General features: G+C 72.3%; 76 protein-coding genes (1 of these 76 only partly in view). 36 read left to right on the top strand and 40 right to left on the bottom strand.

Features of this window, described 5'->3' with window-relative positions; genetic code table 11:
• Window positions 1-151 precede the first annotated feature (151 nt).
• A complete protein-coding gene (locus tag E2B92_RS23535) occupies window positions 152-1279 on the bottom strand; it encodes an alpha/beta fold hydrolase (protein ID WP_185923723.1) in 1128 nt (375 codons plus the stop codon).
• 227 nt (window positions 1280-1506) lie between these two features.
• Here E2B92_RS23535 and E2B92_RS23530 point away from each other — a divergent pair, with 227 nt between their 5' ends.
• Together E2B92_RS23530 and E2B92_RS23525 are read left to right on the top strand one after the other, a co-directional pair.
• Window positions 1507-2721, top strand: a complete 1215-nt coding sequence (locus E2B92_RS23530; protein WP_126888300.1) for a thiolase family protein — start codon at window positions 1507-1509, stop codon at window positions 2719-2721.
• Window positions 2718-4847, top strand: a complete 2130-nt coding sequence (locus E2B92_RS23525) for a 3-hydroxyacyl-CoA dehydrogenase NAD-binding domain-containing protein (RefSeq protein WP_126888301.1) — start codon at window positions 2718-2720, stop codon at window positions 4845-4847. Before E2B92_RS23530 ends, E2B92_RS23525 begins: the two co-directional genes overlap by 4 nt.
• An 82-nt stretch (window positions 4848-4929) precedes the next feature.
• On the opposite strand, the gene recQ is transcribed toward E2B92_RS23525, so the two are convergent.
• The 10 genes from recQ to ngcE form a co-directional block, all read right to left on the bottom strand.
• A complete protein-coding gene (gene recQ, locus E2B92_RS23520; protein ID WP_126888302.1) occupies window positions 4930-6801 on the bottom strand; it encodes a DNA helicase RecQ in 1872 nt (623 codons plus the stop codon).
• Between the two features lie 76 nt (window positions 6802-6877).
• Window positions 6878-8389 carry an amino acid permease gene (locus E2B92_RS23515; RefSeq protein ID WP_126888303.1) on the bottom strand — a complete coding sequence of 504 codons (1512 nt, stop codon included), beginning with the start codon at window positions 8387-8389 and terminating at the stop codon, window positions 6878-6880.
• A 209-nt stretch (window positions 8390-8598) separates the two neighbouring features.
• Window positions 8599-10512, bottom strand: a complete 1914-nt coding sequence (dxs, locus tag E2B92_RS23510; protein ID WP_126888304.1) for a 1-deoxy-D-xylulose-5-phosphate synthase — start codon at window positions 10510-10512, stop codon at window positions 8599-8601.
• A 175-nt stretch (window positions 10513-10687) separates the two neighbouring features.
• Entirely contained in the window at window positions 10688-11968 is a 1281-nt protein-coding gene (locus E2B92_RS23505) for a sugar ABC transporter permease (RefSeq protein WP_126888305.1), read from the bottom strand.
• Window positions 11965-12759, bottom strand: a complete 795-nt coding sequence (locus tag E2B92_RS23500) for an ATP-binding cassette domain-containing protein (protein ID WP_126888306.1) — start codon at window positions 12757-12759, stop codon at window positions 11965-11967. The genes E2B92_RS23505 and E2B92_RS23500 overlap by 4 nt, the downstream gene beginning before the upstream one ends.
• A gap of 335 nt (window positions 12760-13094) precedes the next feature.
• Window positions 13095-14195: a substrate-binding domain-containing protein gene (locus tag E2B92_RS23495; protein WP_382667351.1), complete on the bottom strand. Its 1101-nt coding sequence runs from the start codon at window positions 14193-14195 to the stop codon at window positions 13095-13097.
• Window positions 14196-14317: 122 nt separating this feature from the next.
• Window positions 14318-15517, bottom strand: coding sequence for an ROK family transcriptional regulator (locus tag E2B92_RS23490; RefSeq protein WP_126885720.1), 1200 nt, complete (start codon window positions 15515-15517; stop codon window positions 14318-14320).
• A 219-nt stretch (window positions 15518-15736) separates the two neighbouring features.
• Window positions 15737-16666, bottom strand: coding sequence for a carbohydrate ABC transporter permease (locus tag E2B92_RS23485; protein ID WP_235023944.1), 930 nt, complete (start codon window positions 16664-16666; stop codon window positions 15737-15739).
• Window positions 16667-16676: 10 nt separating this feature from the next.
• Window positions 16677-17600 carry a carbohydrate ABC transporter permease gene (locus tag E2B92_RS23480; RefSeq protein WP_126885717.1) on the bottom strand — a complete coding sequence of 308 codons (924 nt, stop codon included), beginning with the start codon at window positions 17598-17600 and terminating at the stop codon, window positions 16677-16679.
• A gap of 58 nt (window positions 17601-17658) precedes the next feature.
• Window positions 17659-19110 carry an N-acetylglucosamine/diacetylchitobiose ABC transporter substrate-binding protein gene (gene ngcE, locus E2B92_RS23475; protein ID WP_126885716.1) on the bottom strand — a complete coding sequence of 484 codons (1452 nt, stop codon included), beginning with the start codon at window positions 19108-19110 and terminating at the stop codon, window positions 17659-17661.
• Window positions 19111-19508: 398 nt separating this feature from the next.
• On the opposite strand from ngcE, the gene E2B92_RS23470 reads away from it, so the two are divergent.
• From E2B92_RS23470 to E2B92_RS23460, 3 genes are all read left to right on the top strand, one after another.
• Window positions 19509-23363 (top strand): GH92 family glycosyl hydrolase, encoded by a 3855-nt coding sequence (locus tag E2B92_RS23470; protein ID WP_126885714.1) that lies wholly within the window; start codon window positions 19509-19511, stop codon window positions 23361-23363.
• Between the two features lie 94 nt (window positions 23364-23457).
• On the top strand, window positions 23458-24309 hold the full coding sequence (locus E2B92_RS23465; protein WP_126885712.1) for a helix-turn-helix domain-containing protein: 852 nt from the start codon (window positions 23458-23460) through the stop codon (window positions 24307-24309).
• The gene (locus tag E2B92_RS23460) at window positions 24284-24490 is read left to right on the top strand and encodes a DUF397 domain-containing protein (RefSeq protein WP_126885710.1); all 207 of its coding nucleotides are present in this window, start codon (window positions 24284-24286) and stop codon (window positions 24488-24490) included. Before E2B92_RS23465 ends, E2B92_RS23460 begins: the two co-directional genes overlap by 26 nt.
• A 76-nt stretch (window positions 24491-24566) precedes the next feature.
• Here the strand turns inward: E2B92_RS23460 and acnA are convergent, their stop codons facing one another.
• A complete protein-coding gene (gene acnA / locus E2B92_RS23455) occupies window positions 24567-27281 on the bottom strand; it encodes an aconitate hydratase AcnA (protein ID WP_126885708.1) in 2715 nt (904 codons plus the stop codon).
• Between the two features lie 211 nt (window positions 27282-27492).
• Here acnA and E2B92_RS23450 point away from each other — a divergent pair, with 211 nt between their 5' ends.
• The 3 genes from E2B92_RS23450 (at window position 27493) to E2B92_RS23440 (ending at window position 30913) form a co-directional block, all read left to right on the top strand.
• Complete coding sequence (locus E2B92_RS23450; RefSeq protein WP_126885706.1) at window positions 27493-27930, top strand: helix-turn-helix transcriptional regulator; 438 nt, start codon at window positions 27493-27495, stop codon at window positions 27928-27930.
• A gap of 10 nt (window positions 27931-27940) precedes the next feature.
• A complete protein-coding gene (locus E2B92_RS23445) occupies window positions 27941-28357 on the top strand; it encodes a VOC family protein (RefSeq protein WP_126885705.1) in 417 nt (138 codons plus the stop codon).
• 159 nt (window positions 28358-28516) lie between these two features.
• Complete coding sequence (locus tag E2B92_RS23440; protein WP_126885703.1) at window positions 28517-30913, top strand: ATP-binding cassette domain-containing protein; 2397 nt, start codon at window positions 28517-28519, stop codon at window positions 30911-30913.
• A 19-nt stretch (window positions 30914-30932) separates the two neighbouring features.
• Here E2B92_RS23440 and E2B92_RS23435 read toward each other — a convergent pair whose 3' ends face one another.
• Entirely contained in the window at window positions 30933-31364 is a 432-nt protein-coding gene (locus E2B92_RS23435) for a protein-tyrosine phosphatase family protein (RefSeq protein ID WP_126885701.1), read from the bottom strand.
• A 129-nt stretch (window positions 31365-31493) separates the two neighbouring features.
• Between E2B92_RS23435 and E2B92_RS23430 the strand changes: the two genes are divergently transcribed.
• Both E2B92_RS23430 and E2B92_RS23425 read left to right on the top strand, forming a co-directional pair.
• Entirely contained in the window at window positions 31494-31850 is a 357-nt protein-coding gene (locus tag E2B92_RS23430) for a VOC family protein (protein ID WP_126885699.1), read from the top strand.
• A 50-nt stretch (window positions 31851-31900) separates the two neighbouring features.
• Window positions 31901-33430: a helix-turn-helix domain-containing protein gene (locus E2B92_RS23425; RefSeq protein WP_126885697.1), complete on the top strand. Its 1530-nt coding sequence runs from the start codon at window positions 31901-31903 to the stop codon at window positions 33428-33430.
• A 137-nt stretch (window positions 33431-33567) separates the two neighbouring features.
• Here the strand turns inward: E2B92_RS23425 and E2B92_RS23420 are convergent, their stop codons facing one another.
• On the bottom strand, window positions 33568-34206 hold the full coding sequence (locus E2B92_RS23420) for a hypothetical protein (RefSeq protein WP_126885696.1): 639 nt from the start codon (window positions 34204-34206) through the stop codon (window positions 33568-33570).
• 374 nt (window positions 34207-34580) lie between these two features.
• Between E2B92_RS23420 and E2B92_RS23415 the strand changes: the two genes are divergently transcribed.
• The 6 genes from E2B92_RS23415 to E2B92_RS23390 all read left to right on the top strand — a co-directional run bounded on the left by E2B92_RS23415 (window position 34581) and on the right by E2B92_RS23390 (window position 41747).
• Window positions 34581-34898 carry an alpha-amylase gene (locus tag E2B92_RS23415; RefSeq protein WP_235023943.1) on the top strand — a complete coding sequence of 106 codons (318 nt, stop codon included), beginning with the start codon at window positions 34581-34583 and terminating at the stop codon, window positions 34896-34898.
• Between the two features lie 670 nt (window positions 34899-35568).
• Window positions 35569-37416 carry a DUF2334 domain-containing protein gene (locus tag E2B92_RS23410; RefSeq protein ID WP_200836969.1) on the top strand — a complete coding sequence of 616 codons (1848 nt, stop codon included), beginning with the start codon at window positions 35569-35571 and terminating at the stop codon, window positions 37414-37416.
• Between the two features lie 6 nt (window positions 37417-37422).
• Complete coding sequence (locus E2B92_RS23405) at window positions 37423-38481, top strand: glycoside hydrolase family 113 (RefSeq protein WP_126885695.1); 1059 nt, start codon at window positions 37423-37425, stop codon at window positions 38479-38481.
• Window positions 38478-39887 carry a glycosyltransferase gene (locus E2B92_RS23400; RefSeq protein WP_126885694.1) on the top strand — a complete coding sequence of 470 codons (1410 nt, stop codon included), beginning with the start codon at window positions 38478-38480 and terminating at the stop codon, window positions 39885-39887. Before E2B92_RS23405 ends, E2B92_RS23400 begins: the two co-directional genes overlap by 4 nt.
• Before the next feature lie 88 nt (window positions 39888-39975).
• Window positions 39976-41103 carry a non-hydrolyzing UDP-N-acetylglucosamine 2-epimerase gene (gene wecB, locus E2B92_RS23395; protein WP_235023942.1) on the top strand — a complete coding sequence of 376 codons (1128 nt, stop codon included), beginning with the start codon at window positions 39976-39978 and terminating at the stop codon, window positions 41101-41103.
• Entirely contained in the window at window positions 41100-41747 is a 648-nt protein-coding gene (locus tag E2B92_RS23390; RefSeq protein WP_126885692.1) for a family 16 glycoside hydrolase, read from the top strand. Before wecB ends, E2B92_RS23390 begins: the two co-directional genes overlap by 4 nt.
• On the opposite strand, the gene E2B92_RS23385 is transcribed toward E2B92_RS23390, so the two are convergent.
• The 9 genes from E2B92_RS23385 to E2B92_RS23345 form a co-directional block, all read right to left on the bottom strand.
• A complete protein-coding gene (locus E2B92_RS23385; protein WP_126885691.1) occupies window positions 41725-42480 on the bottom strand; it encodes a GntR family transcriptional regulator in 756 nt (251 codons plus the stop codon). The two genes, E2B92_RS23390 and E2B92_RS23385, sit on opposite strands and share 23 nt — an antisense overlap.
• 38 nt (window positions 42481-42518) lie before the next feature.
• Window positions 42519-43520 carry a proline racemase family protein gene (locus E2B92_RS23380; RefSeq protein WP_126885690.1) on the bottom strand — a complete coding sequence of 334 codons (1002 nt, stop codon included), beginning with the start codon at window positions 43518-43520 and terminating at the stop codon, window positions 42519-42521.
• A 2-nt stretch (window positions 43521-43522) separates the two neighbouring features.
• Complete coding sequence (locus E2B92_RS23375) at window positions 43523-44419, bottom strand: dihydrodipicolinate synthase family protein (RefSeq protein WP_126885689.1); 897 nt, start codon at window positions 44417-44419, stop codon at window positions 43523-43525.
• Entirely contained in the window at window positions 44419-45753 is a 1335-nt protein-coding gene (locus E2B92_RS23370; protein WP_133087677.1) for an FAD/NAD(P)-dependent oxidoreductase, read from the bottom strand. Before E2B92_RS23370 ends, E2B92_RS23375 begins: the two co-directional genes overlap by 1 nt.
• Window positions 45743-46030 carry a (2Fe-2S)-binding protein gene (locus E2B92_RS23365; protein ID WP_126889634.1) on the bottom strand — a complete coding sequence of 96 codons (288 nt, stop codon included), beginning with the start codon at window positions 46028-46030 and terminating at the stop codon, window positions 45743-45745. The genes E2B92_RS23370 and E2B92_RS23365 overlap by 11 nt, the downstream gene beginning before the upstream one ends.
• On the bottom strand, window positions 46027-47235 hold the full coding sequence (locus E2B92_RS23360) for an NAD(P)/FAD-dependent oxidoreductase (RefSeq protein WP_133087676.1): 1209 nt from the start codon (window positions 47233-47235) through the stop codon (window positions 46027-46029). Before E2B92_RS23360 ends, E2B92_RS23365 begins: the two co-directional genes overlap by 4 nt.
• 76 nt (window positions 47236-47311) lie before the next feature.
• Window positions 47312-49693 (bottom strand): collagenase, encoded by a 2382-nt coding sequence (locus E2B92_RS23355; protein ID WP_235023941.1) that lies wholly within the window; start codon window positions 49691-49693, stop codon window positions 47312-47314.
• 172 nt (window positions 49694-49865) lie between these two features.
• Window positions 49866-50264: a RidA family protein gene (locus E2B92_RS23350; RefSeq protein WP_126889027.1), complete on the bottom strand. Its 399-nt coding sequence runs from the start codon at window positions 50262-50264 to the stop codon at window positions 49866-49868.
• Window positions 50261-51373: an acyl-CoA dehydrogenase family protein gene (locus E2B92_RS23345; protein WP_126889028.1), complete on the bottom strand. Its 1113-nt coding sequence runs from the start codon at window positions 51371-51373 to the stop codon at window positions 50261-50263. Before E2B92_RS23345 ends, E2B92_RS23350 begins: the two co-directional genes overlap by 4 nt.
• Before the next feature lie 97 nt (window positions 51374-51470).
• Here E2B92_RS23345 and E2B92_RS23340 point away from each other — a divergent pair, with 97 nt between their 5' ends.
• Both E2B92_RS23340 and E2B92_RS23335 read left to right on the top strand, forming a co-directional pair.
• Window positions 51471-53099 carry an AMP-binding protein gene (locus E2B92_RS23340; protein ID WP_126889029.1) on the top strand — a complete coding sequence of 543 codons (1629 nt, stop codon included), beginning with the start codon at window positions 51471-51473 and terminating at the stop codon, window positions 53097-53099.
• Window positions 53100-53108: 9 nt separating this feature from the next.
• On the top strand, window positions 53109-53942 hold the full coding sequence (locus E2B92_RS23335) for a PaaX family transcriptional regulator (protein WP_126889030.1): 834 nt from the start codon (window positions 53109-53111) through the stop codon (window positions 53940-53942).
• On the opposite strand, the gene E2B92_RS23330 is transcribed toward E2B92_RS23335, so the two are convergent.
• Together E2B92_RS23330 and E2B92_RS23325 are read right to left on the bottom strand one after the other, a co-directional pair.
• Window positions 53920-56196, bottom strand: coding sequence for a bifunctional salicylyl-CoA 5-hydroxylase/oxidoreductase (locus E2B92_RS23330; RefSeq protein WP_126889031.1), 2277 nt, complete (start codon window positions 56194-56196; stop codon window positions 53920-53922). The two genes, E2B92_RS23335 and E2B92_RS23330, sit on opposite strands and share 23 nt — an antisense overlap.
• 6 nt (window positions 56197-56202) lie before the next feature.
• Window positions 56203-57030, bottom strand: a complete 828-nt coding sequence (locus E2B92_RS23325; protein WP_126889032.1) for an enoyl-CoA hydratase family protein — start codon at window positions 57028-57030, stop codon at window positions 56203-56205.
• Between the two features lie 316 nt (window positions 57031-57346).
• Here E2B92_RS23325 and E2B92_RS23320 point away from each other — a divergent pair, with 316 nt between their 5' ends.
• Window positions 57347-57769, top strand: coding sequence for an ATP-binding protein (locus E2B92_RS23320; protein WP_235023940.1), 423 nt, complete (start codon window positions 57347-57349; stop codon window positions 57767-57769).
• On the opposite strand, the gene E2B92_RS23315 is transcribed toward E2B92_RS23320, so the two are convergent.
• From E2B92_RS23315 to E2B92_RS23290, 6 genes are all read right to left on the bottom strand, one after another.
• Complete coding sequence (locus tag E2B92_RS23315; RefSeq protein ID WP_126889586.1) at window positions 57741-59180, bottom strand: amino acid permease; 1440 nt, start codon at window positions 59178-59180, stop codon at window positions 57741-57743. The genes E2B92_RS23320 and E2B92_RS23315 overlap by 29 nt on opposite strands.
• Before the next feature lie 198 nt (window positions 59181-59378).
• Window positions 59379-60395: an ornithine carbamoyltransferase gene (gene argF, locus E2B92_RS23310; protein WP_133087674.1), complete on the bottom strand. Its 1017-nt coding sequence runs from the start codon at window positions 60393-60395 to the stop codon at window positions 59379-59381.
• 97 nt (window positions 60396-60492) lie between these two features.
• The gene (locus E2B92_RS23305) at window positions 60493-61731 is read right to left on the bottom strand and encodes an arginine deiminase (RefSeq protein WP_126889023.1); all 1239 of its coding nucleotides are present in this window, start codon (window positions 61729-61731) and stop codon (window positions 60493-60495) included.
• Window positions 61732-61890: 159 nt separating this feature from the next.
• Complete coding sequence (locus tag E2B92_RS23300; RefSeq protein ID WP_126889024.1) at window positions 61891-64440, bottom strand: polynucleotide kinase-phosphatase; 2550 nt, start codon at window positions 64438-64440, stop codon at window positions 61891-61893.
• The gene (locus tag E2B92_RS23295) at window positions 64437-65903 is read right to left on the bottom strand and encodes a 3' terminal RNA ribose 2'-O-methyltransferase Hen1 (RefSeq protein WP_126889025.1); all 1467 of its coding nucleotides are present in this window, start codon (window positions 65901-65903) and stop codon (window positions 64437-64439) included. Before E2B92_RS23295 ends, E2B92_RS23300 begins: the two co-directional genes overlap by 4 nt.
• Window positions 65904-65963: 60 nt before the next feature.
• Entirely contained in the window at window positions 65964-66887 is a 924-nt protein-coding gene (locus E2B92_RS23290; protein ID WP_126889026.1) for an LLM class F420-dependent oxidoreductase, read from the bottom strand.
• A 238-nt stretch (window positions 66888-67125) separates the two neighbouring features.
• Here E2B92_RS23290 and E2B92_RS23285 point away from each other — a divergent pair, with 238 nt between their 5' ends.
• A complete protein-coding gene (locus tag E2B92_RS23285) occupies window positions 67126-67353 on the top strand; it encodes a hypothetical protein (RefSeq protein WP_133087673.1) in 228 nt (75 codons plus the stop codon).
• Window positions 67354-67492: 139 nt separating this feature from the next.
• On the opposite strand, the gene E2B92_RS23280 is transcribed toward E2B92_RS23285, so the two are convergent.
• The 4 genes from E2B92_RS23280 to E2B92_RS23265 form a co-directional block, all read right to left on the bottom strand.
• Window positions 67493-67963: a DUF6099 family protein gene (locus tag E2B92_RS23280; RefSeq protein ID WP_185923819.1), complete on the bottom strand. Its 471-nt coding sequence runs from the start codon at window positions 67961-67963 to the stop codon at window positions 67493-67495.
• A gap of 125 nt (window positions 67964-68088) precedes the next feature.
• The gene (locus tag E2B92_RS23275) at window positions 68089-68469 is read right to left on the bottom strand and encodes a nucleotide pyrophosphohydrolase (RefSeq protein WP_126889555.1); all 381 of its coding nucleotides are present in this window, start codon (window positions 68467-68469) and stop codon (window positions 68089-68091) included.
• Window positions 68466-69644 (bottom strand): AAA family ATPase, encoded by a 1179-nt coding sequence (locus E2B92_RS23270; RefSeq protein WP_133087672.1) that lies wholly within the window; start codon window positions 69642-69644, stop codon window positions 68466-68468. The genes E2B92_RS23275 and E2B92_RS23270 overlap by 4 nt, the downstream gene beginning before the upstream one ends.
• A 74-nt stretch (window positions 69645-69718) precedes the next feature.
• Window positions 69719-70117: a cell division protein SepF gene (locus E2B92_RS23265; RefSeq protein WP_126889008.1), complete on the bottom strand. Its 399-nt coding sequence runs from the start codon at window positions 70115-70117 to the stop codon at window positions 69719-69721.
• Between the two features lie 318 nt (window positions 70118-70435).
• On the opposite strand from E2B92_RS23265, the gene E2B92_RS23260 reads away from it, so the two are divergent.
• Genes E2B92_RS23260 through E2B92_RS23235 form a run of 6 tightly spaced genes read left to right on the top strand, consistent with a single transcriptional unit; the run spans window position 70436 to window position 76163 of the window.
• Window positions 70436-71701: an ABC transporter substrate-binding protein gene (locus E2B92_RS23260; RefSeq protein WP_126889007.1), complete on the top strand. Its 1266-nt coding sequence runs from the start codon at window positions 70436-70438 to the stop codon at window positions 71699-71701.
• Window positions 71698-72774, top strand: a complete 1077-nt coding sequence (locus E2B92_RS23255; protein ID WP_399432240.1) for a carbohydrate ABC transporter permease — start codon at window positions 71698-71700, stop codon at window positions 72772-72774. The genes E2B92_RS23260 and E2B92_RS23255 overlap by 4 nt, the downstream gene beginning before the upstream one ends.
• Window positions 72774-73577 carry a carbohydrate ABC transporter permease gene (locus tag E2B92_RS23250; protein WP_126889006.1) on the top strand — a complete coding sequence of 268 codons (804 nt, stop codon included), beginning with the start codon at window positions 72774-72776 and terminating at the stop codon, window positions 73575-73577. The genes E2B92_RS23255 and E2B92_RS23250 overlap by 1 nt, the downstream gene beginning before the upstream one ends.
• Entirely contained in the window at window positions 73574-74281 is a 708-nt protein-coding gene (locus E2B92_RS23245) for a hypothetical protein (RefSeq protein WP_126889005.1), read from the top strand. Before E2B92_RS23250 ends, E2B92_RS23245 begins: the two co-directional genes overlap by 4 nt.
• 8 nt (window positions 74282-74289) lie before the next feature.
• Window positions 74290-75042 carry an amidohydrolase family protein gene (locus tag E2B92_RS23240; RefSeq protein WP_126889004.1) on the top strand — a complete coding sequence of 251 codons (753 nt, stop codon included), beginning with the start codon at window positions 74290-74292 and terminating at the stop codon, window positions 75040-75042.
• A complete protein-coding gene (locus tag E2B92_RS23235) occupies window positions 75039-76163 on the top strand; it encodes a DegT/DnrJ/EryC1/StrS family aminotransferase (protein WP_126889003.1) in 1125 nt (374 codons plus the stop codon). The genes E2B92_RS23240 and E2B92_RS23235 overlap by 4 nt, the downstream gene beginning before the upstream one ends.
• Here the strand turns inward: E2B92_RS23235 and E2B92_RS23230 are convergent.
• Window positions 76153-77121 carry an LLM class flavin-dependent oxidoreductase gene (locus tag E2B92_RS23230; RefSeq protein ID WP_126889002.1) on the bottom strand — a complete coding sequence of 323 codons (969 nt, stop codon included), beginning with the start codon at window positions 77119-77121 and terminating at the stop codon, window positions 76153-76155. The two genes, E2B92_RS23235 and E2B92_RS23230, sit on opposite strands and share 11 nt — an antisense overlap.
• Window positions 77122-77218: 97 nt before the next feature.
• Here E2B92_RS23230 and E2B92_RS23225 point away from each other — a divergent pair, with 97 nt between their 5' ends.
• Window positions 77219-78178, top strand: coding sequence for a dihydrodipicolinate synthase family protein (locus E2B92_RS23225; protein WP_133087671.1), 960 nt, complete (start codon window positions 77219-77221; stop codon window positions 78176-78178).
• A 45-nt stretch (window positions 78179-78223) separates the two neighbouring features.
• On the opposite strand, the gene E2B92_RS23220 is transcribed toward E2B92_RS23225, so the two are convergent.
• From E2B92_RS23220 to E2B92_RS23205, 4 genes are read right to left on the bottom strand one after another with little or no spacing between them, the layout of a single operon-like run.
• A complete protein-coding gene (locus E2B92_RS23220; protein ID WP_133087670.1) occupies window positions 78224-80305 on the bottom strand; it encodes a PQQ-binding-like beta-propeller repeat protein in 2082 nt (693 codons plus the stop codon).
• A gap of 37 nt (window positions 80306-80342) precedes the next feature.
• On the bottom strand, window positions 80343-81101 hold the full coding sequence (locus E2B92_RS23215; RefSeq protein WP_126886361.1) for an amidohydrolase family protein: 759 nt from the start codon (window positions 81099-81101) through the stop codon (window positions 80343-80345).
• Complete coding sequence (locus E2B92_RS23210) at window positions 81101-81859, bottom strand: hypothetical protein (protein WP_126886363.1); 759 nt, start codon at window positions 81857-81859, stop codon at window positions 81101-81103. Before E2B92_RS23210 ends, E2B92_RS23215 begins: the two co-directional genes overlap by 1 nt.
• Window positions 81856-82980, bottom strand: a complete 1125-nt coding sequence (locus E2B92_RS23205; RefSeq protein ID WP_235023939.1) for a DegT/DnrJ/EryC1/StrS family aminotransferase — start codon at window positions 82978-82980, stop codon at window positions 81856-81858. The genes E2B92_RS23210 and E2B92_RS23205 overlap by 4 nt, the downstream gene beginning before the upstream one ends.
• Window positions 82981-83109: 129 nt before the next feature.
• On the opposite strand from E2B92_RS23205, the gene E2B92_RS23200 reads away from it, so the two are divergent.
• The 9 genes from E2B92_RS23200 to E2B92_RS23160 form a co-directional block, all read left to right on the top strand.
• Window positions 83110-84354 carry a hypothetical protein gene (locus E2B92_RS23200; protein ID WP_126886365.1) on the top strand — a complete coding sequence of 415 codons (1245 nt, stop codon included), beginning with the start codon at window positions 83110-83112 and terminating at the stop codon, window positions 84352-84354.
• A 92-nt stretch (window positions 84355-84446) separates the two neighbouring features.
• Complete coding sequence (locus tag E2B92_RS23195) at window positions 84447-85532, top strand: mandelate racemase/muconate lactonizing enzyme family protein (RefSeq protein ID WP_126886367.1); 1086 nt, start codon at window positions 84447-84449, stop codon at window positions 85530-85532.
• A gap of 97 nt (window positions 85533-85629) precedes the next feature.
• Window positions 85630-86877: a heparan-alpha-glucosaminide N-acetyltransferase domain-containing protein gene (locus tag E2B92_RS23190; RefSeq protein WP_126886370.1), complete on the top strand. Its 1248-nt coding sequence runs from the start codon at window positions 85630-85632 to the stop codon at window positions 86875-86877.
• Window positions 86878-87020: 143 nt separating this feature from the next.
• Window positions 87021-87458: a holo-ACP synthase gene (gene acpS, locus E2B92_RS23185; protein ID WP_126886372.1), complete on the top strand. Its 438-nt coding sequence runs from the start codon at window positions 87021-87023 to the stop codon at window positions 87456-87458.
• Window positions 87455-87922, top strand: a complete 468-nt coding sequence (locus E2B92_RS23180; RefSeq protein WP_235023938.1) for a hotdog domain-containing protein — start codon at window positions 87455-87457, stop codon at window positions 87920-87922. Before acpS ends, E2B92_RS23180 begins: the two co-directional genes overlap by 4 nt.
• Window positions 87919-89256: a beta-ketoacyl-[acyl-carrier-protein] synthase family protein gene (locus E2B92_RS23175; RefSeq protein ID WP_126886373.1), complete on the top strand. Its 1338-nt coding sequence runs from the start codon at window positions 87919-87921 to the stop codon at window positions 89254-89256. Before E2B92_RS23180 ends, E2B92_RS23175 begins: the two co-directional genes overlap by 4 nt.
• Window positions 89253-89645, top strand: coding sequence for a 3-hydroxyacyl-ACP dehydratase FabZ family protein (locus tag E2B92_RS23170; RefSeq protein ID WP_126886375.1), 393 nt, complete (start codon window positions 89253-89255; stop codon window positions 89643-89645). Before E2B92_RS23175 ends, E2B92_RS23170 begins: the two co-directional genes overlap by 4 nt.
• On the top strand, window positions 89642-90931 hold the full coding sequence (locus E2B92_RS23165; protein ID WP_126886377.1) for a beta-ketoacyl-[acyl-carrier-protein] synthase family protein: 1290 nt from the start codon (window positions 89642-89644) through the stop codon (window positions 90929-90931). The genes E2B92_RS23170 and E2B92_RS23165 overlap by 4 nt, the downstream gene beginning before the upstream one ends.
• A 14-nt stretch (window positions 90932-90945) precedes the next feature.
• Window positions 90946-91623, top strand: the 5' portion of a protein-coding gene (locus E2B92_RS23160; protein WP_126886379.1) for a beta-ketoacyl-[acyl-carrier-protein] synthase family protein. Its footprint extends 1722 nt past the window's final position; the window shows 678 of its 2400 coding nt (coding positions 1-678); its start codon is at window positions 90946-90948; its stop codon lies beyond the right edge, outside the window.

The following is a 91623-nucleotide window of genomic DNA, read 5'->3' as shown; positions in this document are numbered from 1 at the left end:
ATCTCCGCCAACTCCACCCCATGCAACGACACGAACCCACCCCTGAAGCACGACGACGGCCTGCACAACCCCAACGGGTCATACAGGCCGTCGTCACGCAGGCCCCGGATTAACCAACAGCGTCCGATCGCGGCCGGGGGCTTCGGCGTTTCTAGGGGGCCGGGCTGAGGTCGCCGTCGGTGTTCATGTCGAAGACGCCCTGCGTCTTGCCGTCGACCTTCAGGTGCTTGAGCCAGTGCTTGGAGAGGTTGTGCACGTTCCTGTGCTGCATCTCCCAGACCACCGAGTGCCCGGCGCAGGCGAGCTTGACCATGAGCTTGTGGGGCCCCGCGACGGCCTCGTAGAGGGCCGGGACGGAGAAGTTGAGCTCGGGGTCGGGGTTCGGGGGCGAGGTGTTCACCTGCCGGTCGTACTCGCCGTACACGATGAGGACCGGCACGCTGCCGCCGAGGACGCCGCCCTGGGCCGCCGTGGTCTCGTTCCAGCCCCACCGGACGAAGTTCCTGATCCGGTTGAGGCCCTCCGGCGGCCCCCAGGTGCTGCCGACCGGGTCGCTCTGCATGATCGCTTCCCAGACGACGTCCTTCATCTCGTCCTCGCGCTGGCCCTCGCAGTGAACCTCGCTGCCCCAGCCGTTCCAGGTGCCGTTCTTCGTGCCGAGGAAGGTCGGGAAGCCGGGTCGCGGGAGCCGGCTCGGAGGGTTCGACGTTCCCTTGGGCGGGAAGATCGGCGCCAGCAGGAACAGGCTCTCCACCCGGTCCGGGTTCTTCACCGCGTACGGCCCCATCGTGAACGCGGCGGCGGACCAGCCGATGAAGGCGACCTTCTCGACGTCGCACTCCTTGCGGATGAAGTCCACGACGGTGTGCAGCTCGTCCCGGTCGCTGTACGAGTTGGTGAGCTGGAACGGGTACCTCGGTGTGCACGGGGTGAATCCGGGCGGTCGCGGTGTCAGGAGGTTCTGTTGCGCGGGATTGACGTTGCACGGATCGTTCATCGTGGGACGCGGCGACAGTCCGGAGCCCTGGAGGTCCATCATGAACACGTCGTAGCCGGACCTGGCCAGGTGCTCGGCCCAACTGTACGAGGCGTGCCGGAGGTCGAACCCGGCGAGCACCGGGACGCTCCGGCCGTGCAGCATGAGGACGGGCTTGCGCGGCCCGCCACCGCCCGCCGCCGGGTCCCTCACCTCCCGCACGAAGAGCTCGACCATCTCGTCCTTGTTGGCGGGGACGGTGGACGTGTGGGGAACACCGTGGTCGGTGGTCACGATCGCCATGGGCAGTCCGTTCTGTCGGCCCGGTCCGGGACGCCACGCCCCGGCCAGGCCAGGCTCCGCGCACCGGCTCGCCGCCGCCACAGCACCGCGTCCGGCGGTGTGACCTTCACCGCTCCGGGCGGGGGGACTGTGCAGCCTGGTTACCCGCAAGTAGCATGGGCCGTGCAAGCGCGCGCTTAGGCGTGTGCCCGCAGCAGTGCCACCCCGCACCCTGGAGGAGAGCCATCGTGCCTCGTACCGTCAGGGACGTCGTCTTCGTCGACGGCGTCCGCACCCCGTTCGGCAAGGCGGGCCCGAAGGGCATCTACCACGAGACCCGCGCCGACGATCTCGTCGTGAAGGCCATCCGGGAGCTGCTGCGCCGCAACCCCGGCCTGGACCCGGCGAAGATCGACGAGGTCGCCATCGCCGCGACCACGCAGATCGGCGACCAGGGCCTGACCATCGGCCGCACCGCCGGCATCCTCGCGGGCCTGCCGCAGTCGGTGCCCGGCTACTCCATCGACCGCATGTGCGCGGGCGCCCTCACGGCCGTCACGAGCGTCGCCGGTTCGATCGCCTTCGGCGCGTACGACGCCGTCATCGCCGGCGGTGTCGAGCACATGGGCCGCCACCCCATGGGTGAGGGCGTCGACCCGAACCCGCGCTTCGTCAGCGAGAAGCTGGTCGACGAGTCCGCCCTCTTCATGGGCATGACCGCCGAGAACCTGCACGACCGCTACCCGCACATCACCAAGCAGCGCGCCGACGAGTACGCCGTGCGCTCCCAGGAGAAGGCCGCCAAGGCGTACGCCAACGGCAAGATCCAGGCCGACCTGGTGCCGATCTCGGTGCGCCGCACCAACGCCGAGGCGGGCGAGACGGGCTGGGGCCTGGTCACCGCCGACGAGCCGATGCGCCCGGGCACCACCCTGGAGTCGCTGGCGAACCTGAAGACGCCGTTCCGCGTCCACGGCAACGTCACCGCCGGCAACGCCGCGGGCCTCAACGACGGCGCCACCGCGTCGATCATCGCCTCCGAGGACTTCGCCCGCGAGAACGGCCTCCCGGTGAAGATGCGCCTCGTCTCGTACGCCTTCGCGGGCGTCGAGCCGGAGGTCATGGGCTACGGCCCGATCCCCGCGACCGAGAAGGCCCTGGCCAAGGCCGGCCTGTCGATCGAGGACATCAACCTCTTCGAGATCAACGAGGCCTTCGCCGTCCAGGTGCTGGCCTTCCTCGACCACTACGGCATCGCCGACGACGACGCGCGCGTCAACCAGTACGGCGGCGCCATCGCCTTCGGCCACCCGCTGGCCTCCTCCGGCGTCCGTCTGATGACGCAGCTCGCCCGCCAGTTCGAGGAGCAGCCGGAGGTCCGTTACGGCCTCACCACCATGTGCGTCGGCTTCGGCATGGGCGCCACGGTCATCTGGGAAAACCCCCACTGGGAGGGCAAGTGAGCACCACCGCTGAGCTTCTGAAGGGTGCGGCCGAGCTGTTCCCGGACGAGGTCGTCACCAGCGCCCACGTACGGCACTTCGACCTCCCCTTCGGGGCGGGCCGGTTCGCGCTGATCACGCTGGACAACGGCTTCGACCACACCAAGCCGACCACCTTCGGGCCGCAGTCCCTGGCGAACCTCAACACCGCCATCGACCAGGTCGAGAAGGAGGCGGCCGAGGGCACGATCGTCGGCGTCGGCATCACCGGCAAGCCGTTCATCTTCGCCGTCGGCGCCGACCTCAAGGGCGTCGAGCTGCTGAAGCGCCACGAGGACGCGCTCGCCATCGGCAAGGGCGGCCACGACGTCTTCAAGCGGCTGTCGTCGCTGGGCGTGCCGACCTTCGCGTACTACAACGGCGCGGCGATGGGCGGCGGCGTCGAGGTCGGCCTGCACTGCACCTACCGCACCGTGTCGGCGGCCCTGCCGGCCTTCTCGCTGCCCGAGGTCTTCCTCGGTCTGGTCCCCGGCTGGGGCGGCTGCACCATCCTGCCGAACCTGATCGGCGCCGACCGCGCGGTCTCGGTCATCATCGAGAACTCGCTCAACCAGAACAAGCAGCTCAAGGGCGCTCAGGTCTACGAGCTCGGGATCGCGGACGCGATCTTCGAGGGCGCGGACTTCCTGGAGCAGTCGCTGCTGTGGACGGCCTCCGTCCTCAAGGGCGAGATCGTGGTCGAGCGCGCCGACGTCGACCGCGGCGAGGGCTGGGACGCGGCCGTGGCCCGTGGCCGGTTCATCGCCGACTCCAAGGTGCACGGTGCGGCCCCGGCCGCGTACCGCGCCCTGGACATCATCGAGGCGGCCAAGGACGGCGACCTCCAGAAGGGCTTCGACGCCGAGGACACGGCGCTCGCCGACCTCATCATGGGCGGCGAGCTGCGCTCCGGCATCTACGCCTTCAACCTGGTCCAGAAGCGCGCCAAGCGCCCGGCCGGCGCGCCGGACAAGAGCCTGGCCCGCCCGGTCACCAAGGTCGGTGTCGTCGGCGCCGGTCTGATGGCCTCGCAGCTCGCGCTGCTGTTCCTGCGCCGCCTCGAGGTCCCGGTCGTCCTGACGGACATCGACCAGGAGCGCGTCGACAAGGGCGTGGGCTACGTCCAGGGCGAGATCGACAAGCTGCTCGGCAAGGGCCGCATCAACCAGGACAAGGCCAACCGCCTCAAGGGCCTGGTCTCCGGTGTCCTGGACAAGGCCGAGGGCTTCGCGGACGCGGACTTCATCATCGAGGCCGTGTTCGAGGAGATGTCGGTCAAGCAGAAGGTGTTCGCGGAGGTCGAGGCGGTCGCCCCGGCGCACGCGATCCTCGCCACCAACACCTCCTCGCTGTCGGTGTCGGAGATGGCCTCCAAGCTCCAGCACCCGGAGCGCGTGGTCGGCTTCCACTTCTTCAACCCGGTCGCGATCCTGCCGCTGCTGGAGATCGTCCGCGGTGAGAAGACCGACGACGCGTCGCTGGCGACCGCGTTCGGTGTCGCGAAGAAGCTGAAGAAGACGGCCGTGCTCACGAAGGACGCCCCGGCGTTCGTCGTGAACCGCATCCTCACCCGCTTCATGGGCGAGATCCAGAACGTCATCGACGAGGGCACCCCGGTCGAGACGGCCGAGAAGGCCATCGAGCCGCTGGGTCTGCCGATGTCGCCCCTGGTGCTGCTGGAGCTGGTCGGCCCGGCCATCGGCCTGCACGTCTCGGAGACCCTCAACCGGGCCTTCCCGGAGCGCTTCACGGTCTCCCCGAACCTCAAGGCGGTCGTCGAGGCGGGCAAGCGCGGCTTCTACGTCTACGACTCGGGCAAGCCCGAGCTGGACCCCGAGGTCGCGGCGCTGCTGAAGCAGGGCGACACCGTCCTGACCGAGCAGCAGGTGCGGGACCGCGTCCTGGACGCGGTGGCGCAGGAGATCGGCCTGATGCTGGACGAGGGCGTCGTCGCCGAGGCCCAGGACATCGACCTGTGCCTCATCACGGGCGCCGGCTGGCCCTTCCACCTGGGCGGCATCACGCCGTACCTGGACCGCGAGGGCGTCTCGGAGCGCGTGAACGGCAAGCGTTTCCTGGAGCAGGGCGTGGCGAGCGTCCCGGCGTAACGCGCCGGACGAGCGTCGGACGGGCCGTGGGGGCTTCCCCCGCGGCCCGTCCGCCGTTTCACGGGCCCGTACGGGACTCGGCTCAGGCGTCGTCTCCGGCGAGCGCGGCGAGGATCTGCTCGCCGTACTTGGCCAGCTTGTTCTCGCCCACGCCGCTGACACCGCCCAGTTCCGCGAGGGTGGTGGGCGGGGCGCCGGCGATCTGGCGCAGGGTGGCGTCGTGGAAGATGACGTACGCGGGGACGCCCTGCTCCTTCGCGGTCGCCGCGCGCCAGGCACGGAGCCGTTCGAAGACGGGGAGCGCCTCCTCGGGGAGGTCGGCGACCGGGGCGCGCTTGGCCGCCTTGGCCGCGCGCGCGGGGCGTTCCGGTTCGCTGCGGAGCAGCACCTCGCGGCGGCCGCCGAGGACGTCGGCGGAGGTGTCGGTCAGCACGAGCGTGCCGTAGTCGCCCTCGACTGCGAGGAGGCCCTGCGCGAGGAGCTGGCGCACGACGCCGCGCCACTGCGACTCGTTCAGCTCGGTGCCGATGCCGAAGACGCTGAGGGCGTCGTGGTCGAACTGGATGACCTTGGCCGTCCTGCGGCCGAGCAGGATGTCGATGATCTGTCCGGCGCCGAACTTCTGATTGCGCTCCCGCTTGAGCCTTACGACGGTCGACAGCAGCTTCTGGGCGGCGATGGTGCCGTCCCACGACTTCGGCGGCGACAGGCAGGTGTCGCAGTTCCCGCACGCCTCCGACTCCTGGCCGAAGTACGCCAGCAGCCGCACCCGGCGGCACTCGACCGTCTCGCACAGCGCGAGCATGGCGTCGAGGTGCGCGGCGAGCCGGCGGCGGTGCTCGGCGTCGCCCTCGGAGCCGTCGATCATCTTGCGCTGCTGGACGACGTCCTGGAGCCCGTACGCCAGCCAGGCCGTGGAGGGCAGGCCGTCGCGCCCGGCGCGGCCGGTCTCCTGGTAGTAGCCCTCCACCGACTTCGGCAGGTCGAGGTGGGCGACGAAGCGGACGTCGGGCTTGTCGATGCCCATGCCGAAGGCGATCGTCGCGACCACGACCAGCCCGTCCTCGCGCAGGAACCGGGCCTGGTTCTCGGCGCGGGTGCGGGCGTCGAGGCCCGCGTGGTACGGGACGGCGTCGATGCCGTTCTCCACCAGGAAGGCCGCCGTCTTCTCGACCGAGGCCCGCGACAGGCAGTACACGATGCCGGCGTCGCCGGCGTGCTCGCCGCGGATCAGCTCCAGGAGCTGCCGCTTGGGCTCGTTCTTGGGCGCGATGCGGTACTGGATGTTGGGGCGGTCGAAGCTCGCCACGAAGTGCCGGGCGTCGGTGAGCTTCAGCCGGGTGGCGATCTCCGCGTGGGTGGCCCGGGTGGCGGTCGCGGTGAGGGCGATCCGGGGCACGTCCGGCCACTGCTCGTGGAGGGCGGAGAGCTGGAGGTAGTCGGGGCGGAAGTCGTGGCCCCACTGGGCGACGCAGTGCGCCTCGTCGATGGCGAACAGCGCGATGGTGCCGCGCCGCAGGAGCTGGAGCGTCGACTCGACGCGCAGCCGTTCCGGGGCCAGGTACAGCAGGTCCAGCTCGCCGGCGGCGAACTCGGCCTCCACCAGCCGCCGCTCGTCCATGTCCTGGGTGGAGTTGAGGAACCCGGCACGTACGCCGAGGGCCCGCAGGGCGTCGACCTGGTCCTGCATGAGGGCGATGAGCGGGGAGATGACGACCCCGACGCCCGGGCGGACCAGCGCGGGGATCTGGTAGCAGAGCGACTTGCCGCCACCGGTGGGCATCAGGACCAGGGCGTCACCGCCGCCCACCACATGGTCGATGATCTCCCGCTGGCTGCCCCGGAAGGAGTCGTAGCCGAAGACCCTGCCCAGCACCCGCAGGGCGTCGTCGGTCGCGTGGTCCGCGCGGTCGTGGTCCTGGTGGTCCGGGTGGTCGTCGCCGGGGGAAGTCATCCGGCGATTCTACGAGCGGCCGCCCCGAACGGCCCAAACGGCGAACGGGGCGGCCTGCGCTCTGGTAGCGCGAGGGTTACGGGGCCCTCCGGCCCATCGGGTACTGGTGTCCGCCCAGGCGGCTGTGGGAGCGCCCGTACAGGAAGTACACGACGATGCCGATGGCCATCCACACGGCGAAGCGGAACCAGGTCTCGTTCGGCAGGTTGAGCATCAGCCACAGCGAGGCGGCCACCGACAGGATCGGGACGACCGGCACCCAGGGGGTGCGGAACGCGCGGTGCAGGTCGGGGCGGGTGCGCCGCAGGATGATCACGCCGATGGCGACGACCACGAAGGCGAAGAGGGTGCCGATGTTCACCAGGGTCGCCAGTTCGTCGATGCTGGTGAAGCCGGAGACGAAGGCGATGATCACGCCGAGCAGGATGGTCGGGCGGTACGGGGTGCGGAACTTCGGGTGCGTGACGGAGAAGAAGCGCGGCAGCAGCCCGTCGCGGCTCATCGCGAAGAACACCCGGGTCTGGCCGAGGAGCAGGATGAGGCACACGGTCGTCAGGCCCACCGAGGCACCGAAGCTGATCACACCGGCGTAGAAGGGGTGCCCGACGGATTTGAACGCGTCGGCGAGCGGGGCGCTGGTCGACAGTTCGGAGTAGTGCTGCATGCCGGTCACGACCAGCGCGACCGCCACGTACAGGATGGTGCAGATGAGGAGCGAGCCGAGGATGCCGCGCGGCATGTCCCGCTGCGGCAGCTTGGTCTCCTCGGCGGCGGTGGCCACCACGTCGAAGCCGATGAAGGCGAAGAAGACGACGGACGCGGCGGTGAAGATGCCCATGACGCCGAAGTTCGTCGGCTCGTAGCCGAAGATCGTCGAGACCAGCGCGGCGTCCCAGCCGGAGGAGGCCTCGGGGGTGACCTTCTCGGGGATGAACGGGGAGTAGTTGTCGCCGACGATGAAGAACAGGCCCGCGATGATCACGATCATCACGACGGTGACCTTGATGGCGACCACGAGCGCGGTGATCCGGGCGGAGAGCTTCATGCCGATCACGAGCACCGCGGTGAGCACGAGGACGAGCAGGAAGGCCAGCAGGTCGAAGGTGCCGCCCTCCACGTCCGGCCCTTGCAGCCAGGCGGGTAGGTGCCAGTCGATGTTGTCCATCAGCGAGCGGACGTACCCCGACCAGCCGACGGCGACGACCGCGGTGCCGAGCGCGAACTCCAGCACGAGGTCCCAGCCGATGATCCACGCCGGGAGCTCACCGAGGGAGGCGTACGCGAAGGTGTACGCCGATCCGGCGACCGGGACGGTGGAGGCGAACTCGGCGTAGCAGAGTGCGGCCAGGGCGCAGACGATGCCGGCGGCGACGAACGCGAGCGCGGTCGCGGGCCCGGCGTTCTCCTTGGCCACCTTTCCGGTCAGGACGAAGATGCCCGTGCCGATGATGACACCGACACCGAAGACCGTCAGGTCCCATGCGGACAGGGACTTCTTCAGTGCGTGCTCGGGCTCCTCGGTGTCCTGGATCGACTGCTCGACCGTTTTCGTCCGGAACATCCCGGTGTCGCGTGACTGCTGGCCCATACTCACCGGCGTACCTCCGTAGCCATCGGCCTCTACCGCCCATGATCGAGAGGGGTGCGGGACCGCGCCCGTCCTGAGAGGCCCTTTCACACGAAAGGACCGGCCGGAAACCCCTGGGGTACTCCGACCGGCCCTATGCGGCCACCGATGGCACGGGCCACGGGCGACGCCGGTCGCCCGGTTCCGGGCGCGGCGTCACTCCTGGCGCGTCAGTCGCGTGCGGCCTGAATCTCCGCGTCCTCGTACTTGCCGTCGAGCCTGGAGACCAGCCCGGTGACCTGGCGGGCGATGTCGGGCGCGGTGAGCCCGATCTCGGCCATGACCTCCTTGCGGGAGGCGTGGTCCAGGAAGCGCGGCGGGATGCCGAAGTCGCGCAGCGGTACGTCGACCCCGGCGTCGCGCAGCGCCTGGGCGACCGCGCAGCCGACACCGCCGACGCGGCCGTTGTCCTCGACGGTCACGACGACCCGGTGGCGCTCGGCGAGCGGCGCCAGGGCCTCGTCGACCGGCTTGACCCAGCGCGGGTCGACGACGGTGGTGGAGATGCCCTGCCGGTCGAGCAGGCCGGCGATCTCCAGGCACATGGGCGCGAGCGCGCCGACGGAGACCAGCAGTACGTCGGGCCGGTCGGTGCCGGCCTCCCGCAGCACGTCCATGCCGCCGACGCGGCCGACCGCCTCGACGGCGGGGCCGACGGCGCCCTTGGAGTAGCGCACGACGGTCGGCGCGTCGTCGATCTCGACGGCCTCACGGAGCTGCGCGCGCACCTGGTCGGCGTCGCGCGGGGCGGCGATCCGCAGGCCGGGGACGACCTGGAGGATCGACATGTCCCACATGCCGTTGTGCGAGGCGCCGTCGGTGCCGGTGATGCCCGCCCGGTCGAGGACGAAGGTCACCCCGCACTTGTGCAGCGCGACGTCCATGAGGACCTGGTCGAAGGCGCGGTTGAGGAAGGTGGCGTAGACGGCGAAGACCGGGTGGAGCCCGCCGGTGGCGAGGCCCGCCGCGGAGACGGCGCCGTGCTGCTCGGCGATGCCGACGTCGTACACGCGGTCCGGGAAGGCCTTGGCGAACTTGTCGAGGCCGACCGGCTGGAGCATGGCCGCGGTGATCGCGACGATGTCCTCGCGCTCATGCCCGAGCTTGACCATCTCGTCGGCGAAGACGCCGGTCCAGTCGGCGCCGGAGGAGGAGATCGGCAGGCCGGTGTCCGGGTGGATCTTGCCGACGGCGTGGAAGCGGTCGGCCTCGTCCGCGAGGGCGGGCTGGTAGCCGCGGCCCTTCTCGGTGAGGCAGTGCACGATGACCGGGCCGCCGAACCGCTTGGCGCGGGTCAGCGCGGACTCGAGCGCCTCGATGTCGTGGCCGTCGATGGGGCCGACGTACTTCAGGCCCAGGTCCTCGAACATGCCCTGCGGGGCGATGAAGTCCTTCAGGCCCTTCTTGGCGCCGTGCAGGGTCTCGTACAGCGGCTTGCCGACGACCGGGGTGCGGTCGAGGATCTCCTTCGTACGGGCGAGGAAGCGCTCGTAGCCGTCGGTGGTGCGCAGCGTGGCGAGGTGGTTGGCCAGGCCGCCGATGGTCGGGGCGTAGGAGCGCTCGTTGTCGTTGACCACGATGACGAGCGGGCGGTCCTTGGCCTCGGCGATGTTGTTCAGCGCCTCCCAGGCCATGCCGCCGGTGAGGGCGCCGTCACCGATGACGGCGACGACGTGGTCGCTGCGCTCCAGGACCTCGTTGGCCTTGGCCAGGCCGTCGGCCCAGCCGAGGACCGTGGAGGCGTGGCTGTTCTCGATGACGTCGTGCTCGGACTCGGCCCGCGCGGGGTAGCCGGACAGGCCGCCCTTCATCTTCAGCTTGGAGAAGTCCTGGCGGCCGGTGAGCAGCTTGTGGACGTAGGACTGGTGTCCGGTGTCCCAGAGGATCTTGTCCTTGGGGGACTCGAAGACGCGGTGCAGGGCGATGGTCAGCTCGACCACGCCGAGGTTGGGGCCGAGGTGACCGCCGGTCTTGGAGACGGCGTCCACCAGGAAGGACCGGATCTCCGCAGCAAGCTGGTCCAGCTCCTCCGGGGAGAGCCGGTCGAGATCGCGCGGGCCCGTGATACGGGTCAGCAGAGCCACCCGTGCCTCCTTGCGTGTTGAGCTGGTCGAGCTGCCGATTTTGTCGAGTCTAATGTTCCGCCTCCGACGGTGGTCATCGGGCGGTGCGTAACGCGTCAGCCATTGGCTCAGACGCAGCAATGCCCGGCGCCGGTTGTCGGCGCCGGGCATGGGGGTGGTCACACCCTCCGCGGCGTTACGCGCGACCTGCGGTCTTCTGCGTACGGCGGGAGACCGAGTCGATCACGACGGCGGCCAGGAGCACCGCGCCCGTGATCATGTACTGGATCTCGGACGCCATGCCGAGCATGTTCAGGCCCTGCTGGATCGACTGGATCACGATCATGCCCAGAAGCGCGGACCAGACCTTGCCGCGGCCGCCGAAGAGGCTGGTGCCGCCGATGACGGCCGCCGCGATGACGAGCATCAGCGTGTTGCCGCCGCCCAGGCTCTTGGTGGCACCGCCGGAGAGGCTGGCCACGAAGAGGCCGCCGAAGGCGGCGAGCAGGCCGGAGAGACCGAAGACCAGGATGCGGACCCGGTCGACGTTGATGCCGGCGCGGCGGGCCGCCTCGGCGTTGCCGCCGACCGCGAAGACCTGGCGGCCGAAGGTGGTGCGGCGGGCGGCGAAGTCGGCCACGACCAGGACGGCGAGGAAGAGCACCAGGGCCAGCGGCAGGCCGCGGGCGCCGGCGGGCTCGTTCAGGACGTACGCCACGGCGAAGCACAGGACGGCGACGAAGCCGGCGCGCAGCACGATCTCGCTGGTGGGGCGGGCCGGCAGGGCGGCGGCCTTGCGGCGCTTGCTGTCCAGCAGCAGGGACGCGGCGTAGGCGAGGACGGCCACCAGGGCGAGGCCGTAGGCGGCGGCCTTGTCCTCGAAGTAGTAGCCGGTCAGGTGCTCCACGACGCTGCCGGTGGGGGCGTTGATGGAGCCTTCCTTGCCCATGAGCCAGATCTGGAGGCCGCTCCAGCCGAGGAAGCCGGCGAGGGTGACGACGAACGCCGGGACGCCGATCTTGGCGAAGAAGAAGCCGTGCAGCAGGCCGAGCGCGAGGCCGGAGAGGACGGCGATCGCGACGGCGAGCCAGTCGTTCATGCCGTTGCTCACATTGAGCACGGCCCACACGGCGGCGCCGACGCCCGCGACGGAGCCGACCGAGAGGTCGATCTCGCCGAGGATCAGGACGAAGACGATGCCGACCGCCATGATGCCGAGGCCGGAGGTGTAGACGGCGATGTTGGCGACGGAGCTGGCGGAGAGGAAGTTGCTGTTCTGCGACTGGAAGACGATCGCGATGACGATCAGCCCGATGAACACCGGCAGGGAGCCGAGCTCACCGCCGCGCACCTTGCGCTTGAACTCGGTCCAGTAGCCCTTGAGGCCCTCCTCGCGTACGAGGAGCCGCGGGTCGACAGCGGGGACGGGGGCCGCCGATTCCTCGGGGGCTGCGGGGGTCTTGGTGAGGTCGCTCACTTCGCGTCCTCCTTCGTGGCCGTACGCGCCTGCCGGCGGGTCACGGCGTTGTCCGTGGCACCGGTGATCGCGGCGATGATCGTTTCGTGCGTGGTGTCCTTGACGTCGAAGACACCGTTGTTGCGGCCCAGGCGCAGGACGGCGACCTTGTCCGCGACGGCGCGGACGTCGGCCATGTTGTGGCTGATGAGGATGACTCCGTGGCCGCGCTCGCGCAGCCGCTCGACCAGGTCGAGGACCTGGGCGGTCTGCTCGACGCCGAGGGCGGCGGTCGGCTCGTCGAGGATGACGATCTTGGGGTCGCCGATCAGGGCGCGGGCGATGGCCACGACCTGGCGCTGGCCTCCGGACAGGGAGGCGACGGGGATGCGGACGCTGGGGATGCGGATGGACAGCGTGTCCAGCAGCTCCTTGGCGCGCTTCTCCATGGCGATCTCGTCCAGGACGGAGAGGCTCTTCAGCTCGCTGCCGAGGAAGAGGTTGGCGACGACGTCGAGGTTGTCGCACAGGGCGAGGTCCTGGTACACGGTGGCGACCCCGAGCTCCTGGGCGTCGTTCGGCCGGCTGATCCTGACCGCGTTGCCCTCCCACTCGATGGTGCCGTCGTCGATCGGGTGGACACCCGAGATGGTCTTGACGAGCGTCGACTTGCCGGCGCCGTTGTCGCCGACCAGGGCGACGACCTCACCGGCATGGATCTCCAGGTCTACGTCGGTGAGCGCCTGGACGGCGCCGAACCGCTTGGAGACTCCGCGCAACGCCAGCACTGGCGTAGCGAACACGTGAATCATCTCCTTCGCCGCCTGTCCGGCGGGGATGGTGGTACGTGAAGCACAGGGGTGGTGTGCGGTACCCGCCGGCGGGTGGCGGCGGGCGGATGTCGGCCCGCCGGCGGGGGCCGGGGGCGGGTGGCCGGGGCGGGCGGCCGGTGGCGCCGGCTGGTTGGCCGGTGGCCGTGGCCGGGTGGCACGTGGCCGGTCACGGCGGTGGGGCCGGTGGGGCCGCCGCCGGTGGCCCGGTGGCCGGTCGTGGCCGGGGCTGCCGTCCCGGGGAGGTGAGTCCGGCGCCCGCCCGCGCTTGCGGGGCGTGGAGGGGCGGGCGCCGGACCGGTCCGGGAGGGGCCGGGCTACTTGATGCCGGCCGCCGCGCAGGCCGCCTGGTACTCGGCGGTGCAGATGTCCGCGGCCTTGTAGACCTTGTCCGCGATGATCGTGGAGGCGATGTTCTCCTTGGTCACGATCTGCGCGTCGTACAGCTTGGCCGGGATGTCCTTGAACTCACCGGTGAGGCTGGTGACCTTCGTCGTGGCGAGGTCGTCGATCTTCTCGCCCTTCAGCAGGCGGACCGCGATCTCGGCCGTGGTCTCGGCCTCCGGCTTGATCTGCTTGTAGATCGTGAACGCCTGGTCACCCGTCAGGATGCGCTGGAGGCCCGCCAGCTCGGCGTCCTGGCCGCCCACCGGGACCTTGATGCCCTGCTTCTTCAGCGCGGTGATGATGCCGCCGGCCATGCCGTCGTTGGCGGAGTACACGCCCTGGAAGCCGTTCTTGCCCAGGGAGTCGATGGCGGCGCCCATCTTCTTGTTGGCCTCGTCCGGGGACCAGTCCGGGATGTCCTGCTCGTAGACGACCTTCTTGACGCCGGTGTCCAGGACGCTGTGCGCGCCCTTCTTGAACAGCGGGGCGTTCGGGTCGGTCGGCGAGCCGTTGATCATGACGACGTTGCTGTCCTTGGCCTTGGCGCCCAGCGCCTTGACCAGGCCCTCGCCCTGGAGGCGGCCGATCTTCTCGTTGTCGTAGCTGACGTACGCGGAGATCGGACCCTCGGCCAGGCGGTCGTACGCCACGACCTTCACGCCCTGCTTCTCGGCCCGCTGCACCCAGGACTTGGTGGCCTTGTAGTCGACCGAGTCGAGGATGATCACCTTGACGCCCTGCGTGACCAGCGCGTCGAACTGCTTCTTCTGGGTCTCGGTGTCCTGCGCGGCGTTGTTGTACTTGACGTCGCAGTCACCGCACAGCGCCTTGATCTTCGCCTCGATGATCGGGCGGTCGAACGTCTCGTATCGGGTCGTCTTGTTCTCCGGCAGCAGCAGACCGATGGTCTTGCTGTCGCCTCCACTGCCGCCGGCGGTGTCGCCGTCGCCCGCCTTGCCACAAGCGGCGAGGGAAGCGGCCATGGATACCGCTGCCGTGCCTATGACGATGCGTCGCGTCATTGCGTTCATGTGGGGTTGCCTCCCTGACGAGGCCGCGACGTTGCGGCCGAGGTGGCTGGAAGTCAACTCGGCCGCAACGTCGTCGTCAAGGAGTAAATTGACAACGAGATGACAACGGTGCCATCCGTTATCTAAGTGAACGCAGGCGTAGCCGACGGCAGGGCGCTCTCCAACAGGGTCGAATCGCCCATTTCACTCAGCACGAGCGCGAGCGCGCCCAGCACCTCCGCACGTCCGCCGAGCGCCCCCGGGGCGACCGAGAGCTGCCGGGCCGCACTGGGAATGGCGTACCGCGACACCGACTCGCGGATGGGCCCCAGCACCAGTTCCCCGGCCTCCGCCAGGTCGCCGCCCAGCACGACACGGCTGGGGTTGAGGAGGTTGCAGAGGTTGGCCACACCGCTGCCGATGTGCCGCCCGACGTCACCGATCACCCGGCGGCAGCCGGGGTCGCCCTCGCGGGCGAGCTGGACGACCCGCTCCATGGTCAGGTCCGCCCCGTGGCTGGGCTGGAGCAGCGGCAGCACGTACCGGGCGGCGGTGAAGGTCTCCAGGCAGCCGCGGTTGCCGCAGCGGCACACCGGCCCCGACTCGTCCAGCGTGATGTGGCCGATCTCGCCGGCGGTGCCGCCGGGACCGCGGTAGATCTGCCCGTCGATCACCAGCCCCGCGCCGACACCGCTGGCCACCTTGATGTACGCCAGGTCCTTGACCCCGCGCCCGCCGCCCCAGACCAGCTCGCCGAGCGCGCCCAGGTTGGCGTCGTTGTCCACGTACACCGGGACGCCCAGGCGCCGGGAGAGCTCCTCGCTGGGGTTGATGCCGGTCCAGCCCGGCAGGATCGAGGTGGAGCCGAGGGTGCCGGACGAGACGTCGATGGGGCCCGGCACGCCGAGCCCCACGCCGATCACCTTGTCCGGACCGATCCCGGTGGCCGTGATCAGCCGTTTGACCAGGGCCTGCGCCCGGTCGAAGCCCTCCTCGGAGGACGCGTCCACGTCCAGCGGCTCCGACTCCTCGGCGAGCACCTGGTGGGCCAGGTTGCCGACGGCGACGCGCAGGTGGGTGTGGCCGAAGTCGACGCCGATGACGATGCCGGCGTCCCCGCTGAGCGAGACGCTGCGGGCCCGGCGCCCGCCCGCGGAGGTGGGGGTCACCTCGACGGTGCCGCCGTCCTTGAGCTCGCGGACGATGTTGGAGACCGTGGCGGCGGACAGGCCGGTGGTCCTGGCGATCTCCGCCTGGGTGAGCGAACCGGCCATGCGCACCGCGCGCACGACCCGCTCGAGATTGGCCCGATGCAGAGATGTCTGCGACCCCGGAGTCTCCATCGACTCACTCACTCCTGCCGTTTTCTCCAACATGTGAACTCTAAGCTGAGCCTTTTGGGTTGGTCCCCGTCAAGACCTTGAGCGTTGTGGGCCTCCGATGAGCGAACGAGATGCGGATGAATCGGATATTTGCCACCACGACAGACGGAAACGGCCCGCCGGGAGCGGAAGCTCCACCGACGAGCCGTTTCCTTTCGTAAGCCGTACGGGTGACGACCTTTACTTCAGCGCCCCGGCCGTGAGTCCCGACTGCACCTGCCGCTGGAAGATCGCGTACACGATGAGCACCGGCAGCATGGCGATCATCATGCCCGCCATCAGCGCGCCCCAGTCGTTCTCGTAACCCTGCTGCAGCGCGATCATCGCCAGGCCCTGGGTGAGGACGTACTTGTCCTCCTGCTGGTTGAGCACCATCGGCAGCAGGTACTGGTTCCACTGCCCCAGGAAATTGAAGATGCCGATGCTGATCAGGCCCGGCTTGGCCATCGGCAGCATGACCTGGAAGAACGTCCGGGAGTGCGAGGCGCCGTCGATCATCGCGGCTTCGGCCACCGAGGTCGGGAGCGTACGGAAGAACGCCGTCATGAAGAAGACGGTGAACGGCAGCGAGTACGCGATGTAGACCAGGATCAGCCCGTGGTACGTGGCCAGCAGCGAGCTGCCGGGGAAGTCCCGCATCACGAAGAACAGCGGAATGACCAGCATGAAGACCGGGAAGGACATCCCGGCGACGAACAGGTAGTAGATGAGCCGGTTGCCGGGGAAGGTGAAGCGGGCCAGGACGTAGGCGGCCATCGACCCGAGCACCATCGTGCCGACGACGGAGCCGCCCACCACGATCGCCGTGTTCAGGAAGTACTGGCCCATGTTCGCGTCGTTCCACGCGTTGGACCAGTTCTCCCAGTGCAGGACCGTCGGCAGGCCCCACGGGTCGGTCAGGATGCCGTTGCTGTCCTTGAAGGCGCTCCACAGCACCCACAGCAGGGGCACGCCCACCATCAGCGCCCACAGGACCAGGATGCCGTGGGAGAAGACGTTGAGTACCCCGCCCTCGGAGGTGCGGCCGGTCGTCGGGCCGAGCCGCCGGGTGACCTTCACAGGTGCCGGGGACCCCTGCTTGGTCACCGCTTCGATCTCGTCGGTCGTCATCCCCGTACCCCTAGTACTCGATCCGCTCACGCCGCGCGAAGCGCATCGTGAGCACGGCGAACGTCATGGTGACGATGAGCATCGCGACGCCCATGGCGGCGGCGTAGCCGAACTGGCTGTCCCGGAACGCCGTCAGGTACAGCCGCAGCGGCATGACGTCGGTGGCGCCGTCCGGGCCGCCCATGTTCACGGACATGATCTGCACCAGCGCGAAGGCGTCCAGGGCGATGATCCCCATGTACACCCAGCCGGTCTGGACCGTGTCCCACAGCAGCGGGAGGGTGATCCGGAAGAAGGTGTGGAAGCGGCTGGCGCCGTCGAGCAGTGCCGCCTCGTAGATGTCCCGGGGAATGGAGGCCATGGCGGCGGAGAAGAGCACCACGTAGAAACCGACGTGGCCCCAGACCATGACCGCGCTGATGCACCACAGGGCGAGGCTCTTCTCCCCCAGCCAGGAGTTCTGGAGGCCGTCCAGGCCCACCGCGCCCAGCAGGGAGTTGAGCATGCCGTCGTCGGGGTCGGGATTGTAGATGTTGAACCAGATGACGGCGATGATCGTGATGGAGATGACCTGCGGGAAGAAGAAGACGAACTTGTAGAACCGGGAGCCGGCGACGCCGGTGACGACTTCGTTCCTCCGGCGGCGGCCGCCCACATTGAGCATGAAGGCGAAGAAGAGGCCGAGCGCGAGCGTGACCACGGGGACGAGCGCCAGCATGTAGACGTTGTGGCGCAGCGCGTTCCAGAAGTCGTCGCTTTCCCACAGCTTGCTGAAATTGTCCAGGCCCACGAATTTCGCCGTGCCGACCAGTCCGGACCAGTCGGTCATCGAGATCTGGAAGGCCTGGACGAACGGCGAGATGACGAAGACGCCGTAGATGAGCAGAGGCAGGGCCAGGAAGCCCACGATGAATCGGTATTTGCCGTGTTGCATGGTGCTCCCCGGCCCTTCCCCTCGTTTGTCGAACTGTCAGGTCAGGCGATTCAGGTGGTCATGCCGTGCGCGTGAACTTGGTGACGGAGTCGTCCTTGGCGACCTTGTCGCACTCCGCCTGGGTCTTCTTGATCCAGTCGGCCGCCTTCAGTTCGCCGGCGAGGAGCTGGCCGGTCAGGCCGCCGATCTTCTCGTCGGTGAGCGCCGGGTACCACTCCTGGAGCTGAAGGCTGATCAGGTTGTCCCCCGCCTCCTTGAAGACCTTGCTGGCGGAGGCGAGACCGGGCGAGAGGGTCATGCCCTCGGTGGCGTTCATGACACAGGTCAGGGACTTCACCTTCTTGGCGAAGTTCTGGGCGTGCTTCCTGGAGAGCATGATGCGCAGCAGTTCCATGCCGCCGGCCGGGTTCTTGCCCTTGCTCGCGACGATGTACGGCTCGCTCGGCTCGGCACGCAGGGTGCCGTGCGGCATCCTGTCACCGGTGCCGTCGAAGAGGGCGCCGACGGCCATGCCGAAGTCGGCGGGCGTGGTGGGGGCGGCCTCGTTCTCGACCCAGGAGCCGTTGGGGATGAAGACGGCCTTGCCCTTGTTCCAGGCGGTCTGGGACTGGATGTGGGTCAGGCCCTGGCTGCCTTCGAGGAAGTACTTCTTGGCCGCGAGCTCCTCGTAGTGCTCGATGACCTCCTTGACCGCGTCGTTGGAGGTCCAGGCGTTCGGCTCCAGGTTGTCGATCGCGATCCACTTCTCCATGCCGCCGATCTTCGCGATCTGGGCGAACAGGTTGAAGTGGACGTAGTAGGGGAATTTGCCCGCGTAGGTCCAGGGCGCGATGCCTGCCTTCTTGATCTCCCCGCAGAGGGTGACCATCTCGGAGAGGGTCTTGGGGTACGCCCAGCCCTTGTCGGCCAGCAGTTTCTGCGAGTACCAGGTGCCGTAGATGGTGAAGGCGTAATAGAGGACGTCGAAGGTGTCGCCGTGCTTGCCCTTCTCGATGGTGCTCGGGTGGATCGTGTCGCGGACCTTCTTCGCCGGGTCGTCCAGGGAGGGCGCGTCGAGCAGGGCGGCGAGGTCCTGGAGCTGGCCCTGGGTGGAGAGCTTGTTCATGTCGAGGTGGTCGGCGCCGGAGTTGTCGATGACGTCCGGCGGGTTGCCGCCCGCGAAGCGCGGGGTGAGCTTGGGCCCGACCTGCTGGGTGCCGGTGTGCTTGACGTCGGCGCCGTAGGTGGCCTTGTAGTCGGCCTCGGCGTCCTTGGCGTACTGGTCGCCGAGGCCGCCCTTGAAGATGAACGCCTCCAGTGCGGCGCCCTTGGCCACGCCGAGCGGGTTCTTCTCGGACTTGGCGCCGCCGGGGGCCTTCGTCTGCGTGTCGTTGCCGCCGCCACCGCCGGTGGCGCAGGCGGACAGCCCGCCCATGACCGGGACGGTGATCAGGCCGAGTGCGGCGGACCGCTTGATGAGGTCGCGACGGCCGAGGCCGTCACCGTCGTTGCGGGCGGACGTGGATCCCATGCTCAAGTCCTCGCCTTCTCCAGGACTCAGGCGGTGTACCGGTCGCCCGTCCTGCTCGCCTGAGGCGAAGGGCCCCGCCACCGCGGTCATTTGCTGGGTCGTGCAGGTGCTGGGTGCTCTCGTGCAGTGCTGGCCGACAGGTATAGTCCACTTCTCGTCATCTGAGCAAGATCGAAAGCAACTTTCGACAGCAGTCTTTCCCGAGTTGAGACCTGGGGGAAATACCGCGGCGCCGGGTCCGCATTACCCGGCCACGCGATTCCGCGAAACGGCTGAATCGGATCTTGCCGCACCGTCAACACCCTTGACACCGCACGCCACTTACCTCCCTACTGGTTCTTGCCCAGCTCGCCTGACAACGTTGTCCAACGCGCTTTCGGCAGGAGGCAGGACGCGGGATGCAGCCCAGACAGCCCAGCACGTCCGCACCGGGGAACCGGCACCGACACACCCGTGGACACACCCGTACGGCCGCCCTCGTGGCGGCCGCTTCGCTGATCGTGGCGGCCGCCCCGCCCACCGCGGCACTCGCCGCACCGGCCCGCCCGGCCCAACCGGCCGCGGCACAGACCGAGTTCCGCTCGTCCTTCGAGGCCGACGAGCGCCCACCCGACTGGCGCAACACCGTCGACGTGGGCCCCGACGGCCACAAGCGGGCGTCCGGCGTCGACGGCGCCTACGCGGCGGGCATACCCGGCAACGTCACCGACAAGGTCACCGCGCTGCGCGCCAGCGGCGAGAACGGCGGCGCGGGCGAGACCAAGGAGAACCTGGTCGATCTCCAGCCGGGCACCAAGTGGCTCACCTTCACACCCACCGCCTGGGTCGAGTTCGACCTGGAGGAACCGGTCAAGGTGGCCACGTACGCGCTGACGTCCGCGAACGACCACGCCCCGCGCGACCCGAGGAACTGGACGCTGAAGGGCTCGGCGGACGGTACGGACTGGAAGGTGCTGGACACCCGCGAGGGCCAGAGCTTCGACAAGCGCTTCGAGACGAGGACGTACGACGTCGCACAGGCGGCGGAGTACGCGCACTACCGGCTGGAGATCACCGCGAACAACGGCGCGACGGGCATCACCCAGCTCGCCGACGTCCAGTTCTCGAACGGTGACACCTCCGCCCCCGTCCCGCCCGACATGCGCACCCACGTCGACCGCGGCCCCGGCGGCTCCCCCACCGCCAAGGCCAACGCGGGGTTCACCGGGGTGCGGGCGCTGCGCTACGCGGGCACCCACCGGCCGGACGGCCGGGCGTACTCGTACAACAAGGTCTTCGACGTCCACACGGCCGTGCGGCGCGACACCGAGCTGTCGTACCGGATCTTCCCCTCCCTGCCGGAGACGGACCTGAACTACCCGGCCACCCACGTCGCCGTGGACCTGGTGTTCACCGACGGCACCCGGCTGAGCGACCTGGGGGCGACCGACAGCCACGGCGGGGCGCTCACCCCCCAGGGCCAGGGCGCGGCCAAGCGGCTCTACGTCAACCAGTGGAACCAGGTGACGGCCGGGATCGGGGCGGTGGCGGCCGGCCGGACCGTGGACCGCGTCCTGGTGGCGTACGACGCGCCCAAGGGCCCGGCGCGGTTCCAGGGCTGGATCGACGACGTGACCATTCAGCGCGCCGCGCCCGAGGAGCGGCACGCCCGCCCCTCGGACTACGCGTCGACCGTCCGCGGCACCCACTCCAGCGGCTCGTTCTCGCGCGGCAACACCTTCCCCGCGACGGCCGTGCCCCATGGCTTCAACTTCTGGACGCCGGTGACGAATGCCGCGTCCAAGAGCTGGCTGTACGAGTACGCCCGCGGCAACAACGCGGACAACCTGCCCACGGTGCAGGCGTTCAGCGCCAGCCATGAGCCCAGCCCCTGGATGGGGGACCGGCAGACCTTCCAGTTGCTGCCCTCGGCCGCGGCCGGGACGCCGGAGACCGACCGCGTACGCCGTGCCCTGCCCTTCCGCCACGAGAACGAGACGGCCAGGCCCCACTACTACGGCGTGACGTTCGAGAACGGCATCAGGGCCGAGATCACCCCCACCGACCACGCGGCGATGATGCGGTTCCGCTATCCCGGGGCGGACGCGTCGGTCGTCTTCGACAACGTCACCGACGAGGGCGGGCTGACGCTCGACCCGGCGACCCGGTCGTTCACCGGCTTCTCGGACGTCAAGAGCGGCCTGTCGACCGGGGCGACCCGGATGTTCGTGTACGGCGTCTTCGACGCGCCGGTCACCGGCTCCGGCTCGGCGGGCGTCAAGGGCCACCTGCGCTTCGACGCGGGCGCGGACCGGACGGTGACGCTGCGCATGGCGACGTCGCTGATCGGGGTGGAGCAGGCGAAGGCGAACCTGGCTGCCGAGATCCCGGCGGGCACGGGCTTCGAGCGGGTACGGGCACGGGCGCAGGCCGCGTGGGACCGGATCCTCGGCCGGGTGACCGTCGAGGGCGCGACCCGCGACCAGTTGGTGACCCTGTACTCCAACCTGTACCGGCTCTACCTGTACCCCAACTCCGGTTTCGAGAAGGTCGACGGCGAGGACCGGTACGCGAGCCCCTTCTCGCCGCAGACCGGCCCGGACACCCCGACCCGCACCGGCGCGAAGATCGTCGACGGGAAGGTGTACGTCAACAACGGCTTCTGGGACACCTACCGGACCACCTGGCCGGCGTACTCCTTCCTCACCCCGCGCAAGGCGGGCGAGCTGGTGGACGGCTTCGTCCAGCAGTACAAGGACGGCGGCTGGATCTCCCGCTGGTCCTCGCCGGGGTACGCGGACCTGATGACCGGCACGTCGTCCGACGTGGCGTTCGCCGACGCGTACATCAAAGGCGTGGACTTCGACGCGGAGGCGGCGTACGAGGCGGCGCTGAAGAACGCGACGGTGGTCCCGCCCTCGTCGGGTGTGGGGCGCAAGGGCATGGGGACCTCCCCGTTCACGGGGTACGCCTCCACCGCGACCCACGAGGGCCTGTCCTGGTCGCTGGAGGGCTACCTCAACGACTACGGCCTGGCGAGGATGGCGGAGGCGCTCCACCGGAAGACGGGCAAGGACCGCTACCGCGAGGAGGCGGCGTACTTCCTCAACCGGGCGCGCCAGTACGTCACGCTCTTCGACAAGGAGGCGGGCTTCTTCCAGGGCCGCGACCCGAAGGGCGCGTGGCGGGTGCCGTCGGCGTCGTACGACCCGCGGGTGTGGGGGTACGACTACACCGAGACCAACGGCTGGGGGTACGCCTTCACCGCCCCGCAGGACAGCCGGGGCCTGGCCAATCTGTACGGCGGCCGTGCGGGGCTGGCGAAGAAGCTCGACACGTACTTCTCGACGCCCGAGACCGCGTCGCCGGAGTTCGTCGGCTCGTACGGCAGCGTCATCCACGAGATGACGGAGGCGCGGGACGTGCGGATGGGCATGTACGGGCACTCCAACCAGGTCGCCCACCACGTCACGTACATGTACAACGCGGCCTCGCAGCCCTGGAAGACGCAGGAGAAGGTGCGCGAGGTGCTGTCGCGGCTGTACACGGGCAGCGAGATCGGGCAGGGCTACCACGGTGACGAGGACAACGGCGAGCAGTCCGCCTGGTGGCTCTTCTCGGCGCTCGGCTTCTACCCGCTGGTGATGGGCAGCGGGGAGTACGCGATCGGCTCGCCGCTGTTCACCAAGGCGACCGTGCGGATGGACAACGGCCGCACGCTGGTGGTCAAGGCTCCGGAGAACAGCGCGCGCAACATCTATGTGCAGGGGGTGAAGGTCAACGGCAAGCGCTGGACGTCGACGGCCCTGCCGCACGAGCTGCTCGCGCGCGGCGGGACGCTGGAGTTCGACATGGGCCCGAAGCCGTCGGCGTGGGGCACGGGCGGGAACGCGGCGCCCGTCTCCATCACGCGGGACGACTCGGTGCCCTCGCCCCGGCGGGACGTGCTGGCGGGCGCGGGTGAGCTGTTCGACGACACGTCGGCGACGGCGGCCCGGGTGGAGGCGGTGGAGCTGCCGGTACCGGCCGGCGGCACGCGGGCGGTGCAGTACACGCTGACCTCCGCGGCCCGGGGTGACGCCCCGTCGGGGTGGGTGCTCCAGGGCTCGAGGGACGGTACGGCGTGGACGGACCTGGACCGGCGGTCGGGCGAGTCCTTCGCCTGGGACCGGCAGACGCGGGTGTTCACGGTGGCGCGGCCGGGCGCGTACGAGCGGTACCGGCTGGTGCCGGCCGCCCCGGCGACGCTGGCGGAGGTGGAGCTGCTGCGGTAGCCGTTTCTCCCGGGTGGAGCGGGCTCCGGAGGTCCGGGGGCCCGTTCCACCGTTTCCGCCCACGGCACGTGACGGCGCCACTACGCTGGGCGACGTGCCTCAGCCCAAGAATCTGGACCCCTACACCGACCCGCGGGCGTTCTACGGAGCGGAGCTCCGCCGGCTGCGCGAGCGGGCGGGCCTGTCGCAGGAGCAGCTCGGCGAGAAGGTCTTCTGCTCCGGCTCGTACATCGGGCAGTTCGAGTCCGCGTCGCGGCGGCCGCAGCTCGACATGTCCCGGATACTCGACGACGTGCTGGGCAGCGGCGAGCACCTCCAGCGGCTGTGCCGGCTGGCCCGGACGTCGAAGGTCGCCGACTACTTCGCGGACGCGGCGGAGCTGGAGCGCCTCGCGCAGACCATCAGCGAGTACGCCCCGGTGCTGGTTCCGGGTCTGTTGCAGACGGAGGAGTACGCGCGCGCCATCACGCGCACCGCGAACCCGTTCGCGCCGCAGGAGGACGTGGAGGAGCTGGTCCGGGCGCGGATGGACCGTCAGCGGATCCTGGAGGACCCGGCGGTGCCGGTGCTGTGGGCGATCCTGCACGAGGCGGTACTGCTGGCGCCGATCGGCGGACCGCAGGCGATGGGTCGTCAACTGCTGCACATCGCCGAGCTGATGGAGCGGCCCAGGATGGTGGTCCAGGTGCTGCCGTTCTCCGCCATGAGTGAGGCGTTCATGGGCAGCATGGTCTCCGTCATGACGTTCACCGACTCCCCGACCGTGGTGTACACGGAGGGCGCGGGCAGCGGACGGCTGATCGAGAATCCGGCTCTGGTCGAGCACAACGCACGGGCTTACGATCTGGCAAGGGCTGCCGCCTTGTCACCGTCGGCGTCCCGCGACCTGCTCGCATCGGTGGCGGAGGACTACGCGAACCATGAGCACCACACACGATCTGAGTAACGCCCACTGGCGCAAGTCGTCCTACAGCGACGGCACCGGCGGGAGCTGTGTCGAGGTCGCCGATGGCTTCACCGGAGTGCTGCCCGTCCGCGACAGCAAGTCCCCGGAAGGCCCCACGCTGGTGTTCTCGTCGGCGGGCTGGGGCTCCTTCGTGGCCGCCGTCCGGCACGGCGCCCTCTGACCCGTACCGCTCGCGCACAAGGAAGGGCCGCACCCCCGTCGCCGGGAGTGCGGCCCTTGTGCCGTGCGGCCTGCCGTTAGTTGCGGATCAGGTTGCGCAGCACGTACTGCATGATGCCGCCGTTGCGGTAGTAGTCGGCCTCACCGGGGGTGTCGATGCGGACGACCGCGTCGAACTCGACGCCGGTGTCGGTGGTGACCTTCACCGTGCGGGGCGTGGTGCCCTCGTTGAGCTCGGTGACGCCGGAGATGGAGAAGGTCTCCTCGCCGGTCAGGCCGAGCGCCTGGGCGGACGCGCCCTCGGGGAACTGCAGCGGCAGGACGCCCATGCCGATGAGGTTGGAGCGGTGGATGCGCTCGTAGCTCTCGGCGATGACGGCCTTGACGCCGAGGAGCGCGGTGCCCTTGGCGGCCCAGTCGCGGGACGAGCCGGAGCCGTACTCCTTGCCCGCGAGCACGACGAGCGGGATGCCCTGCTCGATGTAGTTGCGGGAGGCGTCGTAGATGAAGGAGACGGGGCCGCCGTCCTGGGTGAAGTCGCGGGTGTAGCCGCCCTCGGTGCCCGGCGCGATCTGGTTGCGCAGGCGGATGTTGGCGAACGTACCGCGGATCATGACCTCGTGGTTGCCGCGGCGCGAGCCGTAGCTGTTGAAGTCGCGGCGCTCGACGCCGTGCTCCGTGAGGTACTGGCCGGCGGGGGTGTCGGCCTTGATGGCACCGGCCGGGGAGATGTGGTCGGTGGTGACCGAGTCGCCCAGCTTGGCCAGCACGCGGGCGCCGGTGATGTCGGAGACCGGGGTGGTCTCCATCGTCATGCCCTCGAAGTAGGGGGGCTTGCGCACGTAGGTGGACTCGGCGTCCCACTCGAAGGTGTTGCCGGTCGGGATGGGGAGCGCCTGCCACTGGGCGTCGCCCGCGAAGACGTCCTGGTAGGACTTGTTGAACATGTCCTCGCCGATGGCGTTGGCGACGACGTCGTTCACCTCGGCCTCGGAGGGCCAGATGTCCTTCAGGTACACCGGGTTGCCGTCCTGGTCGATGCCCAGGGCGTCCTTGGTGATGTCGACCTTCATGGAGCCGGCGAGGGCGTACGCGACGACCAGCGGCGGGGACGCCAGGTAGTTCATCTTGACGTCGGGGTTGATCCGGCCCTCGAAGTTCCGGTTGCCGGAGAGGACCGAGGTGACCGCGAGGTCGTGGTCGTTGACGGCCTTGGAGACCTCCTCCGGCAGCGGGCCGGAGTTGCCGATGCAGGTGGTGCAGCCGTAGCCGACGAGGTTGAAGCCGACCTTGTCGAGGTACGGGGTCAGGCCCGCCTTGTCGAAGTAGTCGGTGACGACCTTGGAGCCCGGGGCGAGGGTGGTCTTGACCCACGGCTTGCGGGTCAGGCCCTTCTCGACCGCCTTCTTGGCCACCAGCGCGGCGGCGACCATGACGTACGGGTTCGAGGTGTTGGTGCAGGAGGTGATCGCGGCGACGGTGACGGCGCCGTGGTCCAGCTCGTAGGTGGTGCCGTCGGGGGCGGTGACGGTGACCGGGTTGGACGGCACGCCGTTGGTGACGGCGGGGGCGTCGGAGGCCGGGAAGGACTCCTGGCCCGCCTCGTCGACCATGTCGACGTAGTTGCGCACGTCCTGCTTGAACTGCTCGGCGGCGTTGGCCAGCACGATGCGGTCCTGCGGGCGCTTGGGGCCGGCGATGGAGGGGACGACCGTGGAGAGGTCGAGCTCCAGCTTCTCGGAGAAGTCCGGCTCGGCGGCCGGGTCCAGCCAGAGGCCCTGCTCCTTGGCGTATGCCTCGACGAGCGCGACCTGCTGCTCGGAGCGGCCGGTGAGCTTGAGGTAGTTCAGGGTCTCGCCGTCGATCGGGAAGATCGCGGCGGTGGAGCCGAACTCGGGCGACATGTTGCCGATGGTGGCGCGGTTCGCGAGGGAGGTGGCGGCGACGCCCTCACCGTAGAACTCGACGAACTTGCCGACGACGCCGTGCTTGCGCAGCATCTCGGTGATGGTGAGCACCAGGTCGGTGGCGGTGGTGCCGGTGGGCAGCTCGCCGGTGAGCTTGAAGCCGACGACGCGCGGGATCAGCATGGAGACCGGCTGGCCCAGCATGGCGGCCTCGGCCTCGATGCCGCCGACGCCCCAGCCGAGCACACCGAGGCCGTTGACCATGGTGGTGTGGGAGTCGGTGCCGACGAGGGTGTCGGGGTACGCCTGGCCGCCCCGGACCATGACGGTGCGGGCCAGGTGCTCGATGTTCACCTGGTGGACGATGCCGGTGCCCGGGGGGACGACCTTGAACTCGTCGAACGCGGTCTGGCCCCAGCGCAGGAACTGGTACCGCTCCTTGTTGCGGCCGTACTCCAGCTCGACGTTCTGGCCGAAGGCGTCCGGCGTGCCGAACTTGTCGGCGATGACGGAGTGGTCGATGACCAGCTCGGCCGGGGCCAGCGGGTTGATCTTCGCCGGGTCGCCGCCGAGCTCCTTGACGGCCTCGCGCATGGTGGCGAGGTCGACGACACACGGCACACCGGTGAAGTCCTGCATGATCACGCGGGCCGGCGTGAACTGGATCTCCTGGCTGGGCTGGGCCTGCGAGTCCCAGTTGCCGAGGGCCCGGATGTGGTCGGCGGTGATGTTCGCGCCGTCCTCGGTGCGGAGCAGGTTTTCCAGGAGGACCTTGAGGCTGTAGGGGAGGCGCGCGGAGCCCTCGACCTTGTCCAGCCTGAAGATCTCGTACGACTCGTCGCCCACGCGCAGCGTGCTGCGGGCGTCGAAGCTGTTCGCCGACACGACAGTCTCCTTCATCAATGTGCGCGTTCTTACCGCATCCTGCCGCGTAGGCTCCTCGCCGATCCGCTAAGGTAAGACTTAGTTAGGTAACCCTTACCGGCTGGCGCGGCTGCGGTGCGTCTTTCGGCAGATATCTCGATGTCGAGATAACTCTAGTACATGACCGGCCGTGCGACGAGGCGTGCCCGCCGCGCCGTGCCATGCTGGGCCCATGACCCTGGAGGATCTGAGGCGGCTGCGCCGTGCCCGGGACCTGATGGACCGCGACTACGCGCAGCCTCTGGACGTTCCGGCGCTGGCGAAGGTGGCCCTCATGTCGCCCGGCCACTTCTCCCGCAGCTTCCGCGCGGCCTATGGGGAGACGCCCTACGGCTATCTGATGACCCGCCGCGTGGAGCGGGCCAAGGCGCTGCTGCGGCGCGGCGACATGAGCGTGACCGAGGTCTGCTTCGCCGTGGGCTGTACCTCGCTGGGGTCGTTCAGCTCGCGCTTCACCGAGCTCGTCGGGGAGAGCCCCAGCGCCTACCGGGCCCGCCGCCACGACGCCGGCGCGGCGATCCCGCCCTGCGTCGCCAAGGTCTTCACGCGCCCGGTGCGCGGCGGCGAACCGATCAGGAATGGAGAAGCGGAAACGGGCGCCGCCTCGTAGCGTCGTCGCCATGGACATCAAGCTCTCGCAGTGCTTCATCGCCGTCGACGACCATGACAAGGCGATCGCCTTCTACCGCGACGCCCTCGGGCTGGAGGTGCGCAACGACGTCGCCTTCGAGGGGATGCGCTGGGTGACCGTCGGCTCCCCCGCGCAGCCGGACGTGGAGATCGTCCTCGAACCGCCGCTCGCCGACCCCCACGCCCCCGAGGCCGACCGCCGGGCGATGGCCGAACTGCTCGCCAAGGGCATGCTGCGCGGTGTGATCTTCGCAACGGACGACGTCGACGCCACCTTCGAGCGCGTCCGCGAGGCCGGCGGCGAGGTGGTCCAGGAGCCGATCGACCAGCCCTACGGCGTCCGTGACTGCGCCTTCCGCGACCCGGCGGGCAACATGCTCCGCTTCAACCAGCCCCGCAAGCAGTAGGTCTTGGCGGACATACGGGGCCGGGCGCCGCTGAGGCTCCCGGCCCCGCGGAACGTACCCCTACGGAACGATCACACGATTACGCTCGACGCCGGGCGGATCGAGCCGGGCGACGACGGGCCCCACGGCGGGCTTCGCCCCACCACACAGGGAGATGGGATGACCATGGCCAGCACGAGGACGGACGCGCGGTCGAGCGAGCCGCACGTCGCCGACAGCCACGATCTGATCCGCGTGCACGGCGCACGGGAGAACAACCTCAAGGACATCAGCATCGACATCCCGAAGCGCCGGCTGACGGTGTTCACCGGGGTGTCCGGCTCGGGCAAGAGCTCGCTGGTCTTCGACACGATCGCCGCCGAGTCGCAGCGGCTGATCAACGAGACGTACAGCGCCTTCCTCCAGGGCTTCATGCCGAACCTGGCCCGCCCCGAGGTCGACGTGCTCGACGGGCTGACCACCGCGATCACCGTGGACCAGCAGCGCATGGGCGGCGACCCCCGCTCCACCGTCGGCACCGCCACCGACGCCAACGCCATGCTGCGCATCCTCTTCAGCAGGCTCGGCGAGCCGCACATCGGCCCGCCCAGCGCGTACTCCTTCAACACCGCCTCGGTGAAGGCGAGCGGCGCCATCACCGTGCAGCGCGGGAACAAGACCAAGGCCGAGAAGGCGACGTTCGAGCGCACCGGCGGGATGTGCACCCGCTGCGAGGGCCGCGGCACGGTCTCCGACATCGACCTCACGCAGCTCTACGACGACTCCAAGGCGATCGCCGAGGGCGCGTTCACCATCCCCGGCTGGAAGTCGGACAACGTGTGGACGGTGGGGATCTACGCCGAGTCGGGCTTCCTCGACCCGAACAAGCCGATCCGCGAGTTCACCAAGCGGGAGATGCACGACTTCCTCTACCGGGAGCCGACCAAGGTCAAGGTCAACGGCGTCAACCTCACCTACGAGGGGCTGATCCCCAAGATCCAGAAGTCGTTCCTGTCCAAGGACAAGGAGGCGATGCAGCCCCACATCCGGGCCTTCGTGGAGCGGGCGGTCACCTTCACCACCTGCCCCGAGTGCGACGGCACCCGGCTCAGCGAGGGCGCCCGGTCCTCGAAGATCGGCACGATCTCCATCGCCGACGCGTGCGCGATGGAGATCCGCGACCTGGCCGAGTGGGTGCGGGGCCTGAAGGAGCCCTCGGTGGCGCCGCTGCTCACCGCGCTCCAGCACACCCTCGACTCGTTCACGGAGATCGGCCTCGGATACCTCTCGCTCGACCGCCCCGCCGGCACCCTGTCCGGCGGCGAGGCGCAGCGCGTGAAGATGATCCGCCACCTCGGCTCGTCGCTCACGGACGTCACGTACGTCTTCGACGAGCCCACCGTCGGGCTCCACCCGCACGACATCCAGCGGATGAACGACCTGCTGCTGCGGCTGCGGGACAAGGGCAACACGGTGCTCGTCGTCGAGCACAAGCCCGAGACGATCGCCATCGCCGACCACGTCGTGGACCTCGGCCCCGGCGCCGGCACGGCGGGCGGCACCGTGTGCTTCGAGGGCACCCTCGAGGGGCTGCGCGCCAGCGGCACCGTCACCGGCCGGCACCTCGACGACCGGGCCAGGCTCCGGGAGGCGGTCCGCAAGCCCACCGGGACGCTGGAGATCCGCGGTGCGACGGCGAACAACCTCCAGGGCGTGGACGTCGACATTCCGCTCGGCGTCCTCTGCGTGGTCACCGGAGTCGCCGGCTCCGGCAAGAGCTCGCTCATCCACGGCTCCATCCCGGCCGGCGAGGGCGTGATCTCGGTCGACCAGGCCCCGATCCGCGGCTCGCGCCGCAGCAATCCGGCGACGTACACCGGGCTGCTCGACCCGATCCGCAAGGCGTTCGCCAAGGTCAACGGCGTGAAGCCGGCGCTGTTCAGCGCCAACTCCGAGGGGGCCTGCCCCACCTGCAACGGCGCCGGTGTCATCTATGTCGACCTCGGTGTGATGGCCGGCGTCGACACGCCCTGCGAGGACTGCGAGGGCAAGCGGTTCCAGGCGTCGGTGCTGGAGTACCACCTCGGTGGCCGCGACATCAGCGAGGTGCTCGCGATGTCGGTGACCGAGGCCGAGGAGTTCTTCCGCGAGGGCGAGGCGCGCACCCCGGCCGCCCACAAGATCCTGGAGCGGATGGCGGACGTCGGTCTCGGCTACCTCACGCTCGGCCAGCCGCTCACCACGCTGTCGGGCGGCGAGCGGCAGCGGCTGAAGCTGGCCACGCACATGGCGGACAAGGGCGGCGTCTACGTGCTCGACGAGCCCACCACGGGCCTGCACCTCGCGGACGTCGAGCAACTGCTCGCCCTGCTCGACCGGCTGGTCGACTCCGGCAAGTCGGTCATCGTCATCGAGCACCACCAGGCGGTCATGGCGCACGCGGACTGGATCATCGACCTCGGCCCCGGCGCCGGACACGACGGCGGCCGGATCGTCTTCGAGGGCACCCCCGCCGACCTGGTCGCCGCCCGCTCCACCCTCACCGGTGAGCACCTGGCGGCCTACGTGGGCGGCTGACAGGGGGCCGGCCCGGGGGTCAGCCGGTGAAGCGGCGGACGAAACGTCTCTGCCAGGGGGTCTCGACGGCGTGGCGGTCGTAGGCCCGGCGGACGTACTCCACCGCTTCGTCGGCCGGGACGCCGTCGAGCACGGCGATGCAGGCCAGGGCCGTACCCGTCCGGCCGCGACCGCCGCCGCAGGCGACCTCGACGCGCTCGGCGGCGGCGCGCTCCCACGCCTCGCGCAGCACGGCGCGGGCCTCCGCCGGGTCGCCCGGCAACCGGAAGTCGGGCCAGCGCAGCCACCGGGACTCCCACGGCACGTCGGCCGGCCGCTTGCCGAGCAGGTGGACGGCGTAATCGGGCGCCGCGCCGGCCGGGAGGGGACGGCGAAGGGCGCGACCCCTGACCAGACGCCCGGAGGGCAGCCGCAGCACTCCGGGGTCGTCCTCGTTCCAGGTCGCGGTCATGCGGCCACGGTAATCGACCGGGGTGGGCGCCGGGGGTGGTTCGCCAGAAGGGCCCACCGGACGGACACAGGGGACAAACTGACCGGTGTTCGGGTTGCGGGGGCGGGCGGGCGCGTCGAGCATCGGAGCATGTTCAGTGGCGCGCACGTCATCCTCTACACCAAGGACGCCGACGCCGACCGGGCGTTCCTCAGGGATGTCCTGGGGTTCCAGCACGTCGACGCGGGAGGCGGGTGGCTCGTCTTCAAGCTGCCGCCGGCCGAGGTCGCCGTACACCCGACGCCCGGTGAGCCCCGGCACGAGTTCTCCCTGATGTGCGACGACATCGAGGGCACCCTGCGCAGGCTGACCGAGCGCGGGGCCGAGGTGTCCCGGCCGGTCAGCGACCAGGGGTGGGGGCTGCTGGCGGCGGTGCGGCTGCCGAGCGGCGGTGAACTGCCGCTGTACGAGCCACGGCACCCGACGGCGCACGGCCTGTCACCCTGACGGCCGACCCCAGCGCGAGCGTCATCTCATATCTGAGATAACCTGCCCCCATGGCAGACGACTACCTCGTACGCATCGGCAAGCTCATCCGTGACGCCCGGCAGCACCGTGGCTGGACGCAGACGCAGCTCGCCGAGGCGCTGGCCACAAGTCAGAGCGCCGTCAACCGCATTGAGCGCGGGAACCAGAACATCAGCCTTGAGATGATCGCCCGGATCGGCGAGGCGCTCGACAGTGAAATCGTGTCACTCGGGTACGCGGGACCCATGCATCTGCGCGTAGTGGGCGGGCGCCGGCTCTCCGGCTCCATCGACGTCAAGACGAGCAAGAACGCGTGCGTCGCGCTGCTGTGCGCGTCGCTCCTCAACAAGGGCCGTACCACGCTGAGGCGGGTCGCCCGGATCGAGGAGGTCTACCGGCTGCTCGAGGTCCTCAACTCCATCGGTGTCCGCACCCGTTGGATCAACGACGGGACGGACCTGGAGATCGTCCCGCCCGCGCACCTCGACATGGCGGCCATCGACGCGGACGCGGCGCGCCGCACGCGGTCCATCATCATGTTCCTCGGCCCGCTGCTGCACCGGCTGCGGCAGTTCAAACTCCCGTACGCGGGCGGCTGCGACCTCGGTACGCGCACGATCGAGCCGCACATGATCGCCCTGCGCCGCTTCGGCCTGGACATCACGGCCACCGAGGGGCTGTACCACGCGGAGGTCGACCGCCAGGTCACCCCGGACCGCCCGATCGTGCTGACCGAGCGCGGCGACACGGTGACCGAGAACGCGCTGCTCGCCGCCGCCCGCCACGACGGCGTCACCGTCATCCGCAACGCCTCCTCCAACTACATGGTCCAGGACCTGTGCTTCTTCCTGGAGGCCCTGGGCGTACGGGTCGAGGGCATCGGCACGACGACGCTGACCGTGCACGGCATCCCCTCCATCGACGTGGACGTCGACTACTCCCCCTCCGAGGACCCGGTCGAGGCCATGAGCCTGCTGGCGGCGGCGGTCGTCACGGAGTCGGAGCTGACGATCCGTCGCGTGCCGATCGAGTTCCTGGAGATCGAGCTCGCGGTCCTGGAGGAGATGGGCCTCGACCACGACCGGTCGGCCGAGTACGCCGCCGACAACGGCCGCACCCGGCTGGTGGACCTGACCGTGCGGCCCTCCAAGCTGGAGGCGCCGATCGACAAGATCCACCCGATGCCGTTCCCCGGCCTGAACATCGACAACGTGCCGTTCTTCGCGGCCATCGCCGCGTCCGCCCAGGGCCAGACCCTCATCCACGACTGGGTCTACGACAACCGGGCCATCTACCTCACCGACCTCAACCGCCTGGGTGGCCGCCTCCAGCTCCTCGACCCGCACCGGGTCCTGGTGGAGGGCCCCACCCGCTGGCGCGCCGCCGAGATGATGTGCCCGCCCGCCCTGCGCCCCGCGGTGGTCGTCCTGCTCGCCATGATGGCCGCCGAGGGCACCTCCGTGCTGCGCAACGTCTACGTCATCAACCGGGGGTACGAGGACCTGGCGGAGCGCCTCAACTCGGTGGGCGCGCAGATCGAGATCTTCCGGGACATCTGACCGGCGGCGTCGGCATGCCGTACCTCCCCCTCCTGGCCCGCCCGGTGGGCGGGCCAGGAGGGAGGCGGCGTGTGCCGGACTGTCCGGGAGCCGCCGCAGGCCACGCCCGGGGGGGCGGAGCGGCCTCAGGGGCCCGTCTACCGGCGTGTCGCGTACAGGAGGAGAATCGCGATGGCCGCCAGCACGAAGGCGGCGGACAGGCAGATCACCACGAGCGACAGCACGTCGCCACCGCCGTACTTGTCGATCAGCAGGAACGACGACTGCACGGCGAACACCACGGGGATGAGCGTCAGAACGGCCAGCCCCAGCACCACCCGCACCGCGTGACCGAGGATCGCGTGCGGAGCGGACTCGGGGAACTGCCTGCCCACGTTCACCATTCCGGGGCTCGGCCGCAGCGGCATCTCGAGATCCTGCCCGTACAGCTCGGGGTGCAACTCCTTGTAGAACGCCTCGAACACCTCCTCCGCCTCGAGCCACCTGACCATCTGGGTGATGGCCTGGTAGAAGAGGAACGCGGCGAGCGCCGGAAGCACTTTCTGCAATGCCGCCGAGTTGGTGAACTGAATACCGATCACGGCGAACTTCAAGTCCTCCTCGTTACCGATCAGGAGCTCGAACAGCGCGGCGGTGAGAAGGTAGAAGATCGTCGTTCGACCGAGGTCCTTGGAGAGTTCCGCCCACGACTCGCGCAGGTCCTCGAGATACTCGAGCGCGTCCTCCCTCGACAGGGCCTTCAGCGCTTCCTCGGCTCTTTCCGTCGCACTCGCCATGGTGCCCCCTGTAGGCGCGAGGTGGTGGATGCCGTGGGACGGTCGGGGGCAACGGAGCCTACCAGCGCGGGCTTCGGCGCACGCGGGAGTCGGCGCACGCGGGCTTCGGCCCGGCGCCGGAAGGCCGCTGAGACCGCTGAGGCCGCCGCGGGGCCCACGAGGGAGTGGCCCGTCCCGTGACCGGGGGCGATTTCCGAGCATTCCCCGGCCCCGGGCGGTCCGACGGGCCGCATACGACCGGCGGCTCTGGCCGGGGAGGGCGCCGCCGGCGAAACAGCGAGGACACATACGCCGGTGGCCGGATCCGTTCGGTGCTCCGCCGACCCTTCCCTACGCTCATCCCGCAGCGTTCAAGAAATGAAGGGTTGATCACCATGTTCCCGATTTTTCGTTCAACTATCCGCGTCATAGCGGTGGGTGCGACCGCCATGGCCGCCTGCCTGCTCCCGACCGGCCAGGCCGGAGCGGTCACCGTGGGGGAAGCGGCGCCGTCGTGCGTTCAGTACTCGACGAGCTGGCGCTACACGTTCGTCACCAACACCTGCGGCACGACCCAGCACGTCACCGTCGAGTACCGCGACGGCACCGCGGTTCCCTGCCGGACCGCCGGCCCCGGAGACACGGTCACCTTCCCGGGCTACGGCACCGGCGACAACGGCGTCCAGGGCGTCGCCCTGTGCTCCGCCCCCTGACGTGCCCGGAGAGCGGCGCGGGCGCACTGCCTTCTCCGTCCATACATGTACGGCCGGACTCATGACCCCGCACCGCCCTTCCCCGCGGCGGGAGTACCGCACGGACGCCGACCGGCGGGGCCTGAGCTGCGGCGACGGGGCCGTGGGGCCCGGTCGGCGGGCCTCCGGGGACGTAAAGGAACGGAAAAGTTGGTGCATATGCCCCGCATACGCCTTGACTGGTTCGTAGGTCAGTCATGAGTGTGGACAGCAGAGCGCCACGGAGCCCGAGCCCCCGAAGCCGCTCAGGCCCCGCATCGGCCGGTTGATTGGGGTTCACCATGTCCCTGCGCACCAGTCGGGCACCAGCGCCCGCGCCGCATCCGCTGCGGCGCGCCACGGACTGGCCCCTCACCGGCCTCCGGCACCGGCGCCGCACCCACGGAAGCGGAACGAGCGGACCGGGCACCCACCCCGCACGGCGTGCCTCCGACCGCGTCCGGACGGCCGTCGCCGTACAGCACCGCTCCCCGCGCCGCACCGCCGCCTCACCCCGCCGCCGCCGGACCCGCACCTCCCCCGGCGCGTCCCGGGCGGGCCGCCGCAGCAGCGGCGAAGGCGGCCCACCAGGGCGTTCCGCAGCACCGGATGACATCTCCGCGCGGCTCCCCGTTCCCCCGGGGGCGCCGCGATGACCACGATCCTGATCACGCTGGCCGCGATCGCGCTGATCGCCTACCCGCTGCTGCTGCTCATCCTCATGGCCGCGTCCGGCGGGCACCGGGCGCGCCGCTGGTTCCGCGGCCTGCGGCGCGGCGGTCAGGGCCTGGTCGCGCTCGGTCTGGCGGCCGTGCTGGCGGCCGGCGTGTGGGCGGGGCCGAAGGTCGTCACGCGCCTGGTCGCGGACGACCCGATCGACTGCCACCCCACCGGGGCCGTGCGGGCGCAGCAGGCCGCGGCGCGGTCCACCGCCGCCGACCTGTCCGCCCCGTCCCGGCCTCCCGAGCGCCCGGAGCCGGGCGTGGTGTCCGGGGCCGCCGCACCGACGGCGGAGCCGGGCACGCGTCCGGCCCTGGTCCTGTACGACGGCGGCGGTCGCGGGCGTGACGCGGACTGGACGGCCCAACTGACGGCCCAGCAGGCGGCCAACCTGGCGTCGCACTTCGCACCGTGGACCGTCAAGCCCGTGGCGGAGTACGAGGCGGGCGAGGCACGCGAGCACTCCGCGGTGCTGTACTTCGGCTCCGATCCGGACTCCCCTCCCCCGGCGTCCTTCCTCGACGACGTGCTGGCCGGCACCGTGCCCGTGCTCTGGGCCGACAAGAACCTCGGCCGACTGGCCGACCGCGCCCCCTGGCTGTGGAAGAGCCGGTACGGCTTCCGCGCGACCGGCCCCGGCATCGAGGGGGTCGACCGGGTCGACTACCGCGGCACCGCCCTGACGCGCCAGAACCCGCCGGACGACCCGGGCATCCGTACCGTGCGCGTCGACGACCCCGGCAAGGCGAAAGTGCTCGCCGAGGCGCGGCACGCCGACGGCGGCCGGTCCCCCTGGGCGGTCCGGGCGGCGAACCTCTGGTACGTCAGCGAGAGCCCGTTCGACTACACCTCGCCGACCGACCGGTACCTGGCCTTCAACGACATGCTCTTCGACCTGCTGGCCCCGGCCACCGAGGAGCGCCACCGCGCCCTGGTCCGGCTGGAGGACATCGGGCCGAACGCGGACCCCGAGCAGCTCCGGGACATCGGCACCTGCCTCCACCAGGCCAAAGTGCCCTTCAGCTTCGGCGTCCTCCCGATCTACATCGACCCCTACGGCAAGGCCAACCAGGGCGAGCCGACGAGCTTCACCCTCAAGGACCGCCCCGAGGTGGTCGAGGCGCTGCGGTACCTGATGGACCACGGCGGCACCATGATCATGCACGGGGTGACCCACCAGCTCGGCACACTGAAGAACCCGTACCACGGGGTCAGCGGCGAGGACTTCGAGTTCTTCATGGCCCACCAGGACCACCGGGAGTTCGTCATCCCGGACGGGCTGGTGCCCGGCGCGTCGCGGGAGTGGGCGCTGGAGCGCATCGACCAGGGGCTGGGCGAGTTCCGGGCCGCCGGGCTGCCCCGCCCGCAGATCTGGGAGTTCCCGCACTACGCGGCCGGGCCCTTCGACTACGAGGCGGTCGCGGAGGACTTCGGCTACCGCTACGACGCCGCGATGGTCTACGCGAGTTCGGTCCACGGCGGCTTCCCCAACGCGCACGAGCGGGCCGACCAGTTCTTCCCGTACGGCGTCAGGGACGTCTACGGGACGGCCGTGATCCCGGAGAACCTCGGCAACGTCGAGACCGACGGGCACAACGGCCAGCCTCCGCGCACCGCCGGGGACATCGTCGACGCGGCCCGGACCAACCTGGTCGTGCGGGACGGCGTGGCGAGCTTCTTCTACCACCCGCCCCTGGGCGTCGACCGGCTCGACGAGATCCTGCGGGGCGTCCGCGACCTCGGCTACGACTTCGTCCGCCCGTCGGACGTCATGAAATGAGCAGCCATGCCTTTCCCGCGCCCCTTCCGCATCGGCCGAGACTTCTTCCGGAGCCTCTCCCCGCACCGCCCGCAGCCGCCGGTGACCGGCTCGCTGCCCGGCCAGCGCGGCTTCGCGCTGCCGACGTGGGAGAGCGACGGGTACGAGGACCCGCACGCGCCCGCCTACCTGCGGCAGATCGCGTCCGTGGGCGCCAACTGGGTCCAGCTCAACCCCACGTGGTACCAGTCCGACCAGGCCACCGACATCATCCGCACGACCGTGGAGACACCGGGGGACAGCGGCGTCGCCCGGATGATCTACCTGGCCCACCGGCAGGGGCTGAAGGTGCTGCTCAAGCCGCATGTCGACCTGGAGGACGACACCGACCGCGCGACCATCCGGCCCGCCTCCCCCGACGACTGGTTCCGCGCCTACGGCGACATCGTGGCCCACTATGCGCGCCTCGCCGCGTGGTGCGGTGCCGACGCCTTCGCCGTCGGCACCGAACTCGCCGGCACGGTCGGCGACCGGCGGCGCTGGCTCGGCGTCGTCGACCGCGCCCGTACGGCCTACGCCGGTCCGCTGCTCTACGCGGCGAACTACGACGAGTACGAGGACGTCCGGTTCTGGGACGCCGTCGACGTCATCGGGATCGACGCGTACTGGCCGCTGAGCGACACGCCCACCACCGACGTCCGGCGGCTGACCCAGGCCTGGGCGCCGGTGTGCGACCAACTGGCGCGGTTCGCCGCCAGGGCCGGCAAGGACGTGCTGTTCACCGAGGCCGGGTACACCAGCGTGCGCGGCGGTGTGACCGCCCCGTACTCGTGGACCGTCTCGCGGACCCCGGACGCCGCCGAGCAGGCCGCCGGTTACGAGGCGCTGCTGCGCGCATTCACCGGCCGTCCGTGGTGGGCCGGAGTCCACTGGTGGCTCTGGGAGCAGTTGCCCGCCGAGACCGGCCGGACCCGTTCACTGGACTACTGCGCCCACGGCAAGGACGCCGAGGACGTGGTGGCCCGCTGGTGGGCGTCCCCGGGACCCCGTGAGGGGACCGCCCGCAGGGAGGCACGACAGACATGACTCTGGCCGCATCGGCAGTCCTGCTCCTCTTCCTGCTCTACGTCCTGTTCATGTTCGCCCTGGGCCGCGGCGAGGGCCGCGACGAACGGCGCAGGCACCGCAGGCGCGGCCCGGGGCAGCCGGCCGCGCCCGTACGCCCGGACGGCGGCCGGGTGCTGTTCGTGTTCGTCGTGCCCTGCCTGGACGAGGAGCTGGTGATCGGCTCCAGCCTGGAACGCCTGCTGGCGCTGCCCGAGCGCAACTGGGTCGCCCTCGTCGTGGACGACGGCTCACAGGACGCCACGGGCGAGGTCGTGGAGCGTTTCGCCGACCCGCGGATCATGCTGCTGCGGCGCACGCCGCCCCAGGCCCGCCAGGGCAAGGGCGAGGCGCTGAACGCGGCGTACCGGCACGTCCGCACCGAGCTGACTGGGACGCCGGCCTTCGCCGGGTACGGCCGGGACGACATCGTGCTGGTGGTGCTCGACGCCGACGGGCGGATCAGGTCCGACGCGCTGTCCGTGGTGGGTCCGATGTTCCGGGACCGCCGGATCGGCGCCGTGCAGATCACCGTACGGATATACAACGCCGCCGCCGGACTGCTGGCCAGGCTCCAGGACCTCGAGTTCGTCACTTACGTGGAGATCTTCCAGCGTGCCCGCAGCAGGCTCGGGAGCGCCGGGCTCGGCGGCAACGGCCAGTTCACCCGGCTCTCCGCGCTTCAGACGCTGGGCGACGCGCCCTGGACCCGCTGCCTGACCGAGGACCTCGACCTGGGCGTGCGCCTGCTCTCCCACGGCTGGCGCACCCGGTTCACCCCGCGTACGCAGGTCTGGCAGCAGGGGCTGACCCGGCTGCGGCCCTTCCTGCGCCAGCGCGTCCGCTGGTTCCAGGGCCACCTCCAGTGCCTCGCGGAGATCCCCCGCATCCTCGGGTCACCGATGCGGGCGCGGATCGTGACGGACCTGCTGATCGTCCTGACCCTGCCGCTGCTGGTCCTGCTGACGACGTTCTCGGTGGTGGCCTTCTACGCGTCGCTCATCGGCGCGGCGACGGGCGGCGACACCGAGGCGTTCGAGACGGTGACGGCCAACTACGGCGCCATCCTGATCGTCTGGGCCCTCGTCTCGTTCGGCGTGGCGCCCATCTGCGCGTACGCCTACCACCGGACCGCACGCACGGGTGTGCTGCGCAGCGTGGGGTACGGGCTGCTGTTCACCTTCTACTGCTACCACTGGCTGCCCGTGGGGTGGCTGGCCCTCGGCCGCCAGTTGCTGCGGCGCGGCGCGTGGGCGAAGACCAAGCGCCTTCCGGAGCCGCCGCGGCCCGCGAGGAAGGGCCCCGTCGCGCCCCGGCCCGTCGACACCCCGCGCGCCCGGCGGGCCGACCCCCGGCCGTCCGAACGCCGGCACGAGGCGGTCCCCTGACGCGCCGACACCCCATCCATGCACCAGATGTCCCCAATGCGGTGATCGTATGCTCCCGGTACGCTCCACATCGGACGGCAGGCTCCGTGTGGCGGTCGTTCTCGGCACCCGGCCCGAGGCCATCAAGCTGGCCCCGGTCGTCCGGGCGCTGGAGGACTCGCCCCTGTTCGCACCGGTGCTGGTCAACACCGGCCAGCACCGGGAGATGCTCGAGCAGATGCTGCGACGGCTCGGGCTCACCGTGCGCCACGACCTCGCCGTGATGCGGCAGCGCCAGCAACTGTCCGCGCTCACCGCCCGCCTGGTCGGCGGGCTGGGCGAACTGATCCGCGAGGAACGGCCCGATCTGGTCATGGTGCAAGGCGACACGAGCAGCACACTGTGCGGGGCCCTCGCGGCCTTCTACGAGCACGTCCCGGTGGCCCACGTGGAGGCCGGGCTGCGCAGCGGCGTCATCGACGACCCGTTCCCCGAGGAGCTGAACCGGCGGCTGGTCACCCGGATGGCGCGCTGGCACTTCGCCCCCACGCCCCGGGCGGCGGCCGCGCTGACCGACGAGGGCGTGCCCGCCTCGGCGGTCATGGTGACGGGCAACACGGTCATCGACAACCTGCTGTGGGCCCGCGGCCGGGCGGACGGCCGGTCCGCCTTCCGCGGCGGACGCCGGGGCCTGCTGGTGACCCTGCACCGGCGGGAGAACCAGGGGGCCCCGATGCGGGCGCTCGCGGACACCCTGCTGCGGCTCGCCGGACGTCCCGACGTCGAGGTGCTGGTGCCCCTCCACAAGAGCCCCGCCGTACGGGACGTCCTCCTGCCCGCGCTCGGCGGGCACCCGCGGATCACTCTGACCGAGCCGCTCGACTACTTCGACTTCATCGCCACCATGGCCGCCTCCTTCCTCGTCCTCACCGACTCCGGCGGCGTGCAGGAAGAGGCGCCGAGCTTCGACAGGCCGGTGCTGGTGCTGCGCGACACGACCGAACGCCCCGAGGTGGTCCGGGCGGGCGCCGCCCAACTGGTCGGCACCGACCCCGCAACGGTGTACGCGGCGGCCACCGCCCTGCTGGACGACCCCGTGCTGTACGGGCGGATGGCGGCGGCGCGCAATCCGTTCGGCGACGGCCGCGCCTCGGAGCGGATCGCCGGCGCCCTGGCCCACGCCTTCGGCCGCGTCACCGCTCCGGTGCGGGCCCTCGACATCGTCACGGCCGGATGAGGCGCCCCTTCGGCGCCCTGGCGGGCGCCGCCGTGCTGCTGCCGGCGTTCCTGGTGCCCGCCTGCGGCACCGATCCGGAGGCGGTCCGGTGGCAGGAGGGCAGCGCGCACGGGCCCTGGCGCGTCGTCTACGACGGTGACGGCACCGTCACCGGCGACGGCGGCACCGTCACGCTGTCGCCGCGGGCCGCCCGGCAGGCCGGCGAGACGCATGCCGCGATGGTGGTGTCGCGGACGTCGTACACGGACTTCACGTACCGGCTGCGGATGCGCACCGTGCGGCAGTTGCGCACGCCCGGTCGGCCCAATCCGTGGGAGGCGGCGTGGGTCGTCTGGCGCCACACCGACGACACGCACTTCTACTACGTGGTGCTCAAGCCCAACGGCTGGGAGCTGGGCAAGGCCAGCCCCGACTGCCCGGGGAACCAGTGCTTCCTCGCCACCCGGCGCGGCGCGTACCCCATCCACTCCTGGCACGCGGTCGAGGTGCGCCAGACCGGTGCCACGATGACCGTCCGCGTCGACGGCGAGCCGATCGTGACCCACACCGACCCCGGCGACCCCTATCCCCGGGGCGCCGTCGGCATGTACACCGAGGACGCGACCGTGGAGTTCGCCGACCTCAGCGTACGGGGGGACGGCTGACGTCCCCGGACGCGGAGGCGGGGACGGGCGCGGCCCCCGGGGCGGGCGCGGCCCCCGCCTCGGGCGCCGAGTCGGAGTCGGCCCACAGCGTGCGCACGTGCCCGAGGTGCCGGGCCATGCAGGCCTCGGCAGCCGGGGCGTCGCCGGAGAGCATCAGGTCGAGCAGCTCGTGGTGCTCCTGGGCGGAGGCGGCGAGCATGCCGCGCTCGGCGAGGGCCGTCAGGCCGTAGAGGCGGGCGCGCTTGCGGAGGTCGCCGACCGTCTCGACCAGGCGGTCGTTGCCGGAGAGGGAGAGCAGGGAGAGGTGGAAGCGCCGGTCGGCGTCGAGGTAGCCGATGAGGTCGTGGGCGCGGGCGCTGGTGACGATCTCCTCGGCGAGCGGGCGGAGTTCCTCCAGCCGCCGGGGGTCGGCGGTGCGGGTGATGGCGCCGATGGTCGGCACCTCGATCAGGGCGCGCAGCTCGGTGTACTGGTCGAGGTCCCGCTCGCTGACCTGGGTGATCCGGAAGCCCTTGTTCCGTACGGGTTCGACCAGGCCCTCGCGCGCCAGGTCGAGCATCGCCTCGCGCACGGGCGTGGCGGAGATGCCGAAGTCGGCGGCGAGGGCGGGCGCGGAGTAGACCGCGCCGGGTTGCAGCTCGCCGGCGATCAGGGCGGCGCGCAGGGCGTGCGCCACCTGGTCGCGCAGGCGTTCCTGGCTGGTGATCAGGTGCTTCAGGTGCTGGCCGGCCATGGCGCTGCCTCCCGGGGGTCATCGAGGATCGTAAGGGATCAGAGGAGGAAGCCCGCGGGGAAGGGGTCGGTCGGGTCCAGGAAGTACTGGGCGGTCCCGGTGATCCAGGCCCGTCCGGTGATGGCGGGGACGACGGCGGGCAGGCCGCCGACCGTGGTGGCGCCGGTCAGCCGCCCCGTGAAGCGGGTGCCGATGAACGACTCGTTCACGAAGTCGCGCCCGAGGGGCAGTTCACCGCGCGCGTGGAGCTGGGCCATGCGGGCGGAGGTGCCGGTGCCGCACGGCGAGCGGTCGAACCAGCCCGGGTGGATGGCCATGGCGTGGCGGGAGTGGGTGGCGTCGGAGCCCGGGGCGGCGAGGTAGACGTGCTTGACGCCGTTGATGGACGGGTCCTCGGGGTGGACGGGGCGGTCGGTGGCGTTGATGGCGTCCATGACCGCGAGCCCGGCGGCGAGCAGGTCGTCCTTGCGGGCCCGGTCGAAGGGCAGCCCGAGGGCGCTCAGCTCGACGAACGCGTAGAAGTTGCCGCCGTACGCCAGGTCGTAGGTGACCGTGCCGTGGCCGGGCACCGCCACCTTGCGGTCGAGGCCGGCGCAGAAGGCCGGGACATTGGTGAGCGTGACGGACGTGGCGGCGCCGTCCTCGACGCGGACGTCGACGCTCACCAGCCCGGCGGGGGTGTCGAGCCGGATGGTGGTGACCGGCTCGGTGACGGGCACCATCCCGGTCTCGACGAGGACGGTGGCGACGCCGATGGTGCCGTGCCCGCACATGGGCAGCAGTCCTGAGACCTCGATGTAGAGCACTCCGTAGTCGGCGTCGGGCCGGGTCGGCGGCTGGAGGATCGCGCCGCTCATGGCGGCGTGGCCGCGCGGCTCGTACATCAGCAGGGTACGCACGTGGTCGAGGTGGTCGATGACGTACCGGCGCCGCTCGGCCATGGTGGCGCCGGGGAGGGTGCCGATCCCGCCGGTGATGACGCGGGTCGGCATGCCCTCGGTGTGGGAGTCGACGGCGTGGTAGACGTGCCGGGTGCGCATGGCTAGGCGAGTCCTTCCGCGAGCGCCTTCTCGGTGGCGGCGCGGACGGCGGCCGCGTGCGCGCCGGCGAGCGGCGTACGGGGCGGGCGGCACGGCCCGCCGTGGTGGCCGGCGACGTCCATGGAGAGCTTGATGGCCTGGACGAACTCCGGCTTGGAGTCCCAGCGCAGCAGCGGGTGCAGCGCCCGGTACAGGGGCAGGGCGGTGCCCAGGTCGTGGGCGGCGGCGGCCCGGTAGAGGGCGACGCAGGAGGCGGGCAGCGCGTTGGGGTAGCCGGCGATCCAGCCCACGGCCCCGGCGAGCGCCAGCTCCAGGAGCACGTCGTCGGCGCCGATCAACAGGTCCAGGTCCGGGGCCAGTTCGGCGATCTCGTAGGCACGGCGGACGTCGCCGCTGAACTCCTTGACGGCGACGATGCTGCCGTCGCCGTGGAGTTGTGCGAGCAGTTCCGGCGTCAGGTCGGTCCTGGTGTCGAAGGGATTGTTGTACGCGACGACGGGCAGCCCCGCGCGGGCCACCTCGGCGTAGTGGGCGCGTACGGCGGCGGCGTCGGCGCGGTAGGCGTTGGGTGGCAGCAGCAGGACGGAGCCGCAGCCCGCCTCCGCCGCCTGCTCGGCCCACCGGCGGGCCTCGGCGCTGCCGTAGGCGGCGACGCCGGCCATGACGCGGGCCCCGTCGCCCGCCGCCTCCACGGCGACGCGGACGACACGCGCCCGTTCCTCGTCGGTGAGGGTCTGGTACTCGCCGAGCGAGCCGTTGGGGACGACGCCGTCGCAGCCCCGGTCGACCAGGTGGGCGACGTGTTCGGCGTAGGCGTCGTCATCGATGGTGAGGTCGTCGCGCAGGGGCAGGGCGGTGGCGACCATGACGCCGTGCCAGGGGTGGGGACGCTGGTTCATCATTCGGCTCCTGGTGGGTGTGCGAGCTGGCTGAGCGGTACGGGGCAGGCGAGCGGGCGCCGGTCGGGCGCGGGGTCCCGGCCGGCGAGGCGGGCGACGGCCGGTCCGCACACGCGGCCCTGGCACCAGCCCATTCCGGCGCGGGTGAGCAGCTTGACGGTGCGGGCGTCGCGGGCGCCCAGGTCGGTGACGGCTTCGCGGACGCGGTCGGCGGTGACCTCCTCGCAGCGGCACACCTCGGTGGCGCCGTCCAGCCAGTCGGTCCAGCCGTGGCCGGGCCGGTGGGCGGCGGCCATCGCGTCGGCGAAGGCCCGCATGCGGGCGCGCCGGCGGGCGAGGGCGGCGGGCGGGCGGCGGCCGGCGAGGCAGTGGGCGGCGATCTCGCCCTCGACGCGGGCGAGTTCGGCGCCGCCGACGCCGCAGGTCTCACCGGCCGCCCAGATGCCGGGCACGGAGGTGCGCTGCCCGGCGTCCACGTCCAGGGCGGGGGTGCCGTCGGGGGTGCGGCGGGTGGCGCAGCCGAGCGCGGTGGCGAGTTCGAGCTGCGGTACGAGGCCGTGGCCGACCGCGAGGGCCTCGCACGGGATGCGCCGGCCGGTACCGGGAACGGGGCGCCAGTCGGCGTCGAGCCGGGTGACGGTCACCGCCTCGACGCGGGTGGTGCCGTGGGCGGCGGTGACCGCGTGGCGGGTGAGGAGGCGGGTGCCGTGGCGCAGGAGGGCTCCGCCGTGCAGGGCGCCCTGGGCGAGTTTGGCCGGGTTGCGGGCGAGGGCGGGGGCGTGGCGGGCGTACGCGGTGTAGTCGGCCGCCTCGACGAGGGCGGGGACGCGGGCTCCGGCGGCGGCAAGCGTCGTGGCGACGGCGAGCAGCAGGGGCCCGCTGCCCGCGACGACGATCCGTCCCCGTGGCCCGGTGGGGAGGGTGAGCCCGCCCTTGAGCATGGCCTGCGCGCCTCCCGCCCCGACGACACCGGGCAGCGTCCAGCCCGGGAAGGGCAACTGGCGCTCGTACGCGCCCGTGGCGAGCAGCACGGCCCGGGCGCGCACGGCGGCCGGGGCCTCGTCGGGGCCCGCGACGGCGTGCAGCAGCCAGGTGTCGCCGTCGGGCACGACGGTCCACACGTGGTGGGCGGGCAGGTGGCGCACGCCGGTCAGCCGCCGTACGAGGGGGCGCGCCGCGCGGGGCACGGGTCCGCCCGCCGGGTGGCGGTGGATCTGGCCGCCCGGTCTGTCCGCCGCGTCCAGCAGGGTGACGTCCAGGCCGAGTCCGGCGGCGGTCGTGGCGGCGGCGAGCCCGGCGGGTCCGGCGCCGACCACGGCGAGGTCAGCGGTCATGGCCGGTGCCCTCCTGCGTGGTGACCGTGTCGCCGGGGCGGGCGGGCAGGAGGCAGGCGCGCTGGTTGGGGCGGCCGTTGACGGTGGCGAGGCAGTCGAAGCAGGTGCCGATCCCGCAGAACGCCCCGCGCGGGGCGCCGCCGGTCCGGGTGGTGCGCCAGGCGAGGACGCCCGCCGACCACAGGGCGGCGGCGACCGACTGACCGGGCCGGGCGGTGACGGGGCGCCCGTCGAAGGTGAAGGTGAACGGCGCGGGCGTGGTGGCGCGTCGTCTCACGGGGCGGCTCCTTCCGAGTCGTCGGGGCGGGCGTGGGGGTGGGCGTCCGGGCGGGTGCCGAAGCGGTCCGGGCGGAAGGGGCGCGGGTCCAGGGGCGGTGGTTCACCGCGCAGCGCGGCGGCGACGAGGAGTCCGGTCGCGGGGGCGAGGCCGATGCCCGCGCCCTCGTGGCCGCACGCGTGGTGGAGGCCCGGCACGCGCGGGTCGGGGCCGATGGCCGGGAGGTGGTCGGGGAGGTAGGGGCGGAAGCCGTGGTAGGCGCGGATGGCGCGTACCGTGCTCAGGACGGGGAAGAGGGCGACGGCCTGGGCGGCGAGCCGCCGCAGGGCCTCGGTGGACAGCGTCCGGTCGAAGCCGACGCGCTCGCGGGTGGCGCCGATGAGGACGGTCCCGGCGGGGGTGCCCTCGACGACGGCGGAGGACTGGAGGTCCGCCGACCCGCTGGCGACGTCGGCGACGTAGTCGGCCGCGTACACCTTGTGCCGTACCAGGCGGGGCGGGAGCGGCTCGGTGACGAGGACGAAGCCGCGCCGGGGCCGTACGGGCAGGTGGACGCCGGCCATGTGGGCGAGCGCTCCGCCCCAGGTGCCGGTGGCGTTGACCACGGCGGCGGCGGGGAGGTCGCCGCGGGTGGTGCGTACGCCGCTGACGGCGCCGGACCGGTCGGTGAGCACGGCCGTGACCTCTTCGCCGAGCCGGACGTCCGCCCCGGAGGCGCGGAGCAGTTGGGCGGCCGCCATGGCGGGCTGCACCTGGGCGTCCTGCGGGTAGTGGAACCCGCCGGCGAGGCCGGGGGCGAGGTGCGGTTCGAGGTCGTGCAGGCGGCCGGCGGGGATCTCGTGCGTCTGGACGCCCGCCTTCTCCTGCCGAGCCGCGAGGGCGCGCAGTGCGGTGAGGGCGGTCTCGTCCGATGCGACGACGAGACCGCCCTTGGGCTCGTACTCGGTCTCCGGTGGGAGCGTTGCGGCGAGTTCGCGCCACAGTCGGGTGGACAGCAGCGCGAGGTCGAGCTCCGGGCCCGCCTCCTTGTCGGAGACGAGCAGGTTGCCTTCCCCGGCACCGGTGGTGCCGCCCGCGACGGGACCGCGGTCGACGACGGTGACGGTGAGGCCGGCGCGGCCCGCGTAGTACGCGCAGGCCGCGCCGGTGATTCCGGCACCGATGATCACGGCGTCCGGCACATGACTCACATGTCTCGTGGGCACGGCAGTAACATTTCACATTTTACTGCCGCTGTACAGACCGCGGCCCGGCCCGAAGTCCCGTGCGAGGCACGGGTTTTCAGGTCCGCAGCGGCCCCTCGCACACGTAGTCCGAGGTCCCGGCCTGCCGGTCGGCCCAGATCTCCACCTCGCCGAAGGAGCAGTTCATGTCGGCGAGGTTGGTGGAGACGGTGGCCGTCCGGTCGAGCAGGAAGCGGTCGACCGTGTCGGACATGTCGCGGAAGACCCGGTCGGCACTGCCCGCGTCACCGAGGCGGGCGGTGATCCGGCCGGTGCACAGGAACCGCCGCATGCCCGCGTCGCCGTTGTCGGAGCACCGCGGGGTGGCCCCGGTCGCCGCCGCGAACGACGAGCGGACGGCCTCGGCGGTGGCGTCCCGCAGTTGGTCGTTGGGCGTGTACCGGGTGTCGGGGACGAACAGCTCGTCGACCTTGGCGATCTGCGCGTCCAGGAACGCGTCGTAGCCTCGCTGGACCGCCGCGTCCCGGCCCAGTCGCGCGCGCCAGGCGTCGAAGGCGGCCGGGTCGTCGGCGCGCAGGTGCCGGTACATCTCCCGCAACTGGGCGGGGCGTTCGGTCCACAGGTAGGTGAAGAAGGTGCCCGCGTAGGAGTAGAAGCGGAAGCCGTCGCCCTCGTAGGTGGCGTGCAGCAGCCGGTCCACGGTCATGCGCGGGCGGCCGCCCGCGGTGTCGGCGATGACGGACCTGACCAGGGACTTGCGCACGGCGACGCCGTCGTCGCGGGTGGCGCCGTCGAAGAACTCGGCCGTCCCCTCGTCCATGGCCGTGGTGCGGTCGTCCTGGTACCAGGGGCCTTCACCGAAGTACCCGGGCACGGCGAACCGGCCGTTGAGGTAGTGCATGTACTCGTGGCGGAACAGCTCCTCCAGGGTGAGCGAGGAGTCCTGCGGGACGCGGCGCTGGTAGGTGTAGAAGGTCGCGCCGCGCTCGATGTAGATGCCGCCGTTGTCGGTGTCCATCCCGGTCAGCAGCGGGTGGTAGTTCTCGTAGTCCGCGCGGGAGGCGTACAGGACGATGTTCAGGGCGGTGTTGGTGTCCCCGGCGAGCGGCTGCTCGGTGCCCAGCACCCGGTGGAACTGCGCCTTGACCTGCTTGCCCGCGTAGTAGAGCTGGTCCACGGTCGCGCGGTCGAGCCCGGTGCGGACCCTGATGGCCGCGTTGTCGTAGCGGTACGCGTGCGGGAAGATCTCCCGCTCGATGTCCTCCTTGCAGACCCGGTACGGTGCGCACGCCTCGTAGAAGTTCAGCCAGGAGGCGAGCCTCGCCCAGGGCGCGCTGCCGCGCCCGAAGTCGCGGACCACGGGGGCGAGCAGCGCCCCGAGGTCGGGCACGATCGTGGACGTCAGCGCCGCGATCTGCCCGAAGCGGCCGTACTCGGCGAGGGCGTCGCGCACGACCCACTCGTTCGGCGTGCCCTTGAGGTGGGTGTACGTGGAGAACTTCCGGAAGGCGTCGCGGTAGGCGGCGTTGCGCGCGACGAGCGTGTGGAAGGCGGTGTCCTTGTTGCCCGGGTAGACACCCAGGTAGTTGACGGACAGCGCGGCCAGGGCGGCGCCGCCCCACGCCGGGTCCTTGTAGGTGGTGGTGTGGTACCGGTCCATGGTGGCCAGCACCTTGCGGATCAGGTCCAGTTGGGAGTGGCGCAGCCCCGGCGCGCTGCCCGCGTAGAGCGCCTCGCGCAGGGACTCGGCGTTGGTGCGGGTGACGTCGAAGGAACGGCGCGCGGTGCCGAAGGCGTGGATGGCGCGGCGCATGGCCTCGGTGGTGGGCGGGTCGGTGACGTCGATCTCGCCGCGCGAGAAGTCGTGGTACGCCACGGAGTGCAGGTAGGTGAGCATCTCCAGCAGGTGGCTGCCGTTCCTGCCGTCGTGGGCGGGGGCGAGGGCGGATATGCGGCGGGAGACGGCCTGGACGTGCGCGTCGGACATCACCGGGGCCAGGCGGGCGTCCCAGGTCCAGATGAGGTCGCGCAGACAGCCGTCGGCGGTGACGGCGGGGTCGGCGAGGAAGTCGGCGAACGGCTCGGGCGCGAGGCGGGTGACGTCGCCGAGGGCGCACGGCACGGCCGTGGCCGCCGCGTGGGCCGGTGTCTGCGGGCCCGGGGTGCGGGTGGCGGTCCGCCCGCCGGGGGCGGGTGCGGGCCGGGGGGTGGGCCGGGGCGCGGTGGCGAGGCGTTCGACCTCGTCGTGGGGGCGGTCGCCGGTGGCGGGGTCCGCGTGCCGGCCGTCCGCCGCCGGGGCGGTGGGGGCGCCCGCTCCACGGTCGCCGTGGACGGCGTGGGCGGCGGTCGGCGCCGCTTGGGCGGTGGGGGTGGGCAGGACGCCGGCGCCGAGCAGTGTCGCGGTGGCGACGACCGCGGCGGCGAGGGCTCTGCGTACGGGGCTGCTGCGTACGGGACTACGGGTGGATCGCTGGGACACCTGCGGCTCCTGTGTCGGGAGGTGGGGAGTGGTCCGTTCAGCGGTGCGCACGGTCGGCGTGGCTTATTGATGAGTCCATGCCACTACCGTGTGACGTGCAACATAGTAATGTGACATTGCACTGCACAACCCTTGTGCGCCCCCGGATGTCCGGGGGCGCCGGGGGCGTGACTCAGCCCAGGACGGCAATCCCGTCCAGTTCGACCAGCGCCTGCTCGTCCCAGAGCCGGACGGCGCCGATGACCGCCATCGCCGGGTACTGACGGCCGGCCAGGCGGCGCCAGATCCGGCCCAGTTCGGGGGCGTGGGCCCGGTAGTCGGCGACGTCCGTGGCGTACACCGTGACGCGGGCGAGGTCGCCGGCGGTGCCGCCCGCCGCCTTCAGGGCGGCGAGCAGGTTGCCCAGCGCGGTCTCGAACTGCTCGGGCAGGGTCCGGCCCACCACGTTCCCGGCCCCGTCCAGGGCGGTCTGTCCGGCCAGGAGGACCAGGCGGGAGCCGGTGGCGGTGACGGCGTGGGAGAAGCCGGTGGGCGGTGACAGTTCGGCGGGGTTGAGGCGTTCGAGGCTCATGTGGCGTACAGCTCCTTGGCGATGATGGTGCGCTGCACCTCGGTCGCGCCCTCGTAGATGCGCGGCGCCCGGACCTCCCGGTACAGGTGCTCCAGCAGGTGGCCGCGCCGCAGGGCGCGGGCGCCGTGCAACTGGACGGCGGCGTCCACGACGTACTGGGCGGTCTCGGTGGCCAGCAGCTTCGCCATGGCGGCCCGCTTGGGCACGTCGGCGGCGCCCTCGTCGTACGCGGCCGCCGCCGCGTACACCAGCAGGCGGGCGGCCTCGGTGCGGGTGGCCATCTCGGCGACCTGGTGGGAGACGGCCTGAAGGTCTTTCAGGGCACCCCCGAAGGCGGCGCGTTCGGCCGTGTGGGCGAGCGCCGCGTCCAGCGCCGCCTGGGCCATGCCCACCGCGAAGGCGCCCACGCTGGGCCGGAAGAGGTTGAGGGTCGTCATGGCGACGCGGAAGCCCCGGTCCACCTCACCCAGGACGTCGTCGGGCCCCACCGGCACGCCGTCGAACAGCAGGCTGCCGATGGGGTGCGGACTGAGCATGTCGAGCGGGCCGCCGCTGAGGCCGGGCCGGTCGGCGGGGACGAGGAAGGCGGTGACGCCTTGCGCCCCGGCCCCCGGTGTCGTCCGGGCGAAGACGGAGTAGAAGTCGGCCTCGGGGGCGTTGGAGATCCAGCACTTCTCGCCCGTCAGCCGCCAGCCCGGGCCGTCGGGCACCGCCTCCATCGCGAGCGCCGCCGCGTCGGAGCCCGCGCCGGGCTCCGAGAGCGCGAACGCCGCGATTGCCCGGCCCGCGCCCACCTCCGGCAGCCAGCGCGCCCGCTGCCCGGGCGTGCCGGACGCGGCGACGGGGTGGGCGCCGAGCCCCTGGAGGGCGAGGGCGGTCTCCGCCTCCGTGCAGACCTGCGCGAGGGACTCCCGCATCAGGCACAGCTCCAGCGCCCCCGCCCCGAAGAGGCGCCCGAGCAGGCCCAGTTCCCCGAGCGCGGCGACGAGGGGGCGGTTGACGTGCCCCGGCTCGCCCTTCTCGGCGAGCGGGCGCAGGCGTTCGGCGGCCAGGGCGCGCAGCTCCGCGCACCAGGCGGTCTGGGCCGGATCGAGTGAGAATACGGGCATTCATGCCCCCTCGGAAGACATCTATCGCGGGCCGTTGACTGTCGTCACATGAACGATACGCTCGATGAGCGTTCCCACCACGCCAAGGGGGCGAACCATGGAGCTCACGCCTTCGGCCCACCTCGACACCTTCGCCCGGGACCACCTGCCACCGCGCGAGCAGTGGCCCGGCCTCGTCTTCGACCTCCCCGAGCTGCGCTACCCCGACCGGCTCAACTGCGGGGCGGAGCTGCTGGACCGCACGGTGGAACGGTTCGGCGCGGACCGGCCGGTCTTCCGGGACGGCGCGGGCCGGGTCTGGACGTACGGCGAACTGCGCGGCCGCGTCGACCGCATCGCCCACGCGCTCACCCGTGACCTGGGCGTGGTGCCCGGCAACCGGGTGCTGCTGCGGGGGCCCACCACGCCGTGGCTCGCGGCCTGCTGGCTGGCGGTGATGAAGGCGGGCGCGGTCGCCGTCACCGTCCTGGCACAGGCGCGCGCCCGCGAGCTGGCCGTCATGTGCGAGATGGCCCGGGTCGGCCACGCCGTGTGCGACGTCCGGACGGTGGACGACCTGGTCAAGGCGGAGGTACCCGGGCTGCGGATCACGGCGTACGGCGGTGACGGTCCCGACGACCTGCTGCACCTCGCGGCCCGGCACCCCGGCACGTACGAGGCGGTCGGCACGGCCGCCGACGACGTGGCACTGATCGCCTTCACGTCGGGGACGACCGGACGGCCCAAGGGGTGCATGCACTTCCACCGGGACGTGCTGGCCGTCGCCGACACCTTCTCCGCCCACGTGCTGCGGCCGGAGCCGGACGACCTCTTCGCGGGGAGCCCCCCGCTGGGGTTCACCTTCGGACTGGGCGGACTGGTGATCTTCCCGATGCGGGCGGGCGCCTCGGCGCTGCTGCTGGAGCAGGCCGGACCCAAACAGCTCCTGCCCGCCGTCGCCGAGCACCGCGTGACGGTGCTGTTCACCGCGCCGACCGCCTACCGGGTGATGCTGGACGAGGTGGACGCCCATGACACCGGCTCGCTGCGGCGCTGCGTGTCGGCGGGCGAGAACCTGCCGGCGGCCACCTGGCGGGCCTGGTACGAGCGGACCGGGCTGCGGCTGATCAACGGCATCGGCGCCACCGAACTGCTGCACATCTTCGTCTCCGCCGCCGACGACGCCATCCGCCCCGGCACCACGGGGGTCCCCGTTCCCGGGTGGCACGCGCGCGTGGTGGACGCCTCCGGTGAGCCGGTCCCCGACGGGCAGGAGGGGCTCCTGGCCGTGCGCGGCCCGGTGGGCTGCCGTTACCTCGCCGATCCGCGCCAGACGGAGTACGTACGGCACGGCTGGAACATCACGGGCGACACCTACGTCCGCGAACCGGACGGCTACCTGCGCTATGTGGCCCGCGCGGACGACATGATCATCTCGGCCGGGTACAACATCGCCGGCCCCCAGGTCGAGGAGGCGCTGCTGGCGCACCCCGACGTGGTGGAGGCGGCCGTGGTGGGCGCCCCCGACGAGGTGCGCGGCCACATCGTGGTGGCGTACGCGGTGCTGCGCGACGGCCTGCCCCGCGACGACTCCACCGCCGAGGCGCTGCGCACCTTCGTGAAGGACCGTCTCGCCCCCTACAAGTGCCCGCGCAGGATCGTTTTCCTGGACGCGCTCCCCCGGACGGCCACCGGGAAGCTGCAACGGTTCCGGCTGCGCCAGGACGAGCCCGGGACACGCCCGTAAAGTGATCACGTGGCCGAGCAGCACACCCCTCGTTCCCTGATCGTCTCCCTGTACGGCGCGTACGGGCGGACGCCCGACAACGCCCCGCTGCCGGTGGCCGAGCTGATCCGGCTGCTGGCGGTGCTGGGCGTGGACGCGCCGTCGGTGCGCTCCTCCGTCTCGCGGCTCAAGCGCCGCGGGCTGCTGGAGCCCTGCCGTACGCCGGACGGGGCGGCCGGATACGCCCTTTCGGACGACGCCCGCCAGCTCCTGGACGACGGTGACCGGCGCATCTACGCGGCCGGCGAGCCGCACGAGGACGACGGCTGGGTCCTCGCCGTCTTCTCGGTGCCCGAGGCGGAGCGGCACAAGCGGCACCTGCTCCGCTCGCGGCTGGGCCGGCTCGGCTTCGGCACGGCGGCACCCGGTGTGTGGATCGCGCCCGCCGCGCTGTACGAGGAGACCCGGCACACGCTCCGGCGCCTCCAGCTCGACCCGTACGTGGACCTCTTCCGCGGGGAGCACCTGGGCTTCGCGCCCACGGCGGAGGCGGTGGGCCGCTGGTGGGACCTGGCGGCGATCGCCAAGCTGTACGAGGAGTTCCTGGACCTCCACGAGCCGGTGCTGCGCGCCTGGTCGACCCGGGAGCCGTCGCCGGAGGAGGCGTACCGGGACTACCTGCTCGCCCTGGACTCCTGGCGCCGCCTGCCGTACGCCGACCCGGGCCTGCCGGCCGCCCTGCTCCCGGCGGGCTGGCCGGGCGGCCGGGCGGCCGCGGTCTTCGGCGGGCTGCACGGGCTGCTGCGGGACGCGGGCGAGGGGTTCGTCAGGGGCGGATCGGTCAGGGGCGGGGAGCCAGCGTGAGGCGGGGCTTGGGCGCGTCGGTGCGGCCCGTGGGGGGTTTGCGGCTGCCGGCGCGGTAGGGCGCGGGCCAGGGGGCGCCGGGGCCCTCGTAGCCCTGGTCGGCGGCGGCGTGCAGGGTCCAGTGCGGGTCGTAGAGGTGGGGGCGGGCCAGGGCGCACAGATCGGCGCGGCCGGCCAGCAGCAGCGAGTTGACGTCGTCCCACGACGAGATCGCGCCCACCGCGATGACGGGCACCTTGAGGGCGTTGCGGATCCTGTCGGCGTACGGCGTCTGGTACGAGCGGCCGTACTCGGGTCGCTCGTCGGGGACGACCTGTCCGGTGGAGACGTCGATGGCGTCGGCGCCGTGCTCGGCGAAGGCGCGGGCGATCTCGACGGCCTCCTCGGCGGTGGTGCCGCCGGGCGCCCAGTCGGTGGCCGAGATGCGCACGGTCATGGGCCGTTCGCCGGGCCAGGCGGCCCGTACCGCGTCGAAGACCTCCAGGGGGAAGCGGAGCCGGCCCGTCAGGGAGCCGCCGTAGGCGTCGGTGCGGCGGTTGGTGAGCGGGGAGAGGAACCCGGACAGCAGGTAGCCGTGGGCGCAGTGCAGTTCGAGCAGGTCGAAGCCCGCGCGCGCGGCGCGCCGGGCGGCGGCGGCGAACTGCTCCCTTATGTCGGTGAGCGCCGCCCGGTGCAGTTCGTGCGGGACCTGGCTGACCCCGGGGCGGTACGGGAGGGGGGAGGCGGCGACCAGGGGCCAGTTGCCGGAGTCCAGGGGCTGGTCGATGCCCTCCCACATGCGCTTGGTGGAGCCCTTGCGCCCGGAGTGTCCGAGCTGGACGCCGATGGCGGTGCCGGGCGACTGCTGGTGGACGAAGTCGGTGACGCGGCGCCAGGCGGCGGACTGGCCTGGGGTCCACAGCCCGGCGCAGCCGGGGGTGATCCGGCCCTCGGGGCTGACGCAGACCATCTCGGTCATGACGAGCCCGGCGCCGCCGAGGGCGCGGGCGCCGAGGTGGACGAGGTGGAGGTCGCCGGGGACGCCGTCCACGGCCGAGTACATGTCCATGGGTGAGACGACGACCCGGTTGCGCAGGGTCAGTCCGCGCAGCCGGAACGGGGTGAACATCGGCGGGGTGCCGGGCGGGCAGCCGAAGTCCCGCTCCACGGCGTCGGTGAAACGGGGGTCGCGCAGCCGCAGGTTGTCGTGGGTGACGCGGCGGCTGCGGGTGAGGAGGTTGAAGGCGAACTGGCGGGGCGGCTGGTCGAGGTGACCGGCGAGGTCCTCGAACCAGCGGAGGCTCGCGGCGGCCGCGCGCTGGGTGGACTCGACGACGGGGCGGCGCTCCGCCTCGTACGCCGTGAGCGCCGCGCACAGGTCGGGCTGCTCCTCGATGCAGGCGGCGAGTGCGAGGGCGTCCTCGACGGCGAGTTTGGTGCCGGAGCCGATGGAGAAGTGCGCGGTGTGGGCGGCGTCGCCGAGGAGGACGGTGTTGCCGTACGACCAGCGGCCGCAGACGACGGTGCGGAAGGCGGTCCAGGACGAGTTGTTCGAGGCGAGCGGCCGCCCCTGGAGCGCGTCGGAGAAGATCTTGGCGCAGCGTGCGACGGACTCCTGTTCGTCGAGTTCGTCGAACCCGGCCGCGCGCCAGACCTCCTCCCGCATCTCGACGATGACGGTCGAGGCGTCCGCCGCGTAGGGGTAGCCGTGGAGCTGCATCACCCCGTGCTCGGTCTCGGCGATCTCGAACCGGAAGGCGTCGAAGGCGAAGTCGGCGGCCAGCCAGATGTAGCGGCAGCGGTGGGGGGTGAGGTGGGGCGCGAACCCGTCGGCGTGCGCCTCGCGGGTGCGGCTGTGGACGCCGTCGGCGGCGATCACCAGGTCGTGGGTGGCGGCCAGCTCGGCGGCGGGGGGCGCCCCGGAGCGGAAGCGGAGCCGTACGCCCAGGCCGGCGCAGCGCTCGTGGAGGATCTCCAGCAGCCGGCGGCGGCCGAGCGCGGCGAACCCGTGACCGCCGGAGGTGAGCGTCCGGCCGCGGTGGACGATGTCGATGTCGTCCCAGCGGACGAACTCCGCCTGGAGGGCGGCGTACACGTCCGGGTCGGCGTGCTCGATGCCGCCGAGGGTCTCGTCGGACAGGACGACCCCGAAGCCGAAGGTGTCGTCGGGGGCGTTCCGCTCCCAGACGGTGATGTCACGTGCGGGGTCGAGGCGCTTGAGCAGGGCGGCGGCGTACAGGCCCCCGGGGCCGCCGCCGATGACGGCTACGCGCACGGCCGGTCACCGCCCCTGCCACTTGGGAGGCCGCTTCTCGGTGAACGCGGCGTGGAACTCGGCGTAGTCCTCGCCGTTCATCAGGAGGGCCTGGGTGGCGGCGTCCAGTTCGACGGAGGCGGCGAGCGGCATGTCCAGCTCGGCCGTGAGCAGTGCCTTGGTCTGGGCGTGGGCGAGGGCGGGGCCGTCGGCGAGCCGGCGGGCGAGCGCGGCGGCGCGGGTGTCGGCGGCGCCCTCCTCGGTCAGCTCGCTGATCAGGCCGATGCGTTCGGCCTCGGGGGCGCGGACGGGTTCGCCGAGCATCAGCAGCCGGGTGGCGTGCCCGAGGCCGACGACGCGCGGGAGGAGGTACGCGGCGCCCATGTCGCCGCCGGAGAGGCCGACCTTGGTGAACAGGAAGGCGAACCGGGCGGAGGGGTCGGCGATCCGGAAGTCGGCGGCGAGCGCGAGGACGGCACCGGCGCCGGCGGCGACCCCGTGGACGGCGGCGATCACCGGGAAGGGTGCCTCACGCAGGGCGCGGACGACCTGGCCGGTCATCCGGTTGAAGTCGAGCAGCTCGGCGGTGTCCATGGCGAGGGTGGCGCCGATGATGTCGTCGACGTCGCCGCCGGAGCAGAAGCCCCGGCCCTCGCCCGCGAGGACCAGGGCGCGTACGGCGCGCTCCCGGGACAGCTCGGCGAGCAGGTCGCGCAGATCGGCGTAGGCACCGAAGGTGAGCGCGTTCAGTCGGGCGGGGCGGGCGAGCGTGACGGTGGCGACGCCGTCGTCGACGGTCAGCCGCACGTGCCGCCATTCCTCGGTGCGGGGCGCGGAGCTGGAGAAGGGGCTCATGGGGTGCGGCCTCCCTGCGGTCTGCCTGCGCAGATGCGTGCCCTTCGAAGCTATCACTTGTACGTGACTTCCGTCACGTAGGCGCGATACGCTGAGTCGTGACCTTGTAACCGCTGTCCGTGACCGACCAGGGTCCTGTATCAGCCGGGGCACAGGACTCCCGATGGGTGGGCGGGGGCCTCGGGTTCGGCTGGGAGTCCTTCGTATGGTTGTCGGCAGACCTCACAGGTCTCGTGTGGCCCCTGCGTCCCCTGGTTCACACTCCCGGCTCTCCCCCGCACCCGAACGGAACCGCTCCCCCGAACGGACCCCCGCCTTGCCCGAAGCCTCCGGCCCCTCCTCCTGGCGCATCGCGCTGCCGCACACGTCGGCCGCGGTGCCGATCGCGCGCGCCCTGATACGGACGGCGCTCGCGGACCTGGACGCGTCGGCGTACCGGGACACGGCCGAGCTGCTGACGGCCGAGCTGGTGGCGAACGCGGTGGAGCACACCTCGGGCAAGGGACCGATCGAGCTGGTGGTGCGGCTGCTGCCGAGCGGCTGCCGGGTCGAGGTGCACGACCGGGACCCGGAGCCGCCGGGCGACCTGGCCCCGGAGCACGACACCCCGCCCGACCCCTGGCAGGAGCACGGGCGGGGCCTGCTGCTGATACGGACGCTCAGCGCGGCGTGCGGTCACCGGCTCACGGACGACGGCAAGGCCGTCTGGTTCACGCTCCCGGCGCTGCGGAGCCCGTGAGCGCGCCGGTGGGCGCGAGGCGCGAGCGGCGGCGCCCGTAGAGCGCGTACACCAGCGCGCCCACGGCCAGGAAGACGGCGAACCGCAGCCAGGTCGCCCAGCCGGTCCCCCAGATCAGGTACAGGCACATGGCGACGCCCAGCACCGGGCTGAGCGGGTAGAGCGGCACCCTGAAGCCGCGGTCGGTGTCCGGGTGGCGGCGGCGCAGCGCGACGACGGCGATGTTGACCACGGCCATGACGGCGAGGGTGCCGATGGTGGTCAGGTCCAGCACCACGTCGAGCGGTACGACGGCGGCCGGGACGGCGAAGACGGCGGCGACGATCCAGGTGTTGGCGACGGGGGTGGCGGTGCGGGGGGAGATCTTCTCGAAGACGCGCGGGATCAGCCCGTCGCGGGACATCGACATCAGGACGCGGGTCTGGCCGTACATCACCGCGAGGACCACCGAGGCGATGGCGACGACCGCGCCGAAGGCGATGACCCCGCCGCCGACGCCGGAGGCGGTCACCCGGTCCACGATCAGCGAGAGCGCGGCCGGCCGGCCGGCGACCTCGCCGGCGGAGAGCGCGCCGATGGCGGCGACGGCGACGAGGCAGTAGAGCAGCGTGACGAGCCCGAGGCAGATCATGATCGCGAGGGGGACGTTCCGGCGCGGGTTCTTGACCTCCTCACCGGCGGTGGTGATCGCGTCGAAGCCGATGTACGAGAAGAACGCCACCGAGGCGCCCGAGGTGACCCCGGCCAGCCCGTGGGTGGCGAAGGGGGCCAGGTTGTCGCCCTGGTAGGCGCGGAAGGCGATCGCGCAGAAGAGGATCAGTACGGCGATCTTCACCACGGCCATCACGGCGGTGGCACGCGCGCTCTCGCGGATGCCCCGGACCAGCAGGACGGCCGCGAGGGCGATCACCACGACGGCCGGGACGTTGACGAGGCCGCCCTCGCCGGGGGGACTGGAGAGCGCGGCGGGCAGTTGCCACCCGACGAGGCTGTCGAGGAGCTCGTTGAGGTACTGGCCCCAGCCGACGGCGACGGCGGAGACGGACACGCCGTACTCCAGCAGCAGACACCAGCCGACGAGGAAGGCGACGCGCTCGCCGAGGGTGGCGTACGCGAAGGAGTAGGAGCTGCCGGAGACGGGGATGGCGCTGCCCAGCTCGGCGAAGGAGAAGGCGGTGAAGACGCAGGTGATGGCGGCGAGGACGAAGGACACGACGACCGCCGGGCCGGCCTCGGCGACGCTGTCGGAGAGCCCGACGAAGATCCCGGTGCCGACGATGGCGCCCACGCCGAAGCAGACGAGCTGGAAGAGGCCCATGGTGCGCCTGAGGCCGTGCCCCTCCAGATCCGCACCGGATTCGGCGATGAGCTGGGCGGGGCTTTTGATGCGGCGCGGTCCGGTGGGACGCATGGGGCGGTTCTCTTCCTGGGCTGCTCGGGGGGCTTCTCCGGGCCGTGACGTCGGGCACACGGAAGTGGGGTCCGAGCACGCGAGCCCGGACCCCACCATGTGCCTCGATAGTAAGCGTCACACCGCATATCCACCCAATCGGGCGTATCACCATCCCGCACCCCGGCTCCGTACCGCCGGGCGCCGCCGTCCCGTGTCCTACCGCGCGCCGCCGGGGCCGCTCAGCGTGGCGACCATGACGGCCTTGATCGTGTGCATCCGGTTCTCGGCCTCGTCGAAGACGACCGAGTGTTCCGACTCGAAGACCTCGTCGGTGACCTCCAGCTCGGCCAGGCCGTGCCGCTCGTGGATCTCCCGGCCGACGGCGGTGCCCAGGTCGTGGAAGGCGGGCAGGCAGTGCAGGAACTTGACCCGCGGGTTGCCGGTGGCCCGCAGCACGTCCATGGTCACCGCGTAGGGGGCGAGGGCGGCGATGCGCTCGTCCCAGACCTCCTGGGGCTCACCCATGGAGACCCAGACGTCGGTGGCGACGAAGTCGGCGCCCAGGACGCCCTCGGCGACGTCCTCGGTGAGCGTGAGACGGGCGCCGCTGTCCTTGGCCAGCTCCCGGGCGCGGGTGACGACGGCGTCGTCCGGCCAGTACGCCTTGGGCGCCACGATCCGGACGTCCATGCCCAGCAGGGCGCCGGTGACCAGGTAGGAGTTGCCCATGTTGTAGCGTCCGTCGCCGAGGTAGGCGAAGGCGATGCTCTCCAGCGGCTTGCCGGCGTGCTCGGTCATCGTGAGCATGTCGGCGAGCATCTGGGTGGGGTGCCAGTCGTCGGTGAGGCCGTTGTACACGGGCACGCCCGCGTGGGCGGCGAGCTCCTCCACGGTGGCCTGGGAGTCGCCGCGGAACTCGATCGCGTCGTACATCCGGCCCAGCACCCGGGCCGTGTCCTTGGCGGTCTCCTTCTTGCCGATGTGGGAGCCCGACGGGTCGATGTAGGTGGTGGAGGCGCCCTGGTCGGCCGCGGCGACCTCGAACGCGCAGCGCGTACGGGTCGACGCCTTCTCGAAGATCAGGGCGATGTTCCTGCCGCGCAGCCGCTGCACCTCGGTGCCCGCCTTCTTGGCCGCCTTGAGCTCGGCGGCCAGGTCGAGCAGGCCGCGGAACTCCTCGGCGGTGAAGTCCAGCTCCTTGAGGAAGTGGCGGCCGGTGAGATCGGTGGCCATGGGCGCTCCTGGGGTTCCGACGGGTTTCGAAGACGGGACCATGGAAGTCTATACGAGGGTCCACATTTCTATACAGTCGGGTGGGCCTTCCGGGGGCTCAGCCGGGGTCGGCGTCCCGTTCGACCGGGCAGCTCATGCAGCGCGGTCCGCCCCTGCCCCGGCCCAGCTCGCTCCCGGGGATCTCGATCACCTCGATGCCCTCCTTGCGCAGGTGCGTGTTGGTGGTGACGTTGCGCTCGTACGCCACGACGACACCCGGCTCCACCGCCAGGACGTTGCACCCGTCGTCCCACTGCTCGCGCTCCGCCGCGTGCACGTCCTGCGTGGCGGTCAGCACCCGGATCGCGGGCAGGTCCAGCGCCGCGGCGATCGCGCTGTGCATGTGCTGGGGCGGGTGGTCGGTGACCTTCAGCGCCCGGTGCCCGTCACCCGGCTCGATGGTGTACGAGCGGAGCATGCCGAGCCCCGCGTACTGGGTGAACGTGTCGTGCGCGACCATCGTCATGACCGTGTCCAGGTGCATGAACGCCCTGCTCTTCGGCATGTCCAGCGCCACGATCGTCCGGGCGGAGCCGGCCGCGAACATCCCGCGCGCCAGCATCTCCACCGCCTGCGGAGTGGTGCGCTCGCTCATCCCGATCAGCACCGCGCCGTTGCCGATGACCAGGACGTCGCCGCCCTCGATGGTGGAGGGGTAGTCGTCCTGCCCCTCCGACCAGTGGTGGAAGGGGGCCGCGCCGGGGCCGGTGAACAGCGGGTGGTGCTTGTAGATCGCCTCGAAGTGCACGGTCTCGCGCCGCCGGGCCGGCCAGCGCATCGCGTTGATGGAGACGCCGTCGTAGATCCAGGCCGAGGTGTCGCGGGTGAAGAGGTGGTTCGGCAGCGGCGGCAGCAGGAAGTCGTCCAGGTCCATCACATGGAAGCGGACGGACGTCGGCTCGGCGTGCCCGGCCAGGAAGTCACGTTTCGTCATCCCCCCGATCAGCGCCTCGACGAGCGCGCCGGTCTCCATGCCGTCGAAGACCGCTCTTATGTGGTCCGTGGCGAGCGGACCGTACTCCTTCTCGTCGAAGACCCGGTCCAGGACGAGGTCCCTCGCCGCCGGGACCTCCAGCGCCTCGCGCAGCAGGTCCCCGACGAGGTGCACCTCCACGCCCCGGTCGCGCAGCACGTCGGCGAACCCGTCGTGCTCCTGCCGCGCCCGCCGCACCCACAGCACGTCGTCGAAGAGCAGCGCGTCCTTGTTGCTGGGTGTCAGCCGCTTCAGTTCCAGGTCCGGCCGGTGCAGGATGACGCGGCGGAGCCGCCCGGTCTCGGAATCGACATGGAATCCCATGCCTCCATCCTCACCGCGCGAACCCCACTTCACCCAAGTTCCGCCGGGAAAGCGCCCACGACCCGCCCGCCCGGGGCCGGAACAACGGGCCGGGAGCGGACGGGCGGGCGAGGCGGCGCGGACGGGCCTCCCGGACGGCCGGGGCGTCAGGGGCGGGCGTCAGAGGCGGGGGTCGACCGGTTCCGACTCCAGGGCCAGGACGGCGAAGACCGCCTCGTGGACGCGCCAGAGCGGTTCGCCGCCGGCCAGGCGGGCCAGCCCCTCCAGGCCGAGGGCGTACTCGCGCAGGGCGAGCGACCGCTTGTGGCCGAGGTGCCGCTCCCGCAGCCGGACCAGGTTCTCCGGGCGGGTGTACTCGGGACCGTAGATGATCCGCAGGTACTCCCGGCCCCGCACCTTGACACCCGGCTGCACCAGCCGGCCCGCGCGGTCGCGCACCAGCGCCTCGAGCGGCTTGACGACCATGCCCTCGCCGCCCGCGCCGGTCATCTCCAGCCACCAGTCGGTGCCCGCGCGCACCGACGCCTCGTCCCCGGTGTCGACGACCAGCCGGCGCGTGACCTGGAGCAGACCGGTCGGGTCGTGCTCCACCAGTCGGTCCAGCCACGCGAGCTGCTCGTCGTGCGGGACGCCCGCGAGGAAACGCCCCTGCCCGGCGAGGATCTGGAACGGCGCGAACCGCACCCCGTCCAGCCCCTCGGTGTCCCAGCAGTAGCGCCGGTACGCCGCGATGAACGCCGCCGCGTCCGCCGCCCGCTCCCGCTGCTTGCCCAGCAGGCCGGCGACGTCCACGCCCCGCCCGGCCGCCGCCTCCAGCGCGGCCACCGCGCCGGGGAGGACCGCGCCCGAGGCGGCGCCGACCGCCGCGTACTGCGAGCGCAGCAGCGAGGACGCCTTGAGCGACCACGGCATCAGCTCACCGTCCAGCAGCAGCCAGTCCGTGCCGAGCTCCTCCCACAGCCCGGCGGCGCCGACGGCCGTGCGCAGCCGGTCCAGGACCTGCTCCGTCATGGCCTCGTCGGCGAAGAACGGCCGCCCGGTCCGGGTGTGCAGCGCGCCCGTCGGGCCCCGGACCCCGAACCGCTCCCGTGCCGCGTCCGCGTCCCGGCACACCAGCGCCACCGCCCGCGAACCCATGTGCTTCTCCTCGCACACCACCCGCCCGACGCCGTCGGACCGGTACTGCGCGAACGCCTCGGCCGGGTGCTCCAGGTAGCCCTCGGCCCTCGACGTGGGCGTCGGGGCCATCGTCGGCGGCAGGTACGCCAGCAGCCGCGGGTCCACCGCGAACCGGCTCATGACCTCCAGCGCGGCGGCCGCGTTCTCCTCGCGTACGCCGACGTTGCCGGCGTACCGGGTCTCCACGACCCGCCGCCCGTGCACGTCCGCCAGGTCCAGCGGCCGGCCCTGGTGCCCGCCGGGCGCCTCGGTCGCCAGCGGCCTGACCGGCTCGTACCAGACCTTCTCGGCCGGTACGTCGACCAGTTCGCGCTCCGGCCAGCGCAGCGCGGTCATCCTCCCGCCGAACACCACCCCGGTGTCGAGGCAGATGGTGTTGTTGATCCATGAGGTGGTGGGCACGGGCGTGTGGCCGTACACCACCGCGGCGCGGCCCCGGTACTCCTCCGCCCACGGGTAGCGCACCGGCAGGCCGAACTCGTCGGTCTCGCCGGTCGTGTCCCCGTACAGGGCGTGCGAGCGCACCCGCCCCGAGGTGCGGCCGTGGTACTTCTCCGGCAGCCCGGCGTGGCAGACCACGAGCCGGCCCCCGTCGAGGACGTAGTGGCTGACGAGCCCGTCGATGAACCGCCGCACCTGGTCGCGGAACTCCTGGCTCTCCCCCTCGAGCTGCGCGATCGTCTCGGCGAGCCCGTGCGTCCGCTGGACGTTGCGGCCCTTGAGCCACCGCCCCAGCTTGTTCTCGTGGTTGCCGGGCACGCACAGCGCGTTGCCGGACGCGACCATGCCCATGACGCGGCGCAGGACGCCGGGGCTGTCCGGGCCCCGGTCGACCAGGTCGCCGACGAAGACCGCCGTACGCCCCTCGGGGTGCGCACCGTCCTCGTAGCCGAGCCTGGTCAGCAGGGTCTCCAGCTCGGAGCTGCACCCGTGGACGTCACCGATGATGTCGAAGGGGCCGGTGAGGTCCCGGAGGTCGTTGTACCGCTTCTCCAGGACGACTTCGGCGGCCTCCGCCTCCTCGACGCTCTTCAGGACGTGCACCTTGCGGAAGCCCTCGCGCTCCAGGCCGCGCAGCGAGCGGCGCAGCTCGCGGCGGTGGCGCTGGATGACGTGGCGGGGCAGGCCCGCGCGGTCGGGGCGCGCCGCGTTGCGCTCGGCGCACACCTCCTCGGGCATGTCCAGGACGATCGCGATGGGCAGGACGTCGTGCTCGCGGGCGAGCGCCACGAGCTGCCGGCGGCTCTCCCGCTGGACGCTGGTCGCGTCGACGACCGTGAGACGGCCGGCGGCCAGGCGCTTGCCGGCGATGTAGTGCAGGACGTCGAAGGCGTCGCCGCTCGCGCTCTGGTCGTTCTCGTCGTCGGCGACCAGCCCGCGGCAGAAGTCCGAGGAGATGACCTCGGTGGGCTTGAAGTGCTTGCGCGCGAAGGTCGACTTGCCGGAGCCGGTGGCGCCGATGAGCACGACGAGGGACAGGTCGGTGACCGGCAGCAGTCGGCGGGCCGGTACGGCGGTGGTCTCGGTCATGCGGCCTTCTCCTGCCTCGCGGTCGCCACTCTGGCGAACACGGCCATCTGCGTGGGCGGCCCCACCTCCGGGTCGTCCGGCCCCACGGGCACGAACTCGACGCCGTACCCGTGCCGCTCCCCCACGCCGCGCGCCCAGTCGCGGAACTCCTCACGCGTCCACTCGAACCGGTGGTCTCCGTGGCGCACGTGTCCGGCGGGCAGCGTCTCCCAGCGGACGTTGTACTCGACGTTCGGCGTCGTCACGATCACCGTCGCGGGCCGCGCCGAGCCGAACACCGCGTACTCCAGGGCGGGCAGCCGCGGCAGGTCGAGGTGCTCGACGACCTCGCTGAGCACGGCCGCGTCATAGCCCTGGAGCCGCTTGTCGGTGTACGCGAGCGAGCCCTGGATCAGCTTCACGCGCGCCGCCTGCCGCTCGCCCATGCGCTCCAGGCGCAGCCGTCGCGCGGCGACGGTCAGCGCCCGTACGGACACGTCGACGCCCACGACGCGGGTGAACCGGACGTCCTGGAGCAGCGCCTGCACGAGCTGGCCCTGCCCACAGCCCAGGTCGAGCACCGTGCCCGCCCCCGCCGCGTGCAGCGCCCGCAGGATCGCCTCGCGCCGCTGCTCGGCGAGCGGCACGGGCCGGTCTTCCGTGTCGGTCGTGTCGTCGACGGCGTTGTCGACGTCCTCGACGTCCAGGTCGTCGGCCTCGGCGAGCCGGACCAGTTCGAGGCGCTCCATCGCCTGCCGGGTGAGCCCCCAGCGGCGCGAGAGGTAGCGGCTCGTGATGAGCTTGTGCTCCGGGTGGTCGGCCAGCCAGCCCTCGCCGGCCCGCAGCAGCTTGTCGACCTCGTCGGTCGTCACCCAGTAGTGCTTGGCGTCGTCGAGGACCGGCAGCAGGACGTACAGGTGGCGCAGGGCGTCGGCCAGCCGCAGCTCGCCCTCCAGCACCAGCCGTACGTACCGCGAGTCGCCCCACCCGGGGAACCGCTCGTCCAGCGCCACCGGCTCGGCGTCGACCGACGTCCAGCCCAGCGGGCCGAACAGCGCGCGCACCAGGTCGGCACCGCCGCGCGCCGGAAGGGCCGGGATCTCGATCCGCAGCGGCAGCGGCCGGTCCGCCAGGCCGGGCCGCGCGGCGCACACGCCGCGCAGCGCGCTGCGGAACACCGTGCCCATCGCGACCGCCAGCAGCGACGAGGCCGCGTACGGCCGGTCGTTGACGTACTGGGCGAGTGCCGAGTCCGGCGCGCCGCCCCGGCCCTTGCCCCGGCTGCGCCGCACCAGCGCGACGGGGTCCACCTCGAGCAGCAGCGCGGCGGTGCAGCGCTCGGGGGACGCCTCTGGGTAGAAGACGTGCGCCGTGCCGTGCGAGGTGGAGAACGCCTGCGCCTTGTCCGGATGCTTGTGCAGCAGGAAGCCGAGGTCGGTGGCGGGGCGCTCGGGGGTACCGGTCGTACTGATCGTCAGGAACACACGTCCGAGTATCGCCGGGTGCGCGCCGCGCCGACCACGGGTTTTCCGTGGCCGCGCGGCTCAGGCCAACTGGGACATGACCTGGGAGGAGATCAGCTCCAGGTGGTCGAGGTCGTGCAGGTCGAGGATCTGGAGGTAGATCCTGGAGGAGCCGAGCGCCTCGTAGGCGCCGATCTTGTCGACGACCTCGGCGGGCGAACCGGCGAGGCCGTTCGCCCTCAGCTCCGCCACGTCCCGCCCGATGGCCTCGGCCCGCCGGGCCACCTCGCTGTCGTCCTTGCCCACGCAGACCACCAGCGCGTTGGAGTACACGAGGTCGTCGGCGCCGCGCCCGGCCTCCTCGGCGGCGGCCCGCACCCGGCCGAACTGCCGCTCGGTGTCCTCCAGGGAGGCGAACGGGATGTTGAACTCGTCGGCGTACCGCGCGGCCAGTCGGGGCGTGCGCTTCGCCCCGTGCCCGCCGATCAGGACGGGCACCTTGTCCTGGGCGGGCTTGGGCAGCGCGGGCGAGTCGGTGAGCTGGTAGTACGTCCCGTCGTACGAGAACGTCCCGCCGGTCTCGGTGCCCCACAGGCCCGTGACGATGGCGAGCTGCTCCTCCAGCCGGGCGAACCGCTCCTTGGGGAACGGGATGCCGTACGCCTTGTGCTCCTCCTCGAACCAGCCCGCGCCGAGCCCCAGCTCGACCCGGCCGCCGGACATCCGGTCGACCTGTGCCACCTGGATGGCCAGCACGCCCGGCAGCCGGAACGTCCCCGCGGTCATCAGCGTGCCGAGGCGGATGCGCTCGGTCTCCCGGGCGAGCCCGGCGAGGGTGATCCAGGCGTCCGTCGGGCCGGGCAGCCCGTCGACCGATCCCATGTGCAGGTAGTGGTCGGAGCGGAAGAAGGCGTCGAACCCGAGGTCCTCGGTGGCCTTCGCGACGGTGAGCAGCGTGTCGTAACCGGCCCCCTGCTGGGGCTCCGTGAAGATTCGAAGATCCATGCCTCCATCCTGCTCCATCGCGCACCGTCGAACGACCGTCAACCTCCCTCTCCCTGCCGGGTGAACATCATCATCCCGGCGCGCCCCGCCCGCCCCGGCCAGTGACCCCCGGCCGGTACCCATCGTTGGCTCGGGCGGAGCCGGACCGCCCGGCCCGCGCGCCGGCGGCGGATGTCGGTGCGTCGTTCTCTCTTGCCGCCCTCCCCCGTCGGGGAGGGCCTGGGCCGAGGAGGCCGCCATGTCCCAGGAAGCCGTGCCCGAACAGGCCGCGCCGGAGCAGCCGAAGGGTCTGCTGGAGCAGATGGAGGAGTTGATGGCGGCGCTGACCGCCGACCTGTCCCAGCTCGACGCCGACCTCCAGTCCTCGGCCGACCGCCTCCCGTCCCCCGACTCCGCCCCCCGCACCCCTCCCGCCACGGACGCCGGTGCCGGCACCGGCGCCGGCACGGACCCGATCACCGCGTGAGCCCACCGGAGTCCGGTCCACCCGCCGCCGGGCCGGACTCCGCCGGGTCACCGGCTCCCGCCGGGCCGGGCGTGTGATGGTTCAGCGCTTCCGTGTCGATGTGTCTCCGTGTCGTCGTATCGCCGTGGCTCCGACCGGATCAGGGGGAGGTCGCCGACGAGTCGGCCGGGTCGGGGGGTCTGGCGCGCTCGCGGACCGCGAGGCGGCGGAGCATCACGCGGACCCGGTCGCCGGCCTCGTCGGCGGCGTCGATCGCTTCGATGCACTGCCAGTACAAGCCCTCCTCGTCGGTGGCGCAGGCGACACCGACGAGTGCGATCCCCACCTCGCCCAGCAGCGCGCCCAGGCCCAGTAACGCCACCCGCACGTCGGCTACCGCCGTGAGGCGCAGCGCCCGCGCCGGATGGTCCGGCAGTGCCCCGCCCCTGCTGCCCGTCTCGCTCAGGCTGCGCGCCTCGCCCCTCAGCTCCGGCGGACCGGTCTGTGCCAGGTGGCTGCCGATCGCCTGGGCGAGCATCTGCGCCTGCCAGGCTTCCGCCACGATGTCCCAGGCCACCCGGCTGTCCGCCAGGGCGCGCCGGCCGGTCGCGATGAGCCGCTCCGCTTCCATGTACGCCGCCCCCGTTCGTACGACTGTCCGCCCATATACTCACTACCCAGAGTGAAGGCGAACGGACCCAAAAGCCAGGGGAATTCGGAAATCTGTGGACAGGAAGCTCAGCGTGCTTAAGTTGATCACTCCGTAGAGTGACGATCCGGTTGCCGTGCCGCCCTCGCGGACCGTCCCGGCGGCCGTCCGACGGGGAACCGCAGCTCGTTGCGGTCGATCTTGGCGGCGAGCGCGACCAGCGGATCGACGCCCAGGACCGTGCAGAACTGGAGCAGGTAGGCGAGCACGTCGGCCACCTCGTCCGCCACCCGGTGCGCCGTCCCGGGGTCCTCCATCACCCGGTCGGCCTCCTCGGGCGTCAACCACTGGAAGATCTCCAGCAGTTCGGCCGCCTCGACGCTCAGCGCCGCCGCCAGGTTCTTCGGCGTGTGGTACGGCTGCCACTCCCGCGAGGCCGCGAACTCGGCGAGCCTGCGCTGCAATCCCTGCACATCCAGTTCCGTCACGGGTTCAGGTCTACCACCGTCACCCCGGCGCGCCCGCGGGCGGCCCTCGCCCCCGCCTCGCCGACCGTCCCGACCAGCCTGATGTGTCCCTCGGCGCAGATCTGCGCGGCCAGCCCCGCCAGTTCGCGGGTCTGGCGCCGGTCCAGGGCGCGGTCGAAGCCGTCGGCGAGCACGGTGAGGGTCTGCATGGCGTGGGGCACCTCCGCCGCCGGGTCCATGGCCAGCACGCCCGGCCCGGTGAGCAGCACCAGTGCGAGCGCCAGGTAGCGCAGTTCGCCCTCGCCGAGCCGTCCGACGGGCGTTCCCGCCGGCGCGCCGCCCTCCGTGCCACGGCCCAGCACCGCCCGTACCGTTCCGTCGGCCAGTTCCTCGACGCCCAGGTCGCGCACCGGTCCGGCGCAGCCCGCCCGGGCGACCGCGGCCAGCCGGGCGTGCCTGCGCGGGCAGCCGGTGCGCGTGCGGTGGAGCACCTCCGCGAGGTTGTCGCAGCCGCGCCGCAGCCGTCCGTCGCCCGCCGGCACGGGGCCGCGCATCCGCTGCGGCTGCGGGTCGCAGGGGAAGACCGACCGGAGCGCCACGACGACCTGCTCGGCGGCGGCGAGCACCCGGCGCTGCCCCTCCGTCTTGCCCGCCACCCGCAGCGGCAGCAGCGCCGTACCGAGCCGGTCGCCCGGGAGCGGTGCCCGGGTGACCGGTACCGACCCGGCGGTGTGCCATTCGGCCTGCACGGTGCGGCGGCCCGGGTCGCGCAGTGCCGTGGTGAGCAGCGTCCGCCCGTCGCCGCCCGTCAGCCGCTCGCCCACGACCCGCAGCTCCGGCTCGGCCTGGACAGCGAGGTCCAGGCGGACGGGTCCGGCCGGGCCGTCCACGGTGCAGCCGATCCGGAAGCCCCGCCGCCCCTCCGCGTCGGCCTCCGCACGCTCGGGCACGCATCCGACCGGGTCGGGGAAGGCACCGGCGAGCGGGGCGCCCGCCCCGAGCATCGCGAGCGCTTCGTACGCCTCTAACGCACTGGATTTGCCGGTGCCGCTCGCCCCGGCGAAGAGCGTCACCGGCGCGAGCCGGAAGGCGGCGCCACGGTGCGACTTGTAGGCGGACAGCCGGAGTTCCGTGACGGTGGGGCGGGGCGGCGCGGCGGAGGGCGGCGAGGAGGGCGCGGGGCGGGTTGCAGGCATGCTCGGACCGTATGAGGGGCCCCAGATGCTGAACCGTTCCGGCCGAACAGCCTTCCTACGAACGAGGGAACCGCCTAGGAATGCGGAACCGCCGCTGCGGCGGCGCCCTCGACCTCCGTGCCGGCCGGGGCCAGCAGGAAGACGTTCCGGTCGACGCGGTGCATCCCGCTGCCGAGGCCGAAGACGACGCCGCTGGCGAAGTCGAGGATGCGCTTGGCGACGTCCGTGTCGGCGGCGGTGAGGTCCAGCAGCACCGGGACCTGCGCGATGAGGTATTCGGCGACCTCACGCGCGTCGGCGAAGACCTGGACCCGCAGGACGACCATGCGGCGCTGTTCGGCGGCCTCGTAGTCCTGCGGGATCGTGCTGTGGTCGACCCTGGACGGCCACTCGTTGCGCCCCCGCAGCGGGACGACCTGCGCCAGGCCCTCCCACTGTTCGTCGGTGACGTCGTACCTCTCGTACCTACTCATACGCCTATCCTCGCCCGCCTCACCCGTTCGGCCCAACTGCGACACGGGGTGGTGCCGAACCGGACACCGGCGCCCGGTCGCGTCCACGCTCCGGCGGTGGTCGCCGGCCCGCTCTGACGGTCCGTCCGTCCGCTTGTCCCACCGGTCGGCTGACGTGTCGTCCGAACGAGTGGGGGGCCGGCTCCAGGGCCATCGCGGTGGCCTGCCGGGTGGCTGCGGACGGCACGGCCGCGCAGCATTGACAGTGCAAAACAGCACAAGTACTTTCGGCCCAGGCCGAAACTGTCCAGGTTTTGACAGGCCTTCCGGAGGCCCAGCATGAAGACAGGGTTCAAGCGCGCCACCGTTCCTCTCGCACTCCTCACCCTCACCGCGCTCACCGCGGCCGGGTGCAACAGCGGTGACAGCGGCTCGGGGTCGAACAAGGTCACCGTCTGGATGTACCCGGTGATCATGGATCCGAAGGCCAATACCGCCTACTGGGACGGCATCGAGAAGGGCTTCGAGGCCGCCCACAAGGACCTCGACCTCACCATCGAGCAACTGCCCTGGGAGAACCGCGACCAGAAGCTGGCCACCGCCTTCGGCAGCGGCAAGGGTCCCGACGTGGTGCTGCTGGGCCCCGACCAGATCCCCCAGTACCAGGCGAACGGCGCGGTCCAGCCCGTCGACCGGGCCATCGAGAAGTCCCGGGCCGCGTTCCGGCCGGCCGCCCTCGACGCCATGACGCAGGACGGCAAGGTCTACGCGGCGCCGATCTACCACACCGTCACCAGCACGCTCTACAACAAGAAGCTGCTGGACAAGGCGGGGATAAAGGAACCGCCCGCCACCTGGGACGCGCTGCGGGCCGCCGCGCCCAGACTCAAGCAGGCCGGGGTCGCCACCCTCGACTACTCGGCGAGCAACGAGGCCTCGCTGAACATGAGCTTCTACCCGCTGCTGTGGCAGGCGGGCGGCCGGGTGTTCGACGAGAGCGGCAAGAAGACCGCGTTCAACAGCCCCGAGGGGGTCGAGGCGCTCACCTTCCTCGTCGACCTCTACAAGGGCGGCGCCGTGCCCCGGTCCGCGCTCACCAACGCCAACCTCTTCACCGACCAGGCGCTCGGCAAGGAGCAGGTGGCGATGGGGTACACCAACACGCCCTCCGACGCCGCCCTCGCCGAGCAGACCTGGGGGAAGGGCAACGCGATCGTCGGCCCCGCCCTCGCCGGGCCCAGGAAACAGGTCTGCTTCGGCATGCCGGGCGGCCTCGGCATCAACGCCAGGACGAAGAACCTGGACGGCGCGGAGAAGTTCGTCGGCTTCATGACCGAGCCCGCGCAGATCGCGTCCATGGGCAAGGCGGGCGGGTTCTTCTCCCCGCGCACGGACGTGACCGTCCCCCACGAGGGTCCCTTCGCCAAGCAGTACGAGGCGGCCCTGGCCCATACCTTCCCCGGTGAGCCGCACCCGGCCGCCCGCCAGCTCATGGCGCTCATCACGCCGGAGATCCAGGCGGCGCTCACCGGCAAGAAGACACCCGAGCAGGCGCTGGAGGCAGCGGCCAAGGAGGGCGACGACCTGCTGGCGCGGCAGCGTTGAGCAAAGTAGAGCCCCGCGAGGCGTCCCCCGACGAGCCGGAGCCCTCCGAGCCCGCCGCGCCCGGACCGCCGCACGCCACCGGACACGGCACGTCCCCGGGCGCCCCGGCACCGGGCGGCGTGCCGTCCGCCGGCGTGCCGCCCGGGCCGGTCACCACCGGCACGCGGACGGGCGGGCCGCCGGCGGGGCCGGGGCGGCGGCCCGGCCCCGCGCGGCGGCGGGAGGCGTGGGTCGGGCTGGCGTTCGTGGCACCGATGCTGGCGCTGTTCCTCGTCTTCCGGTTCGGGCCGACCCTCGGGGCCGCGTTCCTGTCCCTCACCGACTACCGGCTCAGCGGCGAGTGGGACTTCATCGGCGCCGCCAACTACACCCGGCTCCTCCAGGACGACCTGTTCTGGGAGAGCCTCGGCGTCACCGCGGTCTACACCGCGCTGTACGTGCCGATGACCGTCCTGCTCGCGCTCGGCACGGCCGTGCTGCTGCACCGCACGCTCTGGCTGCGCGGGTTCTTCCGGGGCCTGTTCTTCCTCCCCTACGTGACCAGCATCGTGCTGGCCGCCGTCATCTGGAAATGGATCTACGAGGTGGAGGACGGGCTGCTCAACGCGGCCCTCGGTGCCCTCGGCACCGGCCCCGTCGACTTCCTCGGCGACGAGTCCCTGGTCCTGCCCTCCATCGCCGCCGCCTCCGCCTGGAAGGGCTTCGGCTACTCGATGCTCATCCTCCTGGCCGGGCTCCAGTCCATCCCGCGCGAGGTCGCCGAGGCGGCCACCATCGACGGCGCGGGCGCCTGGCAGCGCTTCCGCTGGGTGACGCTCCCCCTGCTCCGGCCGGTGCTGTTCTTCGTGCTCGTCATCGAGGCCATCCAGGCGTTCCAGGTCTTCGACGCGATGTACGTGATGACCGCCGGCGGCCCCGTACGGGCCAGCTACTCCCTCGTGTACTTCCTGTACGACGCGGGCTTCAAGTTCTTCGACTTCGGTTACGCGAGCGCGGTGGGCCTGGTCCTCTTCCTGGTCGTCCTCGTCTTCTCGCTGATTCAGCGCCGGCTCATCGGAAGGGAGGAGGACTGATGGCGCGGCTGAGGCTGCCGGTCCTGCTGGTCCTGGTCGCGTTCGTGACCGTCACCCCCTTCGTCGTCATGGTGCTGGTGGCGTTCGCGCCGCCCGGCGGCCGCACCCTGCCGGGCGCGTTCGACGTCACCCGTGCCACGCTGCACAACTTCACCGAGGTACTCCAGAGCGCCGACATCACCCGCTGGGCGCTGAACTCGCTGATCTACTCACTGGTGTCGGTGCTGCTCATCCTGCTGTTCGCGTCGATGGCCGGGTACGCGTTCGCCAAGAAGCGCTTCCCGGGGCGCGAGGTGCTGTTCTGGTCGTTCCTGGCGACCCTCATGGTGCCGTTCCAGGCGACCCTCATCCCGTACTACATCCTCGTCTCCGAGATGGGGGGCGTGGACACGTACTGGGGACTGATCGTGCCCACCCTCGCCAATTCGCAGGCAGTGTTCCTGATGCGCCAGTTCATCGTGCAGCTCCCCGACGAGCTGTTCGAGGCGGCGAAGATCGACGGGGCGTCGGAGTGGCGGGTCTTCACCACCGTCGTGCTGCCCCTGATCCGGCCGGTGCTCGCGACGCTCGGCGTCTTCGTCTTCCTCTGGCACTGGAACGACTTCCTGTGGCCGCTCGTCATCGGCCAGTCGGAGGCCATGCGGACGCTCACGGTCGGGCTCGCCACCCTCGAGGGCGAGAACGTGACGATCAACCAGATCATGGCCGGGGCCACCATCACCGTGATCCCGTGCCTGCTGGTCTTCGGCCTCCTCCAGCGGTACCTCACCGACTCCATCGCCACCAGCGGCCTCAAGTCATGACCACGGTCATCGACATCAATCGCGCCCTCGGCCCCCTCCCCCACGACGACGTCCCCAGCCGCGACGAGACCGGCCTCCTCGGCGAGCTGGACCGGCTGCGCATCGACACGGCCTGCGTGAGCCACACGTACGCCGTCCACGGCGACCCGCGCGACGGGAACGAACGGCTGGACCTCATCGCCGACCGCCGGCTGCGTCCCGTGCCCGTCCTCGTGCCCGGCCCGCTCGGCACCGGCCCGTGGGACGGCGCCGCCCCGCTGGTGCGCCTGTGCCCCCGGCTGCACGGCTGGTCCCCGACCGGGCCGCACGCCCGCGCACTGCTCACCGCGCTGGCGGCGGCCGGGACGGCCGTGCTGCTGGCGTGGGACGAGGTGACCGCCGCCGAGGTGCACGGACTGGCCGCCACCGGGCCCGCCCCGCGCACGGTCCTCACCGGCACCGGTTACCGCGCCCTGCGCGACCTCGCCGAGCTGCTGGAGACCCACCCCTGGCTGTACGTCGACACCTCCACGCTCTGCGGCCACCGCCAGGTGGAGTGGATCGCCGGGCGGTACGGCGCCCACCGGGTGCTGTTCGGGACGGGCGCACCGGACACGGACGACGCCGGGCCCCGGTACCTGCTGGACATCCTGGACCTGCCGGCGCGGGACGCGGCGCTCGTCGCGGGCGGCAACGCGCTGCGGCTGCTGGGCGGTGAGCCGTGAGCCGGGCCATGGACGTCATCGACGCGCACGGCCACATCGGGCGGTGGCCGGCGTTCGCCATCCCGGACGGTTCGGCACAGAGCCTGGTGGACATGATGGACCGCTGCGGTGTCGCCACCGCGTGCGTGTCGCACCTGCTGGCGGTGGGGCCCGACGCCCGCGCCGGCAACGCCCTGCTGCTCGAGGCCCTTGGCGCCCACCCCGGCCGGCTGCTCGGCTGGGCCGTGTACCAGCCGCACGACCCGGAGGCACCCGAGCGGCTGCGGGACCTGCTGGCCGTGCCCGGCGTCATCGGCGTCAAGCTCCACCCCGAGGTCCACGAGACGGCGCTCGACGACCGGGCGTACACGCCCGCGTTCGAGGCGGCGGCCGGACACCGGCGGCCCGTCCTCGCGCACAGCCAGCACGGCAGCCCCTGGTCCGACGCCCGCCACTTCGCGGCCGTCTCACCCCGTCACCCCGGCGTGCCGCTGCTGATGGGCCACGCGGGGCTGTTCCCGCAGGGCCTGGGCCCCGCCATGGAGGCCGCCGAGCGCTGCCCCGACCTGGTGCTGGAGACGTGCGGGTCCCGGATGACGGCACGCCACCTCCGCCGGATGGTCGCCGGGATCGGGGCGGACCGGGTGGCGTTCGGCTCGGACGCCGTCTTCCTGGACCTGCGGACCGGGCTGGGCCGGGTGCTGCTCGCCGGCCTCCCCGACACGGACCGGGAGCAGGTCCTGCACGGCACGATGGACCGGCTGCTCAAGGCCGCCGGGTGAGCCGTCCCCTGTGGCCCTCCTGGCCGCCGCCCCCGACCGAGGAGCAGCGGCGCGCCCTGCTGCGGGTCCTGGACAGCGGCCGGTGGGGGGCCACCGGCGGCACGGTGACCGAGGAGTTCGCGACGGCGTTCGCGCGGCGCTGCGGTGCCGCCCACGGGGTGTGCACCGTCAACGGCACGGTCGCGCTGTTCCTGGCGCTGCGCGCGCTCGGTGCCGGTCCGGGCGACGAGGTGGTGGTGCCGGCGTACACGTTCGTGGCGAGTGCGACGGCCGTGGTGCTGGCCGGTGCGGTCCCGGTCGCCGCCGATGTCACGGAGGACACGCTGCACCTGGACCCGGCGGCCGTGCGGGCGGTGATCGGGCCGCGGACCCGGGCGGTGATGGCGGTGCACCTGGGCGGGGCGCCCGCCGACGTGGATGCGCTGCGGTCCCTCGGGCTGCCGGTGGTGGAGGACGCGGCGCAGGCCCACGGGGCGGCGCGGCACGGCCGGCCGGCGGGCTCGCTCGGGGACGTGGCCTGCTTCAGCTTCCAGTCCGGCAAGGCGATGACCGCCGGGGAGGGCGGCATCGTGGTGACCGGTGACCGGGCGCTGTACGAGCGGGTGTGGTCGCTGCACAACGTGGGCCGCAGCCCCGGCGGCGGCTGGTACGACCACCCGGGGCTGGGCTGGAACCTGCGGATGACCGAGTTCCAGGCGGCGCTGCTGGGCCCGCAGCTCGACCGGCTCGACGACTGGATCGACCGCCGTGCGCGCGCCGCCGACGCGCTCGCCGGGGCCCTGGACGGCGTACCGGGCCTGGACCTGGTGCCCGCGCCGCCCGGGACGACGCGCCACACCTGGCACCTGGCGATGCTGCGGTACGACCCGGGGGCCTTCGGGGGCCGTCCCAAGGCGGAGTTCCTGGCCGCGATGGCCGCCGAGGGGGTGCCGCTGGAGTCCGGTTACCGCTCGCTGAGCCGTGTGCCGTACGTGGGCTCCGCGGCGCCGTGCCCGGTCGCGGAGGCGGCGGAGGAGGGCGTGGTGTGGGTGCGGCAGCCGATGCTGATGGCGGGTGAGGCGGCGATGGCGTACGTCGCCGACGCCGCCCGGGCGGTGCGGCGGCGACGCGTCACGCGGTGAGCGCGCCGAACGCCTCGATCGCCCGCAGCGCGTCCGCCTGGGGCATGCCGGGCGGCTGGACGCGCAGGACGATCCCGTCGGCGCCCATCTCCTCGTAGCGGGCGATCCGTTCGGCGCACTGGGCGGTCGAACCGATGACCGAGCGGGCGGCGATGTCCTCCCAGGGCTGGGCGTAGCGGGCGGCGTCGGCGGAGGTGCGCTTCCAGTCGCCGTAGGCGTCGTACAGCCCGCGCAGCGGGCCCTCGAGGGCGGTGCGGGCCTCGGCGCTCGTGCGGGCGGCGTACCCCTCGCGGCAGACGATGACCTCGGCGCCCAGCGAGCGCGGGCCGCGCGGGCAGGAGCGGTAGAGGGCGATCTTCTTGGGCAGTTCCTCGTCCGTCTCGTTGAACGAGGTCGTCCAGCCGTCGCACGACCAGGCGGTGCGCTCCAGGGCGGCGGGGACGCGGCCGCCGTTCCAGATCAGGGGCCGGGGCCGCTGGACGGGCCGGGGTGAGAGGAAGGCGTCCTGAACCCGGTACCGGCGGCCCTGGTGGGTGACCTTGTCCTCGGTCCACAGCCGGGTGAGCAGCTCCAGGCACTCCTCGAAGCGCGACACGCGTTCCTGGGGCCGGGTGCCGTAGAGCGCGAACTCCTCGGGGCGGTAGCCGAGGACGAATCCGGCGGTGAGCCGGCCGCCGGAGAGGACGTCGATGTGGGCGAGCGTCTCGGCCAGCGCCACGGGGTGGTGGACGGGCGCGATGAGGCCGGCGGTCGCCAGGCCGATCCGGTCGGTGTGGGCGGCGAGGTACGCCAGTGAGGTGAGCGCCTCGTGGTAGCCGGGCCGGTGCAGGTGCCGTTCGCCGAGGACGGCCCAGGAGAATCCGGCCTGTTCGGCGAGGCGCACCTGTTCGACGGCGTCGGCGAGGCGCGGCCGGTCGGCCCGGTCGGCGTAGAGGTTGACGTACAGGCCGAGTCGCATGGGAGCGCCCTTCCGTTTCGGACTGAGGACTTCCTTTACGGTCCGGACCGTAAAGGCTAGCGTGTCGGCGACGACCGCGACAGACGGGAGCACGCCCATGTCGGCTTCTGAGGCCCTGGTACGGCGGTTGCGCGGGACCGTCCTGCCGGCTGTGGCAACCCCGATGGACGCGGCCGGGGTTGTGGACTTCGGGGCGCTGCGCGGGTATGCGGAGCGGATCGCGGCGGAGCGGATCGGCGGGGTGGCGGTGTGGGCCCATACGGGGCGCGGGCTGTACCTGTCGGAGGAGGACCGGCGCCGGGTCCTGGCGGTGTGGCGGGAGGCCGTCGGCGCGCCGGTGGTGGCGGGGGTCGGGGTGCCGCGTGCGGCCGGGGCGGTGGGCCTGAACGAGGCGGTCGACGCGACGGTGGCGATGGCGGTTGCGGCCGCGGAGGGCGGCGCGGACGCGGTGATGGTGTATCCGCTGGCGCAGTTGGACGGGGACGACGGCGCGGCGGTGGCGCTGCACGAGCGGGTGGCCGCGGCGAGCGGTCTGCCGGTGGTGGGGTTCTTCCTGCACGGGGAGGCGGGCGGGTATCCGTATCCGCCGGGGCTGGTGGAGCGGCTGCTGGGGCTGCCGTCGGCGGTGGGCATCAAGCTGGCCACACTGGACCGGGCGATGGCCTGCCAGGACGCCATCCGGGTGGCGCGGCGGAGCGGCCGGCTCGTCATCACCGGTGAGGACCGGATGTTCGGGCCGTCGCTGATGTGGGGCGCGGATGCGGCGCTGGTGGGGATCGCGGCGGCCCGGGTGCCGCTGACGGTGGCGGTCCTGGAGGCGTGGCGGGCGGGCGATCACGGGCGGTTCGTACGGGCCTCGGCGCGGCTGGACCGGTTCGCGGAGGCGACGTTCCTCGCGCCCATCGAGGGTTATGTGCAGCGGATGCTGTGGGCGGCGGTGTGGGAGGGCCTGGTTCCGGAGGAGGCCGCGCACGACCCGTTCGGGCCGGAGCTGCCGGCGTCGGAGCGGCGGGCGGTCGTCGAGTGCCTGGAGGCGCTGGCCAAGGAGGACGCCTGAAGGGTGTGCCCCGGCGGGTGCTCGCCGGGGCACGCCACTTGTCCGTCAGTTGGCGAGCAGGCCCTTGAGGACGGCCTCGTACTGGGCGGTGATCTGGGAGGGGGTGCCCGAGGGGCACAGGGGGTCGAGCCGCAGGCGGGCGAGGGCGCGGGTGGCGACGCCCCAGGCGTGCCAGGTGGCGCGTTCCCAGGCCAGTTGCGGCGGGTTGTACCAGCCGTCGCCGAGGCCGCCGAGGACGAGCTCGGCCTCGTCGTCCCCGGTTCCGAGGGGCCCGAGCCGGTAGACGGAGCCGCCGAACACCGAGGCGTAGACCTGGCCGAAGTGGACGCTGATCTCGCCGTAGCTGGGGAGCTTGCCGGTCCTGAGGACGGTCCGGGTCTCGAGGTCCATGGCGAACCAGTTGCCCGACTGCCGTTTGTAGACGCCGTAGAGGATGCCCCGGTGCACTTCGATGTGCTGGAGGCTGGCGTTGCCGGGGACGGGGGTGGCCTCCCACAGGACGGTGCGGCGGCGCAGGTCGTAGGCGACGATGGTGGCGTTGGGCCGGGTCGGGGTGACGCTGCCGCCGCCCCAGGTGTCGCCGGCGAGGTACGCGGTGCGGTGGCCGATCCGGTCGTCGACGGCGACGGACATCACGCTCTGGTCGGTGATGACGTCCTTGTGGACGGTGAGCCTGCCGCGTGAGCGCTCCACGAGGGTGAGGGCGCCCTTGAGGCCGCCGGCCGGGGGCGCGCTGGCCACCAGCAGGAGGTCGGCCTCGGGCACGTACGCCATGTCGGTGGGGCGTTGCTGCTCGTTCTCGATGAAGCCCATGGAGCGGACCTTGCCGCGGCGGGGGTCGATCTCCAGGAACTCGGTGCTGGGGTACATCGCCGCGTACACCTTGCCGCCGATCGCCCGGAGCGTCTTGGGCTCTCCGGGGATCCTGATCCGCTGGGACGTTCCGTGGGCGGGCCGGTGGGTGGTCAGGGAGTAGTGGCCGCCGACGTGGACGGTGCCGCCGGACTCGTACGCGATGGACTGGACGGGGTCGGGGCCGGACAGGCCGATGTCGATCAGCTCGGTGATCTCGGCCTTCCCGGTCGGCAGGTCGAGCCACCACAGCCGGCCGCTGCCCACGGCGCCGAGCATCTTGCCGTCGGGGAGGGGGACGAGGGCGCGGTGTTCATCGCCGGTGGCGGGGGCGGCGACCTTGACGAGGGTGTCGCCGTCGCGCCGGTAGACGGTGCCACTGGGGCGGCCGACGCAGTAGAGGGTGCCGTCGGCGGTGACGGTCATGGCGTCGGCGATGCGCTCGGGGGCGGGGATGGGGATGACCTTGGCGTCACTGCCGTCGGGGGCCAGGTCGACGATGGACCTGCCGAAGGAACCGTAGACCCGGCCGCCGCGTGCGAGGAGGGCGGACGCGCCGCCGTACGGGGTGGGGGTGATGCTCCGTTTGACGCCGGTGGTCCGGTCGTACGCGACGATGAAGCCGCGCGGCAGGGTGCCGGCGTAGACGTACCGGTCGTCGGCGGCGATGGCGCGGACGTACTGTTCGCCGGCCATGGCTCCGCCGAGGTTGCGCAGCGTGCCGGTCTGGGGCTTGTACTCCCACACCTCGCCGCGCGGGCTGGTGCCCGCGTACACCGTGCCGTCGGGGGCGGTGGTGAGGCACCAGACGAAGCCGCCGGCCGGGCCGATGGTGCCGATGCGGGTGACGGTGCCGGTGGTGGGGTCGATGCGGTGGATGTCGGGGAAGGGGTAGGTCCCGATGTACACCTGGCCGCCGGAGACGGTGGCGGCCCAGCCGCCGTCGCCGCGGTCGAGCCGGAAGGTCCGGCCGAGTCTTCTCGTCGTCAGGTCGATCTCGCCGACGAGGGTGGGGTTCTGGCCGCGGGCGACGACGTAGGCGTGGTCGCCGAGGACCGTGGTGCCGACGATGGCCGCCGTCAGGGAGGCGGTGCCGAAGGTGGACACCGGGGTGCCGGAGCAGCGGTGCCCGGCCGTGGTGGTCCCGCCGTCCGCCGGTGCGGTGGTGGCCGCGGGTGTCGTGGCGGCGTGCGCCGCGCCCGGGGTGATGGTCTGTCCCGCCACTGCCGCCAGGCTGAACCCGGCTCCGGCGTTGAGCAGTCGCCTGCGTTCCATGCGTCCCTCTCCTGTTCCGGTGGTGGTTCGGCTCGCCTCACACGACCGGCGGCAGTGCGGTGCCGACCTTCAGGCCGAACAGCTCCGCCGCGTTGCGCCACAGCACTCGTTCCAGCTCTTCCTCCGTGAACCGCGCGTCCCGGATCACGCCGAGGGACACGCAGGGGTCGATGAGTGTCGCGTCGGTGCCGAACAGCATCCGTTCGACGGGCACTCCGGCCTCGCGGGCGTACGCGATGCGGCCCGCGTCCGTGGCCGTGCGGCAGTGCTCCAGGTAGAGGCGGTCGCAGGCGGCCGCGGCGTGGGCCGCCTCGCGCCAGGCGTCGCCGCCCGCGTGGCCCATGATCACGCGCAGTCCGGGCCGGGCCCCGACGAGTTCGGGCAGCAGGGTGACCTCGCGCCCCCAGGTGTGCAGGAGCAGCGGTACGCCGGCCTCGGCGACCACGTCGAAGGCCTCGGCCATCTCGCGGCAGCCGGGCAGCCGTCCCGGGTAGTGGGTGTGGATCTTGGCGCCGACGAAGCGGCCGGTGTCCAGGCAGCGGGCGAGGTCGGCGGCGCTCTCCTCGATGCGGTTGGGGTTGACGACGGCGTACCCGTGGAGCCGCGGGCGGGTCTCGAGGGCCTCGCGGAGGGCGGCGTTGCCGGCGACGGCGTCGTACACCACCGCCTCGGACGCCGACACGATCTGGAGGTCGATGCCGTAGCGGTCCATCTGGGCGAGGTTGGTGTCGGCGTCGCCGGTCGTCAGGTGGAACTGCCAGCGGCCCACGTGGGCGTGCACATCGATGATCGGCATCAGGCGAGCAGCTCCTCGACGTTCTTGGTGGCGATGGCGGCGCGGTCGTCGGGCGAGATGTCGGCGTACCGCAGCTTGAGCGTCTGCGGTGAGATGTCCATGAAGGGGGTGCGGGAGCCGAAGACGAGGTGGCGCGGGCCGACGGCGTCGATGACCCGTTCGATGGAGTCGGGGCCGGACAGCATGCGGGTGGTGGCCTTGAAGCCGGGTTCGTCGCGGGCCATGAGGAGGAAGTCGGAGAGCAGGTAGGCGTGCAGGTCGAGGAAGACGACGTCCGCGCCGCGCTCCATCAGGGGCGGTCCGAAGCGGCGTGGGTCGCCGTCGTGGAGCAGCACCATGCCGCGGTCGATGGCGAGTTTCACGACGCGCCGGTAGCCGGGGAAGCCGGGCTCGGCCGCCTGTTCGAGGGTGAACAGCCTGAGGAAGCGGACGCCTTCGGCGGCCAGTTCGTCGAGCCGGTCCTCGGCGGTCATCGCGTCGCGCACGTCGACGGTGCCGACGGGGAGGAGTTCGGGGCAGTCGGCGAGGTCGCGGAGGGTCTCGGCGTTGCCGGCCCCGTCGTCGAAGAGGGGGCCGCGCGTGGACAGGGCGAGGGCGCCCGCGACGGGTGAGCGGCCAAGGTGGGCGCGGACCTCGTCGAGGCCGGTGTCGCGGTGGTGGCGGGGCCAGGGGCCGTACAGGACGTCCACGTCCCAGCCGATGTGTTCCTCCGGGGCGGGCCGGAGCCATGCGTACGTCCGGTGCGGTGATTCGCTCATGATGCGGCGACCTTCCCCAGCGCCCGCGCGATGCGGTCCACGTCGTCCTCGCTGTAGCCCTCGTTCCACGGCAGAACCAGCAACGTACGGTCGATGAGCCGCTCGGCGCGAGGACACAGGCCCGGCGGGTGGCCGGACAGTGCCGGATTGGCGTACAGCGGCCGCTCCAGGTAGCCGGGCAGGGCGGGGACGCCGAGTCCGTCCAGGGCCTTGGCCCACCGTTCGTTGTCGTCGACGAGCAGCGGGACGACCCACCAGGCGTGGCCGGTGGTCCGCCGGGGCATCGTCACCCCGGGCAGGGCGGCGACGGCCCGCGCGAGGCGGGCGGCGCTCGCGCGGCGGCGGGCGACGACATCGGCGACCCGGGTGAGCTGGACGCGGGCGACGGCGGCGACGAGCTCGGTCATCCGGTAGTTCAGGCCCATGGTGCGGTGGATGCGGCCCTCGGTCCGGTCCCAGCCCTTGTCCATGAACAGCCGCATCCGGGCGGCGAGGGCCGGGTCGTCGGTGACGGTCAGGCCGCCGTCGCCGGCGGTGATGTGCTTGTACTGCTGGAGGCTGAAGCAGGCGATGTCGCCCACCGTGCCGAGCAGCCGGCCGTCCTCGTCCTCGCCGAGCCACGCCTGGGCGCAGTCCTCGATGAGCAGCAGCCCGTGCCGGTCGCAGATCTCGCGCAGCCGTGCGGTGTCGGCGGCGCCGCCGAAGAGGTGGACGGCGATGACGGCCTTGGTGCGCGGGGTGAGCACCGCCTCGACGGCGTCGGGGTCGAGGTTTCCGTCGTCCTCGCGCACATCGGCGAAGACGACGCGCCCGCCCTGGGCGAGGACCGGGGCGACGGTGCCGAAGTCGGAGATCGGCGTGGTGACGACCTCGTCGCCGGGGCCGACTCCGGCGGCGGCGACCGCGAGGTGCAGCGCGGCGGTGCCGGAGCTGCACGAGACGGCCTCGGCACGCCCGTACAGCCGTGCCATCGCGCTCTCCAGCGCCCTGGCCTCCTGTCCGAACGCCCCGCACAGGACGGCCGAGTCGAGGACCCGGAGCACCGCCGCGCGTTCCTCCTCGCCGAACGTCCTTCCCCGGGGGTCCAGAACTGTGGGCAGCGGCATTTCCCGTTGCGGCATCGGGGGATTATCCTCTCGGCAGCACGCGATTATGGCCTGGGCCGAAAGTAGAACTCCCGTCGACGGCCGTCAATCAGGCGTCACCGAGCAAGTCGCACCGGCGAGTCCACGGCAGAACGGAGACCGGCCATGCCGCTCACGGTCGGCGTGACAGGTCCCGAGGACCTGGTCCACAAGGTCGTCGCGGTCGGCGACCGCGCCGGATCGGCCCGGCTGCTGCCGCTGCCGTACCGTCACGAGGACGAGACCACCGACGTGGTGGTGGGCGCCCGGGCGCGGGTGGACGCGCTGCTGTTCACCGGAGTCGTGCCGCACGCGCTGGCCGAGGCGGCGGGCGTGCTGGACCGGCCGGCCATGTACGTGCCGTACAACGGCGCCACGCTGCTGCGGGCGCTGGTGGAGCTGCTGCGGCTCGGGCACGACGTGTCGCGGGTGTCCATCGACACGCTCCGCCGTGACGAGGTGCTGGAGACGATGGCGGAGGCCAAGCTGCCGACGGACCGGGTGCGGGTGCTGCCGTACCGGCCGGGGCTGACCTCGCAGGACATCGTCGACTTCCACCTGGAGGCCCGGGACGCGAAGAAGACGCGGGTGGCCATCACCTGCCTCGGTTCGGCGTTCCACGTGCTGGAGCAGCACACCCACGCGGTGCGCCTGGCGCCGTCCCGGCACTCGATACTGGCGACCCTTCAGGCGCTGGTGCTGGCCACGGCGGGGCGGCACAGCGGGGACGCGCAGGTGGCGCTGGGCATCGTCGACCTCCCGGGCGCGGCCGGGGAGGCGGACGCGCGGCTGACGGAGGACATACGTGTGCTCGGCGGCAGTCTGGCGGAGCTGCCGGACGGGCGGCGGCTGGTGGTGACGACGCGCGGGGTGCTGGAGACGGTGACGGAGCGGTTCACCCGGATCCCGTTCCTCGAGCCGCTGGCCGCCCGGCACGGCACGGCGCACGTGGGGTTCGGCGTGGGGCGTACGGCGGCGGAGGCGGAGGCACTGGCCCGGCGGGCCGTCGGCAGGGCGCGTGCGGTGGGCGGGGCGGCCGGGGTGGTGTCGATGGCGGACGACGTCGACATCGTCATCGCTCCCGACCCGTCGCTCGAGGCGGAGCCCGCCGGCCCGCCGGAGAGCCCGGCGCTGCTGGCCCGGCGGGTGGGCCTGCACCCGCAGACCCTGGGCCGGCTGCGGGAGCTGGCCGCCGAGGACAGAGGCGCGGGGGTCACCGCCCACCGGGTGGCCGAGCACCTGTCCGTGCAGCAGCGCACGGCCCGCCGCATCCTCAAGAAGCTGGAGCGCGCGGGCGTCGCCGTACCGACCGGCAGCCGTCAGGAGGGGCAGACGGGTCGCCCTCCGATCGTCTACCGGGTACACCTCTGAGCCAGGGCCGGTGTTTACGGCCCGGCCCGAAACCCCCCACTTGGCAGCCGCCGCGGCGGGAGCGCCGCCGGCGGAGACGAAGGAGCCGGCCGTTGAGGATCGCCTCGTTCCACACCCGTGTCGTCCGTGCCCGCTACCGCCGCCCGTTCGCGATCAGCAGCGGCACCAGTCCCGAACTCGTGAGCCTCCTCGTGGAGGTCCGGACGGCCGACGGGGCGTCGGGTTTCGGTGAGGCGTCGCCGATGACCGCGTACACCGGCGAGACCCTCGCCGGGCTGTGCGCGGCGGTGACCGAGCACGTCGGGCCGGCGCTGGTCGGCCGTGACCCGCGCGACCTGGCGGGGGCCCATGCCGCGATGGACGCGGCCATCCGGGGGCAGCACCTGGCCAAGGCCGCGCTGGACCTGGCGCTGCACGACCTGGCGGCGCGTGCGGCCGGGTGGCCGGTGCACCTGCTGCTGGGCGGCGGGCGGGTGGCCGGGCCGGTGCCGACGACGTGGGTGGTGGGGCTGGGGACGCTCGACGAGATGGCGGAGGAGGCCGCCCGGTACGCGGCGGCCGGGTTCCGGCACGTGAAGCTGAAGGGCGGGGAGGACCCGGCGCTGGACGTGGAGCTGGTGGCGGCGGTGCGCAAGGCGGTGCCGGAGTCGGTGGAGCTGTCGCTGGACGCGAACGAGGGATACGCGCCGGGTGAGGCGGCCCGTGCGGTGGGCAGGCTGGCGGACGCCGGGCTGGACCTGGTGGAGCAGCCGCTGCCGCGCTGGGACCTGGAGGGGATGGCGGCGCTGCGGGCGCGGGGCGGGGTGCGGGTGATGGCGGACGAGTCGGTGCAGTCGGCTCACGACGCGCTGGAGGTGGTGCGCCGGGGTGCCGCCGACGTGCTGAACATCAAGGTGCTGAAGGTGGGCGGGCTGTACCGGGCGCGGCAGGTCGCGGCGCTGGCCCAGACGGCGGGGCTCGCGGTGAAGGTCGGCACGATGCCGGAGCTGGGGGTGGCGACGCTGGCCGCCGCGCACCTGTCGGCGGCGCTGCCGCACGCCACGGTGCCACCGGACCTGGTGGGTCCGCTGCTGGTGGATCAGGAGCCGCTGGCGCCCGCGCCGTTCGCGGGGACGCCCGGGACGGGGCTGGTGGACCTGCCGGTCGCGCCGGGGCTGGGGCACGGGCTGGGCGGGTGAGGGAACGGGCGGTACCCCCCCGGCTGCCGACGCTCCTCCCCAGGCGTATACAAATAAACCGACAATAGGACGAAGAGCCCGGGGGCGGATCAGCACGGTGACCCACACATCCACGGCACGCACGGCACCCACGGCGCCGGCCACCACGACCGACGCGGCGCCCCGGACCCGGCTCACCAGCGTGGACGTCGCCCGTGCCATCGCCGTCTTCGCCATGTTCGCCGCCCACATCGGCCCGCCCGCCAGGCCCGAGGGTGCGGGACACCTGCTGGTCGCCCTCGACGGACGCGCCCCGGCCGTCTTCACCCTCATCGCGGGGCTCTCCCTGACGCTCTCGCGCGGCGGCACCCGGCCCCGCCCGCACCCGGCCGGCGCGTTCCGCTCCACCCTCGTCCGGTGCGCGGTGCTCGCGGCGCTCGGACTGGCCCTGACGGAACTGCGGTCGGGGATCGCCGTGATCCTGACCTTCTTCGCGCTGTACTTCCTGGCCGCCGAGCCGCTCGCCAAGCTGTCCACCCGGGCGCTGACCGCGGTCGCGGCGGTGTCGGTGGTCGCGGGCCCCGTCCTGTCGTACGTCCTGGGACCCGCCTTCGGCTACCGCGTCACCGGGCGCGGGCGCTACCCCGGCTTCGAGGCCGTGACGAGCTGGTCCGGCTTCACCGACGCGCTGGACACGCTGCTGCTGTCCGGCGCGTACCCGTGGCTGACGTACTTCCCGTACGTCGTCGTCGGCATGGCCCTGGGGCGCCTGGTGGACCTGCGCCGGGGCGGGGCCGCCCGGCGCCTCATCGGCTGGGGCGCGCTCGCCACGGTCGCCGGACACGGACTGTCGGCGCTGGCGCTGGGGCCCGGCGGCGGGCGTGCGGCGCTGCTGCGGGCCGTCGCCGAGAGCCACGCGTACGCGGTGACCGCCCCCGACCCGGTGCAGGCCGTGCTCGCCCGCCAGGCGGGGGCGATCCCCAGCACCTCCTGGGCCTGGCTGCTGGTGGACGGGCCCTACAGCCAGACCCCGTTCGAGACCGTCGCCAACATCGGCGCGAGCCTGCTCCTGCTCGGCCTCGCCGTCGCGGCCTGCCGCGCCAGGGCCCTGGAGACACTGCTGCGTCCGCTGGCCGTCGTCGGCACCATGGGGCTGTCGGTGTACGCCGTCCACGTCCTCGCGCGGGCCGAACTCCACCCCCACCACGGCTGGCCGGCGCTGGGCGCCTTCTGCGGGGTCTCGCTCGTGGCGTGTGCGCTCTGGGCGTTCGTCTTCCGCGCCACGCCGCTGCGGCGCGGGCCGCTGGAGTGGGCCCTGCACGCGCTGATGCCGCGAACGAGAGGCCCTAGGTTCAGGGCGTCCTAGCTCCGCGCGCGACAACCGTCCGATCGCCTCGTCCACCACCGTGGGCGGGGCGATCGCCGTTTTCCGGTTCCGCGTGCCCTGTATCCACGGCCCCCCGGCCGGGATCTGGACGGGCAGTGCTGGAACGAAGGACGGAGGAGCCGGTGACGACGCGGATCGCCGTGGGAGTGGATCTCGTACCCGTCTCCCGGGTGGAGCGGCTGCTGGCCGACAACCCGGCGGCGGAGCAGGACATCTTCACCCCTCGTGAGGCCGGCTACTGCGCTGCCAAGCGCAACCGCCCGGCCCATCTGGCGGCCCGGTTCGCCGCCAAGGAAGCCGTGCTGAAGGCGCTGGGCACCGGTCTGGGACCGGGGATGCGGTGGACGGACGTGGAGATCGTGAACACGCCCCTCGGGCAGCCCCGGGTGCGGCTGAGCGGCGGAGCCGCCGAGCGGGCGGCCCGCCTCGGCGCCTCCTCCCCCGAGATCTCGCTGTCCCACAGCGGGGACTACGCCATCGCCCACGCCGTGATGTTCCTCCAGACCACCACCGGCCCGGACGGCGCCTCCACGGACGACGCGTCCACGGACGAAGGATGACGATGCGTTTCCACCTGATCGACCGAATAGACGCCTGGGAGGCCGGGCGCAGCATCAGCGCCCGGAAGCTGACCTCCCTGCTGGAGGACCACTGGCGGGACGAGGGCGCCGGACCGCAGATGCCCGCGCCCCTGGTCCTGGAGGCCCTGTGCCAGGCGGGCACCTGGCTCATCATCGCCACCACGGGCGTGCGGCGGCGTGCCGCGCTGCTGTCCGTGGACGGCATCTCCTTCCACGGGCCGGTGCGCCCCGGGGACGTGCTCCGGCTGGAGGGCACGGTCGAGTCGCTGAGCGAGGAGACCGCCGTCCTGTCCGGCGTCGCCTCGGTGGACGGCCGGACGGTGATGGAGGCCGACGCCGTCATGTGCGCCCTGCTGCCCGCGGAGGACCTGGAGGAGCCCGGGGACACCCGGCGCATGCTGGACCGGCTGCTGCGGGTGCCGGTGACGGGCGGCCGCCGATGAGGAGGGTGGCCATCACCGGGATCGGCGCGGTCACGCCGCTCGGTACCAACGCGCGCGACACCTGGCGGGGCCTGGCCGAGGGCCGCAGCGGGGTGAGCCGGCTGGAGACCTTCGACGCCTCGACCTTCCCGGTCCGTATCGCCGGGCAGGTCAAGGACTTCGACCCGGCGTCGGCCGGCACCGCCCGGCAGCGGCGCCACCTGTCGCGCGCCGCGCTGTTCGCCGTCGCCGCCGCCCGCGAGGCGCTCGAGGACGCCGGGGGCTGGGAGGAGCTCGACCCCTACGACCGGGGCGCGGCGGTGGCCGGTACGGTCGGCAGGCCGGAGCTCCAGGAACTGGTCGACATGTCGCACCAGTTGACCGAGAGCGACTTCCACGACCTGTACCGGCAGGCCCCCGGTGACGTGCTGCTGCGCAACCAGAACGTCGGGGTCACCGCCGTGGCCCGGGCGGGCGGCTGCCAGGGGCCCGTGATCAGCGTCAGCACCGCGTGCGCGGGCGCCGCGCACGCCATCGGCGAGGCGTACCGTCGCATCCAGGACGGCGAGTGCGCGCTGATGCTGGCGGGCGGGTTCGACGCCCTGACGACCTGGATGGACGTCCTCGGGTTCTCGCTGCTCGGCGCGGTCACCGACCGCTGGAACGACGAACCCGAGCGGGCCTCCCGCCCGTTCGACGCCGAGCGGTCGGGGTTCGTGCTCGGCGAGGGCGCGGTGATCACCGTGCTGGAGGACTGGGACTCCGCGGTGGCCCGGGGCGCCCGCATCCACGCCGAACTGGTCGGCTACGGCTCCACGCTGAACGCGTACCGGATCACCGACTCGCCGCCGGACGGCGGGGGCGCCATCTCCGCGATGCGCGACGCGCTGGCGGAGTCGGGGCTCGGGACCGACGGCATCGACTACATCGCCGCGCACGGGACGGGCACGCCCGGCAACGACGCGAGCGAGACGGTCGCCATCAAGGAGGTCTTCGGCCCCCACGCGCGCACCCTGTGCACCAGCTCGCCCAAGTCCATGACGGGGCACCTCACCTCGGCCGCCGCGGGCGTCAACCTCGTCGCCGCGCTCGGCGCGATCCGCGAGGGGCTGGTCCCGCCGACCATCAACCTCGAGCACCCCGACCCGAAGCTGGACCTCGACTACGTGCCCAACACGGCGGTGCGCCGGCCGGTGCGCGCGGCCATGGTCAACGCCTTCGCGTTCGGCGGTACCAACGCCTGCTTCGTCGTCCGGTCCGCGTCCGATTCCCCCTCCGCTTCCGCTTCCGGTTCCGGTTCCGCTCCCACGTCCACGGACGCCGCCGCCGACGCCCCCGAAAGAAGGGCAGCATGACCGCTCTCGACAAGATCCTGCACCTGACGCCGGGCAAGCGGGCCGTGGCCGTCCGCAACGTCACCGGCACCCTGCCGGTGTTCGACAGCCACTTCCCGCGCTTCCCGGTGCTGCCCGGCGTCCTGATCCTCGACGACATCGTCCGCACGGCCCGGCTGGCCGCCCCCGACGCGCCCTCCGGCACCGTCTGGGCGCTGGCGGACGTCCGGCGCGTGCGCTACCGGCACTTCGCCGAGCCCGGCGACCAGCTCGAGATCACCGTGGACGTCACGGAGGCCACCGAGACCTCCGTCACGGCCCGGGCGGCCGTGAGTGTGGCGGGGCGGGACATCACCACCGTGCGGCAGTTGCGGCTGGAGCCGGCCGGCGGCGGGCGGGAGGCATCATGAGGCGGGTCGCCGTCACCGGTATCGGTGTGCTGACCGCGCTCGGCGAGGGCCGGGACGAGACGTGGAAGGGGCTGCTGGAGGGCCGCTCCGGCATCGGGCCGATCCGTGCCTACGACCCGTCCTCGCTGCGTACCCGGATCGCCGCCGAGCTGCCGGACTTCCGCGCCACGCGCTACGCCCACCGCAGGTCGCTGCGCATGACCACCCGCAACGACCAGCTCGCCGTCGCGGGCGCCGCGCTGGCGGTGGAGGACGCCGGGCTGGACCTGGAGGGCTCGGGCCACGACCCGGAGCGCGCCGCGGTGTTCGTGGGCGGCAACAAGGAGATCTCCAACCCCGAGCACCTGCTGACCGGCAGTCTGGCCGCCCGCCGCGAGGACGGCACGGCGGACGTGCGGCAGCTCGGCGAGCGGGCGTCGTCGGCGTTCTACCCGCTGTACTTCGTCGAGGGCCTCCAGTCCGGGTCGCTGTTCCACCTCAGTCACGCCCACGGGTTCAAGGGGGCCAACTCCTACTTCCACGGCACCGCCGACGCCGGTGCGACGGCGATCGCGCGCGGGTTCCGGTCCATCCGTTCCGGCGAGTCCGACGTGGTGATCGCCGGGGGCTTCGACGACGCCTCCTCGTGGTGGGTGATGTCGAAGATGGACGGCCTGGGCGTGCTCACCACCGACAACGACCGGGGGGCCGGGGCCTTCCGGCCCTACGACCGGGACCGCGGCGGTTCCGTGCTCGGCGAGGGCGCCGCCTTCCTGGTCCTGGAGGAGTGGGAGTCGGCGCGGCGCCGCGGGGCGCGGGTGTACGCGGAGATCCGCGGCGCCGGGACCACCCAGGACCCCGACCTGGTGTCACCCCGCGAGGACGGCCGGCCGCTGGCCGAGGCCGTGCGACGGGCGCTGCGCGAGGCGTCCGTGACGGCCGGGGAGGTCGACTACGTGGCCACGCACGGCTGTGCCACCCGGCTCGGGGACCTGACCGAGGCACGGGCGCTGACATCGGTGTTCGGCCGGGATGCGGGCGTGGTGGCGAGCAGCGTGAAGCCCGCCACCGGCCATCTGGTCGCGGGGGCCGGCGCGTTGAACGCGGCCGTGTGCGCGATGGCGATCGACGGCTCCGCCGTGCCGCCGACGCTGCACCTGGAACGCACCGATCCCGGCTGCGCGGGGATCGACTGGGTGCCGGGCCAGGCACGGGAGTTGCGGGTGCGCACCGGTGTGGCGCTGGCCCGTGGGCTGGAGGGCCAGCAGGTGGCGCTGGTGCTGAGCGCGCCGGCGGTCGAGGCGTAGAGGGGGACATGATCATGGACAGGGAACGAGGAACCGCCGAGGGCGTGACCGTGGTGGGCGTCGGCGCGATCACCGCGCTGGGCCCCACGGCCGGGCACCTGTGGCAGGGCGCGCGCGAGGGCCGGGTCGCCATCGATCCGGTGCAGGCGCTGCCGATGGAGGGGCTGTCCACCAAGCTGGGCGGCGAGGTCACCGACCCGGTGGAGCCGGGGCGGGCGTACCGCAGGCCGGAGGGCTTCCGGGAGCGGGCGATCGAGCTGGCCCTGGTGGCGGCCGAGGAGGCGATGGCGGCGCTGCCCGGGGGGCTGGTGGCGGCGGAGCGGTTCGGTGTGGTGCTGGGCACGTGCAACGCCGGTCTGCTGTCGGGCCGGGAATGGCTGCGGGCCGGGCACGAGGGCGAGGCCCCGGCGCCCGAGCTGCCGGCGCTGGTCACGCCCCAGGCGCTGGCCGAGTCGGTGGGCGCGGCGTTCCGGCTGCGCGGCCCGGTGCTGGCGGTCAACACGGCGTGCGCGTCCGGTGCCAACGCGATCGGGCTCGCGGCCGACCTGCTGCGGCGGGGCCGTGCCGACGCGGTGCTGGCGGGCGGCAGCGACGCCTTCTCCGACGTCGTCTTCGCCGGCTTCCACGCCTTGCAGTCGCTGTCGCCGGAGCCGGCGGCGCCGTACTGCGCGACGCGGCAGGGCCTGTCGCTG

This window comes from Streptomyces sp. WAC05374, assembly GCF_004353505.1.
Taxonomy (GTDB): Bacteria; Actinomycetota; Actinomycetes; order Streptomycetales; family Streptomycetaceae; genus Streptomyces.
The sequence above is the reverse complement of the archived record's forward strand: the minus strand, read 5'-3'. Positions and strand labels throughout refer to the sequence as shown.

Bases quoted from the DNA above. Each gene is read 5' to 3' on its own strand.
- E2B92_RS23535 (WP_185923723.1), bottom strand. From the start codon at position 1,279: ATGGCGATCGTGACCACCGACCACGGTGTTCCCCACACGTCCACCGTC.
- recQ (WP_126888302.1), bottom strand. From the start codon at position 6,801: ATGACTTCCCCCGGCGACGACCACCCGGACCACCAGGACCACGACCGC.
- E2B92_RS23515 (WP_126888303.1), bottom strand. From the start codon at position 8,389: ATGGGCCAGCAGTCACGCGACACCGGGATGTTCCGGACGAAAACGGTC.
- E2B92_RS23500 (WP_126888306.1), bottom strand. From the start codon at position 12,759: ATGATTCACGTGTTCGCTACGCCAGTGCTGGCGTTGCGCGGAGTCTCC.
- E2B92_RS23495 (WP_382667351.1), bottom strand. From the start codon at position 14,195: ATGAACGCAATGACGCGACGCATCGTCATAGGCACGGCAGCGGTATCC.
- E2B92_RS23490 (WP_126885720.1), bottom strand. From the start codon at position 15,517: ATGGAGACTCCGGGGTCGCAGACATCTCTGCATCGGGCCAATCTCGAG.
- E2B92_RS23485 (WP_235023944.1), bottom strand. From the start codon at position 16,666: ATGACGACCGACGAGATCGAAGCGGTGACCAAGCAGGGGTCCCCGGCA.
- E2B92_RS23480 (WP_126885717.1), bottom strand. From the start codon at position 17,600: ATGCAACACGGCAAATACCGATTCATCGTGGGCTTCCTGGCCCTGCCT.
- ngcE (WP_126885716.1), bottom strand. From the start codon at position 19,110: ATGGGATCCACGTCCGCCCGCAACGACGGTGACGGCCTCGGCCGTCGC.
- E2B92_RS23470 (WP_126885714.1), top strand. From the start codon at position 19,509: ATGCAGCCCAGACAGCCCAGCACGTCCGCACCGGGGAACCGGCACCGA.
- E2B92_RS23460 (WP_126885710.1), top strand. From the start codon at position 24,284: ATGAGCACCACACACGATCTGAGTAACGCCCACTGGCGCAAGTCGTCC.
- E2B92_RS23450 (WP_126885706.1), top strand. From the start codon at position 27,493: ATGACCCTGGAGGATCTGAGGCGGCTGCGCCGTGCCCGGGACCTGATG.
- E2B92_RS23445 (WP_126885705.1), top strand. From the start codon at position 27,941: ATGGACATCAAGCTCTCGCAGTGCTTCATCGCCGTCGACGACCATGAC.
- E2B92_RS23440 (WP_126885703.1), top strand. From the start codon at position 28,517: ATGACCATGGCCAGCACGAGGACGGACGCGCGGTCGAGCGAGCCGCAC.
- E2B92_RS23435 (WP_126885701.1), bottom strand. From the start codon at position 31,364: ATGACCGCGACCTGGAACGAGGACGACCCCGGAGTGCTGCGGCTGCCC.
- E2B92_RS23430 (WP_126885699.1), top strand. From the start codon at position 31,494: ATGTTCAGTGGCGCGCACGTCATCCTCTACACCAAGGACGCCGACGCC.
- E2B92_RS23425 (WP_126885697.1), top strand. From the start codon at position 31,901: ATGGCAGACGACTACCTCGTACGCATCGGCAAGCTCATCCGTGACGCC.
- E2B92_RS23420 (WP_126885696.1), bottom strand. From the start codon at position 34,206: ATGGCGAGTGCGACGGAAAGAGCCGAGGAAGCGCTGAAGGCCCTGTCG.
- E2B92_RS23415 (WP_235023943.1), top strand. From the start codon at position 34,581: ATGTTCCCGATTTTTCGTTCAACTATCCGCGTCATAGCGGTGGGTGCG.
- E2B92_RS23410 (WP_200836969.1), top strand. From the start codon at position 35,569: ATGACCACGATCCTGATCACGCTGGCCGCGATCGCGCTGATCGCCTAC.
- E2B92_RS23405 (WP_126885695.1), top strand. From the start codon at position 37,423: ATGCCTTTCCCGCGCCCCTTCCGCATCGGCCGAGACTTCTTCCGGAGC.
- E2B92_RS23400 (WP_126885694.1), top strand. From the start codon at position 38,478: ATGACTCTGGCCGCATCGGCAGTCCTGCTCCTCTTCCTGCTCTACGTC.
- E2B92_RS23390 (WP_126885692.1), top strand. From the start codon at position 41,100: ATGAGGCGCCCCTTCGGCGCCCTGGCGGGCGCCGCCGTGCTGCTGCCG.
- E2B92_RS23385 (WP_126885691.1), bottom strand. From the start codon at position 42,480: ATGGCCGGCCAGCACCTGAAGCACCTGATCACCAGCCAGGAACGCCTG.
- E2B92_RS23380 (WP_126885690.1), bottom strand. From the start codon at position 43,520: ATGCGCACCCGGCACGTCTACCACGCCGTCGACTCCCACACCGAGGGC.
- E2B92_RS23375 (WP_126885689.1), bottom strand. From the start codon at position 44,419: ATGAACCAGCGTCCCCACCCCTGGCACGGCGTCATGGTCGCCACCGCC.
- E2B92_RS23370 (WP_133087677.1), bottom strand. From the start codon at position 45,753: ATGACCGCTGACCTCGCCGTGGTCGGCGCCGGACCCGCCGGGCTCGCC.
- E2B92_RS23350 (WP_126889027.1), bottom strand. From the start codon at position 50,264: ATGAGCCTCGAACGCCTCAACCCCGCCGAACTGTCACCGCCCACCGGC.
- E2B92_RS23345 (WP_126889028.1), bottom strand. From the start codon at position 51,373: ATGCCCGTATTCTCACTCGATCCGGCCCAGACCGCCTGGTGCGCGGAG.
- E2B92_RS23340 (WP_126889029.1), top strand. From the start codon at position 51,471: ATGGAGCTCACGCCTTCGGCCCACCTCGACACCTTCGCCCGGGACCAC.
- E2B92_RS23325 (WP_126889032.1), bottom strand. From the start codon at position 57,030: ATGAGCCCCTTCTCCAGCTCCGCGCCCCGCACCGAGGAATGGCGGCAC.
- E2B92_RS23315 (WP_126889586.1), bottom strand. From the start codon at position 59,180: ATGCGTCCCACCGGACCGCGCCGCATCAAAAGCCCCGCCCAGCTCATC.
- argF (WP_133087674.1), bottom strand. From the start codon at position 60,395: ATGGCCACCGATCTCACCGGCCGCCACTTCCTCAAGGAGCTGGACTTC.
- E2B92_RS23305 (WP_126889023.1), bottom strand. From the start codon at position 61,731: ATGGGATTCCATGTCGATTCCGAGACCGGGCGGCTCCGCCGCGTCATC.
- E2B92_RS23300 (WP_126889024.1), bottom strand. From the start codon at position 64,440: ATGACCGAGACCACCGCCGTACCGGCCCGCCGACTGCTGCCGGTCACC.
- E2B92_RS23290 (WP_126889026.1), bottom strand. From the start codon at position 66,887: ATGGATCTTCGAATCTTCACGGAGCCCCAGCAGGGGGCCGGTTACGAC.
- E2B92_RS23285 (WP_133087673.1), top strand. From the start codon at position 67,126: ATGTCCCAGGAAGCCGTGCCCGAACAGGCCGCGCCGGAGCAGCCGAAG.
- E2B92_RS23280 (WP_185923819.1), bottom strand. From the start codon at position 67,963: ATGGAAGCGGAGCGGCTCATCGCGACCGGCCGGCGCGCCCTGGCGGAC.
- E2B92_RS23270 (WP_133087672.1), bottom strand. From the start codon at position 69,644: ATGCCTGCAACCCGCCCCGCGCCCTCCTCGCCGCCCTCCGCCGCGCCG.
- E2B92_RS23265 (WP_126889008.1), bottom strand. From the start codon at position 70,117: ATGAGTAGGTACGAGAGGTACGACGTCACCGACGAACAGTGGGAGGGC.
- E2B92_RS23260 (WP_126889007.1), top strand. From the start codon at position 70,436: ATGAAGACAGGGTTCAAGCGCGCCACCGTTCCTCTCGCACTCCTCACC.
- E2B92_RS23250 (WP_126889006.1), top strand. From the start codon at position 72,774: ATGGCGCGGCTGAGGCTGCCGGTCCTGCTGGTCCTGGTCGCGTTCGTG.
- E2B92_RS23245 (WP_126889005.1), top strand. From the start codon at position 73,574: ATGACCACGGTCATCGACATCAATCGCGCCCTCGGCCCCCTCCCCCAC.
- E2B92_RS23240 (WP_126889004.1), top strand. From the start codon at position 74,290: ATGGACGTCATCGACGCGCACGGCCACATCGGGCGGTGGCCGGCGTTC.
- E2B92_RS23230 (WP_126889002.1), bottom strand. From the start codon at position 77,121: ATGCGACTCGGCCTGTACGTCAACCTCTACGCCGACCGGGCCGACCGG.
- E2B92_RS23225 (WP_133087671.1), top strand. From the start codon at position 77,219: ATGTCGGCTTCTGAGGCCCTGGTACGGCGGTTGCGCGGGACCGTCCTG.
- E2B92_RS23220 (WP_133087670.1), bottom strand. From the start codon at position 80,305: ATGGAACGCAGGCGACTGCTCAACGCCGGAGCCGGGTTCAGCCTGGCG.
- E2B92_RS23215 (WP_126886361.1), bottom strand. From the start codon at position 81,101: ATGCCGATCATCGATGTGCACGCCCACGTGGGCCGCTGGCAGTTCCAC.
- E2B92_RS23210 (WP_126886363.1), bottom strand. From the start codon at position 81,859: ATGAGCGAATCACCGCACCGGACGTACGCATGGCTCCGGCCCGCCCCG.
- E2B92_RS23205 (WP_235023939.1), bottom strand. From the start codon at position 82,980: ATGCCGCAACGGGAAATGCCGCTGCCCACAGTTCTGGACCCCCGGGGA.
- E2B92_RS23200 (WP_126886365.1), top strand. From the start codon at position 83,110: ATGCCGCTCACGGTCGGCGTGACAGGTCCCGAGGACCTGGTCCACAAG.
- E2B92_RS23180 (WP_235023938.1), top strand. From the start codon at position 87,455: ATGACGATGCGTTTCCACCTGATCGACCGAATAGACGCCTGGGAGGCC.
- E2B92_RS23175 (WP_126886373.1), top strand. From the start codon at position 87,919: ATGAGGAGGGTGGCCATCACCGGGATCGGCGCGGTCACGCCGCTCGGT.
- E2B92_RS23170 (WP_126886375.1), top strand. From the start codon at position 89,253: ATGACCGCTCTCGACAAGATCCTGCACCTGACGCCGGGCAAGCGGGCC.
- E2B92_RS23165 (WP_126886377.1), top strand. From the start codon at position 89,642: ATGAGGCGGGTCGCCGTCACCGGTATCGGTGTGCTGACCGCGCTCGGC.